119 protein-coding genes, 5 tRNA genes and 1 pseudogene (2 of these 125 cut by a window edge) are annotated in these 111907 nt (G+C 70.3%); 43 read left to right on the top strand and 82 right to left on the bottom strand.

What is annotated here, in order from left to right:
• On the bottom strand, positions 1-983 hold the start of the coding sequence (locus ATL40_RS07455) for a M13 family metallopeptidase (RefSeq protein ID WP_098468988.1). Its footprint begins 1021 nt before the window's first position; only the first 983 of its 2004 coding nucleotides appear in the window; it begins with the start codon at positions 981-983; the stop codon falls past the left edge of the window.
• Between the two features lie 67 nt (positions 984-1050).
• Between ATL40_RS07455 and ATL40_RS07450 the strand changes: the two genes are divergently transcribed.
• A complete protein-coding gene (locus tag ATL40_RS07450) occupies positions 1051-2076 on the top strand; it encodes a GNAT family N-acetyltransferase (RefSeq protein WP_098468987.1) in 1026 nt (341 codons plus the stop codon).
• A 62-nt stretch (positions 2077-2138) separates the two neighbouring features.
• Positions 2139-2597, top strand: coding sequence for a ribose-5-phosphate isomerase (locus tag ATL40_RS07445; protein WP_098468986.1), 459 nt, complete (start codon positions 2139-2141; stop codon positions 2595-2597).
• 1 nt (position 2598) lies between these two features.
• On the opposite strand, the gene ATL40_RS07440 is transcribed toward ATL40_RS07445, so the two are convergent.
• Positions 2599-3402, bottom strand: a complete 804-nt coding sequence (locus tag ATL40_RS07440) for a hypothetical protein (protein ID WP_098468985.1) — start codon at positions 3400-3402, stop codon at positions 2599-2601.
• 66 nt (positions 3403-3468) lie between these two features.
• Between ATL40_RS07440 and ATL40_RS07435 the strand changes: the two genes are divergently transcribed.
• The gene (locus tag ATL40_RS07435; RefSeq protein WP_098468984.1) at positions 3469-3825 is read left to right on the top strand and encodes an MGMT family protein; all 357 of its coding nucleotides are present in this window, start codon (positions 3469-3471) and stop codon (positions 3823-3825) included.
• On the top strand, positions 3818-4786 hold the full coding sequence (locus ATL40_RS07430) for an Fpg/Nei family DNA glycosylase (protein ID WP_098468983.1): 969 nt from the start codon (positions 3818-3820) through the stop codon (positions 4784-4786). The genes ATL40_RS07435 and ATL40_RS07430 overlap by 8 nt, the downstream gene beginning before the upstream one ends.
• Positions 4787-4796: 10 nt before the next feature.
• On the opposite strand, the gene ATL40_RS07425 is transcribed toward ATL40_RS07430, so the two are convergent.
• Complete coding sequence (locus tag ATL40_RS07425) at positions 4797-6167, bottom strand: MFS transporter (RefSeq protein WP_098468982.1); 1371 nt, start codon at positions 6165-6167, stop codon at positions 4797-4799.
• 175 nt (positions 6168-6342) lie between these two features.
• On the opposite strand from ATL40_RS07425, the gene ATL40_RS07420 reads away from it, so the two are divergent.
• A complete protein-coding gene (locus ATL40_RS07420) occupies positions 6343-6861 on the top strand; it encodes a GyrI-like domain-containing protein (RefSeq protein ID WP_098468981.1) in 519 nt (172 codons plus the stop codon).
• Between the two features lie 34 nt (positions 6862-6895).
• On the opposite strand, the gene epsC is transcribed toward ATL40_RS07420, so the two are convergent.
• Positions 6896-7465, bottom strand: coding sequence for a serine O-acetyltransferase EpsC (gene epsC, locus ATL40_RS07415; RefSeq protein WP_098470356.1), 570 nt, complete (start codon positions 7463-7465; stop codon positions 6896-6898).
• A gap of 17 nt (positions 7466-7482) precedes the next feature.
• The gene (gene cysK / locus ATL40_RS07410) at positions 7483-8418 is read right to left on the bottom strand and encodes a cysteine synthase A (RefSeq protein WP_098468980.1); all 936 of its coding nucleotides are present in this window, start codon (positions 8416-8418) and stop codon (positions 7483-7485) included.
• A 414-nt stretch (positions 8419-8832) separates the two neighbouring features.
• Here cysK and ATL40_RS07405 point away from each other — a divergent pair, with 414 nt between their 5' ends.
• Positions 8833-9825 (top strand): siderophore-interacting protein, encoded by a 993-nt coding sequence (locus tag ATL40_RS07405; RefSeq protein WP_098468979.1) that lies wholly within the window; start codon positions 8833-8835, stop codon positions 9823-9825.
• 144 nt (positions 9826-9969) lie between these two features.
• Here ATL40_RS07405 and ATL40_RS07400 read toward each other — a convergent pair.
• A tRNA-Pro gene (locus ATL40_RS07400) sits at positions 9970-10043 on the bottom strand.
• A 111-nt stretch (positions 10044-10154) separates the two neighbouring features.
• Between ATL40_RS07400 and ATL40_RS07395 the strand changes: the two genes are divergently transcribed.
• From ATL40_RS07395 to tig, 3 genes are all read left to right on the top strand, one after another.
• Positions 10155-10228: transfer RNA gene (locus ATL40_RS07395), tRNA-Gly, on the top strand.
• Between the two features lie 78 nt (positions 10229-10306).
• Positions 10307-10678, top strand: a complete 372-nt coding sequence (locus tag ATL40_RS07390; protein WP_098468978.1) for a cupin domain-containing protein — start codon at positions 10307-10309, stop codon at positions 10676-10678.
• Positions 10679-10850: 172 nt separating this feature from the next.
• Positions 10851-12458, top strand: coding sequence for a trigger factor (tig, locus tag ATL40_RS07385; RefSeq protein WP_098468977.1), 1608 nt, complete (start codon positions 10851-10853; stop codon positions 12456-12458).
• 216 nt (positions 12459-12674) lie between these two features.
• Here the strand turns inward: tig and ATL40_RS07380 are convergent, their stop codons facing one another.
• Entirely contained in the window at positions 12675-13661 is a 987-nt protein-coding gene (locus ATL40_RS07380) for a hypothetical protein (RefSeq protein WP_098468976.1), read from the bottom strand.
• A 284-nt stretch (positions 13662-13945) separates the two neighbouring features.
• Here ATL40_RS07380 and dusB point away from each other — a divergent pair, with 284 nt between their 5' ends.
• Complete coding sequence (gene dusB / locus ATL40_RS07375) at positions 13946-15079, top strand: tRNA dihydrouridine synthase DusB (RefSeq protein WP_098470355.1); 1134 nt, start codon at positions 13946-13948, stop codon at positions 15077-15079.
• A gap of 96 nt (positions 15080-15175) precedes the next feature.
• Positions 15176-16843 (top strand): phospho-sugar mutase, encoded by a 1668-nt coding sequence (locus ATL40_RS07370; protein WP_098470354.1) that lies wholly within the window; start codon positions 15176-15178, stop codon positions 16841-16843.
• A 19-nt stretch (positions 16844-16862) separates the two neighbouring features.
• On the opposite strand, the gene ATL40_RS07365 is transcribed toward ATL40_RS07370, so the two are convergent.
• Positions 16863-17885, bottom strand: a complete 1023-nt coding sequence (locus tag ATL40_RS07365) for a LacI family DNA-binding transcriptional regulator (protein ID WP_098468975.1) — start codon at positions 17883-17885, stop codon at positions 16863-16865.
• Positions 17886-18155: 270 nt separating this feature from the next.
• Between ATL40_RS07365 and ATL40_RS07360 the strand changes: the two genes are divergently transcribed.
• The 3 genes from ATL40_RS07360 (at position 18156) to ATL40_RS07350 (ending at position 21991) form a co-directional block, all read left to right on the top strand.
• Positions 18156-19430 carry a sugar ABC transporter substrate-binding protein gene (locus ATL40_RS07360; RefSeq protein WP_098468974.1) on the top strand — a complete coding sequence of 425 codons (1275 nt, stop codon included), beginning with the start codon at positions 18156-18158 and terminating at the stop codon, positions 19428-19430.
• A gap of 75 nt (positions 19431-19505) precedes the next feature.
• On the top strand, positions 19506-21098 hold the full coding sequence (locus tag ATL40_RS07355) for an ABC transporter permease subunit (RefSeq protein ID WP_245866866.1): 1593 nt from the start codon (positions 19506-19508) through the stop codon (positions 21096-21098).
• Complete coding sequence (locus ATL40_RS07350; protein WP_098468973.1) at positions 21098-21991, top strand: sugar ABC transporter permease; 894 nt, start codon at positions 21098-21100, stop codon at positions 21989-21991. Before ATL40_RS07355 ends, ATL40_RS07350 begins: the two co-directional genes overlap by 1 nt.
• A 72-nt stretch (positions 21992-22063) precedes the next feature.
• On the opposite strand, the gene ATL40_RS07345 is transcribed toward ATL40_RS07350, so the two are convergent.
• From ATL40_RS07345 to ATL40_RS07320, 5 genes are all read right to left on the bottom strand, one after another.
• Entirely contained in the window at positions 22064-22957 is an 894-nt protein-coding gene (locus tag ATL40_RS07345) for a serine hydrolase domain-containing protein (RefSeq protein ID WP_169925907.1), read from the bottom strand.
• On the bottom strand, positions 22954-24771 hold the full coding sequence (locus tag ATL40_RS07340; RefSeq protein ID WP_098468971.1) for a glycoside hydrolase family 13 protein: 1818 nt from the start codon (positions 24769-24771) through the stop codon (positions 22954-22956). Before ATL40_RS07340 ends, ATL40_RS07345 begins: the two co-directional genes overlap by 4 nt.
• Positions 24772-24893: 122 nt before the next feature.
• Positions 24894-26162 (bottom strand): deoxyguanosinetriphosphate triphosphohydrolase, encoded by a 1269-nt coding sequence (locus tag ATL40_RS07330; protein WP_211283081.1) that lies wholly within the window; start codon positions 26160-26162, stop codon positions 24894-24896.
• Positions 26163-26284: 122 nt separating this feature from the next.
• Positions 26285-27418 (bottom strand): hypothetical protein, encoded by a 1134-nt coding sequence (locus tag ATL40_RS07325; RefSeq protein ID WP_098468969.1) that lies wholly within the window; start codon positions 27416-27418, stop codon positions 26285-26287.
• Positions 27419-27434: 16 nt separating this feature from the next.
• Positions 27435-28223 carry an LLM class F420-dependent oxidoreductase gene (locus ATL40_RS07320; protein WP_098468968.1) on the bottom strand — a complete coding sequence of 263 codons (789 nt, stop codon included), beginning with the start codon at positions 28221-28223 and terminating at the stop codon, positions 27435-27437.
• A gap of 228 nt (positions 28224-28451) precedes the next feature.
• Between ATL40_RS07320 and ATL40_RS07315 the strand changes: the two genes are divergently transcribed.
• The 3 genes from ATL40_RS07315 to dnaG all read left to right on the top strand — a co-directional run bounded on the left by ATL40_RS07315 (position 28452) and on the right by dnaG (position 32398).
• Positions 28452-29642: a gamma-glutamylcyclotransferase family protein gene (locus ATL40_RS07315; RefSeq protein WP_169925906.1), complete on the top strand. Its 1191-nt coding sequence runs from the start codon at positions 28452-28454 to the stop codon at positions 29640-29642.
• Between the two features lie 14 nt (positions 29643-29656).
• The gene (locus ATL40_RS07310) at positions 29657-30376 is read left to right on the top strand and encodes a hypothetical protein (RefSeq protein WP_143556898.1); all 720 of its coding nucleotides are present in this window, start codon (positions 29657-29659) and stop codon (positions 30374-30376) included.
• Between the two features lie 66 nt (positions 30377-30442).
• Positions 30443-32398: a DNA primase gene (gene dnaG, locus ATL40_RS07305; protein WP_098468965.1), complete on the top strand. Its 1956-nt coding sequence runs from the start codon at positions 30443-30445 to the stop codon at positions 32396-32398.
• 554 nt (positions 32399-32952) lie between these two features.
• Here the strand turns inward: dnaG and ATL40_RS07300 are convergent.
• On the bottom strand, positions 32953-33834 hold the full coding sequence (locus tag ATL40_RS07300) for a fructose bisphosphate aldolase (protein WP_098468964.1): 882 nt from the start codon (positions 33832-33834) through the stop codon (positions 32953-32955).
• Between the two features lie 232 nt (positions 33835-34066).
• Here ATL40_RS07300 and ATL40_RS07295 point away from each other — a divergent pair, with 232 nt between their 5' ends.
• Entirely contained in the window at positions 34067-34756 is a 690-nt protein-coding gene (locus tag ATL40_RS07295) for an SAM-dependent methyltransferase (protein WP_098468963.1), read from the top strand.
• Positions 34757-34766: 10 nt separating this feature from the next.
• Here ATL40_RS07295 and ATL40_RS07290 read toward each other — a convergent pair whose 3' ends face one another.
• From ATL40_RS07290 to ATL40_RS07280, 3 genes are read right to left on the bottom strand one after another with little or no spacing between them, the layout of a single operon-like run.
• Positions 34767-35870 (bottom strand): glycosyltransferase family 2 protein, encoded by a 1104-nt coding sequence (locus ATL40_RS07290; RefSeq protein ID WP_211283080.1) that lies wholly within the window; start codon positions 35868-35870, stop codon positions 34767-34769.
• Positions 35867-36598 carry a lysophospholipid acyltransferase family protein gene (locus ATL40_RS07285; RefSeq protein ID WP_098468962.1) on the bottom strand — a complete coding sequence of 244 codons (732 nt, stop codon included), beginning with the start codon at positions 36596-36598 and terminating at the stop codon, positions 35867-35869. The genes ATL40_RS07290 and ATL40_RS07285 overlap by 4 nt, the downstream gene beginning before the upstream one ends.
• Entirely contained in the window at positions 36595-37314 is a 720-nt protein-coding gene (locus tag ATL40_RS07280; protein ID WP_098468961.1) for a GntR family transcriptional regulator, read from the bottom strand. Before ATL40_RS07280 ends, ATL40_RS07285 begins: the two co-directional genes overlap by 4 nt.
• Positions 37315-37588: 274 nt before the next feature.
• Between ATL40_RS07280 and ATL40_RS07275 the strand changes: the two genes are divergently transcribed.
• From ATL40_RS07275 to nagA, 4 genes are read left to right on the top strand one after another with little or no spacing between them, the layout of a single operon-like run.
• On the top strand, positions 37589-38050 hold the full coding sequence (locus ATL40_RS07275) for a PTS sugar transporter subunit IIA (RefSeq protein WP_098470351.1): 462 nt from the start codon (positions 37589-37591) through the stop codon (positions 38048-38050).
• Positions 38051-38071: 21 nt separating this feature from the next.
• Positions 38072-39742, top strand: a complete 1671-nt coding sequence (locus ATL40_RS07270; RefSeq protein WP_098468960.1) for a PTS transporter subunit EIIC — start codon at positions 38072-38074, stop codon at positions 39740-39742.
• 2 nt (positions 39743-39744) lie between these two features.
• The gene (gene nagB / locus ATL40_RS07265; RefSeq protein ID WP_098468959.1) at positions 39745-40530 is read left to right on the top strand and encodes a glucosamine-6-phosphate deaminase; all 786 of its coding nucleotides are present in this window, start codon (positions 39745-39747) and stop codon (positions 40528-40530) included.
• On the top strand, positions 40530-41714 hold the full coding sequence (gene nagA, locus ATL40_RS07260; RefSeq protein ID WP_211283079.1) for an N-acetylglucosamine-6-phosphate deacetylase: 1185 nt from the start codon (positions 40530-40532) through the stop codon (positions 41712-41714). The genes nagB and nagA overlap by 1 nt, the downstream gene beginning before the upstream one ends.
• A 39-nt stretch (positions 41715-41753) precedes the next feature.
• Here the strand turns inward: nagA and ATL40_RS07255 are convergent, their stop codons facing one another.
• Positions 41754-42836, bottom strand: coding sequence for an aminotransferase class V-fold PLP-dependent enzyme (locus ATL40_RS07255; RefSeq protein WP_098468957.1), 1083 nt, complete (start codon positions 42834-42836; stop codon positions 41754-41756).
• Positions 42837-42917: 81 nt separating this feature from the next.
• Here ATL40_RS07255 and ATL40_RS07250 point away from each other — a divergent pair, with 81 nt between their 5' ends.
• On the top strand, positions 42918-43835 hold the full coding sequence (locus ATL40_RS07250) for a LysR family transcriptional regulator (protein WP_098468956.1): 918 nt from the start codon (positions 42918-42920) through the stop codon (positions 43833-43835).
• A 28-nt stretch (positions 43836-43863) separates the two neighbouring features.
• On the opposite strand, the gene def is transcribed toward ATL40_RS07250, so the two are convergent.
• Together def and ATL40_RS07240 are read right to left on the bottom strand one after the other, a co-directional pair.
• A complete protein-coding gene (gene def, locus ATL40_RS07245; RefSeq protein ID WP_098468955.1) occupies positions 43864-44349 on the bottom strand; it encodes a peptide deformylase in 486 nt (161 codons plus the stop codon).
• Between the two features lie 154 nt (positions 44350-44503).
• The gene (locus ATL40_RS07240) at positions 44504-45007 is read right to left on the bottom strand and encodes a hypothetical protein (RefSeq protein ID WP_098468954.1); all 504 of its coding nucleotides are present in this window, start codon (positions 45005-45007) and stop codon (positions 44504-44506) included.
• 187 nt (positions 45008-45194) lie between these two features.
• On the opposite strand from ATL40_RS07240, the gene ATL40_RS07235 reads away from it, so the two are divergent.
• From ATL40_RS07235 to ATL40_RS07220, 4 genes are all read left to right on the top strand, one after another.
• Positions 45195-45479, top strand: coding sequence for a hypothetical protein (locus ATL40_RS07235; protein ID WP_098468953.1), 285 nt, complete (start codon positions 45195-45197; stop codon positions 45477-45479).
• Positions 45480-45585: 106 nt separating this feature from the next.
• Positions 45586-46368 carry a tyrosine-type recombinase/integrase gene (locus tag ATL40_RS07230; RefSeq protein WP_211283078.1) on the top strand — a complete coding sequence of 261 codons (783 nt, stop codon included), beginning with the start codon at positions 45586-45588 and terminating at the stop codon, positions 46366-46368.
• A 45-nt stretch (positions 46369-46413) separates the two neighbouring features.
• On the top strand, positions 46414-47115 hold the full coding sequence (locus ATL40_RS07225; protein WP_143556897.1) for a hypothetical protein: 702 nt from the start codon (positions 46414-46416) through the stop codon (positions 47113-47115).
• Positions 47116-47214: 99 nt separating this feature from the next.
• Positions 47215-49476, top strand: coding sequence for an acyltransferase family protein (locus tag ATL40_RS07220; RefSeq protein WP_169925905.1), 2262 nt, complete (start codon positions 47215-47217; stop codon positions 49474-49476).
• 636 nt (positions 49477-50112) lie between these two features.
• Here the strand turns inward: ATL40_RS07220 and ATL40_RS14700 are convergent.
• Positions 50113-51231, bottom strand: a complete 1119-nt coding sequence (locus ATL40_RS14700; protein ID WP_143556896.1) for an HIRAN domain-containing protein — start codon at positions 51229-51231, stop codon at positions 50113-50115.
• 214 nt (positions 51232-51445) lie between these two features.
• Here ATL40_RS14700 and ATL40_RS14990 point away from each other — a divergent pair, with 214 nt between their 5' ends.
• Positions 51446-51598: a hypothetical protein gene (locus ATL40_RS14990; RefSeq protein ID WP_169925904.1), complete on the top strand. Its 153-nt coding sequence runs from the start codon at positions 51446-51448 to the stop codon at positions 51596-51598.
• Between the two features lie 68 nt (positions 51599-51666).
• A complete protein-coding gene (locus tag ATL40_RS07210; protein ID WP_169925903.1) occupies positions 51667-51987 on the top strand; it encodes a helix-turn-helix domain-containing protein in 321 nt (106 codons plus the stop codon).
• Positions 51988-52100: 113 nt separating this feature from the next.
• Here ATL40_RS07210 and ATL40_RS07205 read toward each other — a convergent pair whose 3' ends face one another.
• From ATL40_RS07205 to ATL40_RS07155, 11 genes are all read right to left on the bottom strand, one after another.
• Entirely contained in the window at positions 52101-52691 is a 591-nt protein-coding gene (locus ATL40_RS07205) for a hypothetical protein (protein WP_098468948.1), read from the bottom strand.
• 176 nt (positions 52692-52867) lie between these two features.
• Positions 52868-53278: a hypothetical protein gene (locus tag ATL40_RS07200; protein ID WP_143556895.1), complete on the bottom strand. Its 411-nt coding sequence runs from the start codon at positions 53276-53278 to the stop codon at positions 52868-52870.
• Positions 53275-53598, bottom strand: a complete 324-nt coding sequence (locus tag ATL40_RS07195) for a hypothetical protein (protein WP_098468946.1) — start codon at positions 53596-53598, stop codon at positions 53275-53277. The genes ATL40_RS07200 and ATL40_RS07195 overlap by 4 nt, the downstream gene beginning before the upstream one ends.
• A 187-nt stretch (positions 53599-53785) precedes the next feature.
• Positions 53786-54217: a hypothetical protein gene (locus ATL40_RS07190; protein ID WP_098468945.1), complete on the bottom strand. Its 432-nt coding sequence runs from the start codon at positions 54215-54217 to the stop codon at positions 53786-53788.
• A gap of 12 nt (positions 54218-54229) precedes the next feature.
• Positions 54230-54616 carry a hypothetical protein gene (locus ATL40_RS14985; protein ID WP_169925902.1) on the bottom strand — a complete coding sequence of 129 codons (387 nt, stop codon included), beginning with the start codon at positions 54614-54616 and terminating at the stop codon, positions 54230-54232.
• Positions 54617-54626: 10 nt separating this feature from the next.
• Entirely contained in the window at positions 54627-56111 is a 1485-nt protein-coding gene (locus ATL40_RS07180; RefSeq protein WP_169925901.1) for a peptidoglycan DD-metalloendopeptidase family protein, read from the bottom strand.
• 71 nt (positions 56112-56182) lie between these two features.
• Positions 56183-58288 carry a right-handed parallel beta-helix repeat-containing protein gene (locus ATL40_RS07175; RefSeq protein ID WP_098468942.1) on the bottom strand — a complete coding sequence of 702 codons (2106 nt, stop codon included), beginning with the start codon at positions 58286-58288 and terminating at the stop codon, positions 56183-56185.
• Complete coding sequence (locus tag ATL40_RS07170; protein ID WP_098468941.1) at positions 58285-58491, bottom strand: hypothetical protein; 207 nt, start codon at positions 58489-58491, stop codon at positions 58285-58287. Before ATL40_RS07170 ends, ATL40_RS07175 begins: the two co-directional genes overlap by 4 nt.
• Before the next feature lie 64 nt (positions 58492-58555).
• Positions 58556-58804 carry a hypothetical protein gene (locus tag ATL40_RS07165; RefSeq protein WP_098468940.1) on the bottom strand — a complete coding sequence of 83 codons (249 nt, stop codon included), beginning with the start codon at positions 58802-58804 and terminating at the stop codon, positions 58556-58558.
• Complete coding sequence (locus tag ATL40_RS07160; protein ID WP_098468939.1) at positions 58801-59922, bottom strand: hypothetical protein; 1122 nt, start codon at positions 59920-59922, stop codon at positions 58801-58803. Before ATL40_RS07160 ends, ATL40_RS07165 begins: the two co-directional genes overlap by 4 nt.
• Positions 59912-60796, bottom strand: a complete 885-nt coding sequence (locus tag ATL40_RS07155; protein ID WP_143556894.1) for a hypothetical protein — start codon at positions 60794-60796, stop codon at positions 59912-59914. The genes ATL40_RS07160 and ATL40_RS07155 overlap by 11 nt, the downstream gene beginning before the upstream one ends.
• Before the next feature lie 871 nt (positions 60797-61667).
• Here ATL40_RS07155 and ATL40_RS15575 point away from each other — a divergent pair.
• A complete protein-coding gene (locus ATL40_RS15575) occupies positions 61668-61820 on the top strand; it encodes a hypothetical protein (protein WP_169925900.1) in 153 nt (50 codons plus the stop codon).
• Positions 61821-62046: 226 nt separating this feature from the next.
• Here the strand turns inward: ATL40_RS15575 and ATL40_RS15570 are convergent, their stop codons facing one another.
• The 40 genes from ATL40_RS15570 to ATL40_RS06955 form a co-directional block, all read right to left on the bottom strand.
• Positions 62047-65646, bottom strand: a complete 3600-nt coding sequence (locus ATL40_RS15570) for a peptidoglycan DD-metalloendopeptidase family protein (protein WP_098468937.1) — start codon at positions 65644-65646, stop codon at positions 62047-62049.
• Positions 65647-65682: 36 nt separating this feature from the next.
• The gene (locus ATL40_RS07145; RefSeq protein ID WP_098468936.1) at positions 65683-66060 is read right to left on the bottom strand and encodes a hypothetical protein; all 378 of its coding nucleotides are present in this window, start codon (positions 66058-66060) and stop codon (positions 65683-65685) included.
• Positions 66061-66101: 41 nt separating this feature from the next.
• Positions 66102-66476: a hypothetical protein gene (locus ATL40_RS07140; RefSeq protein ID WP_098468935.1), complete on the bottom strand. Its 375-nt coding sequence runs from the start codon at positions 66474-66476 to the stop codon at positions 66102-66104.
• A gap of 104 nt (positions 66477-66580) precedes the next feature.
• On the bottom strand, positions 66581-67462 hold the full coding sequence (locus ATL40_RS07135) for an IPT/TIG domain-containing protein (RefSeq protein WP_098468934.1): 882 nt from the start codon (positions 67460-67462) through the stop codon (positions 66581-66583).
• A gap of 81 nt (positions 67463-67543) precedes the next feature.
• Positions 67544-67933, bottom strand: coding sequence for a hypothetical protein (locus tag ATL40_RS07130; protein WP_143556893.1), 390 nt, complete (start codon positions 67931-67933; stop codon positions 67544-67546).
• Complete coding sequence (locus ATL40_RS07125) at positions 67926-68243, bottom strand: hypothetical protein (protein ID WP_143556892.1); 318 nt, start codon at positions 68241-68243, stop codon at positions 67926-67928. Before ATL40_RS07125 ends, ATL40_RS07130 begins: the two co-directional genes overlap by 8 nt.
• Positions 68243-68587 (bottom strand): hypothetical protein, encoded by a 345-nt coding sequence (locus ATL40_RS07120; protein ID WP_098468931.1) that lies wholly within the window; start codon positions 68585-68587, stop codon positions 68243-68245. The genes ATL40_RS07125 and ATL40_RS07120 overlap by 1 nt, the downstream gene beginning before the upstream one ends.
• Before the next feature lie 3 nt (positions 68588-68590).
• Positions 68591-69025, bottom strand: a complete 435-nt coding sequence (locus ATL40_RS07115; RefSeq protein ID WP_098468930.1) for a hypothetical protein — start codon at positions 69023-69025, stop codon at positions 68591-68593.
• 16 nt (positions 69026-69041) lie between these two features.
• Positions 69042-69296 (bottom strand): hypothetical protein, encoded by a 255-nt coding sequence (locus ATL40_RS07110; protein ID WP_098468929.1) that lies wholly within the window; start codon positions 69294-69296, stop codon positions 69042-69044.
• Positions 69296-70219 carry a phage major capsid protein gene (locus ATL40_RS07105; protein WP_098468928.1) on the bottom strand — a complete coding sequence of 308 codons (924 nt, stop codon included), beginning with the start codon at positions 70217-70219 and terminating at the stop codon, positions 69296-69298. The genes ATL40_RS07110 and ATL40_RS07105 overlap by 1 nt, the downstream gene beginning before the upstream one ends.
• Positions 70220-70236: 17 nt before the next feature.
• Complete coding sequence (locus tag ATL40_RS07100; protein ID WP_098470349.1) at positions 70237-70590, bottom strand: capsid cement protein; 354 nt, start codon at positions 70588-70590, stop codon at positions 70237-70239.
• On the bottom strand, positions 70590-71903 hold the full coding sequence (locus ATL40_RS07095) for a head maturation protease, ClpP-related (protein WP_098468927.1): 1314 nt from the start codon (positions 71901-71903) through the stop codon (positions 70590-70592). Before ATL40_RS07095 ends, ATL40_RS07100 begins: the two co-directional genes overlap by 1 nt.
• Positions 71900-73174, bottom strand: coding sequence for a phage portal protein family protein (locus ATL40_RS07090; protein WP_098468926.1), 1275 nt, complete (start codon positions 73172-73174; stop codon positions 71900-71902). Before ATL40_RS07090 ends, ATL40_RS07095 begins: the two co-directional genes overlap by 4 nt.
• Positions 73175-73191: 17 nt before the next feature.
• Positions 73192-74934, bottom strand: a complete 1743-nt coding sequence (locus ATL40_RS07085; RefSeq protein ID WP_143556890.1) for a terminase — start codon at positions 74932-74934, stop codon at positions 73192-73194.
• Positions 74931-75296 carry a hypothetical protein gene (locus ATL40_RS07080; protein ID WP_098468924.1) on the bottom strand — a complete coding sequence of 122 codons (366 nt, stop codon included), beginning with the start codon at positions 75294-75296 and terminating at the stop codon, positions 74931-74933. Before ATL40_RS07080 ends, ATL40_RS07085 begins: the two co-directional genes overlap by 4 nt.
• Complete coding sequence (locus ATL40_RS07075) at positions 75293-76588, bottom strand: DNA methyltransferase (protein WP_211283077.1); 1296 nt, start codon at positions 76586-76588, stop codon at positions 75293-75295. The genes ATL40_RS07080 and ATL40_RS07075 overlap by 4 nt, the downstream gene beginning before the upstream one ends.
• Before the next feature lie 14 nt (positions 76589-76602).
• Positions 76603-77229, bottom strand: a complete 627-nt coding sequence (locus ATL40_RS07070; protein ID WP_143556889.1) for a hypothetical protein — start codon at positions 77227-77229, stop codon at positions 76603-76605.
• Entirely contained in the window at positions 77202-77870 is a 669-nt protein-coding gene (locus tag ATL40_RS07065) for a hypothetical protein (RefSeq protein WP_143556888.1), read from the bottom strand. Before ATL40_RS07065 ends, ATL40_RS07070 begins: the two co-directional genes overlap by 28 nt.
• Positions 77867-78079: a hypothetical protein gene (locus tag ATL40_RS07060; protein WP_098468921.1), complete on the bottom strand. Its 213-nt coding sequence runs from the start codon at positions 78077-78079 to the stop codon at positions 77867-77869. Before ATL40_RS07060 ends, ATL40_RS07065 begins: the two co-directional genes overlap by 4 nt.
• Positions 78076-78330 (bottom strand): hypothetical protein, encoded by a 255-nt coding sequence (locus ATL40_RS07055; RefSeq protein WP_098468920.1) that lies wholly within the window; start codon positions 78328-78330, stop codon positions 78076-78078. Before ATL40_RS07055 ends, ATL40_RS07060 begins: the two co-directional genes overlap by 4 nt.
• Before the next feature lie 564 nt (positions 78331-78894).
• Positions 78895-79299 carry a hypothetical protein gene (locus tag ATL40_RS07050; RefSeq protein WP_143556887.1) on the bottom strand — a complete coding sequence of 135 codons (405 nt, stop codon included), beginning with the start codon at positions 79297-79299 and terminating at the stop codon, positions 78895-78897.
• Between the two features lie 11 nt (positions 79300-79310).
• Complete coding sequence (locus tag ATL40_RS07045) at positions 79311-79661, bottom strand: hypothetical protein (protein ID WP_098468918.1); 351 nt, start codon at positions 79659-79661, stop codon at positions 79311-79313.
• Between the two features lie 509 nt (positions 79662-80170).
• Positions 80171-80878 carry a hypothetical protein gene (locus ATL40_RS14695; protein ID WP_169925899.1) on the bottom strand — a complete coding sequence of 236 codons (708 nt, stop codon included), beginning with the start codon at positions 80876-80878 and terminating at the stop codon, positions 80171-80173.
• Between the two features lie 1245 nt (positions 80879-82123).
• Positions 82124-82468 (bottom strand): VRR-NUC domain-containing protein, encoded by a 345-nt coding sequence (locus ATL40_RS07030; RefSeq protein ID WP_245866863.1) that lies wholly within the window; start codon positions 82466-82468, stop codon positions 82124-82126.
• The gene (locus ATL40_RS07025; protein WP_169925898.1) at positions 82462-82848 is read right to left on the bottom strand and encodes a DUF4326 domain-containing protein; all 387 of its coding nucleotides are present in this window, start codon (positions 82846-82848) and stop codon (positions 82462-82464) included. Before ATL40_RS07025 ends, ATL40_RS07030 begins: the two co-directional genes overlap by 7 nt.
• Positions 82845-83198 carry a hypothetical protein gene (locus tag ATL40_RS07020; RefSeq protein WP_143556885.1) on the bottom strand — a complete coding sequence of 118 codons (354 nt, stop codon included), beginning with the start codon at positions 83196-83198 and terminating at the stop codon, positions 82845-82847. Before ATL40_RS07020 ends, ATL40_RS07025 begins: the two co-directional genes overlap by 4 nt.
• Positions 83191-83475, bottom strand: coding sequence for a hypothetical protein (locus ATL40_RS07015; protein WP_098468913.1), 285 nt, complete (start codon positions 83473-83475; stop codon positions 83191-83193). Before ATL40_RS07015 ends, ATL40_RS07020 begins: the two co-directional genes overlap by 8 nt.
• Positions 83472-83771 (bottom strand): hypothetical protein, encoded by a 300-nt coding sequence (locus tag ATL40_RS07010; protein ID WP_098468912.1) that lies wholly within the window; start codon positions 83769-83771, stop codon positions 83472-83474. The genes ATL40_RS07015 and ATL40_RS07010 overlap by 4 nt, the downstream gene beginning before the upstream one ends.
• Positions 83768-84274, bottom strand: coding sequence for a hypothetical protein (locus ATL40_RS07005; RefSeq protein WP_098468911.1), 507 nt, complete (start codon positions 84272-84274; stop codon positions 83768-83770). The genes ATL40_RS07010 and ATL40_RS07005 overlap by 4 nt, the downstream gene beginning before the upstream one ends.
• Complete coding sequence (locus ATL40_RS07000; RefSeq protein WP_098468910.1) at positions 84271-84726, bottom strand: hypothetical protein; 456 nt, start codon at positions 84724-84726, stop codon at positions 84271-84273. Before ATL40_RS07000 ends, ATL40_RS07005 begins: the two co-directional genes overlap by 4 nt.
• Positions 84723-85187: a hypothetical protein gene (locus ATL40_RS06995; protein ID WP_098468909.1), complete on the bottom strand. Its 465-nt coding sequence runs from the start codon at positions 85185-85187 to the stop codon at positions 84723-84725. Before ATL40_RS06995 ends, ATL40_RS07000 begins: the two co-directional genes overlap by 4 nt.
• Positions 85184-85831 (bottom strand): 3'-5' exonuclease family protein, encoded by a 648-nt coding sequence (locus tag ATL40_RS06990; protein WP_143556884.1) that lies wholly within the window; start codon positions 85829-85831, stop codon positions 85184-85186. The genes ATL40_RS06995 and ATL40_RS06990 overlap by 4 nt, the downstream gene beginning before the upstream one ends.
• Complete coding sequence (locus tag ATL40_RS06985) at positions 85824-86744, bottom strand: hypothetical protein (RefSeq protein ID WP_098468907.1); 921 nt, start codon at positions 86742-86744, stop codon at positions 85824-85826. The genes ATL40_RS06990 and ATL40_RS06985 overlap by 8 nt, the downstream gene beginning before the upstream one ends.
• Complete coding sequence (locus ATL40_RS14690; protein ID WP_143556883.1) at positions 86741-87223, bottom strand: hypothetical protein; 483 nt, start codon at positions 87221-87223, stop codon at positions 86741-86743. Before ATL40_RS14690 ends, ATL40_RS06985 begins: the two co-directional genes overlap by 4 nt.
• 389 nt (positions 87224-87612) lie before the next feature.
• Positions 87613-87891, bottom strand: coding sequence for a hypothetical protein (locus tag ATL40_RS06975; RefSeq protein ID WP_098468905.1), 279 nt, complete (start codon positions 87889-87891; stop codon positions 87613-87615).
• Between the two features lie 13 nt (positions 87892-87904).
• Positions 87905-88285, bottom strand: a complete 381-nt coding sequence (locus tag ATL40_RS06970) for a hypothetical protein (RefSeq protein ID WP_098468904.1) — start codon at positions 88283-88285, stop codon at positions 87905-87907.
• Positions 88282-88425 carry a hypothetical protein gene (locus tag ATL40_RS14975; RefSeq protein WP_169925897.1) on the bottom strand — a complete coding sequence of 48 codons (144 nt, stop codon included), beginning with the start codon at positions 88423-88425 and terminating at the stop codon, positions 88282-88284. Before ATL40_RS14975 ends, ATL40_RS06970 begins: the two co-directional genes overlap by 4 nt.
• Complete coding sequence (locus ATL40_RS06965; protein ID WP_098468903.1) at positions 88422-88904, bottom strand: hypothetical protein; 483 nt, start codon at positions 88902-88904, stop codon at positions 88422-88424. The genes ATL40_RS14975 and ATL40_RS06965 overlap by 4 nt, the downstream gene beginning before the upstream one ends.
• Positions 88901-89104 carry a hypothetical protein gene (locus ATL40_RS06960; protein ID WP_098468902.1) on the bottom strand — a complete coding sequence of 68 codons (204 nt, stop codon included), beginning with the start codon at positions 89102-89104 and terminating at the stop codon, positions 88901-88903. The genes ATL40_RS06965 and ATL40_RS06960 overlap by 4 nt, the downstream gene beginning before the upstream one ends.
• Positions 89101-89334, bottom strand: coding sequence for a helix-turn-helix domain-containing protein (locus ATL40_RS06955; RefSeq protein ID WP_098468901.1), 234 nt, complete (start codon positions 89332-89334; stop codon positions 89101-89103). The genes ATL40_RS06960 and ATL40_RS06955 overlap by 4 nt, the downstream gene beginning before the upstream one ends.
• Positions 89335-89448: 114 nt before the next feature.
• Here ATL40_RS06955 and ATL40_RS15685 point away from each other — a divergent pair, with 114 nt between their 5' ends.
• The gene (locus ATL40_RS15685) at positions 89449-89736 is read left to right on the top strand and encodes a helix-turn-helix domain-containing protein (RefSeq protein ID WP_098470346.1); all 288 of its coding nucleotides are present in this window, start codon (positions 89449-89451) and stop codon (positions 89734-89736) included.
• Here ATL40_RS15685 and ATL40_RS06945 read toward each other — a convergent pair.
• Together ATL40_RS06945 and ATL40_RS06940 are read right to left on the bottom strand one after the other, a co-directional pair.
• A tRNA-Asn gene (locus ATL40_RS06945) sits at positions 89698-89770 on the bottom strand. The genes ATL40_RS15685 and ATL40_RS06945 overlap by 39 nt on opposite strands.
• Before the next feature lie 94 nt (positions 89771-89864).
• Positions 89865-90365: a hypothetical protein gene (locus ATL40_RS06940; RefSeq protein WP_098468900.1), complete on the bottom strand. Its 501-nt coding sequence runs from the start codon at positions 90363-90365 to the stop codon at positions 89865-89867.
• A 72-nt stretch (positions 90366-90437) separates the two neighbouring features.
• On the opposite strand from ATL40_RS06940, the gene ATL40_RS06935 reads away from it, so the two are divergent.
• From ATL40_RS06935 to ATL40_RS06925, 3 genes are all read left to right on the top strand, one after another.
• Positions 90438-90511 (top strand) — tRNA-Ile (locus ATL40_RS06935).
• A gap of 161 nt (positions 90512-90672) precedes the next feature.
• On the top strand, positions 90673-91992 hold the full coding sequence (locus ATL40_RS06930; protein WP_098468899.1) for a D-alanyl-D-alanine carboxypeptidase family protein: 1320 nt from the start codon (positions 90673-90675) through the stop codon (positions 91990-91992).
• Positions 91993-92188: 196 nt separating this feature from the next.
• Positions 92189-92689, top strand: coding sequence for a DUF3145 domain-containing protein (locus tag ATL40_RS06925; protein ID WP_098468898.1), 501 nt, complete (start codon positions 92189-92191; stop codon positions 92687-92689).
• Between the two features lie 108 nt (positions 92690-92797).
• Here ATL40_RS06925 and ATL40_RS06920 read toward each other — a convergent pair whose 3' ends face one another.
• The 5 genes from ATL40_RS06920 to ATL40_RS06900 all read right to left on the bottom strand — a co-directional run bounded on the left by ATL40_RS06920 (position 92798) and on the right by ATL40_RS06900 (position 97705).
• Entirely contained in the window at positions 92798-94030 is a 1233-nt protein-coding gene (locus ATL40_RS06920; RefSeq protein ID WP_098468897.1) for a beta-ketoacyl-[acyl-carrier-protein] synthase family protein, read from the bottom strand.
• Between the two features lie 83 nt (positions 94031-94113).
• On the bottom strand, positions 94114-94362 hold the full coding sequence (locus tag ATL40_RS06915) for an acyl carrier protein (RefSeq protein WP_098468896.1): 249 nt from the start codon (positions 94360-94362) through the stop codon (positions 94114-94116).
• A gap of 82 nt (positions 94363-94444) precedes the next feature.
• A complete protein-coding gene (locus tag ATL40_RS06910) occupies positions 94445-95476 on the bottom strand; it encodes a beta-ketoacyl-ACP synthase III (protein ID WP_098468895.1) in 1032 nt (343 codons plus the stop codon).
• Positions 95473-96420: an ACP S-malonyltransferase gene (locus ATL40_RS06905; RefSeq protein ID WP_098468894.1), complete on the bottom strand. Its 948-nt coding sequence runs from the start codon at positions 96418-96420 to the stop codon at positions 95473-95475. The genes ATL40_RS06910 and ATL40_RS06905 overlap by 4 nt, the downstream gene beginning before the upstream one ends.
• Before the next feature lie 130 nt (positions 96421-96550).
• A complete protein-coding gene (locus tag ATL40_RS06900) occupies positions 96551-97705 on the bottom strand; it encodes a PucR family transcriptional regulator (protein WP_425443366.1) in 1155 nt (384 codons plus the stop codon).
• A 135-nt stretch (positions 97706-97840) separates the two neighbouring features.
• On the opposite strand from ATL40_RS06900, the gene ATL40_RS06895 reads away from it, so the two are divergent.
• The gene (locus ATL40_RS06895; protein ID WP_098468893.1) at positions 97841-98545 is read left to right on the top strand and encodes a hypothetical protein; all 705 of its coding nucleotides are present in this window, start codon (positions 97841-97843) and stop codon (positions 98543-98545) included.
• Between the two features lie 97 nt (positions 98546-98642).
• On the opposite strand, the gene aceE is transcribed toward ATL40_RS06895, so the two are convergent.
• Positions 98643-101369, bottom strand: a complete 2727-nt coding sequence (gene aceE / locus ATL40_RS06890) for a pyruvate dehydrogenase (acetyl-transferring), homodimeric type (protein ID WP_098468892.1) — start codon at positions 101367-101369, stop codon at positions 98643-98645.
• Between the two features lie 249 nt (positions 101370-101618).
• On the opposite strand from aceE, the gene ATL40_RS06885 reads away from it, so the two are divergent.
• From ATL40_RS06885 to ATL40_RS06870, 4 genes are all read left to right on the top strand, one after another.
• The gene (locus tag ATL40_RS06885) at positions 101619-102044 is read left to right on the top strand and encodes a DUF3052 domain-containing protein (RefSeq protein ID WP_098468891.1); all 426 of its coding nucleotides are present in this window, start codon (positions 101619-101621) and stop codon (positions 102042-102044) included.
• A 52-nt stretch (positions 102045-102096) separates the two neighbouring features.
• Positions 102097-103230, top strand: a complete 1134-nt coding sequence (locus ATL40_RS06880; protein WP_143556882.1) for a CPBP family intramembrane glutamic endopeptidase — start codon at positions 102097-102099, stop codon at positions 103228-103230.
• Between the two features lie 11 nt (positions 103231-103241).
• Entirely contained in the window at positions 103242-103571 is a 330-nt protein-coding gene (locus ATL40_RS06875) for a hypothetical protein (RefSeq protein WP_098468889.1), read from the top strand.
• A 61-nt stretch (positions 103572-103632) separates the two neighbouring features.
• Positions 103633-103706, top strand: a tRNA-Val gene (locus tag ATL40_RS06870).
• A 411-nt stretch (positions 103707-104117) separates the two neighbouring features.
• Here the strand turns inward: ATL40_RS06870 and ATL40_RS15395 are convergent.
• On the bottom strand, positions 104118-104735 hold the full coding sequence (locus ATL40_RS15395) for a hypothetical protein (RefSeq protein WP_245866858.1): 618 nt from the start codon (positions 104733-104735) through the stop codon (positions 104118-104120).
• Between the two features lie 132 nt (positions 104736-104867).
• Between ATL40_RS15395 and ATL40_RS06860 the strand changes: the two genes are divergently transcribed.
• Entirely contained in the window at positions 104868-106571 is a 1704-nt protein-coding gene (locus tag ATL40_RS06860) for a hypothetical protein (protein ID WP_211283076.1), read from the top strand.
• On the opposite strand, the pseudogene ATL40_RS15390 reads toward ATL40_RS06860, so the two are convergent.
• Positions 106568-106897, bottom strand: a pseudogene (locus ATL40_RS15390) (SCO6880 family protein); the annotation flags it as partial. The gene ATL40_RS06860 and the pseudogene ATL40_RS15390 sit on opposite strands and share 4 nt — an antisense overlap.
• Positions 106898-107048: 151 nt before the next feature.
• On the opposite strand from ATL40_RS15390, the gene ATL40_RS06850 reads away from it, so the two are divergent.
• The 3 genes from ATL40_RS06850 to ATL40_RS06840 all read left to right on the top strand — a co-directional run.
• On the top strand, positions 107049-108497 hold the full coding sequence (locus ATL40_RS06850) for a carboxyl transferase domain-containing protein (protein WP_098468888.1): 1449 nt from the start codon (positions 107049-107051) through the stop codon (positions 108495-108497).
• A 148-nt stretch (positions 108498-108645) separates the two neighbouring features.
• The gene (locus ATL40_RS06845; protein ID WP_098468887.1) at positions 108646-110892 is read left to right on the top strand and encodes a glycoside hydrolase domain-containing protein; all 2247 of its coding nucleotides are present in this window, start codon (positions 108646-108648) and stop codon (positions 110890-110892) included.
• Positions 110889-111907, top strand: partial view of a glycosyltransferase gene (locus ATL40_RS06840; RefSeq protein WP_098468886.1) — the 5' portion only. It continues 301 nt past the right edge of the window; 1019 of the gene's 1320 nt are visible here — the first part of the coding sequence; its start codon is at positions 110889-110891; its stop codon lies beyond the right edge, outside the window. Before ATL40_RS06845 ends, ATL40_RS06840 begins: the two co-directional genes overlap by 4 nt.

The raw sequence follows: 111907 nt of genomic DNA, 5'->3' as shown, positions 1-111907 counted from the left end.
TGCTCGGTGGCGCCGGTGAGCGTGCGCCCGTAGAAGTCGAAGTTCTCCAGCGCGGCGGCGGCGTGCAGGTAGGGGGCGCGGGCCCGGATCACCGACCAGGTCAGCCACGCCTTCCAGGTGGCGAGGTCCTCCTCTCGCCAGGCCTGTGCGGCCGCCTCGAGGAAGCTCGGCATCCGCACCACGACTGTCTCGAGCGCCTGGAGGTCCAGCCCCTGCGCGCCCGCCCACCCGGCGAGGTCGAAGCCGGTGAGCAGATCGGCCCACTCCGCGACCGTCATGGGGTTGTGGGTGGCGAGCCGATCGCGGCTGCGCACCCGGTCCCAGTGCCCGGCGGCGAGGCGGGACTCCAACCCGAACACGGCATCGGCCAACGCCGCCGCATCCGCATCGGACACGCCGAGGCAGATGGTCAACTGGCGCGGCAGGTGGGCGCGGTAAGCCTCGCGCACCGCCGCCATCTCCTCGGCCGTGTAATAGGTCGGGTCCGGGAGCCCGAGCCCGGACTGCACCACGTTGAGCACGTACCGGTCGGGATCGCTCGGGTCGCTGTCCACGTACAGGCCGAGGAAGCCGGGCACACCCGTCTCCTCCAGGCGCCCCAGGGCCGCGGCGAGGTCCTCGCGCGTGCGCGCCTCGCGGATCAGCGCGAGGTCGGCCTCCAGCGGGTCGGCACCGGCCGCCTCCACGGCCTCGGTGTCCATGAACGCGTTGTACATCGCCGCGATACGCGCGGTGTCGGCGGATACCTCGCCCTCGGCCGCGGCCGCCTCCTCGACGATCGCACGCACGTGCTCCTCGGCGAGGTCACGCAACTGGTGGAACTGACCGTCCACCGAGCGGTCGGCGGGGATCTCGTGCTCGCGCAGCCACCGCCCGTTGACATGGCGGAAGAAGTCGTCCTGGGCTCGCACGGCGGGGTCCCCGCCGGTCGCGAGGAGGGCGGCGACACCCTCGATCTGCTCGCCGGTCACCTGACTCGTCATGCCCCCGATGCTACGGGCCGTGATCGGGCGGATGGTTCCGGATCGTGAGGTGACATAAGGTGGGGGCATGTCCCCCGAGCTTCCGGCCGTTTCCGCGCGCCTCGAATCGCCCGATCTGCCCGCCCTGCAGCACCCCGAGGTGGCGCAGTGGCGCCCCGCCGGGCCCGAGGATGTCGATGCGGTGTTCGCGGCGCAGCAGGCGATGGATGCCGTGGACCACCCCGAGTGGGTCACGGCGCGCGGCGACATCGAGGGCGCGCTGAGCGGCGCCACCGTGGCGGCCGACACCATGCTCGCGCTGGATGCGCACGGCGCGGTGCTCGCCTGGGGGAGCGCGACCCTGTACCCCGGGATCGACACCCGACTGCAGGCGCTGCTGGACGGCGGCGTGGTGCCCAGCGCCCGTCGCCGGGGCATCGGCGCCGCACTGCTGGCCTGGCAGGTGGCGCGCGCCGAACAGCACCTTGCCGCCCGGGACGAGCCGCTGCCGGCCTGGATCCGCACCAACCACGACCTGCGCAACCCCGGCGCCATCGCCCTGCTGCAGGCGCACGGGTTCACCGTGGCGCGGACCATGCGCGTGCTGGAGCGGGATCTCGCGGAGCCCATCGACGAGGTCGCCTCGCCCGAGGGCATCACGATCCGCGCCTTCGAGCCGGGGGACGCCGAGGCCACCCGGCACGCCCGCAACGACTCCTTCCGCGATCACTGGGGCAGCGAACCCGTGCCGCCCGCCAAGTGGCACGCGTTCGTGACCGGCGAGACGTTCCGCGAGGACGTGTCCGTGGTGGCGGTGGACGACGAGAGCGGCGAGGTGCTGGCGTTCGCGGTGAGCACCGCGAACCCGCGCTCCTGGGACCTGTCCGGCTACCGCTACAGCTACCTGGAGCTCCTCGGCGTCGTGCGTGCGGGTCGTGGTCGGGGCATCTCACCCGCGCTGTTGGCCGCTGCCCTGCGCGCCGCCAAGGATGCCGGGATGGAGCGGGTGGGCCTGGACGTGGACGCGGACAACCCGACCGGTGCCGTGGCCCTGTACGAGCGGTCGGGTTTCGAGCCGATCGCCTCCAACGCGGAGATCGTCCGCGAGGTCTGAGACAGCGCGCCCACGCGGCCATGTCGAGTGGCGCCGCGCGCACGACGTGGGACGATGACGATATGCGTATCCACATCGGTTCCGACCACGCAGGGTTCGACCTGAAGGCTGCCCTGATCGACCACCTCACCCACGCGGGCCACGACGTCGTGGACCACGGCGCGGAGTCGTTCGACCCGTTGGACGACTACCCCTCCTACTGCATCGCCACCGGCGAGGCGGTGGTGGGTGAACTCGCCGACGGCGCCGAGGTGCTCGGTATCGTGATCGGCGGCAGCGGGAACGGCGAGCAGATCGCCGCGAACAAGGTCACCGGCGTGCGGGCCGCCCTGGCGTGGAACATCTCGACGGCGCAACTCGCCCGGCAGCACAACGACGCCAATGTCATCTCGATCGGGGCACGGCAGCACACCGAGGCCGAGGCGATCGCCCTGGTGGACGCGTTCGTGGCGGAGCCGTTCTCCAAGGACCCTCGCCACCAGCGCCGTATCGACGAGGTCCACGCGTACGAGACGCGCTGACTCAGTTCTGGCGGGCGCCGGCGGACTCTCGCAGCGGCCGCAGGCCGAGCCAGGCGGCCCCCGCCGCCGCGAGTGGCACGAGCACCAGCACCAGCCACGGCAGCAGGACCATCGCCCCCACCGCGAGGCCGAAGGCGAGCGCGAGCAGCAGCGCGAGCCGTTCGGCACGCACCAACGCGGCCGTCTCGAGTTGCTCGGCCTCGGCGCGCGATCGCAGGCCCACCTCGTCCTGCCGAGTGAGTTGGGAGCGCAGGGCGCGCAGGCGCACCGCCTCACCCACGGCTCCCGCGAGCAGCCACCCGGCGGCCGCGGCCACCGCGATCGGTGCCAGCCGTCCGGGCCATCCGGCAGCGGACACCTCGATCGGGGTAGTGGCCAGCGCGCGGCCGAGCAGGGCGATGCCCGCGCCGGCCGCGGGGGCGAGGGCGGCGGCCAGGACCTGCCCCAGGGCGATGGTGGTGTACTGACCGCGGCGGGCGAGGGAGGCCAGCAGGATCCCGCCCCACGCGGCGATCAGCCACGCCAGGGCGGACAGCACGCCGACCACCGTTCCCGCGGCCGCGCCGATGCCGGCGTTGACCCCGAGCACGGCGCCCAGGCCGATCCCGATCACGCCGAGGGCGATCCGGGGCCAGAGCCGACGGCGGGCGGCCGCGATCCGTTCGGGGGCCTCGCCCAGGGGATCCGGGGCGTCGGCGTGCGGGTCTGCCCCCGTGTGGGCGTGGCCCGCGTGTGCGTCGTGGTCGTGGTCGCACCCGGCGTGCGGTGTCGTCGCGGGGGTGGCGTCGTCGGGGCTGCTCGTCACGACCGGCCAGTCTACGTGCGCTCGCGCCGGTGCCCGGCACCGGTTGGCGTCGGCGAAGATGGGGGAGTGGACAACGGGCTTCGCGAGTGCGTGCTGGACCTCGCGGCCGAGATCCCCGCCGGCCGGGTCTCCACCTACGGCAGGATCGCCGTGGAGGCCAGGTTGCGCTGCGGCGCCGGCACGGCCCGGCAGGTGGGCCGCATCATGGCCACCTCGGGCGGCGAGGTGCCGTGGTGGCGCGTGGTGACGGCCTCGGGTGCCCCCGCCGCCCAGGTAGCCGAGCGCGCCCTCGCCCTCCTGCAGGGCGAGGGGACGCCGCTGCGCGGCACGCGGGTGGACCTGCACGCCGCCCTGCACACCTTCGAGACCGAGGTGGTCCGCCTCGGTCCCCTCGACGACCCACCCGAGGAGCACGATGCCTGAGGGGCACTCCATCCACCGCCTCGCCGCGGCCTTCCGAGACGGCTTCGCCGGCCAGCGCCTGGCGGTGACCTCGCCCCAGGGCCGGTTCGCCGACGGGGCCGCCCTGCTGGACGGCGCCGTGCTGAGCCGCACCCAGGCGTGGGGCAAGCACCTGTTCCTCGGCTTCGAGCACGGCGGCGACGAGCACGGCGGCACGGCGCCCGGCGCTGCGCAGGACATCCGATGGTTGCACGTGCACCTCGGCCTGTACGGGGCCTGGACCTTCGCCGGCGACAGCGAGTTCGCCGGCCCGCACGCCATCGGGGCGCCGCGGGTGCGTATCGCGGAGGAGGAGCGAGCGCTCAGCGAGCCTGCGCCGTCGGGCACCAGTGGTGCGATCCTCGAGGGCGGCGCGGATCGCGAGTGGCAGGTGCCCGAGCCCCGCGGCCAGGTGCGCGTGCGCCTGGTGGGAGAGCACGGCGTGGCGGACCTGACCGGACCCACCCGGTGCGAAGTGCTCGATGACCAGGCGCGCCACGCCGTCGTGGGCCGCCTCGGTCCCGACCCGCTGCTGCCGGACGCCGATGGTGCGGGCGAGGCGGCGATGGTGGCCGCGATCCGAGGCTCGCGCACGCCCGTGGGTGTGGCGCTGATGGACCAGGCCGTGCTCGCCGGGGTGGGCAACATCTACCGGGCCGAGCTGCTCTTCCGGGCTCGCCTGCACCCGCGCCGCCCGGGGGAGGGGATCGCGGCCCGCACGCTGCGGGCCCTGTGGCGCGACGCCGTCCGGCTCATGGCCGACGGCGTGGCCACCGGCCGGATCGTCACCACCGACCCGGCCGATCGGGAGGTGGCCGAGGACTCCTGGTACGTCTACCACCGGGACGGGCGGCCGTGCCTGCGCTGCGGAACCCGAGTACAGGTGGGGGACCTGGCCTCGCGGCGGGTGTACTGGTGCCCGCGCTGCCAGCGGATGCGTTAGGGCGGATGCGTCAGTCGGCCCGCGCCGGCTCCAGCGCAGCGGCCTCCGGTCCCGGGTTGCGGATGCCCACCCAGGAGACGGCGGCGCCGATCGCGAACAGCGCGGCACACGCGAGGGCCACCGCGTGGAACCCGGCGGTGTCCAGTTGGGTGGTGATCAGGCCCACCATCGCCACCGCGACCAGTCCCGCGATGCGAGCCACGGCGTTGTTCACCGCCGAGCCGACGCCGGCGTGCTCGGGGGGCACGGCTCCCAGGATCGCGGAGGTCAGCGGTGAGACGGTCAGGGCAAGGCCCAGCCCGAACGTGACGATGCCGGGGAACAGGTCGCTCCAGTACGGCGCCTGGTCCGTGGCACGCAGCAGCAGGAGATAGCCGACGGCGCTGACGAGGGGGCCCACGGTCATGAACAGTCGGGGCCCGTAGCGCCCGGCCAGTCGGCCCACCCGGGGTGCCAGCAGGAGCAGCAGGAGGGTCGGGGGGAGGGAGGCCAGGCCCGCCTGCGTGGCGCTGTACCCGGCGGTCTCCTGCACGAACACCGTCAGGGCGAAGGAGCCGAGCGAGAGTGCCCCGTAGATCGCCAACGTGGCGAGGTTGCCCCAGGCGACGTTGCGGATCCGCAGCAGCGAGGGCGGCACCATGGGGTGGCGCGCGCGGGTCTCCCACCAGGCGAAGGCGACCAGGCAACCCACCCCGGCCGCGGCGCTGACGATCACGAGCGGGTGGGACGCGCCCAGCCGTGGCACCTCGATGAGCGCGAGCACGGTGCCCCCGAGGCCGACGGCGGCCAGGGCAGCGCCGGCAGCATCCAGGCGCGGCGCACGGGGACGTTCCTCGACGCCGAGCCCGCGCAGCAGCCAGAGCGTCACCGCGAGCGGCAGCACGTTGATCCAGAACACCGCGCGCCAGTCCTGCAGGTCCACCAGGACGCCGCCGAGGACCGGGCCCGCGATCATGGCACCGGAGGTCCACGCCGTCCAGGTGCCGATCGCGGCGGACTGCGCGACGCCGCGGAACTCCTGCACGATCAGGGCCAGGGCGGAGGGCACCAGGAGGGCGCCGGCGGCGCCCTGGGCGAGCCGTGCGGCGATGAGGAACCCCGCAGTGGGGGCGATCGCGCACGCGATGGAGGCCAGGCCGAAGGCGATGAGTCCGATCCGCATGATGCGCACGCGGCCGTAGGCGTCGGCCAGCGACCCGGAGAGCAGGATCAGCGAGCCCAGGGTCAGCAGGTAGCCGTCCACCACCCACTGCTGGGTGGTGAGCCCGCCGCCGAGATCGTCCCGGATGGCCGGGAGGGCCACGTTGACCACGGCGCCGTCCAGGAACGGCACGAAGGCGGCCAGGATCGCCACGACGATCACGCGAGTCCCCCGTGTCACGTGCGGAACCCTACGCCCATTGCCAGGCTGTCGGTCCGCGTGGGCATGATGATCCCGTCGATCGGGGGAGTGGTTGACGCAAGGGTCTTGACGGGGGCTCAGCAGCGGCCGGGTTCGGCCGGGACGCGAGCCCGGACACGCGCGTGGCGAGGGCCGGCGCAGATGGGAGCACGTGATGACCGGAGAAGAGACGCTGCCGATCCCGGCGGAGCCCCGCACGGGGACGGAGATGCTGGAACTGGGGGCGATTCCGATCGCCTCGGTGCGGCACGACGGGCAGACGACCGACGGGCTGCGGGAGCTGTACGACGCGACCCTGGGCGCGGTGGGGCAGGCGATCGCGCAGGGACTGATCACGCCGTCCGCGGCCCCGTTCGGACTGTTCCACGGTGATCCCATGGCCACCTTCGACCTGGAGATCGGGATCCCGGTCGCCGAGCGGCTGGAGGAGCCGATCGAGGTGGCGGGGGTGCGGATCTCCCCGAGCGTGATCGACCCGGGGCCGTTCGCGGCGCGTAGCCACGTCGGGTCCTATGACTCCCTGGGGCGATCGTGGATGGCCCTGGTGCAGGATGCCACCACGAGCGGCGCCGCACCGGGTGGTCGATGGCTCGAGGTGTACGTGGACGATCCGCGGGAGGCGCCAGAGGAGTCGCTGCGCACCGAGCTGTTCATGAGCATCGCCCGGCCGTGACGGGTGGTGGGGCGCGAGTCCAGCGAGCCGCCGGTCAGATCACGTACTCGATCAGCTCGCTCGGGTCCTGCAGGGCACGTCCCGGCGTGCGCGGGTAGCGGATCTGGGCGGGCACGCCGACGGCGACGGCGCCGGCGGGCACGTCCTTAACGACCACGGCGTTCGCCCCGATCTGGGCGTCGTCGCCGAGGCTGACCGGGCCCAGGACCTTCGCGCCGGCGCCCACGGTCACGCGGTCCCCGAGGGTGGGGTGCCGCTTGCCGCGGCTGGTGGAGCGCCCGCCGAGCGTGGCGCCGTGGTACAGCATGACGTCGTCACCCACCTCGGCGGTCTCACCGATGACCACGCCCATCCCGTGGTCGATGAACAACCTCCGCCCGATCGTGGCGCCCGGGTGGATCTCCACGCCCGTGACGGCGCGTGCGAACTGGGCGAGCGCGAACGCCGCGGGCCGTGCCACCGGCGATGCCGTCCACAGCCGGTGCGCCACGCGGTAGGCCCACACCGCGTGCAGGCCGGGGTAGACCAGGGCGATCTGAAGCGCGCTGCGCGCCGCCGGGTCCTGGCGGCGCGCAGCGTCGATGTCCTCGCGCAGGGTGCGCATGAGGGAGTGGAGCAATCTCAGTCCATCAGGTCGGAGTAGAGGATGGTGGAGAGGTAGCGCTCGCCGAAGGAGGGCACGATGACCACGATGGTCTTGCCCGCCATCTCCGGGCGCTTGGCGACCTGGAGGGCGGCGTCAATCGCGGCGCCGGAAGAGATGCCCACGAGCAGGCCCTCCTCGGCGGCCGCCCGGCGCGCCATGGCCACGGCGGTCTCGGCGTTCACGTCGATGACCTCGTCGTAGACCTCGGTGTCGAGGATCTCCGGCACGAAGTTGGCGCCGATGCCCTGGATCTTGTGCGGGCCGGGAGCGCCGCCGTTGAGGATCGGGGACTCCTCGGGCTCCACCGCCACGATGCGCACCTCGGGCTTGCGCTCCTTGAGCACCTGGCCCACACCCGTGATGGTGCCGCCGGTACCGATGCCCGCCACGACGACGTCGACCCCGCCGTCGGTGTCGTTCCAGATCTCCTCGGCGGTGGTGGCGCGGTGGATCGCCGGGTTCGCCTCGTTGGCGAACTGCCGTGCCAGCACGGCACCGGGGCGCTCGGCGGCGATCTCCTCCGCCTTGGAGACCGCGCCCTTCATGCCCTCGCCGGCGGGGGTGAGCACGAGCTCGGCGCCGTAGGCGCGCAGCAGCGCACGGCGCTCCTTGGACATGGACTCCGGCATGGTGAGGACCACGTTGTAGCCACGGGCCGCGCCGACCATCGCCAGGGCGATGCCGGTGTTACCGGAGGTGCCCTCCACGATCGTGCCGCCGGGCTGCAGCTCGCCGGAGGCCTCGGCGGCGTCGATGATCGAGACGCCGATGCGGTCCTTGACGGAGTTGGCGGGGTTGTAGAACTCGAGCTTGGCCAGGACGGTGGCGCCGGCGCCCTCGGTCAGGCGGTTGAGCTTGACCAGCGGGGTGTTGCCGATGAGCTGGGTGACGTCCTCATAGATGCGTGCCATGGTCGGTGATCTCCTCACGTGGTGGGTGCCGCGGTGGCGATGTGGTGCAGCAACGGGCGGGGCGCGGCTATTCCCTGCGCCGGTGCTCGGGGCGAGCGGGAGGCGTCGCTGGACGGCGCCCGCTCTATCGACAGTGGGGGAGGGGGAGGTCGTGGCGGGTGCCGGTGGGCTCCTCAGCGCACGTCCGTGCAGCCCGGGGGTCCTCGACGCCCCCCGGATCGGTGTGGCGGCTGTGCTGTGCGCGGCGCGTCACGTCTCCTCCGGTGCAGTGGTTGCAGCCTCAACCTTAGCCATGCGCGCGGCCCCTGGCGGCTGACTCGCCAGATGTCCACCATGTGGACTCCGCGCCGATGCGGATGCTGTGAGGGGCCTCACCCTTGTCCCCACCCCGGCCATCCCGGTTAAGGTAAGGCTGTGCTTACGTCCGCAGAGGTTGAGGCAAGCCGGGCTCCCGCGTACCCCGCCTACCGGCCTTTCGAGGTGCAGGTGGCGCGGGTGCTGCCGTTGAGCCCGCACTTCGTGCGTGTCACGGTCACCGGCGAGGACCTTGTGCACTTCGCGACGACGAAGCTCGACCAGCGCATCAAGGTGGTCTTCCCGGGAGCGGCCGGGCTGCCGGATATCGGCGCGCGCGAGGAGGCCACGATCCGCTCGGGGCAGTGGTACGCCCGTTGGCGAGCCATGCCGCAGGAGGAGCGCGGAGCCCTGCGCACCTACACGGTCCGCGACATCCGGCCCAGCGAACGCGAGCTCGACATCGACTTCGTGCGGCACGCTCCCGGGCCGGGCGGCGCGGAGGGGCCCGCCGGTGCCTGGCTGCGGCGCGCCGCCGTGGGGGACCCCTTGATCGTGGCGGGGCCGGATGCACGGTGCCCCGACGTGGTGGGCATCGACTGGCGACCGGGCAGCGCCCAGCACCTGCTGCTGCTCGGCGACGAGACCGCGGCGCCCGCGATCTGCTCGATCATCGAGACGCTCGAGCACGGTACGGCCCAGGCGCTGATCGAGGTCCCCAGCAGCGAGGACATCCTCTCGGTCTACCCGCGGGGCCGTTCCCGCATCTCCTGGCTGGCCCGTGACGGCGGCTGCGAGACCGCGGAGGGGCGCCGCGCCGTCGCTCCCCACGGCCTGCTGCTGCGCAACGCCGCGAAGTCCTGGCTGAACCGCCACACCACGATCGTCTCCAGCGTGATCGGCGCACCCCAAACGCTCGAGGACATCGACGTGGACTCCGAACTGCTCTGGGACTCCCCAGCCGAGGTGACCGAGGGGGACTTCTACGCCTGGGTCGCCGGCGAGGCCGCCACCGTGCGTGACCTGCGCCGGATGATGGTGGGCGCGGGTGTGAACCGCCGCAACGTCGCCTTCATGGGGTACTGGCGCGAGGGCAAGTCCGAGGCCAACTGACGCCGGCGGGCCTCTCGCCGTGTCGGGGTGACATGAACCGCCGTCGCGACCGGCTCGTGCCTCGCCGGGCGCTCCGGCTCCCAGCATCCTGTCTCCGACGCAGCGAAGGCCCGCTCGGCTGAGGCCGGCGGGCCTTTACCTGAGTCGGGGTGACAGGATTTGAACCTGCGACCCTCCGCTCCCAAAGCGGATGCGCTACCAAGCTGCGCTACACCCCGATGCGCCGATGGCGCCCGAGCAGTCTACGCCGTCGGGGCGCGGTCGGGCGGACGCGCCCGGTCAGGAGGCGGCGCCGTCGTCGGCTACACTGTTCCACGCGCTAGCGCAGCGCGGATGTAGCTCAATGGTAGAGCCTCTGCCTTCCAAGCAGATGGTGCGGGTTCGATTCCCGTCATCCGCTCCACGGGGACGAGAAGCCCCCAGCACGGCCCGGATTCCGACCTGGATCCGGGCCGTTGTCGGCTGTCGTCCGGGAGGGCACGTGGAGATCTACCTGACGCCGCGTTATGAGGTGGAGGCCTGGGGCAGCGCGGGCGTGGTGATGGACGTGATGCCCGCACTCGACCAGGGCCTGACCGTGCGCACCCGCACCCGGATCCACATCGCGCACATCGCCGCAGGGGGGACCCTCGGGGAGCATCCCGCCACGCGTCGGCAGATCTTCGCCGTCGTGCAGGGGCTTGCCCACATCGACACCGACGGCGAGGGCAAGCGGGAGCTGCCAGCCGGGTCGTTGGTGATCTGGGAACCGGGGGAGCGTCACCAGACGTGGGCGATCGAGGACGTGATCGCCGTGGTGATCGAGACCGACGCGAGCGTGGACCTGCCCGACCACTTCGAGCGTGTGGTGTGACGGCGCAGGCATGAGCCGATGTGAGCGCGACGTGAGCGCGGCGTGGTCCGTTCCGATCCTGCTGGGCGTTACGATGGCTGCAGCGTACGTGGCGCTTCGTCGCGCCCGCGATCGGTCAGCGGCATTCGTGCCCGGCTGACCAGTCCACGAACCACCGACAGAAAGTCCCGCTGTGAAGAGTGCCGTCGAGACCCTTGAGCCGACTCGCGTCAAGCTGACCGTGGAGGTGTCCTACGAGGAGCTGACGCCGAGCATCGAGCACGCCTACAAGCACATCGCTCAGGACGTGTCCGTGCCCGGTTTCCGCAAGGGCAAGGTCCCGCCCCGCATCATCGACCAGCGCATCGGCTTCGGTGCCGTGCTGGAGCACGCCGTGAACGACGCGCTGCCCGGCTTCTACCGCGAGGCCGTGAACGAGAACGAGATCGCGGTGCTCGCGCAGCCCGAGGTCGAGGTCACCCAGGTCCCCGTGGACAAGAGCGGCGACCTGATCTTCACCGCCGAGGTGGACGTGCGCCCCGAGTTCGAGCTGCCCACGCTGAGCGACCTCACCGTGACCGTGTCCTCCCTCGAGGTCTCCGACGAGGAGATCGACGAGCGCGTGGAGGTGCTGCGCCAGCGCTTCGGCACCCTGCAGGGCGTGGACCGCGCCGCCGCCGACGGTGACTTCCTCACCATCGACATGACCGCCACGATCGACGGCGAGGAGATCGACTCGGTCTCCGGCGTCTCCTACCAGATCGGTTCCGGCACCATGCTGCCCGGCCTGGACGAGGCCGTGACCGGCCTGTCCGCCGGTGAGAGTGCCACGTTCTCCTCCGAGCTCGCCGGCGGCGAGCACGCGGGCGAGAGCGCCGAGGTCTCCGTCACCGTCTCCGCGGTGAAGGAGCAGGAACTGCCCGAGCTGGACGACGACTTCGCCCAACTCGCCAGCGAGTTCGACACGCTGGAGGAGCTCCTGGCCGACCTACGCACGCAGGCCGCGAGCGGCAAGGTCAACGAGCAGGCCGTCGAGGCCCGCGACCAGCTCCTCGAGGCCCTCGAGTCCGCCGTCGAGTTCGAGGTGCCCAAGGGCGTCGTCGAGGCGGAGATCCACCGCCACCTCGAGAGCGAGAACCGCCTCGAGGACGACGAGCACCGCGAGGAGGTGCGCGGCGAGGCCACGACTGCGCTGCGCCGCCAGCTGCTGCTGGACGTGCTCGCCGAGCAGCTCTCCGTGCAGGTCTCCCAGCAGGAGCTCATCGACTTCCTGGTGCGCACCGCGCAGCAGTACAAGGTCGACCCGAACGAGTTCGTGCAGAACGCCGACAAGACCGGCCAGATCCCGGTGTTCGTGGGTGAGATCGCGCGGAACAAGTCCCTCGCGCTCGCGCTGCGTCAGGTGACCGTGGTCGACGGCGCCGGTGAGACCGTGGACCTCACGCCGTTCATCGGCTCCGACGAGCTCGACGCCGAGCGTGCCGCGCAGGCCGCCGGCGCCGCCGCCGTCCAGGCCGAGGAGCTCGCTGGCGAGACGGAGACCGTGGAGGTCGACGTCGAGACCGTCGAGACCGAGGCGGTTGCTGAGGAGGCGCCCGCCGAGGAAGCGCCTGCCGAAAAGCCGGCCGCCAAGAAGGCTCCGGCCAAGAAGCCGGCCGCGAAGAAGGCTCCGGCCAAGAAGGCGGCCGCTGCTGACGCCGCTGAGGAGCCGGCCGCTGAGGGCGCCGAGAAGCCGTCTGCGAAGAAGGCTCCGGCCAAGAAGGCGGCCGCCGAGGCTGCCGACACCGCCGCCGCCGAGTAGTCGGCCGGGCCCGCCGAGGGCCACCTGCGAGTCCGCAAGGGCCGCCGCACCGTTCAGGTGCGGCGGCCCTCGCCGCATCACCACACCGCCGCGCGTCCCAGCCCCGCCGGGTGCCTCAGCCGAGAGAGTCTCTTTCGCGCGAGAGAGTCCTGTTGGGAGACTCTCTCGCCCAAAGGAGACTCTCTCGTCGGCGGCCCGCCGGATCCAGGCGCCGATTCAGTACCGCGCCCGCCCGGGCGGCCGGAGGGCGACGCCGTCCCGATAGAGCCGCAGGAGCCGGGTGGCGAGCCCCGGAAGGTCCGAGAAGTCATCCCACCGCACCCGCAGTACCGTCCAGCCCTGCGCGGTGATCGCTTCGTGGCGCGCCATGTCTGCCTGAATCCGCCGGGTGACCTCCTGCGCGGTGAGGTTCCGGTACTTCACCGCACCGTCGAACTCGATGCCCGCTCTCCTGTCCTCCCAGCCGAGGTCCAGTTCCTTCACGCCGAGCGACGTGCGGATGCGGACCTGCGGCCGGGGAGCGGGCAGCCCCTTATCCACCGCGATCCCGCGCACGGCCGACTCCCCGGGTGACTCAGGCACACCGTCGATGGTCGCGAGCACCCGCCTGGCCTGCACCACGCCCCGGCCCCCTGCGCACGCCTCGAGGATCGTGGCTGCCCGTTCGCGGTCCGCACCGAGCCGAGCCAGCGAGTCCGCGGCGACGACTGCCTCGAGGAAGGGTGACGTTCGGGCGCAGTCGATCAGGGTGAGTTCGGGTGAGGTGACCAACACGTCGTCGTGCGCGCGGATCTCCGACTCCTGGACCGGCCCGAGGTGCCGCCTGAGCTGGGCGTCACGTCGCAACTGCGAGGAGATCGGGGTGCACTGGCGCACGTGCACCGGTAGCGCGGGCCACAGCAACCACCCGCCGAGCAGGAGCACGGCTGTCTGGTGGGAGAAGAGCACGCCGGACGGATGGGTCACCGCGATCGCGTGCGCGTGCGCGAGCACCTCGTCACTCGCGCGTCCCGAGGCGGGCGACGTCCGGCAGCGGGCGATGACTCCCCGCCGTACCTGCGTGTACTCGCCCGAGGCGAGCAGTTCACGAGTTCGCCGGATGCCGATCGTGCGGGTGCGCACCACCGGGGGCAGGTGACGTGGTGCCATGGCCGTGCCGCGGGTGGGGGCGGTAAGCGTTGCCCATGAGTCGAGGAGCTCCATGGCACACAGCGTGACTCCGGCGCGCTCGGTCCGCCGCTGACCTGTGCACACGGACTGCGGAGGGCTGTTGCGGGCCGGTTGGGGACAGCTCGCATCGTGATGCTGACGGGACATCCCGGTGGGAGAGTCTGATTCACACGAGAGAGTCCGTGAACGAGGCTCTCTCGCGCGCATCAGACTCTCTCGCCGGCTGTGGGGCCTGCTCGGCGCGCACATGAAAGAATCTCCCGGTGACTCTGTCCCTCGGCCGCTACACGCTCGGCACGCCCGTGGTGCTCGCCCCCATGGCGGGCGTCACGAACGCGCCGTTCCGGCAGTTGTGCCAGGAGGCCGCCCGCGCCGGGCTCCCCACCCCCGAGCAGGCGCCCGCCATCCACGCCACCGATGTACCCGAGGGCATCTTCGTCTCCGAGATGGTGACCTCCCGCGCCCTCGTGGAGCGCACCCCCGAGTCCATGCGGATCATCCAGGCAGCGCCGGGCGAGAAGGTCCGCAGCGTGCAGCTCTACGGCGTGGACCCCGCCACCGTGCGCGCCGCGGTGCGGATGCTGGTCTCCGAGGACCGCGCCGACCACATCGACCTGAACTTCGGGTGCCCGGTGCCCAAGGTCACCAAGCGTGGCGGGGGAGCGGTGCTGCCCTGGAAGCGGGACCTGTTCGCCGCCATCGTGCGGGGTGCCGTGCAGGAGGCGGGCGAGGTGCCCATCACCGTGAAGATGCGGATGGGGATCGACGAGGACCACCTCACCTACCTCGATGCCGCCCGCTCCGCGCGCGATGCCGGGGTCGCGTGGGTCGCGCTGCACGGCCGCACCGCTGCCGAGCACTACTCCGGAACCGCGCACTGGGACGCGATCGCCCGCCTGAAGGAGGCGATCACGGACATCCCGGTGCTCGGCAACGGCGACATCTGGTCCGCGGAGGATGCGCTGGCGATGGTGGAGCAGACCGGGTGCGACGGCGTGGTGGTCGGCCGCGGCTGCCAGGGCCGGCCGTGGCTGTTCACCGATCTGGTGGCGGGATTCGCGGGCAGTGAGGTGCGGGTGCGCCCCAGGCTGCGGGAGGTCGCCGGTGTGCTGCGCCGCCACGCGGAACTCATGGTGGACCACATGGGGGAGGAGGACCGCGCCCTGCGCGAGCTGCGCAAGCACATGGCCTGGTACCTCAAGGGCTACCCGGCGGGCGGCGACGCGCGCCGTGCCCTGGCCCTGGTGGACTCCCTGGCGGACCTGGACGCCAAGCTCGCCGACCTCGACCTGGACGCGCCCTACCCCGGGGAGGCCGCCGAGGGCAAGCGTGGCCGCGCGGGCTCCCCGAAGGTCCCACACCTGCCCGAGGGCTGGCTGGACTCCCGGGAGATCGACGGGCGCCTGGCCGCCCTGCTGGCGCAGGCCGAGCTCAGTGTCTCCGGCGGTTGACGCGCGCCGACTAGGCATCGCCGTGCCCGACGGCGTAGCCTCCCGGGGCGGCCATCTCACCGCCCGTAGCAACGACCGAACGAAGGAGTGGACGTCGTGACCGATTTGACCCCCGCCCGCGAGTGGCTGGCGCACGACCCGGACCCGAGCACCCGCGAGGAGTTGGCCGCGGTGATCGAGGCCGCCGAGCGTGGCGACGAGGCCGCGCTCGCCGATCTCGCGGACCGCTTCGCCGGGCCCCTCACCTTCGGGACCGCCGGGCTGCGCGGCCGGGTCGGCGCCGGGGAGAACCGGATGAACGTCGCCGTGGTGACCCGCGCCACCGCGGGCCTGGCCGCCTACCTGCGCGAGACCGTGGGCGAGGACGCCCGGGTGGTCGTGGGCTGCGACGCGCGCCACGGGTCGGCGGAGTTCTACGCCGCCACCCTCGAGGTGCTCTCGGGCGCGGGCCTGACCGCGCTGGCCCTGCCCCCGCGCCAACCCACCCCGGTGACCGCCTACGCGGTGCGGGCTCTCAACGCCGACGCGGGCGTGATGGTCACGGCCTCGCACAACCCGCCCGCGGACAACGGCTACAAGGTCTACCTCGGTGGCCGCGCGAGTGACGAGAACGGCAACGGCGTGCAGATCGTGCCCCCGGCGGACGCCGGCATCGCCGAGCGCATCGAGCAGGCCCCGCCCGCGGACCTGGTGCCGCGCGATCGCGACCGGATCGAGGAGGTCGACGCCGGGATCCTCACGCAGTACACGGCGCGTATGGCCTCCCACCGCACCAGCGAGCAGGAGTCGCGCACCCGCGTTGTGCTCACCCCGCTGCACGGCGTGGGCGGCGCTGTCGCGGTGGACGTCTTCGCCCAGGCCGGTGTCACCGACGTGCATCCGGTGACCAGTCAGTTCGACCCGGACCCGGATTTCCCGACGGTGAGCTTCCCCAACCCCGAGGAGCCGGGCGCGATCGATCTGGCGATCGAGCTCGCAGGACAGGTCGAGGCGGACGTGGTGGTGGCGCTGGACCCCGATGCCGACCGCTGCTCTATGGCCATCCCGCAGCCGGACGGCTCGTGGCGTCAGCTCACGGGGGATGAGATCGGCGCACTGCTGGGTGAGCAGGCGGCCGCGGATGCCGGCCGTGACGGCGAGGTGTTGGCCTCCTCCATCGTCTCCAGCCGGCTCCTGGCCCGGATCGCGCAGGCTCACGGGCTGCGCTCGGCCGCGACCCTGACCGGCTTCAAGTGGATCGCCCGCACGCCGGACATCCGCTTCGGGTACGAGGAGGCGATCGGGTACTGCACGGATCCTTCGGCGGTGCGGGACAAGGACGGCATCGGTGCGGCGGTGCGCGTGGTGACGCTCGTGGAGGACCTGGCGGCGCGGGGTTTGACGGTGCAGGACGAACTGGACCGCATGGCCAGGGCCTATGGCCTGTACGCGACGGCGCCGCTCAGCATCCGGGTGCAGGACCTCTCCCTGATTCCCGCTGCGATGGCCCGGCTGCGCGCCCAGCCGCCGACGACGCTGGCGGGCGCCCCCGTGGTGCAGGTCGTGGACTTGGCACAGGGCAGTGAGGACCTGCCACCCACCGACGGGCTGCTGCTGCTCACGCAGGCGGATGACCGCGTGATCGTGCGGCCCTCGGGCACCGAGCCGAAGTTGAAGTGCTACCTCGAGGTGGTGCTGGAGGCGGGCGAGGTGATTCCTCGCGCCGAGGCCAGCCAGCGGCTGGCGCTCATCTCGGGGGAGATGCGCGAGGCCCTGGGTCTGTAGCAGGCGACGGCGAGGGTCCCTACCCCGGGACCTTCGCCGTCGACCCGCGCACGATCAGTTCGGGGGCGAAGCGCAGGTCGGTGCTGGACTCCCGGCCGTCCATCGCGCCGATGAGCAGGTCCACGACGGCCTGGCTCATCGTCTCCACGGGCTGGCGCAGGGTGGTGAGGTTCGGCTCGGTGAACCGCATGAACAGGGAGTCGTCGAAGCCGATCACGGAGATGTCCTCGGGGACGCGCAGCCCGGCTTGGTTGATGGCGCGGATCGCGCCGAGCGCCATGAGGTCGCTCCCGCACACGATGGCGGTGGCGCCCTCGCGTAGGAGCGTGCGGGCTGAGGCCTCGCCACCCTCCACGGTGAACAGGGAGGTCTGCACCCGCACGTCGCAGGTGTCCCCGATGTACTTGCGCACCGCGGCGGTGAAGCCCTCGCGCTTGCGCACCGCCGGGATCAGACGATCGGGGCCGACGGCGAGCGCGATGCGGCGATGCCCCATGGCCACCAGGTGCCGCACGGCGAGGTCCATCCCGAGTTCCTCGTCCACGCTGACCTGCGGCGCGGGGAGTTCCTCCCGAGGTCCGTTGATCAGCACGTAGGGCACGGCCCGCTGGGTCAGCCGGTTGTAACGCGTCAAGGGTGCCTGTGCGTCGGCGTGCAAGCCGTTGACGAACACGATGCCGGCCACGTTGGAGGCGAGGAGGGTCTCCACGTACTCGTCCTCGGAGACCCCGCTGGTGGTCTGGGTGCACAGCAGGGGGGTGAAGGAGTGGTGCGCCAGCGAGGTCTCGATGGCCTGCGCGAACGCGGGGAACACCGGATTGCTGAGCTCGGGCACGATGAGTCCGACGAGGCCGGCCGACTCGTTCGGGCCGCGGTGGGGTCGCTCGTACCCGAGCATGTCCAGGGCGTGGTACACGGCCTGGCGAGTGGACTCGGCAACCCCCGGCTTGCGATTGAGCACCCGTGAGACGGTCGCCGTGCTCACGCCCGAGTGAGCGGCGAGATCCGCCAATCGGGTGCGTGGCACCTCTTCATTGCTCATCCGGGGTTCTCCTTCGTCATTCGATGCGCCCGTGCACCTTTCGAGGTGACCGCAAACCTACCGCAAAGTTCCACGCGCTTGCAGCCCAGGCGTGACCGGACTGTGATGTGCGCCACGGATTCATCCTGCAATACATCACGATCCGGACACGGCGGACCGTTCGGCGCGCGGCTTGCAGAAAGTTGCAGTAGCGTGAGGGGCATCGCAGAGACGCGTCAGCCCGAGCTCTCGGGCGGGTCACTGAGGACTCGATCGGAGGAAGATCACCCCATGCGCAAGACCATCATCACGGCCGCCGTCGCATCGGCTGCCCTGCTGCTCACTGCCTGCGGCAGCGACAGCTCGTCCGAGGCGACAACGGACGCCACGGATTCCAGCAGCGAGGAGACGAGCGCTGCCGAGGAGGAGACCACCGAGTCCGCCGGAGGCGGCGGCTCCATCACGGTCTGGGTCGACGAGACCCGTCAGGCCGCCGTGGCCGACGCCGCGACCACCTTCACGGACGAGACCGGCACCGAGGTGGAACTCGTCCTGAAGAACTTCGAGGACATCCGCACCGACTTCCTGGCCCAGGTCCCCACGGGCGAGGGCCCGGACATCACGGTGGGCGCCCACGACTGGCTGGGTGAGCTCACCGCCAACGGCGTGGTCGCCCCGGTCGAGCTCGGCGCCACGGCCTCTGACTTCGAGACCACCGCGGTGGAGGCCTTCACCTACGACGGCCAGGTCTACGCGCTGCCGTACGCGATCGAGAACCTCGGCCTCATCCGCAACACCGACCTCGCGCCCGACGCCCCCGCCACCTGGGACGAGATGATCGCCGCCGGCGAGGCCGCCGGGACCGAGTACCCCTTCGTCATCCAGATGAACGGCGAGGACGGCGACCCGTACACCTTCTACCCGCTGCAGGCCTCCTTCGGCTCCGGCATCTTCGCGAAGAACGACGACGGGTCCTACTCCACCGACCTGATCATCGGTGACGAGGCTGGCCAGAACTTCGCGCAGTTCCTCTACGACAACGGACAGTCGGGCACCGGCGTGTTCGACCAGAACATCACCTACGATGTCGCGGTCGACGCCTTCGCCACCGGCAAGTCCCCGTTCATCGTCGGTGGCCCGTGGATGCTGGACTCCTTCGGTGACCTGAACGTCGCCGTGGACCCGGTCCCGAGCGCCGGCGGCGAGAGCGCGGTGCCGTTCGCCGGCGTCCAGGGCTTCTACCTCAGCGCGCAGAGCCAGAACGCACTGCTGGCCAACGACTTCCTCGTGAACTACCTCTCCAGCGAGGATGCCCAGCTCGCCCTGTACGAGGCCGGTGACCGCCCGCCGGCGCTGATCGCCGCCGCCGACGTCGCAGCCGAGGACCCGATCACCGCCGGCTTCATCGCCGCCGGTGAGGGCGCCGACCCGATGCCCTCCATCCCGGAGATGGGATCGGTGTGGACGCCGTGGGGCAAGACCGAGGCCGCGATCATCAACGGCGCCGACCCGGTCAGTTCCTGGGAGACCATGGCCACGGAGATCCAGTCCGCCATCGGCGGCTGATCACCTCGACCACGAACGGCGCCGGGACGCATCACTGATGCGGCCCGGCGCCTTCGGGCCCCCCGGAGGTCCCCCGTGAGTTCCCCCAGCACCCTCGAGAAACCGCGCACGTCGCGCCCCCGCCCGCAGTCCCACGCCACGAACTTCGGCAAGGGCTTCCTCGTGAAGCTCGCGCTGATGGCCGCCGTCAACGCCTTCGGCATCTTCATCATCCTCGCTGCGTTGCAGCAGGACTCGATGGGGATCCTGTGGGTGATGGTCGGCCTCCTGGTGGCCGCGAACTGGGTCTTCTTCGCGCGCCGCACCCTCGCGCTGAAGTACGTCTTCCCCGGTCTGGTGTTCCTGCTGATCTTCCAGTTGTTCACCATGGGGTACACGCTGTATGTGTCCTTCACCAACTACGGTCAGGGGCACAACTCCACCAAGGACCAGGCGATCACCGCGCTGCTGCAGCAGAACGAGGTACGCCTGCCCGATTCCCCCGCCTACCCTCTGGCCGTGGTGCAGCAGGGCGGCGAACTCGGGTTCGCCGTCCTGGAGGACGACACGGTGGAGGTCGGCACGGCCGAGGACCCGCTGTCGGTGGTGGACGATGCGGTCGTCACCGACGGCGCGATCACCGAGGTGCCCGGATGGGACATCCTGGACCGGCAGGCGATCATCGCCGATCAGCAGGCCGTGGTCGATCTGCGCGTGAGCATCGACGAGGACCCGGAGTCCGGTTCCATCCGCACCACCGACGGCCGCACCGGCTACGTGTACACCTCGACCCTGGAATGGGACCCCGAGGCCGACACGATGACCAACACCGAGACCGGTGTGGTCTACACCCCCAACGACGAGGGGCAGTTCGAGGCCGAGGACGGCTCGAAACTCAACGTGGGCTGGCGGGTGACCGTCGGCCTGGAGAACTACACCGAGGCGTTCACGAACCCCACGCTGGCGGGGTACTTCTACCAGATCACCGCGTGGACCTTCGTGCAGGCATTCCTCTCGGTGGCGCTGACATTCCTGCTGGGGCTGCTCGTCGCTATCGCGATGAACAAGCCGGGGATGCGCGGTCAGAAGGTCTACCGCAGTCTGCTGATCCTGCCCTATGCCATCCCGGGCTTCATCTCGGCGCTGATCTTCGCCGGTCTGTTCAACACCAGGTTCGGGGCGATCAACCAGATCCTGCTCGGGGGCGCGGAGATCCCGTGGCTCACCGACCCGTTCCTGGCGAAGTTCACGATCCTGTTCGTGAACCTCTGGCTCGGGTACCCCTACATGTTCCTCATCACCACGGGCGCGCTGCAGGCACTTCCCGGGGACGTGATGGAGGCGGCGAAGATCGACGGCGCCGGGCCGCTGCGCACCTGGCGGTCCATCACGTTGCCGCTGCTGCTGGTCTCCACCGCGCCGCTGCTGATCAGCTCGTTCGCCTTCAACTTCAACAACTTCACGCTGATCTACATGCTCACGGGCGGTGGTCCGAGCTTCTCGCCGACCACCAGCCTGGGTCACACCGACATCCTGATCTCGATGGTCTACAAGATCTCCGGGATCTCCGGCGGTGAACCGACCAACTACGGCCTGGCGAGCGCCCTGTCGATCATGATCTTCGTGATCGTCGGTGTGATCTCCGCCATTGCCTTCCGGCAGACCCGCAAGCTCGAGGAGGTCAACTGATGGCCACGACGACGCAGGCACCGACCACGATCGGCCAGCCGAAGATGTCCTTCGGGAAGTGGATGCGGGAGCTCGGCTGGCGGCACATCGTCGCCATCGCCATGCTCGTCTTCGCGCTCGCGCCGATCCTGTACGTGATCTCCGCGGCGTTGAACCCGGTCGGGACGCTGACCGGGTCGAACGAGTTGTTCCGCACGGTCTCCTTCGACAACTTCGCGGCGCTCAACCAGACGCGGTTCTGGACCTGGGTGGGCAACACGCTGGTGATCGCCACCACCACCGCCATCGGCACCGTGCTGATGGGGGCCGCGGCGGCGTTCGCGTTCTCCCGGTTCCGGTTCAAGGGCCGCCGCGCCAGCCTGACGGCGCTGCTCATCATCCAGATGTTCCCGCAGATGCTCGCGTTCGTGGCGGTGTTCCTGCTGCTGAACACCCTCGGCAATGTGTGGCCGCCACTGGGTATCGACTCCAAGCTCGCCGTGATCTGCGTGTACCTCGGCGGTGCGCTGGGCGTGAACACGTTCCTCATGTACGGGTTCTTCAACACGATCCCGACCGAACTCGATGAGGCAGCGAAGATCGACGGAGCCACCCACACCCAGATCTACTGGACGATCATCCTGCGCCTGGTGACCCCGATCCTGGCCGTGGTGGCGCTGCTGAGCTTCGTGTCCACATTCGCGGAGTTCATCATCGCTCGCATCGTGCTCGTCTCGGAGTCGAACTGGACGGTCGCGGTCGGGCTGTACTCCTGGGTCTCCAGCCGCCTGGATGCCAACTGGGGACAGTTCGCCGCGGGCGCCGTGATCACCTCGATCCCGGTGCTGGTGCTGTTCCTGTTCCTGCAGAAGTACATCGTCGGCGGGCTGACCGCCGGCTCCGTCAAGGGCTGAGTCCTCAGCAGGCACCTACGCACCATCGAGGCGCCCGGTCCCCGTGGGGCCGGGCGCCTCGCTGTCGGTCGGTCAGCGCGTCAGCGCCATCACGCAGTCCTGCGCCAGGTCGGTGAGCAGCGCCCCGCCGGCGGCCGCCGTGCCGTGCCAGGCTGCGCCGTCGTGCGTGGACAGCGCGAACAGCGTGAACCCGGGTCCGCCGCCGCCGTGCCCCACCAGGCGCGCCGGATCACCCGAGGTCATCAGGCCGAGCCCGTACCCCGCGGGGTGCAACGGGTGCCCGGGGGCGTGGACCGGGCGAGGGTGCCGCATGCGTTGCGCGAGGTCCTCGCCGAGCTCGCCGCGCACGAGACGCGCGATGCCGCGGGCGGCATCGGCGGGGGTGGTGGCGAACGTGCCGGTGTAGACCCAGGCGGGGTCGTAGGCGCGCAGGTCGTGCTCGATCGCGGGATGGGCGCAGGCATCCCAGTCCGCCCGGGCATCGAACGGGTGGGCCGGCACGCCCAACGGGTCCAGCACGCGCTCGCGCAGCACCTCGAAGAACTCCGAGCCGTCCACCGCCTCGAGCGCGAGTCGGATCAGCAGGTATCCGATGTTGGAGTACGCGAACGCGCCGGGCGCGCCGACCTCGGCTCGCGCCAGGACGCGCTCGGTGGGCCAGGCGTCCTCGCGGGTGACCACCGCCGCCACGTAGTCGGCCCACCCGCCGTAGTCGTTCAGCCCGGAGCGGTGCGCGAGCACGTCCGCCACCCGCAGCTCGCCCAGGGCCCCGGGCACGACGGCGTGGCTCAGGTAGCGCCGCAGCCCCGCCTCGGGATCCAGGGCGAGCAGGGCCGCGGCCGCCGTGTAGGTCTTGGCGATGCTGTAGACCGGGACGACGTGGTCGCTGAACCGAACCGGTGCGCCATCCGACGCTACGGGAGGGTCGGGGTCGGGGCCGGCCCCCGGCTGATCAGTCCGGCTCAATCCGGGCCGAACGGCTCGGTGCGTGCATCGGCGCGACGCACTGCCCAGATCGTGGTGTCGCCCGGGAGCCAGGTGGCGTCGTCGTACTGCTCGAGCGGTGCGCTGGACACCAGCACGTCCAGGGTTGCCGGGACGCGCGTCGCCTCGGACCCGGTGTTGGCGATGACCGTCACGGCACCGTTCACCAGCGCGAGCACCTGGGGGTCGGCGTCGAGGTCGAGCCACGCCAGTCCGCCGCGGCCCAACGCGTACTCGCGGCGAAGCCGCAGCGCCCGGCTGTACAGGCGGTAGGTGGAGTCCGGGTCGTGCTTCTGGGTATCCAGGGCGTAGCGGCCCCAGTCCGCGGGCTGCGGCAGCCAGGAGGCGCCGGTGGGGGAGTAACCGAAGGCGGGGGCCTCCGCCTCCCACGGGATCGGCACCCGGCAACCGTCGCGGCCCACGGGCTCGCCTCCCCGTGCGATCGCCGGGTCCTGGCGCAACTCGATGGGGATCATGGTGGCCTCGGGAAGCCCGAGTTCCTCACCCTGGTACAGGTAGGCAGACCCGGGCAGGCCGAGCATCAGCAGCGAGGCGGCGCGGGCGCGGCGCAGGCCGAGGGCGGTATCCGGCTGCGGGTCGTCCGGCCCGGGTGGGGAGACGTTGCCGCCGGCGGTGGACATCCCGAACCGGGAGGCGTGGCGCACCACGTCGTGGTTGGACAGCACCCAGGTGGTGGGTGCACCCACCTCGTCGTTGGCGCGGATGGAGTCCTCGATGACCTCGCGCAGCTCCTCGGCGTGCCAGTGCGAGGCGAGGAAGGCGAAGTTGAACGCCTGCTGCATCTCGTCCTCGCGCACATACTTCGCCAGGTCGCTGAGCGGCGACACCCAGGCCTCGGCCACCAGCATCCGGTCGGCGCCGTACTCGGCGAGCACCGCATGCCAGTCGCGGTAGATGTCGTGCACACCGGGCTGGTTCCACATCGGCCCGTGGTTGCCGAGGTCCACCTCGTGCTCCACGGGGGCGTCGGGATCGTGAGTCTGCTCGGACGCATCCTGCCCCCGCGTGGCCGTGCCGGCCTGCTCGTGCTCGGAGATCATCGAGGAGTGGCCGGCCCAGTCCGGCAGGCCCTCCTTCTTCACCATGCCGTGCGCCACGTCCACGCGGAAGCCGTCGACACCGCGGTCGAGCCAGAACCGCAGCACGCTGCGGAACTCCTCGCGGACCTCCTCGTTCGCCCAGTTCAGGTCGGGCTGCTTGGAGTCGAACAGGTGCAGGTACCACTGCCCGGGGGTGCCGTCGGGGTTGGTGGTGCGGGTCCACGCGGGGCCGCCGAACACGCTGTCCCAGTTGTTCGGGGGTTCGGCGCCGTCTGCGCCGCGGCCGTCGCAGAAGTGGTAGCGGGCGCGCTCGGGGCTGCCCGGTCCGGCGGCCAGCGCCGCGGCGAACCAGGCGTGCTCGTCCGAGGTGTGGTTGGGCACCAGGTCGATCACCACGCGCAGCCCGAGCTGATGGGCCCGCTTGATCATCGCGTCGGCGTCCGCGAGCGTGCCGAAGAGGTCGTCCACCTTGCGGTAGTCCGCCACGTCGTACCCGGCGTCGGCCTGCGGGGAGGAGTAGAACGGGGATAGCCACAGGGCGTCCACCCCGAGTCGCGCGAGGTGACCCAACCGGGAGGTGATGCCCGGGAGGTCGCCGTAACCGTCGCCGTCGGAATCGGCGAACGAACGGGGGTAGACCTGGTAGATGACGGCGGTGTGCCACCACTGCGCCTCGCCCTCGTGGGGCGTGGAGACGGTCGTGGTGCGGCAGCTGGACAGGGCAGCGGGGACCATTCACCCATTCTTCACACCTGTGCACCGGCCAACAAATCCGCGGTCGGGTGAGAGGCGCAGGCGGGGGGCCGGGCGGACCCGGCGGACCCGGCGGACCGCGTGGACCGGGCGGACCGGGCGGCTCAGCCCACGGGTCGGATGAGCCTCGCGTGCCAGGCCAGGGCGGACAGGTCGGTGAGCGAGGCCACCTGGTCCACGGCCACGCGCAGGCGAGCGGCGTCGTCGGCCGCCTCGCGGTAGTCGGTGAGGAACGCCGGTTCCAGCACCGCCTCAGGGCGCTCGAGGATCACGTGCACCAGGTCGCGGACCACCCGCCGCTGGTTGCGGTAGACCGGCTCGTTCTCCCGCGGCGCCATCACGTACAGCGCGGCGATCCCCTTGAGCACGGCGATCTCGGCACGGGTGCCGGCAGGCACCTCCAGGCGCGCGTCGTAGCGCCCCAATTCGCCGTTGCCGTGCACCGCGCGGGTGGCGTCCACGGCGGCGCCGCTGAACCGCCCGATGAGTTGGGAGGTCATGTCCTTCACGCGGGCCAGGTCGGCGCGGGTGCCGTCGTAGGAGTTCACCCAGTCCCGCAGGCCGAGCAGGCGCTGCAGGGCGGCGCCCAGCTCGTCGTCGCTCTCGGCGGGGTCGTACCAGTCGCGCACCTGGTCCACCACGCGCTGCTGCCCGGCCAGGGTGGTGAGGTCCTCCAGGTCGATGCGCCAGCCGACCACGGCGTCCTCGACGTCGTGCACGCAGTAGGCCACGTCGTCGGCCAGGTCCATCACCTGGGCCTCCAGGCAGCTCGCGCCCTCGGGTGCGCCCTCCCTCAGCCACGAGAACACCGCCAGGTCGTCCTCGTAGACGCCGAACTTCCGGCTGCGTCTCCCGTCCTTGCGGCGCGGGGCGTCGATACGGCGCCACGGGTACTTCGCGGAGGCGTCGAGGCTCGCGCGGGTGAGGTTCAGGCCCACGCAGCGCCCGTCGGAGCGGAAGATCTTCGGCTCGAGCCGGGTCAGGATGCGCAGCGTCTGGGCGTTGCCCTCGAAGCCGCCGGCGTCCTCGGCGACCTCGGCCAGGGCCGCCTCGCCGTTGTGACCGAACGGCGGGTGCCCGAGGTCGTGCGCGAGGCATGCGGTGTCCACCACGTCCGGGTCGCAGCCGAGCTGCTTGGCCAGTTCGCGGCCCACCTGGGCGACCTCGAGGGAGTGGGTGAGGCGGGTGCGCACGAAGTCGTCCGTGGAGGGCGCGAGCACCTGGGTCTTCGCGCCGAGGCGACGCAGCGCGGAGGAGTGCACGATCCGCGCGCGGTCGCGTTCGAAGGGGGAGCGGCGCGGGTTCTTGGCGACCTCCGGAACCCAGCGGTCGACGTCGCTCACATCGTGGGTGAGGGGAGGTTGCCAGGACATCGCTCTCAGCCTAGTGGGGCGCCGCCCCATCTCGCCGTTGCCTGGCTTGCCGAGCGTGCCCTTGCGCGGCCCCCGTCTCGCCGAGCGTGCCCTTGTGCCGCGCTCCGGCGCCGCGATCCGGCCTAGTCCATCGTTCGGCGAGGTGTGTGCCGGTCGTTCTCCCCCGCGAACGCGGGGTAGGGGCCGAGCCCCGGTTCCGCCCAGCGCGTGCGCGCCCATTCCGCGGCGGCGCCCGCGAGGCGCGCAAGAGCCGGGGCGTGCGGTGCCAGGTCGACGGCGAGTGCGCGCCACCGCGCGGCGAGCAGCTGCCGGCGGGTCGGGGAGGGACGGCCCTCGGGCCCGATCGGGCCGTCACCCTCCAGCGCCCGGGGGAGCAGCCAGGTGGTGCTGGCGATCACCCAGACGGCGTCCGCGAGGGCGACCTGCCGCTCCCACGACCCCGTGCCCGTGACCTCGGGGAGATGCTCGGCCAGGGCCGCGGTGAAGGCCTCGGTCATCGCCGCGGTCAGGTCCGCCGGCGGCTCCATCACGCACCAGCAGGTGGCGAATGGCAGGTGGGCATACGCGGCGACGATCGCCGGGTGCGAGGCGCTGGTGCCCTCCAGGTCCAGGAACCGCCAGCCGGCATCCGTGAGGATGGCGTTGTCCGGGCAGGTGTCGCTGGGCCAGAGCACGTCGTGCGGTGAGGGCGCGAGGAGCACCTCGAGCGTCGCGACCTCCGCGGAGGCCGCCGCACGAGCGGCGTCATCCAGGCCCACGAGATCCGCCAGGCGCTCCACGCCGGTGCGCACCACGGCCGCGGCGTCGAACGTCGGGTCCACCGGGATCCGGGGGCGCAGCGTCTCCACCTCGGCGTGGGTGGACCCGACCATGGCGCCGAGGGCCCTCGCCCAACTCAGGGCGCCCTCCCGGGCCGCGGTCGGGTTCTCGCCCAGGAGCAGGTCGGCGAGCGTGGCCCCCGTGCCGATGTCGGACATCACCAGCAGCCGACGCACGTCATCGGTGGCCACCAACTCCGGCGTGCCGGGCAGGTGCGCGAGGCCGAGGCGCTCGTGGCGGTGCGCCTCGCCGTCGGTGTACTGCTTGGCGATGACGGTGCGGCCGTCGCTCAGGTGGAGCCGCGCCACCACCGAACGGTCGGATCCGCCGAGGTCTGCGGCGTCGAGCACCTCGACCCCGAGCAACCGGGCGACGGCGTGGCTCACCCGGGCGAGCACGTCCGCCCCGCCGCCGGACCCGCCGATCGAATCCGTCACCTGCTCATCCACTGCCTCAGCCCGCGGCGCGCGCGTCCCGCCATGCCACCCACTGCTTCACCAGGTCCAGGTCGAACTCGGGGCCGTCGGTGCCGATCGTGAACAGCGTGGCACCGGCGGCCAGCAACTCCTCGGCGGCCTCGGCGGGAGGGGCGGAGACACCGATGGACCGCTCGACCTGCGAGGCGGGCCGACCCACGGCCTGCCCGTGCTCCTCCAGGAGGGCCGACTTCTGCCGCAGCGCGTCGGCGTTGCCGAAGGAGTGCCACACGTCGGCGTGTTCGGCGACCAGGCGCAGCGTCTTCCTCGGGCCCGAGCCGCCGATGAGGATCGGGATGTCGCGCGTGGGGGCGGGGTTCATCCTGGCCCAGCGCTCCTTGATGCGCGGCAGCGCCTGCCCGAGGTCGGCGATCCGCGAGCCCGCGGTCCCGAACTCGTAGCCGTACTCGTCGTAGTCGCGCTGGAACCAGCCCGCGCCGATGCCCAGGATGAGACGACCCGCGGAGATGTGGTCGACGGTGCGGGCCATGTCCGCCAGCAGCTCGGGGTTGCGGTAGGAGTTGCAGGTCACCAGCGCGCCGAGTTCGACCCGTTCGGTCTGCTCGGCCCAGGCGGCCAGCAGCGACCAGCACTCGAAGTGCTGCCCGTCGGCATCGCCGAACAACGGGAAGAAGTGGTCCCAGTTGAACACGATGTCGACCCCGGCGTCCTCGGAGCGGCGTACCGCATCGCGGAGCTGGTCGTAGGAGCCGTGCTGCGGCTGGAGCTGGACACCGATGCGGACGGGGAAGGAAGGAGTGGCCATGCTGACACCCTACGACCGGGCACGGCGCCGTCGGCGCGGCAGTCCGTACGCAACGCCCCGTGCAGGATCCGCGACTTGGCCCGATTGCGGTGTTTGCTTACCATGGACTCGGTATCCGGAGTGCAGCCGGGTCCGATACCTGTCAGGGCGAAACACCACGGGGGACTGCGCGTGCACACCACCTCACCCACAAGGCCCCGGCGGCCTCGAGTTGTTCACGCCGCGCGCGTGGCCCTGGGCGCGGCGCTGGTCAGCGCCCTGGGGGTTTTCGGCTGCCTTGCGCCGGCCTCCGCGGGCGCCGAGGTCGCAGGGTACGGCCGGTACGTGATCCAGCGGGGCATCGCGCCCGGCGGGGGCAACTTCACCTTCACCTACGGGAATGCTTCTGACGGGATGCTGTCGGGTGACTGGGACGGTGACGGTCGCGACTCATTGGCGGTGCGGCGTGGGCGGACGTTCTATTTCACGAATCGGTCGGGTGCAGGGTCGGCGCAGAAGGTGTATTCCTATGGGAATGCGAGCGACGAGGTGTTCGTGGGTGACTGGGACGGTGACGGGATCGACACGCTCGCGGTGCGGCGTGGGCGGACGTTCTATTTCACGAATCGGTCGGGGGCGGGGTCGGCGCAGAAGGTGTATTCCTATGGGAATGCGAGCGACGAGGTGTTCGTGGGTGACTGGGACGGTGACGGGATCGACACGCTCGCGGTGCGGCGTGGGCGGACGTTCTATTTCACGAATCGGTCGGGGGCGGGGTCGGCGCAGAAGGTGTATTCCTATGGGAATGCGAGCGACGAGGTGTTCGTGGGTGACTGGGACGGTGACGGGGCCGACACGCTCGCGGTGCGGCGTGGCCGCACCTTCTACCAGACCGACCGCACCGGCCCGGGCTCGGCGCAACACGTCGTGGACTACGGCAGGGCGACCGACGCCGTGCTGGTCGGCCGGTGGGACGGCGGCTCGCGCGACATCCTGGCGGTTCGGCGCGCCGAGGATACCCCCACGCCACAGCCCCGTGACGTGATGGCGGTCTACGGAACCCTGCGGGACGGTCAGCCGAACGCCTGGGTGATGTCGGGGACCTTCTCCACGTCCGTCACCGAACGGATGCCGTCACTGAGTCTGTGGGGACATCGAGATCGGACCTTCCCGTATGCGATGGACGACTCCGCGCACCATTCGGTCGTTGCGGAGGTGAAGTACCTGCACCCGGCGACAGCGGCTGCGACGATCGACCGCGTGGACAGGCTGGAGCGCTACGACCCGAGCCAGCCGGCCACCAACCAGATGTACGTGCGGGTACGCCGAGACACGGCGTCGGGGGTGAGCGCCTGGATCTACCTGGCAGGCCCGCGGACCCAGACCTGGCTGCGTCAGGGCGGCTACGCCATCTCGTCCGGGGACTGGGTGCGCGGCTGATGAGGAGCGATGCCATGAGCGTTGACGCCGGTAGACGCCGGACGCGTCGAGTCGTGATCGGGACGGTGGGGGCATTCGTCCTCACCGGAGCCGTCGGCCTCGCGATTGCGGACAACACGAGCGGACCCGACCTCGGCCCGCCCGCGAGCGCGCAGGTGAGCGCACCCGCGAGCCTGGGGGACCCGGCAGCCGCTGAGGAGAGCCAGTCAACAGGAGTGTCCGGGGACCTCGAGCGTGAACCCGGCGCGCCGCTGCCCACGAGCGCCGCAGGAAACGTGGTCAAGCGGATCGGGGAGTCCGCCATGCTGCTTGATGCCTCGGGCGCAGGGTCCGCCGCGTTCCAGATCACGCTCCACGAGGCCACCGCAGTCGCCTCCTGCCCCGGTCGTCTCGGCAGCGACATCACACCCGAGTCCGGTGCCTTCCTCGTGCTCGACGTCAGCGCGGAGATGGACGCCGAGATCGAGGGGTCCCTCGCGGACGTCGCGACCGCGGACATCCTCCTCCCACTCGGTGCGGACGCATTCGTGCCGTACGACCCCGAGGGTGCGCCGATGGCCGATTCGGCCTCGGCGAGCGCCTGGTCCTGCTATGAGGACAGCGACCTGCTCCCGCCGTTCATCGGCCCCGGTGAGTCCTACCGCGGACTGGTCGTGCTGGACGCCCTGGACGCTGCCTCGGTGGCCTATCAGCCGGGTGGCGCCGAGGGGTGGGAGTGGTCGCTGCCCGGGTGAGGCACCTCTCCACAGCGGTGCGCCAGGAGGACCTCGCCGTTCGCGCCCGCGACCTACACTGAGCGCATGGCTGCCCGACTGACCCGCGATTCGATCGCGCAGGTGCGCGAGGCGAGCCGCATCGAGGAGGTCGTCGGCGAGCAGGTCAGCCTCAAGCCCGCCGGTGTGGGGTCGATGAAGGGACTGTGCCCGTTCCACGACGAGCGCACACCCTCCTTCCATGTGCGCCCGCAGATGGGCCTGTGGCACTGCTTCGGCTGCGGCGAGGGTGGCGACGTCATCTCCTTCGTCCAGCGCATCGACCACCTGCCGTTCGTGGAGGCCGTCGAGCGGCTCGCGGGCGTCTACAACGTGCAGCTCGCCTACGAGGACGACGGCGGCGCCGTCAGCCGCCCCCGCGAGGAACCGGGTCGCCGCCAGCGGCTGGTGGAGGCACACCGCGCGGCAGCGGAGTTCTACAGCCAGCAGCTGCTCACCCCCGAGGCGAGCAAGGCGCGTGAGTTCCTCGCCGAGCGGGGCTTCGACCGTTCGGCCGCCACCACGTTCGGCGTCGGGTACGCGCCGAAGGGCTGGGACAACCTGATGCGGCACCTGTCCTCACGTGGGTTCACGCAGGCCGAACTCGCGGCGGGTGGCCTGGTCTCCCAGGGCAACCGCGGCTACTACGACCGCTTCCGCGGCCGGCTGATGTGGCCGATCCGGGACGTCGCGGGCGACGTCATCGGGTTCGGCGCGCGCAAGCTCTACGACGACGATCCCGGCCCGAAGTACCTCAACACCCCCGAGAGCCCGATCTACCACAAGGCCCAGGTGCTGTACGGGATCGACCTGGCGAAGAAGGCGATCGCGAGCAACCGTCAGGTCGTGGTGGTCGAGGGGTACACCGACGTGATGGCCTGTCACCTGGCCGGGATCACCACGGCGGTGGCCACCTGCGGTACGGCCTTCGGCAGTGATCACGTGCGTGTGGTGCGCCGACTGCTGGGCGACTCCGCCACCGGCGCGAGCGGCGTGATGCTCTCCTCGGGCCGCACGATCGGCGGCGAGGTGGTGTTCACCTTCGACGGCGACGAAGCGGGCCGCAAGGCCGCGATGCGGGCCTTCGGGGAGGACCAGGCGTTCGCCGCGCAGACCTTCGTGGCGATCTCCGAGGAGGGACTGGACCCGTGCGACGTGCGGGTGCAGCAGGGTGATGCAGCACTCGCGCGCATGCTGGAGAAGAAGAGCCCGATGTTCGCCTTCGCGATCCGCTCGGCGCTCGCCCAGGTGAACCTCACGACGGCGGAGGGCCGGGTCACGGGCCTGGACCTCGCCGCGCCCGTGGTCGCCACGATCCGCGACTACGCGCTGCGCTCGGAGTACGCCCGTCAGCTCGCCGGGTGGCTGGGCATGGACCCCGGCGACGTGCGCGCCCGGGTGGGGCAGGAGTCCCGCTCCCGCCGCCGTTATGCGGAGGAACCGCCGCCGCAGGAGGACGGCGACGGTGCGCCGCGACGCCGTCGACCCACCCCGATCCCGGACGACCCGGTGGCCCGCCTGGAGCGCCAGGTGCTCGAGGTCGCGCTGCAGTTCCCCGCGCAGTCCGCCGCGGCCGGGTTCGACGCGCTCGATCCGCTCGCCTTCGGCACCCTCACCCACCGCGCCATCCATGACGCGATCCGTGCCGCCGGTGGCGTGGCGGCGGCCTCGCCGGGGCCGGGTGGGCCAGCCCAGGGCGGTTCAGGGCAGGGCGGTTCAGGGCAGAGCGCGACGGCGTGGCTCACCGAGGTGCTGGCGGGCCTGCCGGAGGAGTTGGGCACGCTGGTGCGCGAGATGACGGTGGCGACGCTGCCCACCGAGGAGGCGAATCTGGACTCCTATGCCCTGGGCGTGATCGTGGGGCTGCGCCGGCTGGGGCTCACCCGCCGGATCGCGGATCTGCGCGCGCGGCTGAACCAGTCCGACCCGGCGGACGACCCGCGTGCGTTGCTCGGGGAGCTGCAGACCCTCGAGGGGGAGCGGCACCGCCTCGCCGCCTCGTAGCATCCCCACCCCGTCGTCCTCCCGCCTACCCCGTTCGTCGAGCGTGCTGTTGCGCAGAGGTAGCGCGCGGGAATCGTGCGCAACCCATCGCTCGGCGAGTGGGCTGCGCAGGCTTACTCGGGCGCCGGGCTACCCGGGCACGGGGGTGCCCGTTCGTCGAGCGTGCTGTTGCGCAGAGGTAGCGCGCCCGAGCCCTGCGCAACCCATCGTTCGGCGAGTGGGCTGCGCAGGCTTACTCGGGCGCCGGGCTACCCGGGCACGGGGGTGCCCGTTCGTCGAGCGTGCTGTTGCGCAGAGGTAGCGCGCCCGAGCCCTGCGCAACCCATCGTTCGGCGGGTGGGCTGCGCAGGCTTACTCGGGCGCCGGGCTACCCGGGCACGGGGGTGCCCGTTCGTCGAGCGTGCTGTTGCGCGGGGCTGTCGTCGCCGAGCGTGCGCTTGTGCAGGGACCGTCTTCGTCGAGCGTGCTGTTGCGCAGAGGTAGCGCGCGGGAATCGTGCGCAACCCATCGCTCGGCGAGTGGGCGGGCGCCGAGGTACCCAGGCGTCGAGGCGTTCAGGCGATGGACGCGCGGTAGATCGCCTCGATCGAGGCCGCCAGGGTGGCGTCGAACTCCGCCTCGCTCTGCTGCGCCGTCAGGCCCTCCAGGAGGGCGCGGCTGAAACTCGCGATGAGACCGGGGTTGCGCGCGAGCCGGGCGCAGGCCTCCGCCTGGTCGTACCCACCCGAGAGGGCGACGACCCGGGCCACCTTGGGGTGGGCGATGAGGTCGGCGTAGAACCCGTCCACGCTCGGGATCGTGAGCTTCAGCGCGACCTGGGTGTCGCCGAGGGCGTCCAGGTGTTCGGTGATGCGTGCCTTGAGGATCGCCTCCGCCTCGGCCTTGTCCGGCGCCGAGATGCTGACCTCGGGTTCGATGATCGGCACCAGCCCGGCGGCGAGCACCTGCTCGGCCACCTGGAACTGCTGGGCGACCACGGCCGCGATCCCGCCCGGGTTCGCCTCGTGGATGACCGAGCGCTCCTTGGTGCCGAACACCCCCTGCGCGGCGGCCTCGCGGAGCACGTCGTCGAGCCCGGGGATGTCCTTCATGACCTGCACGCCGTCGGCCTGCTCCGCCAGGCCCTTGTCGATCTTGAGGATCGGGATGATTCCCTTGGTGTCGGTGAGGTAGCGAGCCACCGGGACACCCTCGATGGTGCGCTCCAGCGTGCCGGCAAACAGGATCGCCGCGAGGATGTGCTCGCTGGTGAACGCCGCGCTGGTGATGATCCGGGTGCGCTCGGCGTGGATGAGGTCGAACATCTCCTCCTCGCCGTCGTACTCCTCGGGCGTCACCCCGTACAGCGCGAGCGCCTTGGGCGTGCTGCCCCCGCTCTGGTCCAGGGCGGCGATGAAGCCCGGCTGGGTGGCGAATCGGGTGCGCATATCGGTCATGGCGGGGTCCTCTCCTGGACGGTCGGCTCCCTCCACTGTGCGCCGCGCGCGGGTCCGCCGCAAGGGGGAGCGGAGCGCGCTCCGGTTCGTCCCATCGCCACGGTGCCGAGCGTGTTCCTGCGCCGAGGTCACGCGGTGGATTCGCGCGCAACCCATCGTTCGGCGCGTGAGGCTCCTTGCCAATTCCGCAAAGGGTGCCGCCGCACCCGCATTGCCCCGCGAGGATGGCCTCATGACACACAGCCACAGCACCACTGAGAGCGCGGCGGGGACCGCGCCGGAGGACGTCGACCTCGCCACCTACTGGGAGTCCCGCTACGCCGAGTCGAGCGGCATGTGGTCCGGGCGCGTCAATGCGGTCCTGGCCGCCGTCGTCGGGGACCTGCCCGCCGGCAGGGCGGTGGACCTGGGCTGCGGCGAGGGCGGCGATGCGGTGTGGCTCGCCTCCCGCGGCTGGCACGCGACCGGTGTGGACGTTTCCGCCACCGCGCTGCGCCGCTGCCGCGAGGCGGCCGAGCAGGCCGGGGTCGCCGACCGGGTGGAGACTCTCGAGGCGGACCTCGCGCAATGGCGCCCGACGGCGCAGGCGGACCTGGTGACCGCCTCCTTCCTGCACTCCTGGCCGCTGACGATCCCGCGGGAGGAGATCCTGCACACCGCCGCCCGCGCGGTGGCACCGGGCGGGCACCTGCTGGTCACCTCCCACGCCGCACCACCCCCGTGGGCGGATCCGCACGCCACCAAGGACTACCCGTTCCCGACTCCCGAGGGCGACCTCGCGGCGCTCGGGTTGAGGGAGGAGATCGCGGCCGGTCGCTGGCAGGTGCTGCGCTGCGAGAGCCTGACCCGCGAGGCGACCGGACCCGATGGCCAGCGCGGCGAGCTCCTCGACGCCGTGGTGCTGGTGCGGCGCCTGGCCTGAACCCGCACGCCTACCTCGGGTAGGTGCGCCCCCGCCAGGTGATCGTCCGCCGCAGCGCCCGCCGGTAGACCGGCAGCGCCAGCAGGGGGGTGGCGGGGCCGAGGAGCCCCTCGGCCAGGTCGGCGGGTGATCGGCGGCCCACCAGCAGGTTCACCGCGGCCCGGTCCAGCACCGTGAGCGCTCGGGCGAGGCGCACCCGGGGCGAGGTGGGCAGCAGCCACGGCAGCGTGAAGGCCGCGGTGAACAGCGCCCAGGAGGCGAGCATCGCGGGCCGGGACCCGCCGTGCAGCCCGGGCGTGGACTTCGCCAGGCCGGCGATGGAGGCGGCCGCGTCGGGGTACATCTGCACCTCGATCGCGTCGTCGCCGAGGGCCAGGGTGACCCGCCCACCGGCGCGCCGCACGGTCCGCGCGAGTTCGACGTCCTCCAGCACGCTGGCGCGCACCGACTCGTGCCCGCCGATGGCCGCGTATCCGGCCCGGTCGAACATCATCACCTGGCCGTTGGCCGCGGCCGCGCCCGGTAGGGGCGTGTCCATCAGTGGCACCGGGAGGTTGCCGAGCATCGCGGCATCCACGAGCGGGGTGAGCAGCCGCAGACCCACGCGCGGGGTGAGCTGCCGGGGCCACACGCTCAGCAGCCGGGGTGTGCGTCCCGCGCTCGCATCCCAGGCGGCCAGCACCGCGCCGAGGGCGCCCGGCCGCCAGTGCACGTCCGCGTCGGTGAACACCAGGAGGTCCCCGCCGGCGGCCTGCGCGAGCTGATGGCACGCCCACGGTTTACCGGCCCACCCCGCCGGCAGCGTGGCGCCCTCGATCACCCGGGCCCCCAGGTCCCGGGCGATCTCGCCCGTGCCGTCGGTGGAACCGTCGTCGAGCAGGATGACCTCCTGCGCGCCCTGGGCGAGCAGCCCCGGCAAGGTGCGCGGCAGGGTGGCCGCCTCGTTACGCGCCGGAACGAGGATCGAGACCCGGGGCGCATCCTGGCGAACGGGGGCCGGGCGCAGGCGGGGGAGGGCGACGGCGTTGATCACCAGGGTGGTGGCGCGGTAGCCGAGCACGGCGAGCGCCAGGGTGGCCGCGGCGTCGGCGGGTCGGCTCGGATCGCGCCTCACGGGTGAGCCTGTGCCGTGAGCGCCGCCAGCAGGCGTGAGGCGATCCCGGGTTCCGTGGGTCGAGCGAGCGGGGTGCGCAGCAGCGCCCGGTAGCCAGGGACGTCCGCCTCAGGGTCCGCGCCCGCGATGTCCCGTTCGAGGGTCTGCAACTCGTGCGTCATCGCCCCGGCCAGTGAGTGGCCGGCGTCCTGCGCCGGAAGCGGCGCCCCGAAGCGCACCAGCGCCTCCGGCGCTCGACCCCCGCGCACGACGACGCGGATCGCCGCGGGGTGCACGGCGACACCCGCGCGGCGGGCCACCCAGGCGGCCCCGCCGTGGACCGAGTCGACCGGAGTGCCCACGGGTCGCAGCGCCCCCTCGGGGAACAGCACGGCCCACTGCCCGGCCGCGGCGCGCGTGGCCAGGGTGCGCAGCGCCGTCGGGGGAATGGCGCCCGCCAGGGACAGGAACGGGAAGGCGGCGAGTTGGTGGGCTGTCATCATGGTGGCGGACCGGGTCCCGGCCGCACCGGCCAACCCGCCCAGCACGTAGCCGTCCCACCACGAGCGGTGGCAGGAGGCGACGACGGCGCCACCGGCGCCCCCATGACGGCCACGGCCATCGCCACCACCGCCGGGCAGGGCGCCGCGCACCCAGACCCCCGCGAGGCCGGCGCGCATCGCCCGCCCGATACTGGTCCGCACCAGTGGCCCCGCCACGGCGTCGGGGATCCGCAGTCGGCCGCTCATCGGGTCAGCGCCATGTGGACCTGGTAGCGATCGCCGCGATACCAGGAGGTGACGTACTCCACCGCGACCTGCCCAGACCGGCTCGTGCGGCGGAAGACCATCACCGGGTCACCCGCCGCGATGGTGAGGTCGCGCGCGATCTCCCCCTCGCACGCCTGCGCCCAGACCGTCTGCTCCGCGGCGTCGATCGCGAGCCCGTAGTGCCCGGCGAGGATCTCGTACAGCGAGGCGCTCAGGTCGTGCTCGGAGAGTCCCGGCAGGAGGGCGGCGGGGTAGTAGCCGCGTTCCACGGCCATCGGGGAACCGCCCGCCAGGCGCAGCCGGTCCACGCGCCACGCCTGATCGCCGTCACCCAGTCCGAGCGCGGCGCGCGCCTCCACCGGAGGCGTGACCAGGTGCGCGCCCTGAAGGATCGTCGAGGCCAGCAGGCCGCGCCGCCGCATGTCGTCGGTGAAGGAGGCGAGGTGGAGTTGGGTCTCCACCCGCTGCGGTGCCACGAACGTGCCCTTGCCGTGCACCCGGTACAGCAGTCCGTCCTCGACCAGCGAGCGCAGCGCCTCACGCACCGTGGCTCGGCTCACCCCGTAGGTGGCCATGAGCTCGCGCTCGGAGGGGATGGCGGTGTGCGACTCCCAGTGCGTCACCTTGGCGGCGAGGCTGTCCGCCAGCTGGGCGTGCTTGGGCCGGGGGCCGTCGAGGATCTCGGAATCTCCCATAGGGACCTCCCTGTGTGTAGCGGATCACATGGCTGAGCGGTTGACACCCCGCGACCTTCCGGTCACTATGGTCTCACTGGTACGGACCAGTGGCAAGCGGATCGGCCTCGTGGCGACCGCCCCCTGCCGTCACGATACGGGTCCTCAGCCCTGGTCCGTACCAGCCGATCGGCGCCGGAGATGCCGGCTCGGGCCGGGCTCGCGCCGGGCGCATGCCGTTCGGCCCGCTCCTCGATAGACCGCAATGACGCACCCGAACCGCAAGGAGAACCCCATGAGCATCGTCACCGCCCCGCTCCCCGGCACCGTCCTGGCCCTCGCCGACGTGCCCGACCCGGTCTTCGCCCAGGGGATGGTCGGAGCCGGCGCCGCCATCGACCCGCCCGCGCAGGTGGTGGAGGTCGTCGCGCCGATCGCCGGTCGCATCGTCAAGCTCCACCCGCACGCCTTCGCGATCCTCGGCGAGGACGGCGTCGGTGTGCTCGTACACCTCGGCATCGACACGGTCGGACTGAACGGCGAGGGCTTCACCCTGCACGCCGCCGAGGGCGACGCCCTCGCGGCCGGCGCCCCGGTCGTCACCTACGACGTCCCCTCGGTGATCGCCGCCGGGCTCTCCGCGGTGGTGCCCGTCGTGATCCTGGACGCCCCGGCCGATTCGGTCGCCCAGGACTCCGCCGCCCCCGCCGGCACCCTCGTCGCGGCCACCACGCCGCTGCTGACCGTCACCCGCTGATCCCCGCTCAGGAGCCCAACGATGTCCTCCAGTGCCTCACCCACCGCGCCCCGATCGAGCACGGCGAGCGCGAAGCCCAAGCAGCGCCGCCAGATCCCCGGGTTCGCCCAACTCCAGCGGCTCGGCAAGAGCCTCATGCTCCCCATCGCAGTGCTGCCCGCCGCGGGCATCCTGCTGCGGCTGGGGCAGCCCGACCTCCTGGGCGGCATCGACGCCCCGGTGATCGGCCCGTTCTTCGACGCCATGAGCGCCGCCGGTGGCGCCCTGTTCGAGAACCTGGCCCTGTTGTTCGCAGTCGGCGTGGCGATCGGCTTCGCGAAGAAGGCCGACGGCTCCACCGCGCTTGCCGCGGTGGTCGGCTACCTCGCGATGACCAAGGTGTTCGAGGTCATGTCCCCGGTGGTGCTGCCCGACCAGGTGGATGCCGCGGGCAATCAGGTCATGATCAACTACAGCGTCTTCGCCGGCATCGTCATCGGCCTGGTGACCGCGTGGCTGTTCGACAAGTACCACACCATCCAACTGCCCTCCTACCTGGGGTTCTTCGGCGGCCGGCGGTTCGTGCCGATCGTGGTCTCCCTCGCCGCGCTCGTCATCGCCTTCGGCATGAGTTACCTCTACCCGCTGTTCAACGCCGGCCTGACGGGCCTGGGGGAGTTCATCGCCGCCACCGGCGCCTTCGGTGCCTTCGTGTACGGCTTCACCAACCGGATGCTGATCCCGCTCGGCCTGCACCACATCCTGAACTCCTACGTGTGGTTCCTGCACGGCGACTACACGACGCCGGACGGCACCGTGGTGACCGGCGAGCTCACCCGGTTCGCGCAGGGAGACGTGACCGCGGGGATCCTCACCTCCGGCTTCTACCCGATCCTCATGTTCGGTCTGCCGGCCGCCGCGCTCGCGATCATCCAGGTGGCCCGGCCCGGCCAGAAGAAGGCCGCCATCGGTATCCTCGGCGCCGCCGGGCTCACCGCGTTCCTCACCGGGGTGACCGAGCCCCTGGAGTTCGCGTTCATGTTCGTCGCGTTCCCCCTGTACGTGGTCCACGCGCTGCTGACCGGGCTCTCCCTCGCGGTGGCGCACCTGTTGGACGTGCACCTCGGGTTCTCCTTCTCCGCGGGGCTGATCGACCTGTTGCTCTACGGCACGGCACCCGCAGCCTCCAACATCCCGTACCTGCTGATCATGGGCGCGGCCGCATTCGTCCTGTACTACCTGCTGTTCCGGTTCGTCATCGTGCAGTGGAACCTGCGCACCCCCGGACGGGAGGACGAGGCCACCGCGGCGGCGGAGAGCGCCGCGAACGAGGGCGACGGCGCAGCCCCCGTTCCCGCGACCCTCGCCACCGGCGGCACCGAGGGCCAGGCGAGCACCACCCAGGCGAGCACCACCCAGGCGAGCGATGCGCCAGCCCCGGTTGCGCCGTCGGGCTCCACGCCCGCCACCGCCCCGGTCGCCGACTCCCGCGCCGAGCAGCTGATCGCCGCGTTCGGCGGGCGGGAGAACCTCGTGAACGTGGACGCCTGCATCACGCGACTGCGGATGGAGGTCGCCGACAAGGACCTGGTGGACCAGGGGCGCCTGAAGGCGCTGGGCGCCGCCGGCGTGATCGAGGTCGGCAACAACGTACAAGCGGTCTTCGGCACCCAGGCCGAGGTCCTGAAGAACGAGATCAAGGAAGCGCTGTAACCATGGAGATCATCATCGTCGAGCGGCCCGAGCAGGCCGCCCCCCTCGTCGCCGATGCCTACACCGCCCTCCTGGCCCGCAAGCCTGACGCGGTGCTGGGGCTGGCCACCGGATCCACCCCGCTGGGGGTGTACGACGAGCTCGTACGCCGTCACCGTGAGGAGGGGTTGAGTTTCGCCCGCGCCAGCGCGTTCACCCTGGACGAGTACGTGGGGCTTCCCGCCGACCACCCCGAGCGGTACCGCAACGTGATCCATCGGGACTTCACCTCCCGCGTGGACCTCGACCCGGCCCGGGTACACGGACCGGACGGGCTCGCCGAGGACCTCCAGGCCGCCGGACCCGCCTACGACGCGGCGATCGCCGCGGCCGGTGGTGTGGACCTGCAGATCCTCGGGATCGGGGTGGACGGGCATCTCGCGTTCAACATGCCGACCTCCTCGCTGGCCAGCCGCACCCGGCTCAAGACCCTCACCGCCCGCACCCGGGAGGACAACGCCCGGTTCTTCGACGGCGACGTGGACGCGGTGCCCACGCACTGCCTCACCCAGGGGCTCGGCACCATCATGGAGTCGCGGCACGCGGTGCTGCTCGGCTTCGGGCTCGCCAAGGCGCAGGCCGTGGCGGCGTGCGTGGAGGGGGCGCTCTCCGCTCGCTGGCCGGCCTCCGTGCTGCAGATGCACCCGCACGCCACAGTCGTGGTGGACCAGGCGGCCGCCAGCCAGCTCACCTTCACCGACTACTACCAGCACACCTACGCCGGTAAGCCCGACTGGCAGGGCCTGTGATGCTCATCCACGCCGAGCGCGCCCTGATCGACGGTCGGATCGAGCGCGATGTGCGGGTGCGGGTCGAGGCGGGGCGGATCGCGGACGTCACCGTCGGAGGGGTTCCCGGCGAGACGCCAGGTGAGGCATCCGGCCTCGGGGCCTCCCAGACCCCCGACGTGCACCTGACCTCCGGGGTGCTCACCCCCGGTCTGCTGGACGTGCAGAACAACGGCTCCTTCGGCGCCGACTTCGCCGACGCCGGCGCCCAGCAGTGGCGCACGGTGCTGGACGGCCTGGCACGGCGCGGCGTCACGGCGGTGCAGCCCACGGTCATCACCGCGCCACCCGCCGAGCTGCACGGTGCCTTCGAGCGGGTGCTCGCCGCGCAGCGCACCCACGACGGACAGGCGCGGGCCCGGGTCCTGGGCGCCCACCTCGAGGGACCCTTCATCTCCCCGGAGCGCAAGGGCGCCCACCGCGTGGAGTGCATGCTGGACCCCACGGGTGAGAACCTCGCGGCGGTGCTGGATCATGAGGCAGCACGGGCGATCGTCACGACCGTCACGCTGGCTCCCGAGCTCCCGCACGCGTTGGAGGCGATCGCGGCGATCGCGGCCCGGGGGATCGTGGTGGCCGTGGGGCACTCGGATGCCACGGCCGCGCAGGTACGCGCGGCCGGTGACGCCGGCGCCACCATGACCACGCACATCTTCAACGCCCAACGCCCACTCAGTCATCGCGAACCCGGCGTGCCGGGCGCTGTGCTCGCCGACGAGCGGTTCCATGTCGGCACGATCATCGACGGACTGCACCTGGACCCCACCACGGTGCGCCTGGTGCGCATGGCGGCGCCGGATCGCTGGGTCGGTGTCACCGATGCGATCGTGACGGCCGGACTGCCCCCTGGCACCCCGCTCACCTTCGGCGGGCAGGGCGTGATGAACGACGACGAGGGGCTGGGCAGACGCCAGGACGGCACCATCGCCGGGGCCGGGATCGTGCTGGACGAGGGCGTGCGCCGCATGATCGCCGCCGGCCTCGAACCCGAGGCGGTGCTCACCGCCTGCACCCGCACGGCCGCCGACTCGGTGCGCCGTGACGACCTCGGCCGGCTCGCCGCCGGCGGGTTGGCGGACCTGGTGTGGTGGGACGAGCACTGGTTCCCTCAGCGGGTCTGGGTCGGCGGGCGGGACGTGGCCTGACCCGGGTGCGGACAGGCGGCGGCCCGCGGGTGGGCAGCCTCAGGCCGCGGAGAGCTCGGCGCCCAGGGCGAGCAGCGCCGTGGCCGCGCGCTCGACGTCCGCCTGGTCGTTCCACACGTGGAAGGCGAGGCGCACCCCGCCGCCGCGCCCGGCCACGGTGCAGCCGGCCTCCTGCAGGGCGCGCTTGGCGTGCCCGCTCGCGTCGCGCAGGGCGACGATGGCGCTGTCGCTCGCCGGGAGGCCGAGGCGCTCCAGCAGCGCATTCGCCAGACCCACGGTGTAGGTGCGGACCTCCTCGGGGTCGGCGGCGGCGAACAGCGGCAGTGAGGCGGCGGCCCCGACGAACGGGAGCCAGGCGGGGGAGGAGCCGAAGCGCTGCGCGTCCTCGGCGAGGGCGGGCTCCACGCCGTAGACGCTGTGCCACGGATCCGCGCTGGCCCGCCAGTTCGCGTGGATGGGGTGCAGGTCGCGCTGTGCGCGCTCGCCCACCGTCATGAAGGCCACGCCGCGCGGGGTGCCGAGCCACTTGTAGGCGGAGGTCACCGTCACATCGAAGCGGCCCGCGTGCGTGGGCATCCACCCGGCCGCCTGGGTGAGGTCGGCGATCGTCAGGGCGCCCACGCGCTCGGCCGCGGCCAGGACGGCCTCGGCGTCGGCGATCCGGCCGGTGCGGGAGGCGGCGAGGGAGAACGCGACGGCGTCGCATCCGCGCGCCACGGCGTCGGGGAGATCCGCCAGCGATACGGCGGTCGTGGTCACGCCACGATCCGCGTGCTGCAGGAACGGGTAGGTGACGGAGGTGAAGTCGTCGTCCACGAGCACCACGTGCGCACCGTCGGGCATGCTTGCGGCGATCAACCCCACGAACACGGCGGTGGTGGCGCCGATCGCCACCTGCTCCACTGGCACCTGGACGAGGTCGGCGAACGCGCGGCGCGCGGTCTCCACCAAGGGGTCGTAGGAAGCGGGGGACCCCAGCCCCGCCGACCAGTCCGCGATGGCGGCGGTCATCGCCTCCGCACAGGCGCGCGTCGGCAGCCCGTTCGAGGCGGCGTCGAGGTAGCCCGGCACAGGGGCGAACGCGGCGCGGAGGTCGTCGAGTCCCGAGGTGGTCTGTGGCATGTCTCCAGCCTGCTGATCGGCGAGACATTGCACAACGGCCAGTTCCTAGCAGTAGGTATTGGCTTGTGTTATGTATGGGGCATGGCAGACCTCGACGTCACCGGGCTCCGGCTCATGCAGGCCATCCGGGATCACGGCAGCATCACCGCCGCGGCGCGCGCCCTGGGCGTCAGCCAGCCCGCCGCGAGCCAACAGGCAGCACGCCTGGAACGGCGCCTCGGCACGGCCCTACTGGACCGGCAGGGCCGCACGGTCCGGCTGACCGAGGCGGGCGCCGCCCTGGCCAGGCACGGGGAGACCATCTCCGGGGTGCTGCGGGCGGCCGAGGCCGAGGTGGCGTCCCTGGCCGGGATGCGCTCCGGCGTCGTGCGGCTGGTGGCCTTCCCCTCCGCCTCCGCCACCCTCGTGCCCGCCGCCCTGGCGGCGCTGCGGCGCGAGCACCCCGAGCTCCGGGTGACGCTGGAGGAGGTGGAGCCCCCGGAATCGTTGCGGCTGCTGCGGGCGGGGCGGGCGGACCTCGCCCTCACCTTCACCTTCCCGGACCAGCCGATGCCCGACGGCGACGCAGGCCTGGTCACGACCGACCTGTTGGCAGAGCCGACCGTGGTGGTGCTCCCGGAGGGTCACGCCCTGGCCGGAGAGCATGAGGTCGACATCGCTGACCTGGCGCACGAGCAGTGGATCGCGGGATGTCCGCGCTGCCGCAGCCACCTGATGCACCAGACCGAGAGCAGCGGCTACACCCCGCAGATCGCGTACGCCACCGATGACTACGCGGCGGTGGTGGGGCTGGTCGCGGCGGGGCTGGGGGTGGCGATGCTGCCGAGGCTCGCACGGCACGCGGCCGTCTCCCGCCCGGGGGTGGCCGTCGCCCAGGTGCGGCCCGCCGCGCCGCGCACCGTGCAGGCGGTCACCACCCGTGACCTGCTGCGGGTGCCGGCGGTCGCCGCGACCGTGCGCGCGCTGCGCGCAGCCGCGGACGCCGTCGAGGAATCCTAGGCCTGCGTGCCGGCCGGGTCCGCGGACCTCAGCGGATGGTGCGAAGCGCCCGCATCGCCTGCTTGCGGACCTCCCGGTCCAGCCGGTCCAGGTAGAGCATGCCGTCGAGATGGTCCACCTCGTGCTGCAGGCAACGGGCCATGAGGCCCTCGCCCTCCACGCTCACCGGCTCGCCGTCCAGGTCGATGCCCTCCACGCGCGCGTAGTTGGCGCGGGTGGTCGGGAACCACAGCTCGGGCACCGACAGGCAGCCCTCGTCACCGTGCTGGGTCTGCTCGCCCAGCTCCACGATCCGGGGGTTCAGGACGTATCCGAGCTCGCCGTCGATGTGCCAGGAGAACGCCCGCAGCCCGACGCCGATCTGGTTCGCCGCCAGGCCGGCGCGCCCGTCCTCGTCGACGTTCTCCAGCAGGTCCGCGACCAGGGTGCGCACGCCGTCGTCGATCTCCCGGATCGGTGCGCAGGGGGTGCGCAGGACCGGGTCGCCGACGATGCGGATCTCGCGGTGGGCCATGGTGTCTCCGTGCTGATCGGGGTGTGCTGGTCGGCGGCTCGTCCACACCCTGTCCGGGGTGGTCATGGGCGGTGTGGCGGCCGTGCGGCTCGACCGTCCCAGTCTGGCACGACGGGGCATAGTTGAAGACCGCACGACATGGTGTAGAGTCTCGTCACGACCCCGGTCGGCTGCTCCGCCCCCTGCGCAGCCGTCCGGGGTCTCTCGCATGATGCGGACCGGTGGCAGAAACGCGCCGCAGTTCGCGGAACCACCCCGCCGCCGCCATCAGGAGAGCGATGCCGAGTGGCACCTCCAACAGCAGCGCCAGGTAGGAGCCGCGGTCCTCGGAGTTATCGGTGAGCATGGTGTCGAACCAGCCGTCGACGAACAGCATCGTGCCCGTGGCGGTGGCGAACATGACGAAACGGTGCGAGCGTCCGGCCGCGGCCCACGCCGTGAGAGCGAAGAGGGCGGCCAGCGCGATGTCGAATCCCACCCACGCGGCGCCCCAGGTCTCCACCACGTACGTGCGAGGGAGCGTGATGCGCAGGTAGACGATCCACGGCACGAGGCCGACGGCGCAGATCAGCGCGATCCATGCCCACCACGGCGCGCGACCATGCCACCAATGGCGGGATGCTGGGGGGACCTCCAGCGCGTCCTCGTCGGTCTCCATGCGTCCTCCGGGGGGAAGAGGAGAGGCCCCGGACCGGCGTTGGTGCTGGTCAGGGGCCTCGTGGGCTCCCGCAACTGGACTCGAACCAGTAACCGTCCGATTACACGTCATCGCAGGTCAGCGCGGGTTCACTCGACACTCCCTGCAAGGTAATCGACCTTGCCGAGCGACGCGAATCGAGCGCCTCGTGAGCGCCCGCGCGATCGACGCAGCATTCGACGCCGAAGCCCGCAGCATCTGCGACGGCGTGGACGCCTGGCGCGCCGCGATCCGCGACCTCGCCCGCACTTCGACGCCCACCGGCGAGGCGGCCGCAGCCATCATCGCCACCCGCGTCCAACTCGATAGCCGTGTCGAGAAGCTCCGACGGCGCTACCTCCCACGCGCCAGCCGCCTCATCGTCTCCGACGGGCGCGCCATCACCGTCAGCCGAACCGCACGCTCCGCCCGGACCGTGTGGAGTACGCGTTAATCGCGGAAGCCGTCATGTCATGCACGGAGTGATCATCTCCCGCGAGCGAACGCGAAACAACGGTGGAAACGTTGCTTCTCTGACTTCTGCCAGAGAGGAACACAACGTGAAGTGGGAAAGCGTCGTTCAGGATTATACGACGGCAATGCGAGCAGGTGGGCGCGGTAAGGGAACGGTGCGTCTACATCAGCACTACCTACGCAACCTCAGGACTAAAGTCCCACACCCACTTCGCGCCGAGCGTCGCGACCTCGAACGATTCCTCGCCCGACTCGACTGGAGCCCAGAGACACGCAAGAGTGCCCGCTCCGTCATCGTGAACTTCTATCGATGGGCACATCTCGCCGGACACCTTGACCACGACCCAGCCGCAGGCCTTCCCAGCGTCACCGTTCCCACCGGCCAACCACGCCCCATCCCCGACCCCGTTCTCCACCGAGTTCTCACCTACACCACCGGACGCGAACGCCTCATGATGCTCCTCGCCGCACATGCCGGCCTACGCTGCGTCGAGATCGCGCAGGTGCGGGGGAGCGACCTCGTCAACGGCAGGCTCTACGTCAAAGGGAAGGGCGGCAAGACCCGCACCGTCCCGATCGTCAACCGCGAGCTCGTCGCCGCACTCGCCGAGAAACCTGGCTGGCTCTTCCCCAACGGTCGCGGTAGCCACCTCTCACCCGGGCACGTCTCCCGACTGCTCTCGGACGCCCTCCCCGAACACTGGACAGCACACACTCTCCGCCACCGCATGGCCACCGCCGGATACGCAGCCACCCGCGACCTCCTCGCAGTCGGCCGCGTACTCGGCCACGCACGCCCCGAAACCACCCAGCGCTACGTCCTCCTACCCGACGACGCCGTCATGGCAGTCATCAACGGCGCCGCCTAGGCCGTTCTTGTCGAGCGTGGATGCGCACAGCAGTACCTTGTGGTGATGGTCCACATTGCCAACCCTGCAACAGCCCTTCTTCACATCTTCGAAGGATGGGACGCGCCAGCGAACACTCAACCAACCGTTCAGCGTCGCCGATTCGCGGAGAAGCAGCAGCTCAGCGAATCGGCGGTCATGACCCAGGCCATGTCCTGCATCGTGCAGATCGAGCAGCGCCTCGAAGCGTTCAGGCGCGCCGGGTTTGACGCTGACAACCTTCGGAGCGGCATCGCGCAGTGGCAGCGGGCAATCACCACCCCTCAGCCCCACCCACAGCCGAAGGGCGTGAAGGCACTCTCTGACGACTCGCGAATGCTCCTTCAAACTCTCGCGCTGGTCTTCGACCAGCAGGGCGCGCTGGTCCGCCTCGACCCCGCGGCCGAGGGTCGTGTGCTGGCCGCGATCAGCGAAGTGGAGCGCGCGATTGAGGAACTCGAGCTCTCCGAAGCGGTGCGGCTCCACCTCCTGAGCCTGCTCGCTCGGATCCGAGAGTCGCTTGTGCGAGGCGATGCCGCCGAGTACACCGCAGCCACCTCCGAGTTCGTGGGCATGACGGTCATTCGAGAAGCCACCGACGATGAAGAACGCGCTTCCGCCTGGCGTCGCGTTCGAGCGGCAGCCACACCGATCTGGGCGGGAGCAGCCGGCAACATGCTCGCCAACGGCGCGATGCTTGCGCTGGAACAGGCCGCCGCGAACCTCTAGAGCCAGAGGTCGCGTCTCGGTCGCAGGCACCCAGGCGTTGTACTGCGCCGAATGCGGGCTTGGGGACTCGGACCAGGACGGAGAGCGTCCTGGCGTGGTGTGACGAAGTCGCCGCGACCGTCGGCCCGGTGCGGCGAGCGGCAGGCTGCATCGGTCGGTAGCATCCCACTCAGCGTTCCCCCCCGAACCCAACTCAAAGGTGCACCACCACGCATGCGATCCTCAGCCCACGCCTCACCGCCCAAGAAGGCCCTTCGTCGTGACATCCAGGGCATACGTGCGCTAGCGGTGGTGGTTGTTTTCCTGGATCATCTCTTGGGCTGGCCGCATGGTGGGTTCGCGGGCGTGGACATGTTCTTCGTGATCTCGGGCTTCCTGATCACGGGCTTGCTGTTGCGTGAGTACGAGGGGACGGGGCACATCTCGTTCCTTCGGTTCTACGGCAACCGGATCAAGCGCATCGTTCCCGCGGCAACGGTGGTGCTGCTGGTGACGGTGGCGTTGGGCTACCTGATCTTCCCCGCGTCCAGGGCGCAGTCCGTGACGTGGGACGCGGTGTGGTCGTTCCTGTTCGGTCAGAACTGGAACCTGGCTTTGGAGGGCACCGACTACTTCGGGCAGGGCGCCGCGGTCTCGCCGTTGCAGCACTACTGGTCCCTGTCCGTGGAGGAGCAGTTCTACTTCGTTTGGCCGTGGCTGCTGCTAGGCCTGCTATTGCTGTACGCCCGCTTCCGCCCGGTCACGGCGCGTAGCACCCGTCTGTTGGCGGGCGGCTCGATCGGGATCGTCTCCGTGTCGTCGTTCGTTTGGGCAATGATCGAGTCCACAGCCTCGCCCACCTTCGCCTACTTCTCCACCCTGACGCGTGGGTGGGAGCTCGGGATCGGAGCCGCCATCGCCGTCGCCGCACCGGCCATAGGAAGGTCCCTTGCGGGGCGTGCGGGCGCCCGGACCCTGCTGTCGTGGGCAGGCCTGGCGATCATGGTCGTCTCCGTCTTTGTGATCACTCCGGAGTCTGTGTGGCCCGCGCCGTGGGCGCTGCTGCCGGTCCTGGGCGCCGCGATGGCGATCGCGGCAGGTATCGGCGATGAGCCGCAGCATGCCGTCATTCTGACCAACCCGGTCTCCAAGTACATCGGGGACATCTCATACTCTCTGTACCTCTGGCACTTCCCGGCGATCGTGTTCGGGATGACTCTGTTCCCCGGATCCGGGTCACTGGGGTACGCCTTGACGTTGGTGGTCGGATTCGCTCTCGCTGTCGCGTCCTACCACGCGATCGAGAAGCCAATCCACCAGTCTCCGCTCTTCAAGAAGCCTCGGGCCAGGGAGGCTTGGAAGTCCTGGCGCAGCCAGTACGCCGACAGCATGAAGTACGGAGCAACGGGCTTCCTCGCGGTCACCACCGCGGTACTGGCGTTCGTCGCTATCACGGTGACAGCCCCCACCACAGCACCGGTAGTCGCGGCCACAACCGCGGCGCCCATCGATGGTTCAGAAGGGACGGAGAAGGAGCAGCCTAGTGTCGGGCCGGCCCAACTCGAGGTGACTCAGGCCCTCGAGGACGCCTTGGGTACCTCGGCATGGCCGGAGGCCGTCGTGGAGCAGATCGGCACAGGCTCGGGGATGAGCGAGGAGTTCTCCGAGTGCGCCGACCCCGCCACAGCACCCGACGGAGGCTGCACCTGGGGTGATGGTGAGCGGACCGCAGTGCTCCTCGGCGACTCCACGGCCGCTGCATACGCTCCGATCCTGGTAGACATCCTCACTGATCAGGGATGGACTGTGCGATCCCTCGCCATGAACGGGTGTGAGTTCAGCACCCTGGACCTCACCTCCGGCGGCGCCGCTGAACGGTGTGCGGACTGGAAGGAAGAGGCCGACCAGCTCGTCCAGGAGACACAGCCCGACGCGGTCATCATCACCACCCAGTTCTCCATCAGCACCATCACCGGGACAACGGGCAACCTCCCGGTGGAGGACTGGACCACCGGGTTCACGGAGGCAGTTCAGGCGGTTGTCGGCAGTACCGAGAAGGTCGTACTGCTGACCCCGGCGCCATATGAGAAGCAGGTGAGCGAGTGCTACAGCACTCTCTCCGCGCCGGCGGACTGCGTATCCACACCGACCCAGGGTTACCTTGACCGTGCCTCGGTGGTCCGCGATCTCGCAGGCGCTGATCCGACCATCGAAGCGATCGAGAGCCAGGACTGGTTCTGCGTGGACGGGCTATGTCCGGCGTTCGCCCAGGACGAACTGACCAAGGCAGACACAGTTCACCCCTACCAGCCGTACCTCACGGCCATCCGCCCCGCCATCGAGGACGCTCTACTCGGCGCGCTTGAGCTTGGCGCTGCCTGAGCTCCACAGGGGCTGCGCAGACAGCGGAGTGCGCCCCCCTGCAGTTGCACGAGGGTGAGCACCAGGTACACCAGGGGCACCAGGAGCACCAGGGCGCCCACCATCACGAACTCCGCGATCGCCGAGCCACGCTCGTGCGCATGGCTCCGGGGCTCCTGGTGCGCGCCCTCCGGTGGCCGCCGGTCCGCCGTCGGGTCGGTCAGGGTCCGCTCACCCGGTCCACGGCCTGCTGGAACAGTTGCCGTAGCCAGTCGTCGGCCAGGAGCCAGATCACCGCGACCAGGCCTGCGGTCATGAGCGTGACTGGCGTGTGCAGCCACCCTCAGCCTGGGCGTCGCCGCACATCACTCGTGGGCGCCCAGGCGTTGTTCAGCGGGTGCCGCGGGTCGGGCACGCGGACGAGGACGAGGGTGCGGGTCCATGCGATTGCGACGGTGTCGAGGTGCTCGGCACCGGAGTGCTCCTACTCGATGCGGGCGGTCACAGGGATGGGTCCCGGGTGGGGCGCATCCGTCCACCGGAGTGGGATCGGGCGGGCGTCAACGGCGCCGCGCAACGCACCGACCTCCCACCGAGCGGACCAAGACCTGATCGCATAGCGGGGACGAGTGGTGGTGCTCCATTGGTTGATGCAGCCTAGTCGTCGATGCTCGGGGGCTCACTAGGGGAGGGAGTTGAGGCCACTGGTCCGATGCCTTCGAGCCACGATTCGTCGACTTCCTGAGCCTTCTGGACGTACAGAACGACGTCAATCTTGAGCGCGTTGCCCTTCGCAACCGCTCGGGCGACCGGTACGCGGTGCCGCTCCTCGAGGTACTGCACAAGAGGCCCTACGTTCGCAGTCTGCGTCGGTGACAGAATTCCGACCCGTTGGCCGTCCAACCGAACCTCGATGGCGTCGACGGTAGAGCGCGGACGGACCTCCTTGACGTTGTGCAAAGTCGCAATGAGCGGTGTGCCTTCCACAGTCGCGTACTTCGTGAGCACGTCCATGTGGTCCTCTTCTCGCGTCACCTGTACAGCGCTGCCCCTCGGGAGCACAGTGAAAGGCTCGCTGGGGAAACTGTTGCACGGTCGCATCAGTGCCGGGTCGGAGGCCCAGACCGACACGCGAGCACTTGTGCGATCGCGGCGAACCGACGCCCACGTGCGTGCCGGGAACTCGAAGTACTCGCCTCGCTCCGCCAAGCTTGCAACGCGGGGAGCCCATACGGCTGCGTACTCACGGGCGAGGAACCCAACGTGCTGTCCCCCGACCCATACAGCCACGGCTCGCGAGTCATGTGGGTTCTGAAAGTCGGCGACCAGAGCAGCGGGCAGGTCAAGTTCGGCTCCCTCGTAGGACGTTGCCTGCGGAACCCCCTTGAATAGCACTTCGAACGACGCCGGCCGGTACCTCTCGCCGACGATCTCGATACGTTCGGTCGTTCCTGGCAGCCACGGCTCCAGGGGATGCCCGACCGGGGGCTTGGGCTGGTGCCCTTCGGCGGGACGTGAAGTGGTCGTGGATTCCTTGACCGCCGATCCAGGGGGAACGATTCCCGTGGGCTCGATCGCCTCGCGTGAGGCTCCCCATCGTCCGGCGAAGACGACACCAGCAGCGAGGGTGAGGACGCCGCCGATCCCCAGGCCTATCGCACCCCCTACGTTGTCGGCGACAGCATTCCCGCAGGCGCCTAGCAGCAGCAGCGCAGCGATTCCCAGGAACGCGAGAGATATGCAGCCAGTTCCGTTCTGGGTCTTCCCGTCAGTCATGTTCTGGACGGTACCGCGCGTGAGCGGTGCGCGCTCTTCGGGGCCGACACGAACTGCGAGACTACGACGAAGTGCGCTCCCACTGCTTGTGTCCGGGCGGGGTGTGACAACGAGTTCCCCGCAGGGCTTGCGTACCCCACGCCGCGTGGGGTAATGTGGTGGTTACGAGGTCAGGGGAACAGCCCCAGACCACCGGGTCCTGATGGAGGACACCATGAACGTTCAGGCTCTCGCCGCCGAGCTCGGCTTCTCCACCGCCTACGAACTGCGGGCCTTCGCGGACGACCTCCTCAACGACATCGAGGACGACCGCGCCGAGGTGCCCGTCGAGACTGAGGCCATCATCCGCGAGGCCCTGGCCAACTGACCCCCGTGACCCCCACCCACGCTGGGTGAGGGTCGCCCCTAGGTGTGGAGGATGCGATGAGCGTGGATATGGACCGCATGACTGGTGCGGAGTTGCGGGCGCGGCGGCACCGGCTCGGGGTGCAGGGGCCGTGGATGGCGGACCGGCTCGGGGTGCGGCAGGACACCTACAGGCGGTGGGAGTCCGGGCGCGACCCGATCCCCGTCCGGGTGCGCGATGAGGTCGCCGCCGTCGAGGACATCACCGACCAGTGGGTCGAGACGGTGCGGGAGTGGATCGAGGACACCGGGCAGAGCGCCCCGTGGGATCCACTACCGCACGCCCAGCCCGACATGGTCGCCCAGCCGCAGTGGTGGCTGCAGGTCGTGCTACGCGCCATCGAGGACTAGAGCGCCCACGTGCTGGGCCTGCGGGCGCATTGACCGCGGTGTGATAATCAGCACCATGGAGCGAGCATTGTTCTGGGCGACGTTGGCGATCGTCAACACACTCGTCGTCCTGTTCACTCCATCTCTCGCAGCCCGGGTGGTTGCGCTCGTTGGCTTGATCCTGAGTCTGGTTGCACTGCATCGTCGGACGCGGGCGCTTCCCTGGCTGCGTACTCCTCGACTGCAGCCTCTGCGGCGTCCTGAATAGCCTGCTCGAGTGTCTCCTGGTCGATCCCGTCTCCGGGGAGCATCGAGAGCACCACGCCGAGGATCGTGAGCAGCAGCCCGACCCACTTCACAGGATCCTTCCGGGCGTCGGCCTTCACCCAATCGACGGCACGCGCCAGGGCGGGCGCGTCGGCCTCGATTGCCTCCTCCAAGCGCCTGGCAATGGTCTCCTCCGGGATCCTCGGATCGCCACGGTGCTCCTGAGCCCAGGTCAGTACCTTCCGCAACCGCTCAGCCTCAGCACGCGTCGGCACGAAGCGGATGGGCTTACCCTCCTGTGCTGGCCACGTGTACTGCCCGTCCAGAATGGGCACACTCCTGCCGCACCAGCACTGGGTCGCTGAGTCCTGGAACGCCACGGCGGCGCCCGGCCCGTAGACCGGGCTCGGGACGGAGATAACGCCGTGTTCGGGACAACGGATCAGGACTTCGCTCACGGGGAGGCACGTTAGCCTGCCGTCGGCAGCGTTCGCATACGCAGCTGAGGAAAGAGCGAGAAGCGCCCCCGCTGCTCGAAGCCCGGGGGATGTGGGCGTGAGCGGCGGGGGCGCGGAGGGGTGGTGCTGCGGGGGTGAGTCTATGGGCGTCGGTGGTGGGTGATCCGACGTGAGCGTCAACTACCTTGCGGGTAGATGTCGTCCATCTCGCCCAGGAGCTCCTCAGCCGTCGCGCGCTCGCGCCTCGCGAAGTCACCCGCGGCCAAGAAGCCGATCGCTGCCGTGATGATGCCAAGGACACCGAACCCGATAATGGCGGGCCAGACCCAAGCGAACGCGAACTTCTGTGGATCATCCATGATCGAGAAGGCAGGCGCCCAGGTGCAGGCCGTGAACACCGCCGTCACGAAGGCTCCGACCGCGGCCCATGCCAGGGCCGCGTAGTCGCGCCGTTTGGATGCGAGTGACTCGACGCGACTGCGGATCCGCTGCCAGTCCTTGGTCCTCATCGGGAATGAATCCTCCGGATCATTGGGAAGTTGAAGGCGCCCCGCTGGCAGGTCGACGAACCGACGTGCATCGTTCATCGTGGTCCGGACTCCTGGTCGTAGGGGTCGACAGGGATTCCGGCGAACCCGGCATTGAGTACGTGTACGTAGCCGCAGTTCGTGCAGATCACATGGAACGTGGCATACACCGGGCCGCCAACCACGATCGTGTTTGGGCTGGCGGCCAACTCGTCGGCTCGGATGAGGGGTGTGACCGTCCACTCGTCCTGGGTGCAGATTGGGCAGGCGGTGCTTCCCACCCACTTCTCGTTCAACCATTCCTGGGCGAGTCGCCGCTGTTCCGCCCGTCGGCGCTCGCTGGCCCGCTTGTAGTCGCTCGGAGCATCGTCGTCGGCCATGAGGCTGCACGCTACATCGAAGCGCGGGTCAACGCAGCCCGCTACGGGCGTCGGTGGTGGGTGATCTGGCGGCAGGTGTCCTGGTCGGTGGCGCACTGCTCGGAGCATTCGACCGCGGCGGTCTCGGCGGTGTGCTCGCATCCGCAGTCGCAAAGCCACACGCCGTCGACGTCGGTCTGCGTAGCCATCAGACGTCGATCTGGTCAGTGGCGACTTCGACTGTGAGCACGGGGTCGGTCTCGGGGAGGTGCTCCATCAGGACCCGCACCAGGGTGGTCAGGGCGGCGCCGGCGACCTGGATGCCTACGGTGCCCCACTCGACCTCGGTCAGCAGGACCGCGGTGCCCATCGCGGCGACGGCGACCTGCGCGGCCGTCTTCACCACGCGGATCAGGGCTGCGAGCCACAGGGGCGGGGTGCGGTCACCCAGCTCGGGCAGGCCGGCGAGGGAGGTGAGCAGGGACGCGACCATGCTCATTGCGACGAGGGAGAGGACCTCGAGCGGGTCGGCCTGCCCGGCGACGAGCAGGGCCGCGACGGGCAGGAGGGCGGCGAGGGCGGTGTAGGCGGCGCGCTGCCCAGCAGCGACCCACCAGGCGGTGGTCAGGATCGAATGCACGGTGAGGTCTCCCTAGAGGGTGTCGTTGGGGTGTTGGTTCTTCCAGCGCAGGATCCCGAGTTCGATGCGGCGGGGGGATTCCTGGATGTGTTCGTCGAGGCGACGCTCGACGTCTTGCCGTTCTGTGCGCTCTTGGCGCATCTCCTGCCGTATCCCACCGACGTCGCGGCCCAGGCCGGCCAGGCGCTCGGCCTGCTGGGTGACGATGTCTTCGACGCGGTTCACGGCGTCCGCCATGCTCTTGCCGGAGTTGGGCTTCACCTCGTGCTCGATGGAGTTGACCTTGCGGCGTGTGCTGCGGGTGGCGACCCACACCGTGCCACCGGAGGTCGCGGCGATCGCCAACACGGTCACGAGGATGTTCACCCACCACGGGGCGTCCGGCTCGATCGGGGGCAACGGCCGCGCCTCAGCTCTCGGTCGCGACGGGCAGGGTGACGGTCTCGGAGGTGGCGGGGTAGGGCGGCCAGGGGACCTGCCGGCCGAATGCGGCCGGGTCGTGCACGAGGGACCCCGCGGCGCCGGAGACCTCCTCCCAGGTGGCCACCGCGCGGGTGTCGGACAGGCCGAGGTGATCCAAGACACCGTTGTGCCGCTTCCAGGTGTCCGCGGTGGGGACGCGCGCCCAGGTGCCGGTGCCCCACCAGGCCACGCACCACAGGTCCGAGTCGGCGGTGCGGAAGTGGATCTCCGTGAGGTCCTTGCGGGCGAGCTTGGTGATGGTGGCAGAAGAGTCCTTCGCGGCGGCCTTCGCGGAGTCCTTCGCCTCGGCCAGCACCCGGGCGTACCAGTTGGCGGCCACGGGGCGGCCGATCGCCAGGAGGTTCTTCACCTCCGCGATGTCGCGCGCGAGGTCGTTGATTGTGGCCATGGTGTCCTCCAGGTGAGCGATGGTGATGGGGCCGGCGATCCCGTCGGGGTGCAGGCCTTGGGCGGTCTGGTAGTCGGTGAGGGTGGCGTAGCCGAGGGCGGTGAGCGCGTCGCGGTGCTCGGGGGCGAGGGCCGGGGCGGCTTGGCCGGTATCGGCGCCGGGGGTGATGCCGTAGTGGTCGAAGGAGACCTGCGGGTCACGTGTCGCCCCGCTGCTGGTCCATTCCTCGTAGTGGACGTGGTGCCCGGTGGTGGTGCCGGACAGGTCGGTGTACCCCAGCAGGTCACCCGCTGCGATCTTGGAGCCTGCCTTGAGGGTGGCCAGTACGTCGACGTGCCCGTACAACTGGGTCTCACCGTCGGGGTTGCGCACACGTGCCCCGTTGCCGGTGCGGTAGGGCGCGAGCTCGTTGGTGCGGGAGGTGTCCCCGGGTTGGCGTCCTCGCACGAGCCGCTCGATGGTCCCCGCGAACGTCGCATACACGGGCGCCCGGCCGGGGGTGGTGGGGGCGATGTCCATCCCGGCGTGCATGGTGCCGTTGCGGGTGCCGTAGGGACTGGTGACGCGCCCGCCTCGGATGGGGGAGTGCATGCGTGCTCCGATCTGCCAGGGAGTGGCGTCGTGGTCCCACACCCGCCCGTGCCGCACGGATAGGTGCAGGTGGCGGGTGTGGGGGTTGCTGCCGGTGTAGGGCCGCCACCGCCCGCCGCTGGACGGGTAGACGGCGGGGTTGGCCCAGATGCGGCTCTCGTAGATCACGTACCGGGTACGCGGATCCTCGATCAGTGCCGCCGCGAGCGCCGCGAGGGTGCCCGCCTGGTCCACCGACGATGGGCCGTGGAGGTCCTCGTCGACGTCGAGGGCGCGGACGATGCCACCGGCCTCCGGGTCGGGGTTGTGATCCGAGACCCGGGAGGCGTGGGCGGCGTCCCCGATCCACCCATCCGCCGACCGGTCACGCCCCGGATAGGTGGCGTTGAGCTGATCACGCAAGACCGCGAGCGCCGGCGACAGGAACACCACGAGCACGCCTCCCTCGGGGTATGGGTGACGCCCGCACCCTCGCGTGAGGAGTGCGGGCGTCGAAGGGTGAGTCAGGGTGCGGTGCCGTCGAGGTTGCGCCACGCGGACCCGTTGGAGACGAGGACCTTCCCGCGGGTGGTGTCGAACAGCATGGCGCCGGCGCCCATGGTGCTGCTGCTGGGGAGGTTCGCTGTGGTGTAGGACGGCAGGCGCGGAGGGGCGGCGAACCGGGCTTGTGCGGTGAGGCGGGCCACGGTGACGGCTGCGGTCTCCACGCCAGCGTTGTCCACCGTGACGACCTCGAAGTTCGAGGACGCCGCCCACCTGAGACGCCCTCGTAGTTCGCCATCCTCGTAGGAGGTGATCTGCCGGTAGATGCCACTCGCTGAGTGGATCGACAGGACGGGCGCAGTGGCCTCGCTGGACCCCACATCCAGTTGGTCCTTCGCCCTCCAGGTCTCCACGTAGCGGACTTGCGCGCCGACGACGGTGTTGCCCCATCGTTCGGTGTCGGCAACGTCGCCGTCGTGGATGCCGTAGAACATGAGCGGGATCTCGCGTCGGTCCACGATGTTGTTGTTCGTGACGACGGTGTGAGTCGCGGCGGACTGGTAACCCGACGCCATGCCGATGCCGATGTTGCGCACAGGCGAGAGCGGGACGGCTTCGCCAGAAACCGGCAGGGTGGCGACTCCGGAGTCCATGATCGTGTTGCCCGTGATCGTCAGGTCTTCGGTCAGGAAGTAGCAGATGCCCACGCGATCGGCGCGGATGACGGTGTTTCCCGTGACGGCCACAGCCTTGGCTATCGCGCCCGTCTCGTGGTCGCCAGCCACGAGGATGCCCGAGCCGTAGCGGTTGCTCAGGCTGTCTGTCTCCCAACTGGTGCCCGGCGCGCCCTGGTTCACGCCGTCGATCACATTGCCAGTGATGACCATCGCCACCGGTGCCTTTTCGGCGCTGATCCCGTACATGGCTGAGTGCCGGATCGTGTTTCCGACTACCACGCCATAGGACGGGCCGGCGTCACCCCCGAAGCCGGCCACGTGGATGCCCCCGAAGTAGGAGCCGTAGACATCATTGTTGGCGATCACGAACTGAGTGCAGCCGCGCGAGAGGCTGATGCCGTTGTCCTGCGACCAGCGGATGGTGTTCCCGGTGACGCGCACGCCCTGGCAGAACAGCCAGCCGGGGTCGCGGTTGCGCTCCAGGCGGCAGTCGATCATCCCCGACTCAGACACGCCCCGGAAGTGCAGCGGGAGCATCGGCAGGGCGTACATCTCGCAGTCCACGACATACACGCCGCGGATTGTGGGGTTGGTCGACTCGTTCGGCACGAGGTTGCCGTTCAACTCGACCGCAGCGCGGATCGCGCCGTGATCGTAGGAGCCGGGGGTGATCTTGTCTGGCTCGCGCACGAAGCCACTCAGGGTCGTGTTCAGCCCGCCCTCAAACCGCAGCGCCCGGAACACGACGCCCGTGACGTTCGCACCGGGTCCAGGGGGCACGTGGAACGCGGCCCGCAGCCCTTGCGTGTTGTCCTCCCAGTAGTGCTCGCCGTCGCCCATGAACGTCGTGCCTCGCCACCCCAGCCCGATGATGAGCACCGTATCCAGGCCCCGGATGTCGATCTCGTGCTCCAGGACGTACAGCGGCTTGGTGCCCTGGATCGTGCAGTGCCCACCCGTCGCGATCGCAGCATCGACCGCCCGTTGCCAGGTCTCATTGTCGGAGTCCCCATCAACGAAGAAGTCCTCGACCACCAATGTGCGGCTCGCCGTCTTCGACAAGAACGTATGATTCAGCGCCACCGCAGTCTCGGACATCCCCGCGACGTAGGACGCCACCTGAGGATCCGTGACCACCGTGCCGCCATAGGGGCCAGGCTCCCCCCGATCTCCCTGGTCGCCCTTCTCTCCCTTGCGCATCCGCGTCGGATGAATGAGCCAATGCTCCACACCACCCGCCGTCAACGTGATCGCGTCGTGGTCCTCCGTCCAGAACTTCCCGACCTGCCCCATCGGACCCGTCACCAACGTCGTGGGCTGCATCCCCGCGTCCAGCGGGGTCACAGGCTCACCCGTCTCGTAGTCCGCGATTGACACCACCTGCGATGCGAGAGGCCGACGCCCCTCCACGTCCGTCAGCGCGAACGAGTTCCACGGAAAGTACGTCACGAGCCCACCCCCTCAGCAGCTACAGCGAGCGCCGCATCGAGAGCGGCGCGGGCGGTGGATTCGGCCTTCACCGCAGTGGTGAGGCGTTCTTGGGCGGCCACGAGGTCGGCCTGGGCGGCTTCCACGAGGGTTCTCATCTCGGCGGTGTGCCGCATGGCGCGGGTCACGTCACCGGTTGCGGCGTCTACGGGTAGGACGGTCACGGGCGGCCTCCTCAAGGGCAGCGCGAAGGACCCACCGATCTCGGTGGGGGCGGGTGTGTGATGGTCAGGAGTAGACGCGGCCTTCGAGCAGGAGCTGGCCGGAGTGCAGGCGAACGGCGACGCGGTCGCCGATCGTCAGCGTCGAGTGGTCCACGAGCGAGGGCGGGGTGATGGGGAGCGGCTCGGAGTCGCCGTCGAGCCGGACCCTGACCGGCGCCGTGGCGGTGATGGTCGCGAAGCGGTAGCGGGGGAGGCTTCGTGCGAGGTCGTCGATGCGCCGGTTGACGTTCGTCAGCTCACCGTGGAGGGTCACAGGTCCACCACCCTCTGCAGTTGCACCGTCATCAACGCCAGCGGATCGAACTCCACCCGGATGCTCTGCACCGAGTGCCGCTCGTCATGCGCCGCGGCCTGGTTGCGCAGCCTCACCGCGTCCAAGAGCTCCAAGGGCACCGGCAGGATCGACACCGCCACCGTCTGCGTAGGAGTGGACGCCTCGATCAGGCGACGGCGAGCGATCCCGTCCAACGCAGCCTGATCCGTCGCCTCCACCTGCGCCGGAGCAGGAGCAATCACCCGACCGCGAGACCCGATCGAGTACGGCGAGGAGTAATCCAGATTCTCCGCCACCGCCACCATCGGCTCCGACTCCGCCGTCGACGCGATCGCCACCACACGGTTCGGGATGCTCGACATGTCCTCATCGATCGTGAACTCCGGGGAGTAGATCGACGACGCATCATCGAGCAGGTCGTACCGCAGTGGCCGAGCCGCCGGACGCTGGTACGGCTCCACCCGGAACGACCCGTAACCGTCGCAGAACAGGGACCGGTAGTTGATCGTCGCCAACAGGTCGTTGATCACCGTCAACCGCGGCGTGCCCGCCTCCCAAACCTGCGCAGACCTCAACGTCGCATCCGAGTCGGTCACGCTCCCCGGATACTCACCTGCACCGCTGATCAACGCCCGCACCTCATCCGTCACCACTGATCCCGCCGCGAGCGCCAAGGTGCTCTCGAGCTTGTCGTCGTCCAGGACCGCGACCTTGTCGATCAGCTCGACCGGGAGAGTCAAGCCGGTCTCGGTCCACTGCTGCGTGGAGGCGGAGGGCAGGTAGACCCCGAGGGGCCAGGTGAACTCCTGCCCACCCGCGGTGACGCTCATCCAGGGCCGCAGCCGCATCGTGAGCCACGGCTGCGCCGGGACCTCGCTGCTGTGCAGGGTGATCGACCCGGAGGCCTTCACCCGTGCGGACGCGGAGAACTCCACAGAGCCGCCCGTGACGCCGTCGAGGATGCCGTAGGACAATTCGTCTGGCGTGAGGGTCTCCACCCAGAACCGCGTGATCCGGGATGAACTCAGCGGGTCCCCAGCAGCAGCCCAGAGGGGGTTGCTCACGCCCGGCAGGGCGACCCCGACGCTACGGCTCACGTCGCACCCTCGTCACGGTGAACGACACCGAGGACCGATGACGGTCCATCCATCCGGTGGACACCTCCCCGATCGATCCGATGACACGGCGACCGTCCGGGGCGCGGTACATCACCTCGCCCGGTGTGAGGCCGAGTTCTTCCATCTCCTCCACGGTCGAACTGTCCGGCGTGAGAACCCCGGACACCGTGACCTCCAGGTCCTGCCGATCGCCGGACATCTCCACCAGATCCGTTCGGCCAGCGAACGCCTGCAGGGCGCGCGGCCGGGAGGCACGAGCGGACAACCGGGGGTTCCCCCAGAAGCGGCGCACGGACTCCCAACCAGGCCCGCAGTTCACGAACACCCACCCAGGCTCCGCGACCTCCAGAACGGCCACCGGCCCCGTCCCGGTGGATGGCAACGGCGACACCGTCACCGCGCGGTACTCCGTGACACCCCGAATGGACGGCACTGGATCCACCACGGTCACATTCGGCGCGAGGCCCTCCGTCACCGTGTGCCAGTCGCGGCCGTTCACCCGACGCTCCAGCGTGACCGACTCCGCCGCCGGTGTGCCTGACGGTGTGCTGATCGTGATCACTGCAGCACCGGACTCCCGGACGAACTCCACTTCCAGCACAGCCGGCGGTGGCGCCGCGTACTCCACCGCGAATGAGACCGATTCCGGTGCCGACCACAACCCCGCGGAGGATTGAACCTCCACCGTCACGGTGTAGCTACGCCCATCGGTCAACCCGGCCAGGGTGCGACTCGAGCCGGAGCCGGAGACCGTGCCAGACCCACCCGGGTCCAGCGACCACCGGTACGCCGCCTGCGGCTTCCCCTCCGCCTGGTAGTACGCGAACGACAACTCTGCAGAGGACGTCTCCACCACACCACCGTCGGGGGCCGAGATCACAACAGTCGGACGCGCCGACATCGTGAATGTGGCCGTGGCCGACCATGACGACGGGTCCTCGTGATCCCCCCACGTGCGCACCTGCCACTGCACGATCGCACCATTGCTGTAGGAGTCAGCAGGCAACGACCACGATGGCGATCCACCAGCCACGGGACCAACAGTCACCCACGAGCCGCCTGACTCACGATGCCGCAACTCGAACTGACGCTGCGGGCTCGTGTCCGCCGGCACATGCGTCCACGACAGACCCACGGCCTCCGTCGCGTCACCAGCACCACCCGACGGCGACAACCCCGACGGCGGATCCGGCGGCGTCTGCAACTGCACCCACCCCGAGGCGGCGTACCCCGAATACAGATTCGACCCATCGGTGGTGCGAGCTCGCACGTGGAACTCGATCCGACGCGTCGGATCTGCCCCCGTGAACGTGTATGTGCTCACACCCGAGGCCACCGCGATCTCGTCTGACCACGCCCCATCCTCGTACCGGTAGATCACTCGAGTCTCGTACCCCGACACCCGAGCGTTGTTCGTCCACGAGAGGATCACATCACCCGTACCGGACTTGCTCGCCACCAACCCCGACGGCGCAGCCGGCGTCGTATAGACCGTGTCCGACTGCCCCGACGTCGCAGATGAGGTCGAGTTCACCGCACGCACCCTGTACTGGTAGGCCCGGTCAGCCACAGTTCCGTTGTCCGTGTACGACGTCGCCGACGACGACACTGACGCGATCTCACGCCACGAACCCCACGAACCCGTGAAGTCTCGCCGCTGCACACGCTGAGAGGAGTACGGCGCCGCCGTCGTCGCATTCCGCGACCACGACACCACCTGCCGAGTGTCCGACGACCGCGCCACCGACGGCGTCCCCGGCGCCGCCGGCGCATCGAACGGCCGCGACACCGACACCGAGACCGACGGCGCCGCACCGTTGAACACGCCCGACACCGACGCACTGATCGTCAGAGACGCACCAGCCGCAATCGAGTAGTTCACCGACTCGATGAACGTCGTCCCACCACCACTGCCGTAGGTCACCGAGTACGACGTCGACCCACCCGTGCGGGACAACGTGCGACTGTCACCCGTCACCGGCGCGTTCGACGCGTCGTAGAACCGCGCCGTCACCGTCCCCCCGGAACGAACGACATCGATTCCCACACGCGACTGCGTGTACGACGAACCCGACGCCCACGAACCCCACTGAATCGCCATCGTCACCCCATCCGCGAGCGCCGGCGGGCGCCGTCAGTCGTGTCCCGCAGGTCGCGGTAGCCGTCAGCGATCGGCCCGAGTGTGAGCCCGAGCTCGCTCGCCATGGTGCGGGCGAGCGCGGTGATGTCGTCCGGGTGCATCCGCCCGGCGGTGGCGCCGCGCATCGCGAGCGTGTGGATGTCGTCCCACTGCTGCCCGGTCAGGACCGGCTCGGGTGCGTTTGAGAGGTTCATCCCCAAGGCGCCGGGCTGCAGGTAGCCGCCGGAGTCGAACACACCGAGCGACTCCGGGTTGACGGCGCGGCCCCACCCACCGCGGTGTAGTTCCGCGTGCAGGTGGATGCCGGTGACGTTGCCCGTGGCGCCCTGGTAGCCGATGTGCTGCCCAGCGGTGACCTTCTGACCAGGCTGCACCTGGATTCCACCGATCGGGTTGTGCCCGTAGTAGGTGAAGGTGCCACCTCCGTGGTCGATCCCAATGCCCAGGCCGGTGCGGCCGGCGAGGATCCCTGACCCGGTGCGGTACACGACGCCGTCGTGCATCGCGAAGGTTGGGCCACCGCCGGCGATGTCGATACCGGCGTGAGTGCCGCCCCACCGGGGACCGAACCGTGAGGTCACGGGTCCGCGCGAGGGGCGCACCCACCCGTCCATTCCGGGCGGTGGGCCGCCGATGCCGCCCGGGCCGGTCGCGGCCTCGTCCTTCCCGCGGATCCACTCCAGCAGGTTGTCGATCTGGCGAGTCGCGGCCCCACCTGTGAGCTCACCGAACGTGCCCCAGGTGGAGACGGTGTTCCCGATCAGAGCCTTCACCGGGTCCAGGACGAGACCGGCGGCACTGGCCAGCCCGCCGCGCACCCACGAGGTCACAGCAGACGCCGCAGACGACACTGCGGAGCCGATCGCCGAGCCGACCCGCTGAACGATGTTGTCACCCATCGGTGCCAGAGCCTGCGACGGGGACGCGCCCGCCGCGCGCCGCGACAGCTCCGGCGAGAGGTCCTCACCGTGAGCGAGAGCGTGCGCGGTCTCTACGGCCGTGTACACCCGCCCCGGGCTGGTGAAGTTCACCAGCTCCGGACCCTCCTCACCGACCAGCGCCCACCCAGGAGCCGCGTAGCCACCCCGAGCAAACGCCCGTGCACCGACGCCGGCAGGTGCACGCGATGCACCAGACCCACTCGAGGACGGGGCGCCGATCAGGCTCGCCTGCGGAAGTCGAGCGTCCGAGCCGATCGCCTTCGCGACGTTCTCGAACACCGTCACGATCCCGTTGTTCCAGACCGTCTCCAGCACCCAGTTGATCGGGGCGCGGAACAGGCTCATCAGCCCATCCCAGATGCCCTTCACGATCTCCACACCACGCGCGATGCCCGGGGCAACGACGTCCTCAACGAACCCGGAAAGGGAGTCGAACACCGGCTTGACGACCTCGTCCCACATCCACGTCACGCCAGCGCTGATCCCATCCCACGCGGGCTGGAACACCTTCTCCCACAACCAGGTGGCGACCGGCGCGATGACCTTCTCGAAGTAGAGCTTCATCGCGTCCAGGCCGAGCTTGATCACGTTCCACGCGACCTCGAACGCCCACTTGATCCCGTCCCACGCAGGGACGAACACGTTCTCCCACAGCCACGTCATGGCAGGGCCAACCACGTTCGTGATCACGTCGTCAACCGCGGTGAACACGGGGGAGAGGACGTTCTCCCACGCCCACTGCGCGGCGGTCTTGATGCCCTCCCACGCGGCCTGGCCAGCCTCGAGCATCCAGTTCCACGCACCGACGAACCAGTCGGCCACCGGACCGAGGGTGTCCATCAGCCACGCAGAAACCGAGTCCCAGTTCTTCACCAGCGCCACCACCGCGGCGCCGATCGCGACGATCCCCAGGATGATCCACGTGATGGGGGAGGCGAGCATCGCGGAGTTCATCGCCCACTGTGCGACCGCAGCCACACCCAGGGCGCCCGCGAACACACCCAGCGCGATCGCCACGCCCTGCATGAGCCCGGGATTCTCCGTAGCCCACGACGCCACTGCCTGCAGCGGCTCCACCAGAGGCTGCACACCCTCCGCGAGCACACCCATGAACGCGCGCTTCACGCCCTCGATCGGGTCCACCGTCTTCGATGCCGCATCCGTCACCTCACCCGAGGTGCCCGCGAAGTCGCTCAGCGCCGAATCCGCCCCCGACAGCGAGGACAGGAACTCCGGAATCCCCTCGGTGCCGAGATCCTCCAGCGGCGTCCCGAACAGCGCGATCGCGGCGTTTGCTCGATCCGTCGGATCCTCGATCCCCAGGAGCCCGTCCACCAGCTCACCCAGGGCCGCGTTCGCGTCCTCACCACCCGCGAGGAACCTCGCCGACATGTCCTCAGCGGACAACCCAGCGGCCTCGTAGGCCTCCACCGACGTCGACGACATGTCCGTCGACCGGATCGTCAGCTCCTTGAGCGCATCGCCCATCTTGTCGATGCCGTACTGACCATCCTCGCTGGCCGAAACCAGCAGCCCCACCGCCTCCGGACCATCCAGACCCAGCTGCGCGAAGAACGTCGAGTACTCATCCGACGCCGCGAGCACCTCGCCCCGCAAGGCCGACGGCACCTGCTGCAACGCCGCACCCAGAAGGTCGAACGCCTCCACACCATCAGCAGCGAGACCCTGATTGATCAGCTGCGCAGCCGAACGCGTGGACTCCTCCACATCCGCGCCCATGATGTCCGCGAACGCGAGCGCCCGCTCGGACATCGCGTAGATGTCCTCCTCGGTGCCCTCGCGCATCCCCTTGATGCTGGACATGACCGCCTCGACGGCGCCGGTCACATCGCCCATCGACTCGCCGTAGGAGTCCGCGAACAGCCCACCGGCGACGTCGCCAGCGATCTCCGCCTGCTCGGCGCTCAACCCCAGAGACGCCTCCAGCGTCGCCTCGGACGCCGAGAGGTCCATCGCGCCACCCCACGCGGCCGCGAACGTGGCGGCGGCACCAGCAGCAAGCGCCAGTTGGGTGACGACCTTCTTCAGGCTGCCCTCGGCGTCGCCGGCGGCGTCGTCGCTCTTCTTGAACGCGCCGCGCAGCTTGTCCCACGCGCCCTCGGTCTTCCCGGTCTCGGTGCGGTTGTCCCGCTGCGCCTCATCCAGGCGCCCGAGCGTGTCGCGCTGTTCCTGGTACGCGGCGCGGAGGGCACCCTCGGCGGACTCCACCTTCAGTGACGTCGCACGGGACCGCTCACGCGCTCCCTCGAGGCGCAGCTCCGCCGCTTCGACCTTGCTGGTGTCGCCCGACTCGCGGGCCTTCACCAGGCGCCCCTCAGCGTCTAGGACGCGCGCGGCCGCGTCGCGCTGGGCCGCGCGCGCCTTGGCGATGTTCTGCGTCTCCGTGTCGACCACGCGCTGCGCGGTCTTGGCAGCGCGCTCCAGTTCCGTGACGCGCTTCGCCTCGGCGTCGGTGCTCGCTGCGTCATCGAAGTTCTTCGCCCACGCGAGCCCAGCGGACTTCCCGGCGTCCTTCGCGGCCCTGTCAGCACCGGTCTTGAGAGCCTTCCCGAACCCCTCCATCGAGGGGAGGACATCCAGCCACTGCACATCACCAGCCACGTGAAGGCCCTCCCCTCGACGTCGGATTGCTGCCGCTTACTCGCGATGCATCACGGCATCGAGCTCCGCGGCGACCTGCTCTTCGTAGGCGCGATCCAGATCCGCTCGGACCACGTCCTTGGCCCCGACCGGCTCGGGTGGAGTGATGTACTCGGGCTTCCCGACCTGCAGGCTGTTCACCTTCAGCGCGCCAGCGACCAGAGACAGTTGCCGCGACTGCAACAGCAGCATGTCCCGCAGCCGGTTGGACGTGTCCGCCTGGAGCCGCTCACTGTCACCCCACGGCCCGTAGGCCGCCCGCTGCCACGCGTTCCCCGGTGGCAGATGCTCGATCATCACCCGCAACTGGCGGGGAGTGATCTCGCCGACCATCGCCTCCGCGACCGGGTCGCGCGGCGAGTACGTCTGCAGCAACGCTGCCTCGACCGCCTCCGGGTGCTCCCCGAGAAGCGCCTCTACGGCGCCAAGCGCAACTTTCCCAGGCGCTCACCCAGCGCGTCCGACTCCGACCGGAACAGGATCAGCAGATCCTGCACGGTCCCGCCGTCGCCCAGCCACATCGTGAGCTGGTCCTCCGCGCCGACCTCCGGGTACTCCCCGAGGGCCACCAACGCGAGGTCATGCGCCGTCTGCGCAGCCTTCACCTTCGCGCCGAAGGACTCCGGGTCCTCGTCGATCGCATCGAGCTGACACGTGGGACGCAGGAAGATCGACGCCTCGCTGTTCTCCAGCTCGACCTCCACCAGCCAGTCCTCACCGATGACCTGCTCGGCGAGCTTCTCGCGGAACTGCTTGCGGGCGACCTTGCGTCGCGTCGCTCGATTGACCATGACCGTGCCTCACATCCTGGGGAACCTGGGGAACCAACAGCGCGTGACCCGGGCGGGGTTCCCCGCACCACCCGGGCCACGCGGTCACACACGAAGCGGCAGGCTCAGGCGCCGCCGACCTCGTAGCTGAACGTGGCCGAGTCCCCAGCCGGGGAGGAGACCACGACCGCGGTCGTGCCGGCCGAGACGGACGGGACGATCGCGTACAACGTCGACGCACTCGCCACCTCGAGGTCAGCCACCGAGGTGCCCGCGAACGTGACGTCAGTCGCCGTCCCCAGGTGCGAGCCGTCGATCCGGACGAGGTCGCCCGGGACAGCCTCCGCCGGGGTGATCGTCGCGACCTGCGGCAGCGTGGAGCCGGCACCGATACCCGGACCGTCCTCCGCCTCGCGCTTCACGCCGAAGACGTCATCACGCAGCAGGCTGATCGTGAGGCCGACACCGTCCACCGCGGTCCGACTGCGGGTCCGGTCGGTCAGGCTCGTGATCTTCCCTCGGAAGAACACCTCCACCCCGAACACCGCCTTCGGGCCGGTGTAGTCCTGCTTGTACAGCAGCCACACCAGCTCCTCGAAGTCCTCCTCGGAGTCCATGCCCTCGACGTAGTCCGTCGCGCCGTACTTGTCCACGGGCCAGTCCTCGAACGGCACCCCAGCCCGCAGCGCCCGCGTCCACGCGTTGCGCTCACCGAACGTGAGCGACAGCGTCCGCTCCCGCGCCGTCAGGTCCCGACGGACGTCGTCCAGGGTCTGGAGCATCTGCGTGCCCTCGGCCGAGATCGAGTCGGAATCGGTCACGCCGTCGGTCGTGATGTAGCCGAGGTCCAGGAATCCGGCCGGGACCGCGATCGGAAGGTGATCGACGCCGAACAGACCCGAGGCGAACGGATCCGGCGAGAGCAGCGAACGCGGTCCCACGCACAGCTTCTGCTTCGCCCACTTGCGCACCGACTGGTTGTTGAGCTCCGGGTTGAAATCAGGCATGAGACGCCCCTTCCACGACGAAGCCCCCACACGGCCCGGAGAGACCGCCATGGGGGCGAAATTGGTTGAACGGTGGTGGTGTCAGGCGCTCGGCCGGACGACGACAGAGAACGTCGCAATCGCGCGACGAACCCCGCGATTCGGACTCGGCTCATCACCGAACCCGAACTCCTCCCGCACCTCATCGACATAGCCAGCCGCGGTACCACTACCCGCGAGCGCCCACATCGCCGAGGTCAGGTCAGAGGTGAGGCTGCGCAGGGCGTCCAGCGACGACGCCACGGCGGTCAACTCGATGTCGACCTCGCGGTTGAGCCCGTCGGAGGACTGCGCAGGGACCTCGATGACGACCCGAGGCAGGGGCGGGTCACCGTTGGCTGGCTCCTCAGTCAGGAGCCCAGCCGTGGGCAGGACGCCCCGCGAGCGCAGCCACTCCAGCACGATCTGCTGGGCGTTCGGCCACCTACCCACGAGCGGCCCTGCGCAGGATCTGCCGGCGCGTGAGCTTCGCGGCCGCATCCGCCCGGGCTATCTCGTCCGTGGAGTCACCCACCACCCGCGCGAACGGCCGCTGCAGGCCGTTCTTCGCCTTCGTGCCGGGCCGGGTGCCCTGCTCCACCCGCAGGGACTTCGCGAACGAGTTCGCGCCGGCCGTGTACGCGAGCCGTTGCGCGCGGGGCAGGAGTTGCTCCGCGCGGCGCCGCAACGCCTCCCGCACCGCGGGAGACTCCAGAGCGCGGGCGGCGAGCGCGTCGACATCCAACGGTTGCTTCCTGGCCATCACGCCCCCTTCCGCCGCGAGGACACCACGAACTCGGTGTGATCCAGCACCCCGCCGCGCAAGTGCGCGGGCTCACCCTCCACGAAGTACTCCGCGGAGTCACCATCGAGCGTCACAGGGTCACCCGGCTGCACCCACAGGGCCAGGGCCGGGCAGGACACCCGCCACCGCCCCGTGACCAGGGTCTGACTGCCCACCGACTCGCTCGTGCCGACCTGCTGCACGTTCACGCCCTCGATCACGCGAGGGGTCGTGACCATCGTCGGCACGCCCGTGGGTCCGGGCTCCCCGTAGGTCGTGGAGGTCACCGTCACCGCTCGGGTGTGCAGGTCCCAGAAGCTCACCGGTCACTCCCGCCACTCGGCGAACGGCTCCCACGGCTCGGGGAACCGGCCGGAGGGCTGAGGGGCAGGATCCGCCTTCCCCTCGAACACCTCCACCATCCACGGCTCGAACAGAGCCAGGTCCGCCGGCCCCGACTTCGCGAGAGTGACCGACCGGGACTCCACACCCGAGGTGATGCTGAACGACGTCGCATGGGGGACCGGTGGACCACCGAGCACCTCGATGACCAGAGGCACGACGACGTCCCGCACGTCGAACTCAGCGAGCGCCCTCGGGTCACCCACGGGCAGCGCAAGCCGCGCGTCGACGTCCGGCCACCGGTTGCGGATCCTGCGGGAAGCGACCTCGAGCCAGTAGTCAGCCCGACGCTCCTCCCCAGCGCTGAGGGGGCGCCACGCGTTCACGATGTCGTCCTTCGTCGCGAAGTCTCCCGGCATGACGCCCCCTCCCTCGCTACTTCCCGCTGTCGCCGCTGGCACTGGCGCCGGCGGAGCCGCCGTCGCCACCGTCGCCACCTGGCGCCTGCTCCTTGGGCGACTCCTTCACCTCGACGACCAGGCCGAGGCTCGCGAGCCGCTTGACCTCCTCGGGCTTCACGGTCGCGGGGAGCACCCGGCCCTTGCGCAGGTACACCTCGCCACCCTGGGCGCCCTCGACCTTCACGACGATCTGCGGGGCCTTCACGGCCCACTTCTTCGCCGCGGCCATCAGAGGCCCGTCCCGGTGATCAGGACACCCGCGGACGGGTCGGTCACCACGGCCACCGAGACGCGACGCACCCGCACGAGGTAGCTGTCGGTCTTGTCGTCGCGGATGACCTTCGTCTCGATCGAGCGGCCAGCGGAGGCGTACCCGGGGCCACCGAGGTTCTCGTTGGCCATGCCCCCGAGCTCGTCGCTGTCCACCAGCATGGGCGCCGAGGTGGGCACGTGCGCCGAGCGCAGCCACCGCATGTCGAGCACCTCCGGCCAGCGGCCCGTGATGAGCGGGTTCGCCGCCTCACGAGGCAGCAGCCCCGCATCGAGGAACAGGCTCATCACCGTCGCGTAGTTCGTCGGCGTCAGGACGATCGTGTCGAAGACGTGTCCCTCACCGGACTCCTCACCGCGCGCCTTCGCGAGCTCGACCGAACGGGCGATCGCGGACGCGGTCGTCCACCCGGCGGACGCCGCACTGGTCGCGGTCACCTTCGAGGCGATCACACCCAGCGAGGTCCCGTCGGTGTGACGCACCATCCCGTTGACCGCGCGGGTGAGGGTCTTGTTGACCGGGTCGATCCCGCGGCGCTTGATGGACTCATCCGTGATCGGGTAGTCCTTGCCCCACTTGTCGACCTTCGCCGCCGCGAGCTCACCCGTGGTGATCTGCTCCAGCGGGTACTCACCACCCGGCGCGATGACCTCCGGGTCACCCTCGGGGAAGATCGGCTCTCCCGTCTCGTACAGGATCGCCCCACCCTCCGTGCGGTACTGGCCCGTCAGCAGGGCATCGGAGATGAACCTCTGGTCCGCCAGCGTCCGCACCCGCCGCGCGACGGCGGACTTGGACAGCAGCAGCTGGTGAATCTGCTCAGCGGACAGATTCTCGGTCCCGGTGATCGCCGGGACCGGGTAGGTCAGCGAGTTCGCCATGTGCCTTCCCTTCTCTCTCAGTCCAGAGCGATCTGGAGCTTGTCGTCCGCCGCGGACGCGGCGGTGATCGCGAGGCCGATGGTGTTCTCGGTCGCCGTGGCGACCTTCCCACCGGCCGCAGCCGCGACACGGGCACCAGCAGCGATCGCGGCCGACGCCACGAGCTCCTGAACACCACCTCGCAGCACGAGGACGTCCTCACCGTCCTTCACGTCGGTCGCGGCCACCCCGAACACCGCGGTGCTCGCAGCGCCAGCCGGCGACACCTCCCGGTCACCCGAGATCGCCACCACCTGGCCACCGGTGATGTCAGCGCCAGCGGCGCACGTCACCGCCGCACCGGGCTTGAACATGTGGATGTGCGATGCCATCACTCCGCCTCCTTCTGCTCCGGGGCGCCCCACGCCTTCGCGTACAGGTCACCGTCCTCGTCACGGGCCTCATCGACCCCACCGGTGAAGCCCTTCGCACTGGTGGGCACCAGACCCGGCTCCAGGCTCGCGAGCGCCTCCGCGGCGTCCTTCTCGTGGGTGAGCTTGTTCAGCCACCCCTCGCGCTGACGGGGCAGGATGCGCCCGTCCGCGACGGCGGCCTCCACCAGGGCAGCGCGAGCGGACTTCTCCTGCTCGTCGCGCGCGGCGCGACCGGCGGCGGCGTCAGCCTTCAGCCCGGCGAGCACCTCGCTGTCGATGGCCACCGCACCATCCGGCAGCGCCGATGCGGAAGTCGTCGTGGGCTCGTCGCTCTGCTCGGCCAGGGCCTCGTCCAGCGCGGCGAGCACCTGCTCATCGTTCAGGTTCGCGTCGGCCGGCACACCCAGCCGCTCACGGACCCCCTTCATGAAGTCGACCATGGGGCCGTCCTCGCTTCCTGTTGAGGAATGGGTATCCACCGGCGGCGCCGGCGGTGTTGCGACCCCCGAGAGGGACGCGAGCGCCGCGAGGGCGCCGTTCAGGTTGGCCGGGCGGGGTCCGGCTGCCGCCGCGGTGCGGCGGGGCATGTAGGGGGCGGGGGCATCACCGCGGCCGGCGTGCTCAAAGCCAGCGGCCCGCGCGAGCTGCGCGACCGCGTTGGCGGGCTCGTCGGCCTCATCGGTGCTGGCGGTGTCGCCGGTGAGGGTGAGGACCTTGTCCGCGAGGCCCGCGGCCACCGCTTCCTCATCCGAGTACCAGGTCTCCTCGAGCATCGCCTCACGCCACTCCTGCGCGGTGCCGCCCGCGCGCTCGGCGTAGACCGACGCGATAGTCGCGCTCGTCTTGTCGAGCTGGTCCGCCACGTTCCGCAGAACCCGCGCGTCACCCCACGCGATGTTCGACGCGTCGTGAATCATCAGCTCCGACCCGCGGCCCATGACCACCTCGTCAGCAGCCATGATCAGGAACGACGCCGCCGAGGCAGCGAGCCCATCGACGTGCGCGACCACCCGGGCGGAGTGCCGCGCGATGGCGTTCATCATGGACACCCCGTCCTTCACGAGCCCGCCCGGGGAGTTCACCCACAGGTTGATCTCGGAGACGTCCAGGTCAGCGAGCTCACGCACGAAGTCGGACGCGCTCACCCCGTCAGACCAGAACCCGGCACCGATCGTTCCGTAGACGTAGACGTCGGCGGTGTCCTGCCCGGTCGCTTCCATCCGGTACCCACCCGGGGGCATCGCCCGCGGGTCCATCGTGCTGCGCGTCATGATTCCTCCTGCTCGTCGACGTCGGGCTGACGGGTCGAGGGGGCCGCGGCCGGCAGCCCGTAGGCCAGACGCAAGAAGTCCTCCAGCGGCTCGTCCGGCGTGATCGCGCGAGCATCGATGAGGACCTTCACGGCCTCCGCCGTCGCGTCACGCTGCGAACCGATCGCGTCGAACACCACACGCGGCGCCCGCTCACGCTCGCCCCAGTTCAGATCGACCAGGTCCTCCACCACGTGCTGAGTCGCGACATCGGCCACCGACCCCGCGAGCGCCTGCAGCGACTCCACGAAGAAGTTCGCGAACGTCGAGCCGAGCGCCCACGAGCCGGTCTCCGTGCCGAGATTCAGGAAGTGCGCCAGGACCGAGCGTGCGATCTGCTCGTCGTAGTAGCGAATCGGGGGAGTGGCATCCGGGAGAGTCCCGGACACGCCCAGCAACTCGAGCTTCGCTCCCGGCGCGAGAGACGCGCCGGCCGTCTGACCCGAGCGAACACTGGAGGCGATCTCCTGACCCCGGGCGACCTCCTGCTGCTCACGCCGCTGCCGATCCTCTGCCGACTCGCCGACGATCTCGCGGTCCGAGGCGGTGTACACCGGGACACCCATTCCGTTGCGGTCCACCGTCTGCGCCTGCACCCGCAGCATCCGGTCCTTCAGGATCCACGGCTTGTACGCCGTCCGCAGGAGCGACTGACCCAGCCAGTTCCCACCCTCACGATCGTTCACGTACACCACCAGGCGATCCACCGGCATGCGCGCCGCGCGCCCCGTCGTGCTCGACACCTGCTCCAGCGCCACCAGACCACCATCCGCGGCGACCTCCACCTTCGATATCGTCCGAGGCGGGCGCCACTCCAACTTCCGCAGCCGCACCTGACCGTCCTCGATGCGGTACACCTGCTCGAACGGGGAGTGCCCAAACGGCAGCATCAGCAGCGCGTGGTACAGGTGCTCCTTCCAGGAGAACCGATCCCGCGCCCGCACCGGCGGCAACGTCTGACGGCCCACAATCGGCAACCCCAGATCCTCCGCGACCAACTCCACGACCTCATCGCGAGCGCCGTTCGGGTCCAACCGCCACGCCGTCCGCCGGATCGGGAGCGTGACCGCGCGAAGCACCGACATGACCTGCGCGTCGGTGCGGCGCATCTTGTCGTACACCTCGATGTTGTTCGGCCACCGCAGCTCCGGCGCCGTCTCGTGCTGAGCGTCATCCCACCACTGCGAGGTGACCTCGCTGGTGTACCCGCTGGGGGTCGTGGGAGCCGTCATCGCATACCCCCTCTCACTCAGAACTCGATGTCGTTCAGGTCACCGGTCAACGTCTGCCCGGGCACGTCGTCCCACGACTCGCGCACAGCGAGGGGGAGTTGAGGCGCGGGAGCAGCGGGCTTCGCCGGTCGGCGAGCCAGCAGCCAGTACGCCCCGATGAACGCCTGCAGCGGAGCCACGTCGATGTCCGCGTGGCGCCGGTCCAGCAGCTTGGCGCCCTGAGAGAGGGTGTTCGTCTTCGCGGTGCCGGCGGCGCGATCCAACGGGCCCTGACGGTTGTGGCGGACCTTCCCGTCACGGACAGCGTCGAACGTCCACGCGAACGCCTCCAGCAGGTCCGAACCCGCCAGCGGCACCACGTCGATGGGGAACGCGACCTCAGCCTCCAGCGTCGCGATCAGCGGGCTGATCGGTGCGCCCTTCGCCTGGCCGGTCACGGCAGTGACGCCACGTTCGACACCCGTTGTCAGGAGCCACTCACGCACCCAGTCATCACCAGCGCGCTTCGCGACGATCTCCACCTGCGGCAGCCCGTCCGCCCGGTAGCCGCCGACGGCGATCCACGCGTGAGCACGCTGCACGGACATGTCCACGCACGCCACGAGTGGACCTTGCAGCTCATCTGCCGCCGCGACCCGAAGCGCACCGTCTGGCGTCTCCTCGGGGACGTTCTGGCCCTGCTCCCACGAACCCGGCGGGAAGGGCCCGTCTGCGACGCCGTCGTTCCACTGGCACAGGTTCTCCTCGCGGAACGTCCGCAGGTCATCAGCCTTCAACGCACCGACGATCGCGCGCTCGGTGATCCCGTTCGGGTGACCCAGTGCCGGGTTCGACCAGCACCACTCGTCCCGGTCGCGCGGATCGCACCCGGGAGTGGAGGACCACTCCGCCAGGAACAGCATGTCCGGATCCGCGTCGAGGTCCTCCGGGTCGAGGTCCTCCAGGTCCTCCTCGAGCGCCTCGGCGACCTCGTCAAGGTCGAACTCCGTCAGCCCCTCCGAGGACTGCCCCGCGGCCGCGTTGATCCCGTCCGGATCCCCGATCGCGGCGTGCGCCAGCATCCGAAGGTGCCGCAGCACCACCGAGGCCTCATCGCCCGCGTTCGACAGGCACAGGATCAGCGCCTCCGCGCGGGCCATGGTCGTCTTGGTGATCGCGCCCCACGCCGCGAACGAGTGATGCTCCCGCAGCTCATCCAGCAGCACGAGGTTCCCCGACAAGCCACGGCCGGCCTTCCGGTTCGCGGCCTTCACCTTGTACCGGGCGCCGGAGGTCAGCTCCAGGCTCTTCTTCCCGTTGACCTTCACCACGCGCTGCAGCAGCGCGGCCAGGTCCGGGTAGTTCTCCTCGTCCTCGACCCAGTCGACGACGCCCTGCCAGATCTCCTCCGCGACGTCCAGGTCCTGCGCGGTGCCCAGCACGAGCGGCCATCCCCACACGACCATGAACCACAGCGCGAGGATCTTCGAGATCGTCGACTTGCCGTTCTGCCGAGCCACCAGCACCACGGCGTACCGGAACCGCAGGCTGCCGTCCTCGTTCAGCTCGAGCATGTGGATCAGCAGCCACTCCTGCCACGGGTGCAGGACGATCCCCAGCACATCGCGCGCGAAGTCGATGACGTCGTACCCCAGCGTGCGGGCCTCCGTCGCCGCCGAGCGTGGCTCCAACGGCTGCAACGGGGGAGTGAACACCCGCGGCACCCGCGACCCCAGCCGCTTACGTCGCGGCTTCTGCCGAGGGAGAGTCGACGCGCTCACCGAGCACCTCCCCAGGGTCCGGTCGCCACCCCCCGACGCTCCTGCGCCTGCGGCGCGCGTGCGAGGTCCGCCTTGATCTGCCGGCGGCGATCACCGATCCGCAACGCCTGCTCCACGGCCGCGACGTCGCCCTTCATCGCCTTCGGCCACACCGCGACATGGAGACGATCCAGCCGCTCCCACTCCAGGAGCACCGCGACGTCGTCCGTCCGCAGCTCCGGCGTCGCCTCCCGCAGCAGCACCGCGAGCGCCACACGCGCCTGGTCGGGGTCGGGGTAGTCCAGGCGGCGGGCGATCTCATCGATCGTCACGCCGGCACGAGCGAAGTCCAGCAGGTCCTGCTCACGAGAGCGGGTGCTCACGCCTTCGCCTTCGTGAAGTCCACCGGCTCACCCGTCGAGCGGCGCACCGGCAGGTGCCCGGTGTGCAACTGCCAGCGCAGGCAGATCGCGTCCACGTACTTCGGGTCCAACTCCACCAGTGCGGCCTTGGCGCGGTGGTGCCACGCTGCGATGAGCGTCGTCCCGGACCCACCGAACAGGTCCAGGACCAGGCCACCGCGCGGGCAGGAGTTCGCGAGCATCCGCAGCACGAGCTCGACGGGCTTCATCGTCGGGTGCTCGGCGTTGCGCTTCGGCTTGGGCACCTCGAACACCGTCGTCTGCCGGTCGTCGCCGTACCAGTTCGGTCCACCACGCCCCAGCCTGCCCGACCCGCCACCGGTGAAGCCGTAGGCCACACCCTCGTGGGTCGTGGGCTCCTCGCCCTCGCCGGGCTCCGGGGTCGTGCCATGGAGGATCGGCTCGTGCCGGTAGTGGTAGTCCGCACGGGACAGCACCAGGGACGGCTTCACCCACACCAGGTGCTGACGCACGTCCACGCCAGCGCCGCGCAGCGACGTCTCGAAGGAGACACCCTCCACCGTCGCGTAGGCGACGTACACCGGTGCCCCAGGCCGGCACACCGCGACCGCCGTCGCGAACGCCCCCGAGAGCAGGTCCGGGAGATCCTCCGGCTTGTCGTTCAGGATCGTCAGGTTCTCCGAGGTGCCGCCGACGTAGGCCACACCGTAGGGCGGATCAGTCCACATGCAGTCCGGCACCCGCCCCGCGAGCGCGCCCAGGACCGCCTCGGTGTCGGTGGAGTCCCCGCACAGCACCAGGGACCCATCCAGCTCCCACACGTCCCCGAGCTGCGACACCGGCTCGGCCGGCAGCGGCGCTGGCTCGTCCTCGTCCGTCAGCCCGACCGGGTCACCCTCGGCGTCTGACAGCAGCGCCGCGAGCGCCGCGTCGTCGTATCCCGTCCCGGACAGGTCGGGGAGCGAGGTCAGGACCTCCAGGAGGGCGGCGTCGTCGTAGGTCGCGAGGTCGCTGGTGCGGTTGTCCACCAGGTTGATCCGTGCGGCGCCGTCGTCGTCGACGTCCACCCACGTCACCGCGAGGTGCTCCCACCCCAGCGTCCGAGCGGCGCTCAGGACGCCGTTGCCCGCGAGTACCTCGCGGGTGCCGACCCGCGCGACCACGGGCCGGTACTGCCCGTGCGCGGCCAGGGAAGCCGCCACGGCTTCGACATCGGCGCGGCGCGGGTCCTTGGCGTAGGGCCGGAGGGAGTCGATCGGCTCGGACAACGCCGTCAGCGTGGAGGGGATCACCGGCGCTCCTCTCGCTAGGCGGAGCCGCGGCGAGCCCGCGCCCGGTCCTGCATGCTCGTCACGTTGCTGGCGGTCTTGGTCGCGCCCGCGGGAGCCACAGGGACCGGGAGCGAGGCTGGCGTGATCTGCAGCTCGGCGCAGCCCTTCAGGTAGGAGGGGATCGTCCCGAACGCTGCCTTCTCCAGCGCCGCGTACCCCGCGCGCTGCGCCTCATCGATCAACCACGCCAGGGTCAGCAGCGCCGCAGCAGCGCCCTCGAACTCCGCGCGGTCCTTCAGGTGCGCCGCAGCGGCGAGTGAGCGGCGCGTGGCGTCGTACACCGGGCCCGTGCGGCGCTTCATCGGCGCCGGCGGGGAGAACCGCGGCGCGTGCTTCGCGACGTACTCCTGCGCCGCCTTGCCGAGCGCGATCGCCGGGTGCGGAATCGGCTCGCGCTTTGCGCCCTCCACGATCTCGCCTTCCTGGGCGACCCGATCGCGGCAGTTGCGAGCCAACGCGACCTGCCCGCAGAACACCTCGAGGTCCGGGCCGACGATCCGCGCTGGCTGGGGATGCGCCGCGACGACCTCTCGCCACACCGCGGCCGCATCCTTGTCCAGCAGTTCGGGAGGCTCTACTCCCGCGGTGCTCCTCTTCGCCATGGTCCCGTCGCCACCCTTCCTCCCACGCGGTAGGACCGCTGCGGGTCGACGTCGGGAAAGGCCAGGTGCTCCGGGACGGTGCGGTCACCGGTCGCACCCTCCGGGAGCTCACGGAACAACTCGTCCACGAACCCCGAGAACAGGTCCGCGCGGTCGGTGTCATCGGTCATCTCGAACTGCTCGCACCGCGGATTCAGGTTCAGGTTCATGCTCGTGGTGATCACCACGTCCCAGGACTCGTTCCGCAGCAGCGCGAACTTCGCGTGCGTGCGGAACACCCGGATCGACTCCGCGCCGAACAGCCCCGCGACGTCGACCGGGGTCGCCTGTCCACGCTTCGCGGAGGAGTCCATCACGAACCGGATCGAGCGGATCGCCCCGAGCTGCGCGAACCGCTGCGCGGCCTCGACGTCGTAGAACCCAGCCGACCACGTCGAGATCGTCACATCAGCCGGCCCCGTCACCTCCAGCCCAGCCTCGATCAGGTCCAGCAGCGAGAACTGGCCGAACGTCAACCCGACCACGTCCATGCCATGCCCGAAACCCTCGATCGTCTCCGCAGCGCCAGCAGCACGGGAGAACCGCGACCGCGAGCGCCGCGCGGGGCGAACGTGCGCCACCGCACGCTGCTGCCCGGTCACCGCAGTGCCCTAGCGCTCTGCAGCATGCCGTCCAGGACCTCGGCGAGCGGCTCGACCAACTCCGGGCGATCCGATGGCGCGTACCGTGCGACTACCTCCAACACGGCATCGAAGTCCAGCGGGGCCTTCGCGTCGATCTCGAACATGATCAGCGCGCTGAACGCGGCACTGACCGTGCTCAGTCCCACGGCCGGGAGCGGGCGGGTCATCGGACGCTCTCGATCGCCGCGATGATCACCGGCGCCGGCGCGTGGGTGAAGCGAGCCGACCAGAGCTCAGGGCCACGACGCTCGCTCACCCGGAGCACCCAATCGGTGTCGTCACGGGCGACGCGGACGGTGATGTCACCTGGGCGAGTGACGGAGTACCTCCCCTCGCCCAGGATCTCCGCGTCACACGACGCGAGGTAGGACAGCAGCTCGTCAGTGGCGAGCACGGGGGAGTGGGTAGGCTGAGACACATCGACTCCTAGCTAGTCGGTCACACCCCCGGGCGGTGCCAGCCGTCGCGGGGGCCTTTCGTGCTCTCATACTACCATCAGATCGTTGGAATCTCGCGGAAAACGGCCCGTTTGCACCCCCGGAACCGCAGGCAGATTCGCGTACTCCGGACGCAGCTCACGCAACCGCTCCGCGAGCACCGACCGCGACCTCGACCACCCCACCTCACGAGCCGCCGCATCTACCGTGATCCTCGGGAACCGCGACAGCAGCCGGCGCAACGCGGGCTCCACCGCATCCACCGCCGACGGCGCCGGCGCCCTCACGTAGCGATCGCGAGCGCCGTCGGCCAACGCGGCACGTACTGCACCCTCGGAGACCCCCAGCTCACGGGAAGCCGCCCGCACGCTGCCGAAGAAGTCGTATGCCGCCCGAACACGCGCCCGATCCAACATTCCGACCCCCCGTCAGGATTCATCCGGACCGATCCGACAACGCGAACCACCCCCGGGGGGTAAGCCTCGGGGGGAGAGGACCCTCCGGCGCGGGACCGACCAGCCACCCCGATCCCAGATTTTCTGGGGCTACCGCTCGGCCAGCGCCGCAACGTCACTGGCGGCAAGCGGCCCAGGCAGCACCATCCACTCCTGCACCCGGCTCGTCACCGTGCACGGAATGAGGTCAGCCAACCGGTCAGGCCGGATCAGTACCGACGGGACCACAGCCACCACATCTGCGACCATGCTTCGCCCGGCCGGTGTGCGGAGCGAGGCGAACGAGACGCTGCCGCCGTTCTCCCACTCGATCCGCTCCTGCCCGTAGCCCCGGCGCACGAGCGACGGCGCAGGCAACCAGTGATCGCCACCCGTCACCTCCGCGATCGCGTCCATCGCCGGGCGCACCTCAGCTAGAACATCGAGTACCACCAGCACCCGAAGGCCACGGCGAGCAGCCGGCTCAACCACCCGCGCCACGAACTGCGTGTCCATGCTGCCTCCCATCACCACGACGTCAGACCCAGGTCATCGCCAGCGAACACCGCCGGCCACCCCGGGAAGGACTCGATCCCATCGCGCCGGTCGAAGCGACGCAGCCACGTGTCAACGCCAGCAGTGGTGCGCAGCTGATCCTCACGACCACGCCGCACCACCCGACGAACCAGCACATCGCGCGGGGCGAGCATCACGAACCGGTGCGTCGCACCCATCAACGCCGCGGCACGATCCCGCGCCGAGGACGTCGCCCCTGACCGGATCACCACCGCGCGAGCACCGCGCGACTGACCGAGGACCTCCAGCGCCGCGGCGAACTCCCGCTCACCCGACCACTCCGGATCATCCCGATCGAACACCCGCAACCCTGAGGCACGAGCAGCCGTCGTCTTGCCCGCACCAGGCGGACCGCACAGCAGCACAACGCACCGCTCGCTCACCACGACGACATCAGCCCCAACCCGTCATCACCGTCACCGTCGACGTTGTCGCTCTGGTTGCACACCAGGTGAGCAGGCGCCCAGTTCGACCTCACCCAGATCAACTCCGGGTGAGCGCGGCGCGACTTCACGTGCTGCACCGAGCACGACATTCGATCCGGGTACCGCAACCCGTAGTTGATCCGCTGCCCGCAGATCACGCACGGCAGCGACCTCGCCGCGCCAACACGACGCACATACTCCAGCGCCTCAGCACGCCGACGACCCTCCCACGCCAGGCCGGTCACATGACCACCACCTCCATAGGTCGACGTCGGTAGGCACGACGAAGGCCCGGACCGTGAACCGATCCGGGCCTCAATCAGGGTGCACTTCTCCCGACAGCCGTCACAGTACTGTGGATAACCCACCCGAGCAAGCACCCCGGGTCACACGCGCGCCACCTCGCGCAGCTGCTTCGACAGCCAATCCCACTCCCGCTCCGGCCACGCCGGGCGACCACCGAACACCATGCCTACCTCCCGAGGCCCCGGCTCGCAGTTCTCCCCGAAGCACACCACCATCGGCGGACGATCGTCCCGCTCACCGTCACCCCTCAGCCGGCCACCCGGACACACCACCCGCAGCGTCCGCTGACCACCCACCGGCGCCGACGCCGTCCGGCCACCACACCACGGGCACACCGCATCCAGGACCTGACCATCCAAGATGTCGCCCAGGAACGCGGCCGTCGACATCACCACCGGGGCCAGTATCGAATCGAGATTCCCCAACAGGAACTCCGGCTCAGCCTCATGAGCGCCCGTCAGCCACGCCCGAGCCCGGCGCAGGTAGGGCCGAGGGTCCACGTACACCGACCCCACCGGATCGAGCTGCTCCACGCCCGCAGCCTGCACCACCGACGAGCACGCCCATTCCGCAGCGCCAGCAATCTGCGCCATCAGATCCAGAGCCCCGACATCGACCGGGACCGGACGCACGCCCGGCGGCACCACAGCACCCGGCGCCGCACGCTCGACAGCCTCAGCCACCGCACGAACACGCGCAGCCTCCACCGCATGATCCGAACGATGCCGACGACCCACACCCCGAGCACGATTCGACGGCACCCTCAGCTCCACCACATCCGGCCACACCTCCTCGAGGTAGTCCAGATGCTGACGCACCGACCCCAGCAGATCCTCATCAGCAGACGTCAACCCAGAGCCCGTGCTGTAGACGAACTCCTCACCCGACCAGCCCATCACCGCTCACCTTCCGTAGACCGACCACGACCACCACGCCTGCCACGCCTCCTACGACCCACCCCAGGCCCATCCCGACCCAGGCCAGACCCCACCCGAACCGACCCGATCTCTTCCCGACCCGACCCGGGCAAACTCATTCCCGGAGAGTCAGATATCGAGTTCCGCGAGAGTTCCGACCCCACTTCCGGACCACGCCCCGCCGGCGCCGAGCCGGGCGCCAGGGGCCGCTGCGCGTAGTCGCGCGCTGATCCCGAGTCGCCAACAGCCGTCGCACTGAACGAGGCGTGATCCGGTGACGAAACCCAGTCCGGCGCCGAGCCGGGCGCCAGGGGCCGCTGCGCGTGATCGCGCGCTGATCCCGAGTCGCCAGCAGCCGTCGCATCAGGGCTGAGGTTCGCCGTCGTGGGGTAGCCGTTCTCCGTGAGGAACTCCGCAGTCACCCGGTCATACCGAGCAACCCGCGGGGCCGGCCGCAGAGGATGATCGTCATCCCACTGCGCATTCGCCTTCCTCGCGCCATTGCACCGACGGCACGCCACCACCAGGGTGTCCACCGTCGCCGCGGCACCAGGCACGCGATGATCGAGCTCAGCCGACCGATTCGACTTTCTGCCGCGCCACTGGACCTGCACACCGCAATAGCGGCAGTTGTCCCCGTCGCGAAGCCGCACCGGCACCGTGAGACCGAGGTCCGCGACGTCTCGCTTCCTCTGCCGATCCCACTCGACCTCCTCGCGCGTGCGAATGTGGATGAACTCCGGATCGTTGATGATGACCCACGCCTTCGCCCCATTGACCCTCCGCGGAGTCAACAGGCCGGCCTTCTCGCACCAGGCGATCAACTGGCTGGTCCGCGCCCCACCGAACAACGCCGCAGTACCGAAGTCCACGACGTAATCCGTCAGGTGCCCGGCCGACTGGGTGGCACACGCGTACAGCCACCCGCGCACTTCATTCACCGCGCGCTCATCGGCACCCTTGAACCCCGCCACCTGCATCAGCAGCGGGTACGTTGCCGAATTGTCACCGAGCCGAACCCAAGGCAACCGGGCTCACCACCTCTCCGTCAGTCCGAACACCGGCACTCACCGGTACGCGGATCGATCCGTCCATCGCACGAGTCACATCGCTCGCTCAAGGCCCACCACCTCCCCTCAGCTCGCGCTCGATCACGCCACCCACGAGGTCCGCAGGGCGCCACACACCGGCATCCACCCCCGCAGCTCGCAGGTCGTCCAACCAGTCCCGCTGCTCAGGCCGCAGCCGACCCTTCGCGGACTTCAACTCCCGGAACACCAACCGCCCCGACGCGCGATGCACCAACGTCAGATCCGGGAAGCCCTTCTGCGAGCGCCGCGAATCGTGCGTGTGGTAGGCGCGCCAGCCCAGCACCGCGGCGATCCGCAGCACCTGGGTCTGCAACGCGTCCTCGCTCATTGCCGCGGCCACGTTCGCGTTGTGCTCGGCCGTCGTCAGCACGACCCGGCCCTGTTCGCGAGTTCGAGGAGGACGTCCGCGTGGCACGGGGACGACAGCGGACACCAGCACGCCAAGTCACGGCCCGCGAGCTCGTGGAGGTCGGACAGGATGCGGAGGATCTGCATGTGCGGGCCGTACCACCACCACGCGGAGTCTGGCCCGTGCCGGAGGTCGGCGCGGAATGCCTCCACGACGAGCTCGCGCGGATCGAGGGTGTTGGGCGTCTCCAGTTCGGCCGCGATGCGCTCCAGTCGGCTGCGCATCTCCTCGATCCGATACGGGTTGCCCCACTTGGTGCGGCGGTCCACGATCACGGCGTCGGGGTCCTCCGCACGCCACGGCCGCTGCCGGGTCATCTGCACACGCTTCGGTGTAGTCACGCCTCCCGCCCCTCTGGTTCGCTGGGGGCAGCGCACCGGGGGTTGCCCTCGCAGGTGCAGTCGTATCCACCGGTCACGATCGCGGGGCAGCGTCCGCAGCAGTACGCCGGTCGGTCGGTGGGGGATAGGGCGGCGCGCTGACCGTCGCACAGGACCACCTCGCGGAAGCCGAGCGCCAAGAGCTCCCTCGCGTTCTCGGGGTGGTTCGTGCTGACGACCCTGGAGCCGAACGGCAGGAAGTACCGTTTGCCCTCCTGTGCGGGCACGGGGGCCGGGTCCGGGTGGCCGTCCACGATGTGCGCCGCCGGCGGCACCGGGCCGGTCAGGTCGCATCCACAGGGCTCACGCATCGCGGTTGCTCCCCACGGCTGGCACCAGCTCGCCCCGGACGATCGCGAGCTCCGCGACGCAGTCCATGTGGTGGCGCCAGGCACGGGTGTCGATCCCGCGGTCCAGCGCCCGGGAGTAGACGCACTCACGCAGGTCATCGAGGGAGTCCCGGCACTCCTGCGAGTGCAGGATGTGCACCGTCGCTTCGGCGGACACCGCGCGCCCCAGGTGCTGGTGCTTGCGGCGGCGAGCGCCGACGATCTCCTCGATGCGGTCGGCGGGGATGATGCGGGTCATCGGTCCTCCTGGCGGTTGGCCCATGCGGTGAGGTGCGCTGCGAGTTCGAGCGCCTGGTCGGGGGTGATGTCGGCGGTGCGGGGCCACGCGGACATGTTCAGCGCGGGGCCGACGTTGCACAGGATCAGCGCCGTCTTCTCACCGCTGGCCCCGGGGGTGTTGGCCTCGATTGCGACGTGCCCGCGCTCCGGGTCGCACCACAGGGTGTGAGGCTCGGGCGTGCGGTCGGCGATCAGCTCGGCGACCGTGGGCAGGGCGTCCAGGAGACTCGGCGTGCCCATCGCGTCGGCGGTCATGCGAGAGCTCCAAAGAGGCTGGGCGTCCCCATCGGGTCGGCGTCGAGAGGCTCGGTGGGGGCGGTGAGGACGACGTCGCGGGTGTAGTCGCGCATGACGCGGTGAGCGTTCATCCCCGCCCGGTAGAAGGGCCGGATTCGGATGCTGTGCAACTGGTGCTCCGCGAGCGTCATCGCCAGGTGGTAGCCGCCCTCGCGTTCGCAGTACGCGGCCCACACGGTGCGCCACCGGGCACGGTGGTAGCGGATCCGCTCCACCTGCTCCGGGGCGAGATGCTCACGCAGCAGCTTGCGAACCTGCGCCCACGTGAGGGTGACGGCATCCTCACCGGTGATGCGGGTCGCGATCGTGACCTTCCCGCCACGGCACTCCCACGTGACCTCCCGGTGCAGCCCAGAGGACAGCTGCGCATCCGCGCGAGGTGCCCCGGCCTGCGTGAGGACCTCGGCGTAGGAGTCCGCGAGCACCGGCGCGGCGAGGCGGACCGCCTCCCACGGGCTCACGCGAGTGCTCCCAGCAGGGATGGGGTGCCGGTCTCGTCGGGGTCGAACTGCACGTCCCCGACGGGCAGACCGATCCTGATGGCCCAGCGGCGGTCGGCTCGGCCAGCAGGGGAGTCCATCTGCCCGGCGCCGGGGTGTTGGTGGTCGTGGCAGTCGCACATGCTGCGGTGCGGGTACCCGGCCTCGTACACGTGCAGCAGGAGCGCAGCGGCGAGGCCGTGGACCTTCCCCGCGGCGCCGTCGTGGATGCTCACGAACTCCGGTCCCCACCGATCCCGGAACGACATGCCCCAGCACTCTCGATGCCCGTCCCCGCGGGCGCACGGCGGGCACGCCGGGTAGCGGACGCAGGCGCACTCCCGGACCGTGAGGCTGAACTCGGGCACCCACGCCCCAGGGGCGGCGAGGATCGTCTCCTGCTGCAACGCGGCCACGCGATCGAGGGAGCTCACGACAGATCACCCACCGAGACGAACCCCGAGCCGTCAGGACACACCAGCGCGTGCGAGGTGTTCACCACCACGCCGAACACCTGCACCCATCCCGAGAACGCAGCCCGCAGCTCATCCACCGTCTGCGCATCCAACGCCGGCTGCGCACACACACCCGCGAGCGCATCGAGGTTGTCGGCGTCGCAGGCGAGCGCGGCTGCCATGATCTGGCCCCCGGTGCGGACATGCGGCGGGGTGTGGTCGTTGAACACGGGCACCGCGGACTGCATCGGTGAGCCGATGGTGCGCTGCACGTGCTCGGCGACGTGCGCCGGGAGGAACGTGAGGGCACCCCAGAGGTCATGACCGCAGGCGAGTTCGTTCACGGCCGAGGTGACGCGGTCGCCGTTGTGGTGCTTGATCGCGTCCAGGACGATGACGGCCCAGCCGTCCATCCAGGCGGAGTCGTGGCCGCAGGTCACAGGACACCCCCAGTCGTCGTGGTGGGGGAGTGCATTGCGGGGTTCTGGGCGCCGCGTGCGGCGTCGTACAGGCGCAGCACCCAGCGGGCGTCACCGAGCGCCGTGTGCGCCTCCTCCTCGGTGGGCAGGGCAACGCCGAGAGCCTGCGAGACGACGCGTGAGCTCCACATCTCCGGCGCGGGATCCGGGTGCACCCGCCCCGTCGCGGTGATCCGGCCCCGGCACATGTCCACGACGTCCACCGGCCGGTAGTGCCACCCCGGGACCAGGCCCTGCGCCGCGAGCAGCCGCTCCAACCGCGGTACGTCGAACGCGGCATTGTTCACCAGGAGCGTCGCACCATGCGTCGTCTCCGCGACCAGGCGAGCGAAGTGCGCGGCCGAGAGGACCTGCACCGACTGCTTGCACCGATCCCGCAGGGGCACGGGCGCGTGCGGGTGGCGATCGTAGAACCGCCCCACCTGCAGCGCCTCACGGTCCGCGTGCCGCAGACTCGGATTCGCGAGCATCGCCGTCACCGCGTGATGCCCATCCGGAGACCGGCGCACCGCCCCGAACTCCCACACCTCCGCAGCCGGGTGCAGACTCACCGTCTCGATATCGATCGCCACCACGTCACGCCGTGGCGCCGTCAGATCACTCATCGTCATCGTCGTCACGCTCTCCATCACGGTCGTCGTCGGACTCTGCGGTCTGGTCGTCTGCCTCGAGCGGGAGTTCGTCGCGGATCACCCGCAGCCGCACGCTCTTGCCGTGCTCCGCGATCTGCTCACCAGCCGCGGCGAGCAGGGCCTCCCGGGTGGCGTCGTCCACCTCCACCCGCTCCGGTCGCTGCAGTGGCTCCACGAGGCGAGCCCATGAGCGTGTGACCGAGCGCGACTCCTGTCGCTGCTCCGCGCACCGCTCCTCATCGCCACGCCGGTCAACGCGGTGCGCCACACCGAGGAACGCCTCATCGAGAGACCGCAGCACCACCAGCGGCGCCGGCTCATCGACCAGCAGCACCTCCAGCGCGCCACCGAACTGCTTCGCGGACGTCACGAACGGCGCCAGGTCCTCTGAGCCCAACTGCGCGGTACCCCACGTCGAAAGGGTCGACCTCAAGAACGGCAGCACCAGGCGCGGCACATCAATCGCGGTGTCCTCCTCCGGCTCAGGCGGCGTGTGCCGAGGAACACGCAGTGACTCGCCAGGGAACAAGCCGCCGACCTCCGTCAGCCGCATCGAGTCCTCAGAAGTGATGACCTCCAGGCTCGTGTCCTCAGACGCTCGCGTCGCGGACTTCCGGAACACCCCGAGCACCTTGCGGACCACCGGAACCGAAAGGTCCCAGACCTCCAGCTCGCTCGAGGCCACGATCTCCACCCGAACCTGCGCCAGAGCCGACGTCACGCCATCGGACGCCCACAGCACGAGAGACTCCGCCGTCAGAGCCAACCGGATCCGACCAAGGTGCGGCTGCACCGGCGTCGCCCGACCCGCATGCGGCACCAGCGCAGCCAACGCCGCGCACAACCCCGGGCGACTCAGCCGCAGCTCGTTCACCGCGCCCTTCATGCCGCCACCTCCGCGACGTCGGCGCCACGACGGTTGCCGTTGCCGCGGGAAGCCCACTCCTTGGCCGGCGCGATCCCGTGCCGCATCCGATCCCGCGTGATCGTCCGCTCAGTCACGAGCAGGAGTTCCGCCATCTGCCGGTCGTTGTAGCCGTGACGCACCAACTCGACGATCGCGGAGACCCGGGCCACCGGCCCGAGACGGCGCGACTCACCAGCGAGCAACCGCTCCAGGTCGGCGTGATCCAGGCCAGCCGTGAGCGACGACGGCGGGGCGGAGCGACGGGTACCCCGCGGAGCGTCGTCCGCGTCGATGTCGTCCCACGCGAGCGGGCTCACGTACCCCTGCTCAGCCGCGCGACGACGCGTCACCGCCGACGGCCCAGGGCGGAGCCCGAACTCCCGGAACGCCCCGGCGATCGCGTCCGCAGTGCGGCGCTCCACCAGCACACCCCGCTGATGCAAGACCGTCCCGCTCATCTGAGCCGACCCGTGCCGCCGCATCGCCTCCGTGATCAACTGGTGTGTCCAGCCCATCGCGAGCAGAGCCTGCACCCGACGTCTCGACCCCAGCGCCGGCACCAACCCGGACGCATCCGGCCGAGCTCGCACCTGCCCCAACGTCACTGCCAGCAGGCGACGGCCAACCGGCCGCTGCACCCACTCGCCCGTCCGATCCGACGTCGGACGAAGGATCTTCGCGACCGTCGTCGGCGAGCACCCCGCAACGCGCGCGATACCGGTACGCGTCGCACCAGCACTCACGAGCGCCTCGAGGTGCGGCAGCACCTCAGCACGGGGCATGTACGACCGATCCACTCCCATGGCCCGGTCCAAGCGCCACCGCTTCTCATACGGCAGCGACCGGCTCATGCCTCCACCGCCAGCCGCGACTCGCGATCGATCAACGTGCCCTGATCCAGGCCACGGTGATCGACGTACACCGCGAGGAGACTCCCATCGCACCGCTCCGCGATCACACGCCACTTGAAGTTGCCGACGTCGTACCCAGACCGGGACTCCGCACGCCGCACCCGCAACGACTCCACGTGATCAACCACCGCATCCGGGAACGCGCACCGATGCCGTATCACCAGCGGATCACCCGGCTTGAACGGCGCCCACTTCGCCTGCTTGCCCAACGTCATGACCACTCGCCTCCTAGTGCTTGTCCCGGAAATCGGCCTCACGGATCGGCTTCGTGAGCACCCGCACCAGCGCGGGCTTCGCTCCATTGCCAGACCCACCACCGTTCGGCAGCCACTCACCAGCCGAGGCCAGATGCCCCGTCTGGTGCAGGGCCGAGATCGTCGCCCCGATCTGATGCGGATCGATCCACCCCGGCAGCTCCTCCCGGAACCACGAGATGTGCACCTTCCCGCCATGCAGCGCAGCGCACCGCGCGATCGCCTGACGGATCAGCCGACGCGCCTCACGCCGAGACGGGCGCCAATCCGACGCCACCGCCGCCAACGTCTCGAACAGCTCCGGCTGCTGCGGCATCGGCACCGCCGGCACCGCACCAGGCGTCACCGCGCTCACTCGTCCTCACCCCACCCGGCGAGGTCGTCGCGCTGCTCGTCACGGCGAATGAGATCCTCCACACGCACCAGCGCGAATGCGACCAGCAGAATCACGACGAAGCACCCGACCATGGCCAGCACCCAAGTGGCAGTACTCACGACGACACCGCCACATCAGCCGCAGACGCAGGCAGCCACACCGAACGCACCTGACGCTCCACCCGATCACCAGGGAGGCACGCCGCCTGCGCATCCTCGAGCGAGGCGAACTCCGTCCGATCACCCACGGGGGACACCCGCGCAAACACGAGGCTCTCGCCGTCGTCCGGCGACAACAGCACACACACCACCCGCGAGCGCACCGGGTAGGTCGCGCCGCGCCACACGAGGATCGGGAACTGTCCCGTCGCCCGGGCCGGATCGGAGGTGAAGTCCTCCAGCAGCGTCAGGGACGCCGCGGTATCGAGCTCGGGGGTGAAGCCCAGCAGCGCCGCGGTCGAAGCCTCGAAGCCCGTGCCGCGCTCACGCAGAAGCGTCCCGCTGAACGGGTCCACCACGATCAACGACGACGGCTCCGGCGACTGTCGATGAGGTGCCAGCGCCGGCTCCGCCAGTTCGATGACGATCCGGGCGGTCACCGGTCCACCTCGCTACGCAGAGCCACCGCCGCGCCCACGAACGCGACGATGAGCGGCGCTGCCGTCCATCCGGTCGACATCGTCAGTCCGAGCGTGGCACGCACGAGGCCGAGCACCACCGCGAGCGCCAGCAGGGCGAACCCCGCGAGGGCGAACCCAGGGCGGGGGAGCGCGCGGCTACGAGCCGCGTGGCGGGTCATCGGGTTGCCGTTGCTTGTGGGTGGGTGGTGAAGAGCTCGCCCGGGGTCACGTCGAGGAAGTCGGCGATCTGGGTGAGTTCTGTGGCCTTCAAGGGGCGGGCACCTGAGAGCTTCTGCGAGATGGTGGCCTGAGCCACGCCGAGGGTGCGTGCGAGGTCGGCTTGCGAGCGCCGCTTCTCGTGGAGTAGTCGCCGGATGTTCTCACCGGTAACGGGGTGTGACTGTTCCATGCGGAGTGTTGTAGCACGTCGCGAATGCCGTTCGCAACCCGTTACCGCTCGCGAGCTGCAACTAGGGAGCCCGGTGCGTTGCGTGTCTTCACGGTCCGCTATAGAATGTGACGCATGGAGACCAATGTGACCTCGCTGGTTCAGCCCCTTCGGGAGGATGGACCTCTGCCGCTACACCGCATCCTTGCGCGCAACGTGGGGCGGATCCTGGGCGAGCACGGGCTCTCCCGCGCCAGCCTCGCCCGCGCGATCGGCATGAGCGGACCTGGGCTGACGATGAAGCTCAACGGAAAAAGGCCGGTCGACCTCACCGACCTCGAGCTGCTCGCTGCAGCTCTCGGGGTGAAGCCGACCGACCTGTTGCTCCCGCAGATGGACTCGAACCATCAACCGTCCGATTAACAGTCGGATGCTCTGCCAATTGAGCTATGCGGGATCGCTCGGAGAACACTACCAGCGAACTCGGGATGCTCCGAATCGGCGTCGGTGTGCCTCCCGAGGGCATGAGCGAGGGCGTCTCAGTCAGCGGCTCAGTCGGGCAGGCCGACCGACTCGCGAGTCTCGCGCTCCAGTTCCGCCGCCACGGCCAGCGCCCGGGGCGTGGTCGCCCCGCCCACGATCGAGGTCTGGCTGCTGAGGCTGCCGTCGGCGGCCCGGCGGATGGCCACGCGCACGGTGAGGCCCGGTCCCGCGGCGCGCTCGCGCGCATGCACGATCGAGGCCTCCACGCGTTCGCGGATCACTACCGCGATCGCATTGGCGGGGTCCGCCAGAGCCAGGGGCACGTCTTCGCCGTCGATCGTGCGCACCACCACCGCGCCGGCCTCCGCGTCAGCCCGCGCGCTGTCGATGCGCTCCCACGGCAGGCGGTGCAGGTCCTCACCGGACAGGATCAGGAGTTGCGAGGTCGTGGCCACGGCCTCACCCTCGTCACGCAACCGCGCGTGCGCCAACGGGCGCTGGCCGGCGAGGGCGCTGCGTGCCGCCTCGCTCGGAGTGCTGCGGGGGGTGCGGCGGGTGAAGATCGGCATGCCCTACGGTAACGCTGCGCCCGATCGCGGCACTAGCATGTCGAGGGCGTTCGAGCCTCGTCTCGGCGCCGCGCCCCTGTAGCTCAGCTGGTCAGAGCAGCGGACTCATAATCCGTCGGTCCTGGGTTCAAGCCCCAGCAGGGGCACCTCGTGCGACCGGATGGCTGCGTGTTACCCCGTCGTCCCTCGTCCCACCGTGGACACAGGTAACGGTTCGGTCTCGCTTCCCGCGCGACTCTCGTGCACCATGGTGGGGACGTTTCCGCGCGCGGGCACGTCCCGCCTGCGCCCACCGTGAAGGAGTTGCGTGACCCACCTCGGTCCACGACGAGTCGCCGTCGCGTCGACCGTCGCGCTCGCGGCCCTTGGCGTGTTGCATGCGCCCAGCCACGCCGCGGGCGCCGAACTCGACGGTACGGGGCGTCAATACCTGTATTCCTCGGCCGGTGCCGGCACGATCGATGTGCGCTTCGGGCGGGAGGGGGACACCGCCGTCGTCGGTGACTGGGACGGTGACGGGAGCGACACGCTCGGCGTGCGTCGCGGGGCCGAAGTGCGCCTGACCGACAGCATCGCCGGCGGCGATGCCGACCACGTGTTCTCCTTCGGCCGTGCCGACGACGAGGTGCTGGTGGGGGACTGGGACGGCGACGGTAAGGACACCCTGGCGCTGCGCCGCGGACGGACCATCATCGTGGCGAACACCCTGGGCGACGGCGCCCTGACCGAGTCGTTCGCCTTCGGCCGCGCCGACGATCAGGTGCTGGTGGGGGACTGGGACGGCGACGGCAAGGACACCATCGCGGTGCGACGCGACTCCACGATCATCACCGCTGAGGAGATGGTTGCCGGTACCGCGACTGAGTCCTTCTCCTTCGGCCGAGCGGATGACCGGGTCGTGGTGGGGGACTGGGACGGCGACGGTGTCGACACCGTCGGCGTCCAACGCGGCGCCACGTACATCCTCACCAACGAGCCAGGCGCGGAGGGGCCGCGGACGCAGGTCGAGCGTGGCAGGGCCTCCGATGTGGGGTTCGGCAGCGACTGGGCGGGCGACGGCCGCGACACGATCGCGCTGCGTCGGGGGCCCGAGGGCCCTGTCATCACGCAGGAGGACGGCGTCACGCGGATCGACGGCGTGATCGTGGTCAACAAGACCTACGCCCTGCCCGAGGACTACGCGCCGGGTATGCAGGAGGTCGCGTCGCAGGCCTTCGAGGAAATGCAGGCGGACGCCGCTGCGGCCGGCCACCACCTCTTCATCCGCACCGACTACCGCGACTACGCCTGGCAGGCAGACCTGTTCGCCTCCTACGTGAACACCTACGGCGAGGAGGCCGCGGAGCGCTTCAGCGCGCGCCCGGGGCACTCCGAGCACCAGACCGGGCTGGCGATCGACATCAACTCCCTGAGTCAGTCCTTCGGCGCGACGGATGCCGGCCGCTGGGTGGCGCAGCACGCGCATGAGTACGGTCTGATCGTGCGCTACCCGGAGGGCAAGGAGTCGGTCACCGGGTACAGCTACGAGCCGTGGCACCTGCGCTACGTCGGGACCGAGTTGGCCACCACGCTGCACGAGTCCGGGGACACGCTGGAGGAGTACTTCGGGATCACCTCACAGTACTGACCCTGCAGAACCACCTCGCGGTGGCTGCAGAAAGGCCTCGCGACGGGTGGTCTGGTCAGGTGGACTCGGAGGTCGAGGGGTGCAGGATCGCCCGGTTTCGGGCATAGTAGGACCACGCCGTTCGTTACATGACGGCCGACCTGATGAACGAGATGCGTTGGGGAAGACGAATCTCGTCGATGTCAGGGAGGTCAACATGTCGGGTCCGATCACCCGCGGTGTTCTTTTCGTGCACTCTGCGCCGCGCGCCCTCAGCCCGCACGTGGAGTGGGCTACCGCATCCGTGCTCGGGGGACGCCCGTCCTTCGACTGGACGGATCAGCCTGCGGCGCCCGGAGCCAAGCGCGCGGAACTCTCCTGGACCGGACCGGTGGGAACTGGTGCGCGGCTCACCTCGGCCCTGCGAGGCTGGGATCACCTGCGCTACGAGGTGACGGAGGAGGCCACCAGCGTCAGCGACGGCTCCCGTTGGTCACACACCCCCGCCCTGGGCATCTTCCACGCCCAGACGGACCGGGTCGGCAACGTCGTCGTCCCCGAGGACCGCATCCGCGCGGCACTCGTGCACGAGAGCGACCCGCGAGCGCTGAGCGAGGCGTTGGACCTCGCGCTCGGGCAGGCGTGGGACGACGAACTGGAGCCCTTCCGCTACGCCGGTGCCGGGGCTCCGGTGCGCTGGCTGCACCGCGTCGGCTGACCCCGCCCATCCCACCGCAACGACGAACGCGGGCGGGTCCTGACCAGGTCAGGACCCGCCCGCGTTGCCGTCACGGCGGCGTGCAGCGCCGATGGGCGCCCCACAGCACTACACCGAGGTGAAGATCAGGCTCACGTTGTGGCCACCGAACCCGAAGGAGTTGTTCAGCGCCGCGATCTGGCCCGCACCGAGCGCCGTGGGCGCCGTCGCGACCGGCAGGGGAAGGTCGGGCTCGGGGCTGGTGAGGTTGATCGTCGGGGGAGCGGTGCGGTCACGCAGCGCCAGCACCGCGAAGACGGACTCCAGGGCGCCCGCACCACCCAGCAGGTGGCCGGTCATCGACTTCGTGGCCGAGACCACGGTGCCCTCACCCATCACCCGGGCGATCGCCCGGATCTCGGTGAGGTCGCCGGCCGGGGTGGAGGTGGCATGGGCATTGGCGTGCACGACGTCCGCCGCGGTCAGGCCGGCGTCGGCCAGCGCCGAGCGCATGGCGCGCTCCTGGCCCTCACCCGTCGGCTCGGGGGCGGCGATGTCGTGCGCATCCGAGCTGAGTCCCGCCCCGGCGACCCGGGCGTAGATCGTGGCCCCGCGGGCACGGGCATGGTCCTCGCGCTCCAGGACGAGTGCACCGGCGCCCTCCCCGAGCACGAACCCGTCCCGGGTGGTGTCATACGGACGCGAGGCAGTCTCGGGGGAGTCGTTGCGGGTGGACAGGGCCTGCATACGTGCGAAGGCGGCGATCGGCAGGGCGTGCACGCTGGCCTCCGTGCCGCCGGTCACCACGATGTCGGCGCGGCCGCTGCGGATCATCTCCAGGCCGTAGGCCACAGCCTCGGCGCCCGAGGCGCACGCGGAGGTGGTGGTGTGCACGCCGGCCTTCGCGCCGACGTCCAGCGACACGTACGCGGCGGAGGAGTTCGGCATGAGCATGGGGACCGTCATCGGCAGCACGCGGCGGGGACCGCGCTCCTTGAGCGTGTCCCAGGAGTCCATGAGGGTCCAGAGGCCACCGAGGCCGGTGGAGACGGCGACGCCGATGCGTTCCCCGTCCACCTCGGGCGCTCCGGCGTCGGCCCACGCCTCCCGGGTGGCGGCCACGGCGAGCTGGGCGGCGCGGTCCATGCGGCGGGTCTCGGGGCGGGCGAGGACTTCGCCGGGGTCCACCGCGGCCTCCGCGGCGAAGGTGACGGGGAGTTCGTACTGGCTGACCCAGTCGTGGGTCATGGTGGCCACCCCAGAGGTGCCCGCCAGTGCCGCACGCCACGAGTCGGGCGCGGTTCCTCCGATGGGGGACGTCGCACCGAGTCCGGTGACGACGACGGCGGGAACGTCGGACATGTGTGCTCCTCCTGGTCGGTGGCGTGGTGGTGGGGCCGGACTCGCCGGGGGCCGCCCGCGTGCGGGCGACCCCCGAGGACGTCTCAGGCCTGGGCGCCGGCGATGTAGCTGACGGCGTCCCCGACCGTGACGAGGTTCTTGACCTCGTCGTCGGGGATGGTGACCGAGAACTTGTCCTCGGCCTGGGTGACGATCGTCATCATCGACAGCGAGTCGATGTCCAGGTCGTCGGTGAAGGACTTGCCGAGCTCCACGGAGTCGGCCGGCAGGCCGGTCTCCTCGTTCACGATCTCCGCCAGTCCGGCGAGAATCTCCTGCTCGCTGAGTGCCATGGGTGTCTCCTTCGTATCGGTGATGTGCGGGTCAAGTCTTCCAGGCGCCCTTCCCCGGCGGGGATCCGGCGCGCGGAGGGGGTCAGGGCAGGGCGACGACCTGCGCGGAGTAGGCCATCCCGGCGCCGAAGCCGATCTGCAGGGCGAGCTGCCCGGAGTGTGCCTGGCCCTCGCGCAGCAACCGCTCGGTGGCCAGCGGGATCGAGGCGGCGGAGGTGTTGCCGGTGTCGGCGATGTCGCGGCCGATGGCCACGTCCTCGCCCAGACCGAGCATCTTGGCGACCTGGTCGATGATGCGCATGTTGGCCTGGTGCGGCACGAAGACCTCGATGTCGGAGATCTCCAGACCCGCGGCCGATACGGCGCGCCGCGCGATATCGGGGACATTGGAGATGACCCACTTGAAGACACTGGGGCCCTGCTGGCGCAGCGTGGGCCAGGTCCCGGCGGCGACCTGTGCCGGGGTGTCCAGCGCGTCACCGGAACGCAACTCCAGCCAGCTCTGGGTCTGGTCGATGTGGCAGGCCATGGAGCCGTCGGCGCCCCAGACGGTCGGCCCGATGAGCGGCACATCGCTCGCGCCCACCACTGCCGCCCCTGCGCCGTCACCCAACAGGAAGGAGATGGAACGGTCGGTCGGGTCGATGAAGTCGCTCATGCGCTCCACCCCGATGACCAGCACGTGACGTGCCTGGCCGGAACGCACCAGCGAGTCGGCCAGGCCGATCCCGTAGGAATAGCCCGCGCAGGCGGCCGAGATGTCGAAGGCCGCCGCCGGCGTGGCCCCGATGGCGTGGGCGACCCGGGCGGCCAGGGCGGGTGTCTGCTCGAAGTAGGTGACGGTCGACAGGAGCACGGCGTCGATCTGGGTGGCGGCCAGGCCCGCCTTGGCCAGGGTCGCCTCAGCGGCAGCGACCGCCATGTCCAGGATGGTGGTCTCCGGGTTGGCACGGCGGCGGGTGACGATGCCGGTGCGTTGGCGGATCCACTCGTCCGAGGAGTCGATCGGCCCGATGATCTCGGAGTTGGGGACGACCCGCTCACCGCGGAACCCGTCGACGGCGAGGATCCGGCTGCCGGGAACGGGCTGGTGGCCGGTGAGTGCGCGAGTCATCGCTCTCCTGTGGTGTCGGTGATCATGGCAGCCGCGGACTCCAGGTCGGCGGGGGACTTGATGGCGACGCGCGGGACGTCCGGCAGGACTCGTCGGGCGAGTCCGGACAGGACGCCTCCGGGTGCGAGCTCGATGATGCCGGTCACGCCGAGCGCTCGCATCGTCTCCTGGCACAGGTCCCAGCGCACCGGGGAGGTGATCTGGCCCGCCAGTCGCGCGAGGACCTCGTTGCCCACACCCTCACCGTGCGGGAGGAACGCCGAGCCGTCGGCGTTGGTCAGCAGCCGCATTCGCGGAGGTGCGGCCGGCCAGTGCTCGACGACGCGGGCGAAGGCCTCGCCGGCGCTCGCCATGAGCGGGGTGTGGAAGGCGCCCGCCACCTGCAGCGGCATCACACGCGCCTTCGCGGGCGGCTGTGCGGCGAGTGCGGCGATCGCCTCGTGGCTGCCCGCCGCGACCACCTGGCCACCACCGTTGACGTTCGCCGGCCAGGCCCCGGCGGCCTCGATGGCCGCCGTCACCTCCTGCGGGTCCCCACCGAGAACGGCCGCCATCCCGGAGGGGTTCGCGGCCGCGGCCTCAGCCATCAGGCGGGCCCGCTGGGAGACCAGCTCGACGGCGGAGGCATCCGTCAGGACCCCGGCCACAGCCGCAGCGGCGAACTCGCCCACGGAGTGCCCCGCCGTCACTCCCGCCACATCGGCTGCGTCGCGCCCCGCCAGCAGAGCGCGCAGGGCCACGAGCGAGGTCGCGACCAGCAGCGGTTGCGCGATGGCGGTGTCGCGGATCGTGTCGGCGTCAGAGGTGGTGCCGTGGGCGGTGAGGTCGAGGCCCGCGGCCTCACCGAAGGTCGCCATCTCCTCGGCGACACCGGGGATCTCCAACCACGGGGTGAGCATGCCGGGGGACTGGGCACCCTGTCCGGGCGCGAGAATCGCTAGCACTCCACCAGCATGCCTGCCGTGACGGCCCTCGCGAAGGCACCACGCGGACAAAGGCTGCGACGCGATTTGTAGGAACCCCACAAGGCGCGCTTGCCGGCGCGCCCTCGCGGGCCGTCCCCCCGGCGCCGCGTCAGGTCGAGAGCCGCCCGACGATCAGCGCCACGTGCAGCACGAAGCCCTCACGGCCGTCTGTCGGGTCCCACCCTGTCGTCTCGGTGATCCGGCGCAGCCGATACCGCACGGTGTTGGGGTGCACGTACAAGGTGCGTGCGGCGGCCTCCAGTGATCGGCCTGACTCCAGGTAGGCCGCGAGCGTCTCCAAGAGCGGTCCGTTCGCGTGCTCCAGGGGCTCCACGATCCGCTCGAGGATGCTGGCGCGCGCGGTGGAGTCTCCGGCGAGCGCGCGCTCGGGGAGAAGCTCATCGGCGGTGACCGGGCGGGGTGCCTCCGGCCAGCCCCGCACGGCGGCGAGCCCCGATAGCGCGGCGCGTGCCGAGCGCCCCGCCGCCGCGACGTCGGGCACCACGGGCCCCATCACCACCGGACCTTCCGACAGCCGGGGCAGGAGCAACTCGACGGCCGCACGGGCGTCGGTGAAACCCCCGAGCACCACCACCACACGCTCACCCTGATTGCCCACCAACGCATCGCGGGCGGCGCGTCGTGCGAGCCGGCGCAGATCGGCGGTCCGGGCGTCGGTGACCGGCACCGCCGTCGTGCCGACCACCGCGAGTACGGGTCCCTCCCCGCTCCAGCCCAGGGTGGCGACCCGCGAGGCCAGCGCCTCGCTGTCATCGCGCAGCAGCGCATCCACCGCGAGCGCCTCCATCCGAGCGTCCCAGGCGCCGCGCGCCTCGGCAGCGCGGGCGTACACCTCCGCGGCGGAGAAGGCGACCTCGCGGGAGTACACCAGCACGGCCTCGCGCAGCTCCTGCGCGCGGTGCGGTGAGGCGATCTCCTGCGTGTTCTCCTCCACCACCTCCACCACGATGCGCACCAGGGCCAGCGCGTTCTGCAGCGAGATCGAGCGGGTGAGTTCCGGGGGTGCCGCGCGGAAGATCTCCGCCGCGTTGTAGGTGGTGGGGGTCGGGCGCTCGTACCAGTCGATGAACGCCGTGATGCCCGAGGTGGCCACCAGCGAGATCCAGGAACGGTCCTCGGCGGCGAGACCGCGGTACCACTCCACCTCCGCCTCCAGGCGGCGCACCGTCGCGGCCGTGAGCATGGCGGTACGGTTGCGCAGCAGCCGAGTCATCTCGGCGTCGGCGCCACGTGGCTGGATCACCCTCGGACCATACGGTGCGCGGGTGGTCGCAGGCGAGTCCGGAACCGGCGCAGTTGTGGGAGTCCCACAAGTGAGCCCTCGGTGCGATCCTTGTCGATCCCTCGCGGGATCACGCCTGGGCACTAGGCTGGCCGCATGGCACTGTTGAGCTGGTTGCGCCGACTCGCAGAGCGAGGCGGCCACACGGAAGAAGACACCCCTCTCTCCCACCGCGAGGCCACGCCCGCGGAGGAGGAGTTGCGTGCGCAACTGTCCGCGAACCCCAACGACCGCAAGGCCTTCGATGCGCTCGCTGAGATCGTGCGCCAGCGCGCCGACGAGGGCACGCGGCTGGACCCGTTGACCGGTGACCCCGACGCCGAGGTGGACGGCGCAGCGGCCGCCCCCGCCGATGGGACGACGGAGCTGACCACCCAGCAGAACGACGCCATCTGGGCGCTGGCGGAGGAACTTGCCGGTACGCCCCGTGCCTGGCTGCCCCTGGTAGTGATGGCGCGCCTGTCCCTCGACTCCGATCGCGAGGGGGCGATGCGCCGACTGAACCTCGCCTGCGAGCGTGAGACCACCGGGCTCGCACTCACCCACGCGGTCGCGATGTTGCGCGACGCGGGCGCAGCCACCGAGGCCGTCACCTTCGGCGTGGCGCACTGGGATCTGGCCTCTCGTACCGCCGGCGCCGGCGGCGAGGTGATCATGGCCGCGCTCGAGACCGGGCGCATCGAGGAGGCGCGCCGTCTCCTGGACTCCCTGGAGGGGGCCTCCTCCTCGGCGCAGATCGGGGATCTGGACCGCCTCGTGGAGGCCGCGGAGGCACGGCACCGCGCGCCCACCGGCGAGTAGGCGTATCCCGCGGCTCATGCGGGACGACGAAGGCCCGGATCCTCAAGGATCCGGGCCTTCGTGCGTGGTCAGGCGGGCGCGCCCGACCCGGCAGCGATCAGGCGTCGCCGCCGGCGTTCCCGGTGGAACCGGCCGTCACGTCCAGCAGACGGTAGCGCTCCACGGCGTCCGCGGCCGCGCCGCGGTCGAACTCGCCGCGGCGCGCCAGCGTCTGCAGGGTCTTGGCGACCAGCGAGTGGCTGTCGATGAGGAAGTGACGGCGCACGGCCGGTCGGGTGTCGGACAGGCCGAACCCGTCGGCGCCGAGCACGGCGTAGTCACCCGGGACCCACTGGCGGATCTGGTCGGGGACGAGGTGGTCGTAGTCCGAGGTGGCGATGACCGGTGCCCCGATCTCTGCCAACCGTTGCGTCAGGTACGGGGTGCGGGCCTCCTCGTGCGGGTGCACGAAGGCGTCCTTCTCCGCCGCGAGCGCGTCCCGGCGCAGTTCGTTCCACGAGGTGACCGACCACACCGCGGCCCGCACACCCCACTCCGACTGCAGGATCTCCCGAGCCTCCAGCGCCCAGGGCACCGCCACGCCCGAGGCCAGGAGCTGCACGACCGGCCCATCGCCGTCGGGCACCTCGGCGATGCGGTGCATCCCCCGGATGATGCCGTCGACGTCCACGTCCTGCGGCTCCTTGGGCTGCAGCATCGGCTCGTTGTAGACCGTCAGGTAGTACATGACGTCCCGCTCGCGTCCGGCGATGTGACCGCCCTCGCCGTACATCCGCTCCAGCCCGTCGCGCACGATGTGCCGGATCTCGTAGCCGTAGGCGGGGTCGTAGTGCACCACCGCGGAGTTGGTGCCTGCGATCAGCGGCGAGTGGCCATCGGCGTGCTGCAGGCCCTCACCGGTCAGCGTGGTGCGACCGGCGGTGGCGCCGATGAGGAAGCCACGGGTCATCTGGTCACCGGCGGCCCAGAACTGGTCACCGGTGCGCTGGAACCCGAACATCGAGTAGTAGATGTAGAACGGGACCAGTACCTCGCCGTGGGTGGCGTAGGAGGTGCCCACCGACTGGAAGGCGGCGGCCGAACCGGCCTCGTTGATGCCGGTGTGCATGATCTGCCCGGCCTCGGACTCCTTGTAGCTCAGCATGAGCTCGCGGTCCACCGGCAGGTAGTTCTGTCCGAGCGTGTTGAAGATCTTCGCGCTCGGGAAGATGGAGTCCAGGCCGAAGGTGCGCGCCTCGTCCGGGATGATCGGCACGATCCGCTTGCCGAACTCCTTGTCCTTGATCAGGTCCTTGAACAGCCGGACGAACGCCATCGTGGTGGCGACCTCCTGCTGCCCGGAGCCCTTGGCGAGCAGGGAGTAGGCCTTGTCGCCCGGCAGGGAGACGGCGGTGTGGCTGGAGCGACGCTCCGGCACGAACCCGCCCAGTTGACGGCGGTGCTCCATCATGTACTGGATCTCGGGGGCGTCGGCGCCGGGGTGGAAGTACGGCGGCAGCGCCGGGTCCTCCTCCAGCTGCGCGTCCGTCAGCGGGATCTCCAGGGCGTCGCGCAGGAGCTTGGCATCCTCCGGCTTGAGCTTCTTCATCTGGTGCGTGGCGTTGCGCGCCGCGAAGTGCGGGCCCAGGCCGTAGCCCTTGACGGTGTGCGCGAGCACGACCGTCGGCTGCCCCTTGTGCTCCACCGCCGCCTTGTAGGCGGCGTAGATCTTGCGGGTGTCGTGCCCGCCACGCTTCATCTTCCAGATGGCCTCGTCGCTGAGGTCCACCACGAGTTCCTTGGTGCGTGGGTCGCGGCCGAAGAAGTGCTCGCGGATGAACGCACCGGACTCCGCCTTGAAGGTCTGGTAGTCCCCGTCGGTGGTGGAGGACATGACGTCCACCAGAGCGCCCTCGGTGTCGTTGGCGAGCAGCTCGTCCCACTCCCGACCCCAGATCACCTTGATGACGTTCCAGCCGGCACCGCGGAAGTAGCCCTCGAGCTCGGTGATGATCGAGCCGTTGCCGCGCACCGGGCCGTCCAGGCGCTGCAGGTTGCAGTTGACCACGAACGTCAGGTTGTCGAGCTTCTGCTGTGCGGCGAGCTGCAGCATGCCGCGGGATTCCGGCTCATCCATCTCGCCGTCGCCGAGGAAGGCCCAGACGTGCTGCTGACTGGTGTCCTTGATGCCGCGCAGTTCGAGGTAGCGGTTGGTCCACGCCTGGTAGATGGCGCCGGCCGGGCCCAGGCCCATCGACACCGTGGGGAACTCCCAGAAGTCCGGCATCAGGCGCGGGTGCGGGTAGGAGGGCAGCCCACCCGCCGGGTGGGAGAGCTCCTGGCGGAACCCGTCGAGCCGGTCCGCGGACAGGCGGCCCTCCAGGAAGGCGCGCGCGTACATCCCGGGGGAGGCGTGGCCCTGGAAGTAGACCTGGTCGCCGCCGCCGGGGTGGTCCTTGCCCTTGAAGAAGTGGTTCAGTCCGACCTCGTACAGCGTGGCCACGGAGGCGTAGGAGGAGATGTGGCCGCCGACGCCGACGCCGGGGCGCTGGGCCCGGGTGACCATGACGGCGGAGTTCCACCGCAGGTAGTCGCGGTAGCGGTTCTCGATCTCCTCGTCACCGGGGAACTCCGGCTCCTGGGAGGCGTCGATCGTGTTGATGTGCGCGGTCGTGACGACGCGGGGCAACTCGAGGCCGCGGTGCGTGGCGTGGTCCAGCAACGCGGAGACGACCTCGCGTGCGTGCGCCTCACCCCGGGAGTTCACCAAGGCGTCGATGGAGGCAAGCCATTCGTTGCGCTCCTCGGTGGCGTCGTCGATCGTGGTGGAGTCGGGCTCGGTCACAGACTCTTCAGCTCCCTTGGTTCGAGGCCGTCGCGGTGGCACTGGCCAGTGGCGAGACACGCGCCGAACGGGTGTTTCCCGCCTGTCCGGTGGTGCCCCACCTACAGCCTAGCCACGTGGGCCGGGCGCCGGTGTCCGCAAGTGCGTCGCGTCCCGTGTGGTGGACGCCACGCCGGGGGCGTGATTCCGCGGCGTCCGGGCTGTAGTCTCGCCCCAGCAGGTGATGTAGACCACGAAAGGGTAAGGAACGTGACAGCGACGGCCGGCACGGCGGGTGGTCCCGCCGGTCGACTCGGATTCCAGTCCGGGCAGGTCATTCAGGAGTGGGGCTACGACGAGGACGTGGACCAGACCCTGCGTGACGCGCTCGTGGACGAGGTGGGCGTGGAACTCGTGGACGAGGACTACGGCGACGTCATCGACTCGGCCATCGTGTGGTGGCGGGGCGAGGACGGCGACATCACCGATCTCACCGATCTTCTCGTGGACGCCACGGCCGTGCTCGAGGAGGGTGGCCTCGTGTGGGTGCTCGTCCCGAAGATGGGCTCCGAGGGTCACGTCCCGCCCTCCGACATCGGCGAGGCCGCCACGACGGCGGGGCTGCAGTTGACGACCTCCCTCGCGGCAGGCGCGGCGTGGCTCGGCGTACGACTCACCGGCCCGAAGGGTCGCTGACTCCCCTGTGGAGTTGCACCCGCACCTTCGGGTTGCTGGGTAGCGTGGTGGGGTGACTGAGCCTCTGCCCCGGCCGACGTTCCCCCGCGGGGGAACCTACGACCCGCCACGGATGGTGCGCGGGCGTGACCACCAGCCCGATGCCGGGACCGGGTACGCGGAACTCGCGCGGGCCACCTACACCCGCTCCGGCAAGCCCTGGCGGTGGTGGCGCCCCCTCATCGCACTCGCGATCACCGGTGCTGGGATGCTCCTTGGCCAGACGGTGCTGCTCGTGGCGTTCCTGGTCATCGATCTTGCCGGGGCCTCCAGGGTCGAGACCTGGGATCCTGAGGTGGTCCTGGACCGCATCGTCGCCCTGGACGCGACCGACGTACCGGTCTTGATCGTGACCCTCGGAGGACTGGCGTGCCTGATCCCGAGCATCTACCTCGGGTTGGCCGTCGCGGGGATGCGACCGATCGGGCACATCGGCTCGGTCGCGCTGCGCCTACGGTGGCGGTGGATGCTGAGCCTGCTCCCGGTGGCGTTGGCCTCGCTGGTGCTGAGCCTCGGCATCACGATACTGGTCAGCATGGTCGCGGTGGCCGGAGCGGGCGGCGCGCCGGATGCCGAGGTGTTCACACCGCAATGGACCCCCGTGGGCACGCTGGTGCCCGCGCTGCTGGTGATCGTGCTGCTCGTGCCGTTCCAGGCCGCCGCGGAGGAGTACCTGTTCCGCGGACTGTTCGTGCAGACGCTCGCCGCCTGGCTGCCGGCCCGGCGGTGGTCGATGGCCCTCGTGGTCGTCGTCACCACGCTCCTGTTCGTCGCCGGACACGTGTACGACGTGTGGGGTCTGCTGGACGTGGGTGTGTTCGGACTCGCAGCAGTGTGGTTGACGTTACGCACGGGCGGGCTCGAGGCCGCCATCAGCTTGCACGTGGTGAACAACGTGGTGGTGTTCTCGCTGCAGGCGACGGGCATCTTCGGGAGCACTGAGGGTTCGGGTGAGGGGAGCCTCGTGGGCGTATTGGCGACGCTGATCAGCACGATCGCCTACTGCTGGGTGGTTGCGGTGATGGCACGGCGTGCCGGCCTGCGCTCCACCAGCCCCTGGCCGTCCCCGCGTGGTGTGGCGCCGGTGCCCCTGCCGATGCCCGGCGTCTGGGCGCCCGTCCAGGTTCCCTCCCAGCCGGTCCGCTAGGCTCGGGCATCATGCAGACCCGACGACTCCTTGCCGCCACGTCCGCGATCGCCGTCCTCGGGCTCGCCGCCTGTTCGGGGGAGTCGGGGTCCGACTCCTCCCGGCCCGATGCCGCCCAGGTCGCCGACACCCTCAGTGCCGATGAGGGCTTCGAGGAGCTGGGGATCACGGACGACCAGCTCATGTGCGTCTCGCAGGCGTACGTGGACTCCGACCTCTCCGACGAGGCGCTGCAGGCGCTCATCGGCGGCGACGAGGAGTACGTCCCGAGCGAGGAGGACCAGACGGTCCTCACCGACCTGATCACCGGTGCGGCGGGGGAGTGCTTTAGCGAGGGCTGAGCGGCTCGCGCTGAGCGGAGTATCCTCCTCGTGCGGTGCGCGCGTTGACGCGCCCCGGATCGGGCCTATAGCTCAGTTGGTCAGAGCGCCGCGTTTACACCGCGGAGGTCGGGGGTTCGAGCCCCTCTGGGCCCACCGAACATCACCGGTTTGAGATCCAGATTCCGCGGTCCGCTCCGTGAAGCGGACCGCGCGGCTCTGGACGTCGGGGTTGAACAGCTCGTCAAACGGTTCGCCCAGCTCCCCGATGACGCCGTCTTCGGGCAGGACGATGAGTTTGTCGAAGAAGTCCTGGTTGGCGATGCGCCGCAGTTGGTCGGCGATGCTCATGTAGATCGCGTGGCAGTCTCCTGCGGGAGCGAGGCAGTCGTCGACGTGGGCTTGAGGTTGCCCGTACTCGGTGACTCCGGCCTCGATCCGTGCTTCGAGGAACGCGAGGCGCCTGGCGATGCGCTCCTGCTCCTCTCCGAGCAGGACCAGCGGGATCGCTCCGACGTAGCAGCTTGTCGCGGTCGTGCTGGTGGGCCTATCGTTCGTGGCGGGCGGTCATGTGGAGGCGACCCACACCCGCCGCAGTACACGCTGCGCTTGAGGTAGTGGTGGTGAGCCTGGGTCTTCCCCCCGGAGGTCCGGTGCGCGGTGAGCACCGGCTGAACTCTGAACCAGATTTTGGTGGCGACGAGCGGTTCGTGGATGCCGTCGTGGGTCGCGCCCCGCAAGCAAGTGTTGCCCGTGTAGTACGGGCTGGACAGCATCCGCTGGATAGTCGAGAGCGCCGGTCGCGCAGGCCCTAACGGCCCACTTGACCAGGGTGGCACGTTCGGGGTCTGGTCCAACGATGCGCGTCTCGCGGCCGAAGCCGTCCCGCTTGGTCACGTTGAGATAGCCGATGGACACCTTGCGGCTCGTGCCGCCGTTGGCCATAGCGTCCCGAACCCCGGCTATGTGATCGCCGCTCTCGTTGAAGGTATGCGCGACCTTCTGCTCGTGAACACCAACGAGCTGCTCCAAGACCTGCCGCGGCGACCGCATCCCCGAGGACAGGTCACCGACCACCCCGTACATCTGTGCGGGCTGATCGAACGTGCGGCTCGCGTGCGCGAGCCCCCGCAGCGACTCGAAAGCCTCCGCGGCGTCGGCGGTGGAATTGAAGAACGTTGGCATGATGGACCTCCTGATATCTTCTGATAGGGAGGTGTGTGCCGAAGCCTCGGACGTTGTTGGAGGTCGCTTGGATGCACGTACCAGGCGTCGGAGGGAGCCACAAGGCAGTCACCGGCGAGAAGGAGAGCCCACATGGATGACGCGCGGGACGAGTCCGATACGGACGAGGCCGTTGGTGGCGAGCCTGGGCAAGTCGGCCAGGCACAGTCCGACGCACTTGAACGTGCTGCGGCTACGACTCTCGTTGAGGTGACGCCCGGAGTGGCAGTCGTGTTCGGCGAGGTTCCCGACGGTCTTGAACTCATCAGCCTTGACATGGTGCCTTCGTTCGACCGCGCGCAGCTCTCGACTGCTCTCGGGTCCCTCAGCAACGCAGGGACCATCGCGGGAAACCTGGCGGAAGCTATGTCCAGCGCTCAAGGACTCTTCCGCGTCAACGATGCGACGATGTCTCTGCTCAATGGCGGCGGGCAGATGGCAGTCAAGGACGGTGCCAACCTCGGGGCGATCTTCCAAAACGGCAAGATCGTCGGACAGGCGCGTTTCATCCCCGCTTCGATGACGGCCGCCACGGCCGTGGCAGCAGTCGGTCCGGCCGTCGCCATGATCGCCCTCCAAATGCAACTCGGCGAGATTTCCGGCCTAGTCCGCTCCAACATCCAACTCACGACGCAGACACTCAAAGCCATCCGAAACGAGCAATGGGCCGAACTGGAAGGATTGGCGGAGTCAGTCGACGAGGCAGTCAAGGAGACCCGCGAACTCGACGCCATCACAGACTCTGTCTGGGAACCCATTGCGCCCAGCGGCCCCGACATCCGCAAGCAGTTGAAGCTGTACCGCAAGAACGTGGCCGGTCACATCCAGGAGTTAGGGAAACTTGACGGTCGCGCTCGCCGCCAATATCTCGAATCCAACGCCGAAGCAATCGTCTTCGATACCTACGCGCTTCTCAGTTCACTCAAGACCCACGCGGAGTATCAAGCGGTCCGAGCCGCCCTCGCCAGAGCGCGGAGTGCCAACGACGAGAGCGAAGCACAGTTATTTGACCGGATCGCTCGGAACACGCCGCCTGAGGTCAACGAGGCGCTCTCCGAGATCCGTGAATTGACCGAGGCGCTCGTACGTGAGTTGCGGATCATCGCCGAGCTCCCCGGGCGAGCCACTGTGCCTCTGACGAAGAAGCGGAAGGACGCGAAAGCGTCTCAGTTGACCTGCAAACAGCTCCTCGAAGCTATCGAGCCCTTGGCTGACATGCTGCAGCCAGCAGTTGCCATGCCAGCAGTACCGGCGACTGTGTGCGCACCCGAGGGACTCGAACTCGACCCCTACCTGCACATCCTCCGGTGGTTCCTTGAGGACGGCGAAGCACTTCGCAGTGTGGCATTCCCATATCAGGTCGGCGCTCACAACTTCACTGGCATCGTGCCAGCGATTCTCGCTCGACGGGTCGATGCGACCTGGGGCGCGCTCACGCCCGGGAGGGCTGGCGCCATCGTGGAAAGGGTCGCGTCGAGTACCTTCGTGGCGGTCACCGACCGGCGGGTCATCACTGCCGATCCACGAGACCTCCTGAGACGAGGCGAACTCGGCCCGATCTACTCGCTGGACGAGGTGCATCATGTGCGCCCTCGATCTGTTCGTGGAGGGGATGTTCGACCGACCATCGACGTGACCACAGATCATCGGGACCTTCACTGGATGTTTCCGGAAGCCGCCGACCCCGCCGACATCGACACCCTTACTGAGGCTCTCTCGGAGGGAACCTCGCACGTGATCCCTGCTCCGGCTGCGATCGCACAGTCCGTCCCACCCCACACGGCCACCGATTCCTAGACTCGTCGGCACAGCGGGAGCGCGGCGGCGGTGAACCCTGCGGCCTGCTGGCCGACGAGAAGTCGGGTCTCGCAAGACGTTTGGATGGCAGCCTGCTCGATAGCGGCGACAGCGGAGTCGGGCTTCTCCGCCGTGGTGGCGGAGACGGAGATGAGTCCGGTGTAGCGGAGGATTCCGTGCCCGGCAGTGAGGTCAGTTTCCTGTTCGAGCACGTCGTGGTACTCGGCGGTTTGGGAGGCGTCCTCGATCTACCCGATCTTCGCCCGCCGGGCTTGGTCGGAGATGTGCTCGACCTTCTTCTTGCGGATGTCGCGAGCGGCATGGTTTTCAGTGGCGTCCGGGGTTTGAGAAGCGCCTACGAAGGCCCACCCCTGATGCTGTGAGTGTGGCCGCGCAGGCCTCGCCTCGGCGTGAGCTGCGAGTCCGGACAACGAGCAGCGGTGGGGCGAGCGTGTCCGAGGATGATCTGATGAATCGGTGACCGCGCACCTCACCTCCCAGGACATCCTCGACGCCTTCGACGACGCCACCGAGTGGACCGACCTCTACGACGCCACCACCGATCCGTCCACGACCTCGCCGCAGTACGCCTCCGAACTCGCTGCCGCACGCCAGAAGTCCGGCGCGACCGAATCGATCCGCGCCGCCGAGGCCACGATCGCCGAACGGCGCGTCGCGATCGTGGCGAGCGAGTTCGCGTTCATGGGCGGCTCCCTCGGCGAGCGGGCCTGCGCCATCCTCGCTGCCGCCGTGCGGCGCGCCACCGAGCGGGGCCTCCCGCTGATCGCCAGCCCCGTCAGTGGCGGTACGCGGATGCAGGAGGGCGCCCTGGCCTTCCTGCAGCTGGCGACCCTGGGTCTGGCGCTCACCGAGCACAAGGCGGCGGGCCTGCCCTACCTCGTGTACCTGCGCAGCCCCACCACCGGGGGCACCCTGGCCTCCTGGGCCTCGCTCGGGCACCTCACCGTCGCGCAGCCCGAGGCCTTCCTCGCCTTCCTCGGCCCTCGCGTGGTCGAGACCATCACCGGCGAGCCGATCGCCGACGGCGTCCAGCGCGCCGAGCACCTGCAGCGCACCGGCGTGGTGGACCGGATCGCCGACCTGCCGGGCTTCGTCGCGATCGCCCGTGACACCCTCGCCGCGCTCGCGCCGGCTGGGGTCGATGCCGCCGCCCCGGCGTCGCGGCCGACGCCAGCCGGCTCCGAGCGCGATGTCTGGGCCGACGTGGAGGCCACGCGAGCGCCTGGCTGGCCCGACGTGACCGCGCTCGTGGCGGCGATCGGCTCGCACACGGTCGAGATGGTGGGGCCCGAGGCGGCGATGTCCGACGGCGCCGCGTACGTGGCGTGGTCCAGGATCGGTGATCGCGGGGTCGTCGTCGTCGGCTTCCGCGGTCAGGCCGGCGCGCCCTACGTCAGTCCCGCGGACCTCGCCCGGGTGCGCTCCGCCGTCGCGGATGCCGCTCAGCTCGGCCTGCCGGTCGTGGCGGTCATCGACCTCGTGGGTGGTGAACTCACCGCGCCGGCCGAGGAGGGCGGCATCGCCCGGGAGATCGCCCGCAGCCTGGCGCAGTTCGTGGCGGCGCCGGTGCCGACGGTCGGGGTCCTGCTCGGCAAGGGCACGGGGGGTGTGGCCTTCGCGATCGGCGCCACCGATCGGGTGATCGCCCTGGAGGGCGCCTGGTTGGCGCCGCTGCAACCGGAGGGCGCGAGCGCGATCCTGTACCGGGACGGTGACCACGCAGCCCAGCTCGCCAGGTCGCAGGGGATCGGGGCGCGGGAACTCGGCGGGTATGTGGACACCGTGGCGACCTCGCTCGCCGAGGTGGGCGACGCCGTCGCGCACGCCCTGGCGGACCTCGCCGGGACCACGGCGAGCCAGCGCCATGCCGCACGCGTGGCACGGTACGCCCGCCTCGGCCGGTAGCCGCATGTCCCGGCGAGGAACGGCAGGCGCATCCGAACCACATCCGTAGCGAGTTCTTTACCTCCCCGATACCTGGCGTCCTTAGCCTCACGGAAACGGACGGCGCCCGACGCGGCACCGCCCCCGCCCGCATACCAGGGAGGTGCTCGTGCTCGACTCGGTCGACCCGTTCATCGGGACGCTCGCCACCGACCTGCCGCCACGCAGCGGGCTGGCGGCCACCTGGTGGTGGCCCAAGCCGCAGGTCGGGAACACCCACCCCGGGGCGGCCTACCCGCTCGGCATGGTCTCGGCGTGCGCCTACTCCGGCGCCTACCCCTGCGGGTACGGCAGCTACGACCTCGGGACCGAGGGCCTGCCGGTGCCGATCCGGGAGCGCCACGAGGCCTCCGGTTTCTCCCACTTCCAGCAGTCCGGCACCGGCGCGATCCGCAAGTACTACAACTACATGCGGGTCACCCCGATGCAGCAGCCCCTTGACGACCTCGGCGCCACCTGGGCGATCACCGAGGAGGAGGCCTCACCCGGCTACTACCGGGCGATGCTCGACTCCGGCATCCAGGCGGAGCTGACCGTCGGGCCGAAGAGCGCCGTGCACCGCTACACCTTCCCGGCGAGCGACTCCTCTCGGGTGGTCATCGACCTGTCGATGGGAGGACTCCAGCTCCCTTACGGCGAGACCGTGCCGCTGCGGGCACGACTGGACATGGTCCGCCCCGGCGTCGCCTGCGGCGAGATCACGGTGGAGGGTGCGCCCCTGGCCGTCCACATCGAGTGCGACGCGCCGATGCGGCAGCTGCTCTGGTACGACCGCCGGCTCATGCCCGGTGGCTCCCGCCTGGAGTTCTCCGACATCCGCCCCACCACGCTGCGGCCCTTCGGTCTGATGTTCGTGGGCCCCACCGAGGCGGGCCAGACGGTCGAGATCCGGATGGGCTTCTCGCTGCGAGGAACCGACCAGGCGGAGGCGAATCTGCGGGCCGATGTGGGGGAGGCGCGCCCGGCCTTCGACGTGCGTCATCACGCCACCCGCCGGGAGTGGGCCCGCAATCTCGGGGCCATCGAGGTGGCGACGCCGAACGCCGAACGCGAGACGGTGTACGCCACGGCGCTGTACCACTCGCTCATCAAGCCGTGCTTCGGGCAGGACGAGTCGCCCTACTGGCCCATGGGCGGTCCGTTCGTCTTCGACCTGTGCACGATGTGGGACATCTACCGCACCCAGCTCCCGCTGCTCGGCATGATCCGCCCCGATGCCGCCGCCGGCATCGCCACCTCACTGCTGCGCGTGGCGGAGGAGGAGGGGAACTTCCCCATCGGGTACCGGATGGCGCGGGGTGCCGACCGGTTCTCCCGGCAGGCCAGCGCCCTGGCACACACCCTGCTCGCCGACCTGTGCCTGCGCGGTCCGCGCCGCGGCGGGGACGTGGACTGGGAATGGGCGTTGGTGCACATGCAGACCGACCTGCGGCGCACCTACGGTGAGGAGTACCTGCGCGACGGCGTGGCGCACCCGATCTCCCACACCCTCGACCTGGCCTTCGGCTACTGGTGCACGCAGGCGGTCGCCGACCGGGTCGGCGACGCGACGCTGCTGAAGCAGTTCGCACCGCTGGCCTCCGGGTGGCGCGCGGCCTTCGACCCGGAGACCGGACTGCTGCTGGACTCCACCTACTACGAGGGTGGGAAGTGGAACTACTCCTTCCGGCTCGTGCACGACATGGCGCGGCGCATCACCCTGGCCGGGGGCGATGAGGAGTTCACCGGCATGCTCGACCGCTTCTTCGGGTACGGCGCCGACCCGGTGCGCCAACCCGGCATGAAGCCGAGTCCGGGGGAGATGCGCCTGGGCTACGGCCTGAACCGGTTCGAGGGCATGAACAACGAACCGGACATGGAGGCGCCCTGGGCCTACACCTACGCCGGGCGACCCGACCGGACCGCGGAGGTGGTCCACGCCGCCGTGCACCAGACGTTCGCCGCCAGCCCGGGAGGACTGGCCGGCAACGACGACTCCGGCGGGCTGTCCTCCTGGTACGTCTGGGCCGCACTCGGCCTCTTCCCCGTGGCGGGGCAGGACATCGTGCTGCTCAACGCCCCCTCGTTCTCCTCGGCCGACATCCAGGTCCCCGAGGGCACCCTGTCCATCCGCACGAAGGGATTCCGCGAACCCGACCGGGACGGTCCCCCGCAGTACGTCACCCGAGCCACCCTGGACGGTCAACGGCTCGACCGTGCCTGGGTGACGGGGGACCGCCTCTACCGCGGCGGCGAGCTGGTGTTCACCCTCGCCGACGCACCCTCCGACTGGGGGCGGACCGACCGTCCACCCTCGGGCAGTTACGAGCAGCACCAGCGCGCACGCGCGCGCGATGACCAAAGGAGAACGCGATGATCACGACGAGCCTGACCCGCTACCGCCGCCTGGTGATCGTGGTGCGCGCCGATCCCGTGATCTGCGGTCACTCGGTGGAGGCCCGCAACCTCGCCGAGGCGGCCCTGCAGCAGGGCTTCGAGGAGGTCAAGATCCTCAGCTGGCCCATCGATCGCCTCGAGGCCGCCGGTCTGCCGCTCAAGCCGCTGGACCACATCTCGGCCTACTCCCCGGGCATCAGCGTGGAGCGTCCGGACCCGGTGGGGGACTACCGGGTACCGGACGGGCGCTGGCAGGCCGGCCTGGTGGGTCGCCTGATCGAGCTGTTCACCGACGGCGTGCCCACCGTGTGCATGTCGCTCTACCTCTCCCCGCACACCCTGGCGGTCACCGAGGCCGTGACCGCCGCGCACCGCACCGGGCTGCCCGTCGACGTCGTCACGGTGGCCGAGGCCGTGGGCTCCGACATCACCAACGTGGTGCGCAACTGCGTGGAGCAGGACAAGTTCGGGGCGGCCGCGCACGTGCTGTCCAGCTACCTCGCCTCGGACGTGGTCGTGGCGGTCTCGCAGTACACCAAGGACCTCATCGTCGAGTCAGCCGCCGAGGTCGATGCCCGGCACGGCACCACCTTCGCCGATCAGTGCCGCCGACGGGTGGAGATCTCCTACCCCGCGTTGGACACCGCCTCCTACCTCGGCACCACGCAGCAGGAGGTGGACGCGGTGATGGGGGATCGGGGACTGGCAGGCACCCCCTACGTGCTGTTCCTCTCGCGGCTGACCGAGGCCAAGGGTGTGCCCGACCTCATCGCCGGCTTCGAGCGGTGTGAGGCCGCGAGCGGTGCGAACCTCGTGATCGCGGGGCGCGGACCGCAGGAGAAGGAGATCGCGGCGATCGCGGCGGCCTCACCGATGGCGGAACGCATCCATGTGCTGACCGATGTGGGCGACGACGAGAAGCCGGCCCTGATGCGCGGCGCCCGCGCCTTCGTGCTCCCCACCCTGCCGCGCCCGGAGTTCGTGGAGACCTTCGG

It is taken from the genome of Serinibacter salmoneus, from assembly GCF_002563925.1.
Taxonomy (GTDB): domain Bacteria; phylum Actinomycetota; class Actinomycetes; order Actinomycetales; family Beutenbergiaceae; genus Serinibacter; species Serinibacter salmoneus.
The sequence above is the reverse complement of the archived record's forward strand: the minus strand, read 5'-3'. Positions and strand labels throughout refer to the sequence as shown.

Excerpts from the sequence above, each read along its gene's own strand:
- ATL40_RS06955 (WP_098468901.1), bottom strand. The coding sequence starts at position 89,334 with ATGGAACAGTCACACCCCGTTACCGGTGAGAACATCCGGCGACTACTC.
- ATL40_RS07295 (WP_098468963.1), top strand. The coding sequence starts at position 34,067 with ATGACACACAGCCACAGCACCACTGAGAGCGCGGCGGGGACCGCGCCG.
- ATL40_RS07330 (WP_211283081.1), bottom strand. The coding sequence starts at position 26,162 with ATGTCCTGGCAACCTCCCCTCACCCACGATGTGAGCGACGTCGACCGC.
- ATL40_RS07090 (WP_098468926.1), bottom strand. The coding sequence starts at position 73,174 with ATGACGGCTCCCACGACCCCCAGCGGGTACACCAGCGAGGTCACCTCG.
- ATL40_RS07360 (WP_098468974.1), top strand. The coding sequence starts at position 18,156 with ATGCGCAAGACCATCATCACGGCCGCCGTCGCATCGGCTGCCCTGCTG.
- ATL40_RS07270 (WP_098468960.1), top strand. The coding sequence starts at position 38,072 with ATGTCCTCCAGTGCCTCACCCACCGCGCCCCGATCGAGCACGGCGAGC.
- ATL40_RS06985 (WP_098468907.1), bottom strand. The coding sequence starts at position 86,744 with ATGAAGGGCGCGGTGAACGAGCTGCGGCTGAGTCGCCCGGGGTTGTGC.
- ATL40_RS07285 (WP_098468962.1), bottom strand. The coding sequence starts at position 36,598 with ATGAGCGGCCGACTGCGGATCCCCGACGCCGTGGCGGGGCCACTGGTG.
- ATL40_RS07010 (WP_098468912.1), bottom strand. The coding sequence starts at position 83,771 with ATGACCGCCGACGCGATGGGCACGCCGAGTCTCCTGGACGCCCTGCCC.
- ATL40_RS07050 (WP_143556887.1), bottom strand. The coding sequence starts at position 79,299 with ATGGACACGCAGTTCGTGGCGCGGGTGGTTGAGCCGGCTGCTCGCCGT.
- nagA (WP_211283079.1), top strand. The coding sequence starts at position 40,530 with ATGCTCATCCACGCCGAGCGCGCCCTGATCGACGGTCGGATCGAGCGC.
- ATL40_RS07135 (WP_098468934.1), bottom strand. The coding sequence starts at position 67,462 with ATGCCTGATTTCAACCCGGAGCTCAACAACCAGTCGGTGCGCAAGTGG.
- ATL40_RS07450 (WP_098468987.1), top strand. The coding sequence starts at position 1,051 with ATGTCCCCCGAGCTTCCGGCCGTTTCCGCGCGCCTCGAATCGCCCGAT.
- ATL40_RS07115 (WP_098468930.1), bottom strand. The coding sequence starts at position 69,025 with ATGCCGGGAGACTTCGCGACGAAGGACGACATCGTGAACGCGTGGCGC.
- ATL40_RS14700 (WP_143556896.1), bottom strand. The coding sequence starts at position 51,231 with ATGACTGACGGGAAGACCCAGAACGGAACTGGCTGCATATCTCTCGCG.
- ATL40_RS07310 (WP_143556898.1), top strand. The coding sequence starts at position 29,657 with ATGAGCGTTGACGCCGGTAGACGCCGGACGCGTCGAGTCGTGATCGGG.
- ATL40_RS07380 (WP_098468976.1), bottom strand. The coding sequence starts at position 13,661 with ATGGAGCTCCTCGACTCATGGGCAACGCTTACCGCCCCCACCCGCGGC.
- ATL40_RS06960 (WP_098468902.1), bottom strand. The coding sequence starts at position 89,104 with ATGACCCGCCACGCGGCTCGTAGCCGCGCGCTCCCCCGCCCTGGGTTC.
- def (WP_098468955.1), bottom strand. The coding sequence starts at position 44,349 with ATGGCCCACCGCGAGATCCGCATCGTCGGCGACCCGGTCCTGCGCACC.
- ATL40_RS14690 (WP_143556883.1), bottom strand. The coding sequence starts at position 87,223 with ATGAGCGGGACGGTCTTGCATCAGCGGGGTGTGCTGGTGGAGCGCCGC.
- cysK (WP_098468980.1), bottom strand. The coding sequence starts at position 8,418 with ATGGCACGCATCTATGAGGACGTCACCCAGCTCATCGGCAACACCCCG.
- ATL40_RS07300 (WP_098468964.1), bottom strand. The coding sequence starts at position 33,834 with ATGACCGATATGCGCACCCGATTCGCCACCCAGCCGGGCTTCATCGCC.
- ATL40_RS07200 (WP_143556895.1), bottom strand. The coding sequence starts at position 53,278 with ATGAACGATGCACGTCGGTTCGTCGACCTGCCAGCGGGGCGCCTTCAA.
- ATL40_RS07140 (WP_098468935.1), bottom strand. The coding sequence starts at position 66,476 with ATGGTCAATCGAGCGACGCGACGCAAGGTCGCCCGCAAGCAGTTCCGC.
- ATL40_RS06910 (WP_098468895.1), bottom strand. The coding sequence starts at position 95,476 with ATGACTCGCGCACTCACCGGCCACCAGCCCGTTCCCGGCAGCCGGATC.
- ATL40_RS07275 (WP_098470351.1), top strand. The coding sequence starts at position 37,589 with ATGAGCATCGTCACCGCCCCGCTCCCCGGCACCGTCCTGGCCCTCGCC.
- nagB (WP_098468959.1), top strand. The coding sequence starts at position 39,745 with ATGGAGATCATCATCGTCGAGCGGCCCGAGCAGGCCGCCCCCCTCGTC.
- ATL40_RS07070 (WP_143556889.1), bottom strand. The coding sequence starts at position 77,229 with ATGGCGAAGAGGAGCACCGCGGGAGTAGAGCCTCCCGAACTGCTGGAC.
- ATL40_RS07225 (WP_143556897.1), top strand. The coding sequence starts at position 46,414 with ATGGTCCACATTGCCAACCCTGCAACAGCCCTTCTTCACATCTTCGAA.
- ATL40_RS06920 (WP_098468897.1), bottom strand. The coding sequence starts at position 94,030 with ATGTCCGACGTTCCCGCCGTCGTCGTCACCGGACTCGGTGCGACGTCC.
- ATL40_RS07430 (WP_098468983.1), top strand. The coding sequence starts at position 3,818 with ATGCCTGAGGGGCACTCCATCCACCGCCTCGCCGCGGCCTTCCGAGAC.
- ATL40_RS07255 (WP_098468957.1), bottom strand. The coding sequence starts at position 42,836 with ATGCCACAGACCACCTCGGGACTCGACGACCTCCGCGCCGCGTTCGCC.
- ATL40_RS06895 (WP_098468893.1), top strand. The coding sequence starts at position 97,841 with ATGGCACTGTTGAGCTGGTTGCGCCGACTCGCAGAGCGAGGCGGCCAC.
- ATL40_RS06940 (WP_098468900.1), bottom strand. The coding sequence starts at position 90,365 with ATGCCGATCTTCACCCGCCGCACCCCCCGCAGCACTCCGAGCGAGGCG.
- ATL40_RS07280 (WP_098468961.1), bottom strand. The coding sequence starts at position 37,314 with ATGGGAGATTCCGAGATCCTCGACGGCCCCCGGCCCAAGCACGCCCAG.
- ATL40_RS07105 (WP_098468928.1), bottom strand. The coding sequence starts at position 70,219 with ATGGCGAACTCGCTGACCTACCCGGTCCCGGCGATCACCGGGACCGAG.
- ATL40_RS06860 (WP_211283076.1), top strand. The coding sequence starts at position 104,868 with ATGGATGACGCGCGGGACGAGTCCGATACGGACGAGGCCGTTGGTGGC.
- epsC (WP_098470356.1), bottom strand. The coding sequence starts at position 7,465 with ATGCGCACCCTGCGCGAGGACATCGACGCTGCGCGCCGCCAGGACCCG.
- ATL40_RS07350 (WP_098468973.1), top strand. The coding sequence starts at position 21,098 with ATGGCCACGACGACGCAGGCACCGACCACGATCGGCCAGCCGAAGATG.
- ATL40_RS07110 (WP_098468929.1), bottom strand. The coding sequence starts at position 69,296 with ATGGCCGCGGCGAAGAAGTGGGCCGTGAAGGCCCCGCAGATCGTCGTG.
- ATL40_RS06875 (WP_098468889.1), top strand. The coding sequence starts at position 103,242 with ATGCAGACCCGACGACTCCTTGCCGCCACGTCCGCGATCGCCGTCCTC.
- ATL40_RS07365 (WP_098468975.1), bottom strand. The coding sequence starts at position 17,885 with ATGAGCAATGAAGAGGTGCCACGCACCCGATTGGCGGATCTCGCCGCT.
- ATL40_RS14990 (WP_169925904.1), top strand. The coding sequence starts at position 51,446 with ATGAACGTTCAGGCTCTCGCCGCCGAGCTCGGCTTCTCCACCGCCTAC.
- ATL40_RS07015 (WP_098468913.1), bottom strand. The coding sequence starts at position 83,475 with ATGACCCGCATCATCCCCGCCGACCGCATCGAGGAGATCGTCGGCGCT.
- ATL40_RS07250 (WP_098468956.1), top strand. The coding sequence starts at position 42,918 with ATGGCAGACCTCGACGTCACCGGGCTCCGGCTCATGCAGGCCATCCGG.
- ATL40_RS15685 (WP_098470346.1), top strand. The coding sequence starts at position 89,449 with ATGGAGACCAATGTGACCTCGCTGGTTCAGCCCCTTCGGGAGGATGGA.
- ATL40_RS06915 (WP_098468896.1), bottom strand. The coding sequence starts at position 94,362 with ATGGCACTCAGCGAGCAGGAGATTCTCGCCGGACTGGCGGAGATCGTG.
- ATL40_RS07420 (WP_098468981.1), top strand. The coding sequence starts at position 6,343 with ATGACCGGAGAAGAGACGCTGCCGATCCCGGCGGAGCCCCGCACGGGG.
- ATL40_RS07100 (WP_098470349.1), bottom strand. The coding sequence starts at position 70,590 with ATGGCATCGCACATCCACATGTTCAAGCCCGGTGCGGCGGTGACGTGC.
- ATL40_RS07240 (WP_098468954.1), bottom strand. The coding sequence starts at position 45,007 with ATGGAGACCGACGAGGACGCGCTGGAGGTCCCCCCAGCATCCCGCCAT.
- dnaG (WP_098468965.1), top strand. The coding sequence starts at position 30,443 with ATGGCTGCCCGACTGACCCGCGATTCGATCGCGCAGGTGCGCGAGGCG.
- ATL40_RS07020 (WP_143556885.1), bottom strand. The coding sequence starts at position 83,198 with ATGCGTGAGCCCTGTGGATGCGACCTGACCGGCCCGGTGCCGCCGGCG.
- ATL40_RS07125 (WP_143556892.1), bottom strand. The coding sequence starts at position 68,243 with ATGGCCAGGAAGCAACCGTTGGATGTCGACGCGCTCGCCGCCCGCGCT.
- ATL40_RS07210 (WP_169925903.1), top strand. The coding sequence starts at position 51,667 with ATGGACCGCATGACTGGTGCGGAGTTGCGGGCGCGGCGGCACCGGCTC.
- ATL40_RS07060 (WP_098468921.1), bottom strand. The coding sequence starts at position 78,079 with ATGACCCGCCCGCTCCCGGCCGTGGGACTGAGCACGGTCAGTGCCGCG.
- ATL40_RS07095 (WP_098468927.1), bottom strand. The coding sequence starts at position 71,903 with ATGACGCGCAGCACGATGGACCCGCGGGCGATGCCCCCGGGTGGGTAC.
- ATL40_RS07195 (WP_098468946.1), bottom strand. The coding sequence starts at position 53,598 with ATGGCCGACGACGATGCTCCGAGCGACTACAAGCGGGCCAGCGAGCGC.
- ATL40_RS07340 (WP_098468971.1), bottom strand. The coding sequence starts at position 24,771 with ATGGTCCCCGCTGCCCTGTCCAGCTGCCGCACCACGACCGTCTCCACG.
- dusB (WP_098470355.1), top strand. The coding sequence starts at position 13,946 with ATGGCGGGCGTCACGAACGCGCCGTTCCGGCAGTTGTGCCAGGAGGCC.
- ATL40_RS06990 (WP_143556884.1), bottom strand. The coding sequence starts at position 85,831 with ATGAGTGATCTGACGGCGCCACGGCGTGACGTGGTGGCGATCGATATC.
- ATL40_RS15395 (WP_245866858.1), bottom strand. The coding sequence starts at position 104,735 with ATGCCAACGTTCTTCAATTCCACCGCCGACGCCGCGGAGGCTTTCGAG.
- ATL40_RS06975 (WP_098468905.1), bottom strand. The coding sequence starts at position 87,891 with ATGACGTTGGGCAAGCAGGCGAAGTGGGCGCCGTTCAAGCCGGGTGAT.
- ATL40_RS07445 (WP_098468986.1), top strand. The coding sequence starts at position 2,139 with ATGCGTATCCACATCGGTTCCGACCACGCAGGGTTCGACCTGAAGGCT.
- ATL40_RS07320 (WP_098468968.1), bottom strand. The coding sequence starts at position 28,223 with ATGGCCACTCCTTCCTTCCCCGTCCGCATCGGTGTCCAGCTCCAGCCG.
- ATL40_RS06925 (WP_098468898.1), top strand. The coding sequence starts at position 92,189 with ATGTCGGGTCCGATCACCCGCGGTGTTCTTTTCGTGCACTCTGCGCCG.